The 115,343-nt window shown below is 62.0% G+C and carries 95 protein-coding genes, 2 pseudogenes and 2 riboswitches (2 of these 99 running past the window's edge); of the genes and pseudogenes, 37 read left to right on the top strand and 60 right to left on the bottom strand.

The features are described from left to right. Together putA and YY7_RS0101835 are read left to right on the top strand one after the other, a co-directional pair. Positions 1–86: the end of a bifunctional proline dehydrogenase/L-glutamate gamma-semialdehyde dehydrogenase PutA gene (gene putA, locus YY7_RS0101840; RefSeq protein ID WP_028161739.1), read on the top strand. The gene continues 2,923 nt to the left of window position 1, outside the view; 86 of the gene's 3,009 nt are visible here — the last part of the coding sequence; its start codon lies off the left edge, out of view; its stop codon occupies positions 84–86. Positions 87–483: 397 nt separating this feature from the next. Next, positions 484–1,689, top strand: a complete 1,206-nt coding sequence (locus tag YY7_RS0101835) for a CaiB/BaiF CoA transferase family protein (RefSeq protein WP_028161738.1) — start codon at positions 484–486, stop codon at positions 1,687–1,689. Between the two features lie 192 nt (positions 1,690–1,881). Here the strand turns inward: YY7_RS0101835 and YY7_RS0101830 are convergent, their stop codons facing one another. Continuing rightward, on the bottom strand, positions 1,882–2,478 hold the full coding sequence (locus YY7_RS0101830; protein WP_028161737.1) for a TetR/AcrR family transcriptional regulator: 597 nt from the start codon (positions 2,476–2,478) through the stop codon (positions 1,882–1,884). Between the two features lie 115 nt (positions 2,479–2,593). Between YY7_RS0101830 and YY7_RS0101825 the strand changes: the two genes are divergently transcribed. Beyond that, entirely contained in the window at positions 2,594–3,238 is a 645-nt protein-coding gene (locus YY7_RS0101825) for a glutathione S-transferase family protein (protein WP_028161736.1), read from the top strand. A gap of 189 nt (positions 3,239–3,427) precedes the next feature. Here the strand turns inward: YY7_RS0101825 and YY7_RS61745 are convergent, their stop codons facing one another. The 8 genes from YY7_RS61745 to YY7_RS0101785 form a co-directional block, all read right to left on the bottom strand. Continuing rightward, positions 3,428–3,589 carry a hypothetical protein gene (locus YY7_RS61745; RefSeq protein WP_196237205.1) on the bottom strand — a complete coding sequence of 54 codons (162 nt, stop codon included), beginning with the start codon at positions 3,587–3,589 and terminating at the stop codon, positions 3,428–3,430. A 32-nt stretch (positions 3,590–3,621) separates the two neighbouring features. Then, entirely contained in the window at positions 3,622–5,187 is a 1,566-nt protein-coding gene (locus YY7_RS0101815; protein ID WP_028161735.1) for a hypothetical protein, read from the bottom strand. Between the two features lie 161 nt (positions 5,188–5,348). After that, the gene (locus tag YY7_RS0101810) at positions 5,349–6,374 is read right to left on the bottom strand and encodes a hypothetical protein (protein ID WP_433994481.1); all 1,026 of its coding nucleotides are present in this window, start codon (positions 6,372–6,374) and stop codon (positions 5,349–5,351) included. 324 nt (positions 6,375–6,698) lie between these two features. Then, a complete protein-coding gene (locus YY7_RS0101805; protein WP_028161733.1) occupies positions 6,699–7,196 on the bottom strand; it encodes a TPM domain-containing protein in 498 nt (165 codons plus the stop codon). A gap of 1 nt (position 7,197) precedes the next feature. After that, on the bottom strand, positions 7,198–8,094 hold the full coding sequence (locus YY7_RS0101800; protein ID WP_028161732.1) for a TPM domain-containing protein: 897 nt from the start codon (positions 8,092–8,094) through the stop codon (positions 7,198–7,200). 20 nt (positions 8,095–8,114) lie between these two features. Continuing rightward, positions 8,115–8,723, bottom strand: a complete 609-nt coding sequence (locus YY7_RS0101795; RefSeq protein WP_028161731.1) for a LemA family protein — start codon at positions 8,721–8,723, stop codon at positions 8,115–8,117. Positions 8,724–8,944: 221 nt separating this feature from the next. Then, the gene (locus tag YY7_RS0101790) at positions 8,945–11,269 is read right to left on the bottom strand and encodes a xanthine dehydrogenase family protein molybdopterin-binding subunit (RefSeq protein ID WP_028161730.1); all 2,325 of its coding nucleotides are present in this window, start codon (positions 11,267–11,269) and stop codon (positions 8,945–8,947) included. Between the two features lie 146 nt (positions 11,270–11,415). Continuing rightward, entirely contained in the window at positions 11,416–12,504 is a 1,089-nt protein-coding gene (locus YY7_RS0101785; RefSeq protein WP_028161729.1) for a S1C family serine protease, read from the bottom strand. Positions 12,505–12,772: 268 nt separating this feature from the next. On the opposite strand from YY7_RS0101785, the gene ftsH reads away from it, so the two are divergent. Next, positions 12,773–14,614: an ATP-dependent zinc metalloprotease FtsH gene (gene ftsH, locus YY7_RS0101780; protein WP_028161728.1), complete on the top strand. Its 1,842-nt coding sequence runs from the start codon at positions 12,773–12,775 to the stop codon at positions 14,612–14,614. A gap of 253 nt (positions 14,615–14,867) precedes the next feature. Here the strand turns inward: ftsH and YY7_RS57705 are convergent, their stop codons facing one another. The 5 genes from YY7_RS57705 to YY7_RS0101760 all read right to left on the bottom strand — a co-directional run bounded on the left by YY7_RS57705 (position 14,868) and on the right by YY7_RS0101760 (position 20,524). After that, positions 14,868–15,125: a hypothetical protein gene (locus YY7_RS57705; RefSeq protein WP_245287150.1), complete on the bottom strand. Its 258-nt coding sequence runs from the start codon at positions 15,123–15,125 to the stop codon at positions 14,868–14,870. A 226-nt stretch (positions 15,126–15,351) separates the two neighbouring features. Beyond that, positions 15,352–16,230, bottom strand: coding sequence for a dihydrodipicolinate synthase family protein (locus YY7_RS0101775; protein WP_028161727.1), 879 nt, complete (start codon positions 16,228–16,230; stop codon positions 15,352–15,354). After that, complete coding sequence (locus tag YY7_RS0101770) at positions 16,223–17,179, bottom strand: NAD-dependent epimerase/dehydratase family protein (RefSeq protein ID WP_028161726.1); 957 nt, start codon at positions 17,177–17,179, stop codon at positions 16,223–16,225. Before YY7_RS0101770 ends, YY7_RS0101775 begins: the two co-directional genes overlap by 8 nt. Positions 17,180–17,198: 19 nt before the next feature. Further along, on the bottom strand, positions 17,199–18,842 hold the full coding sequence (gene pgm, locus YY7_RS0101765) for a phosphoglucomutase (alpha-D-glucose-1,6-bisphosphate-dependent) (protein WP_028161725.1): 1,644 nt from the start codon (positions 18,840–18,842) through the stop codon (positions 17,199–17,201). Positions 18,843–18,931: 89 nt separating this feature from the next. Further along, on the bottom strand, positions 18,932–20,524 hold the full coding sequence (locus tag YY7_RS0101760) for an EAL domain-containing protein (RefSeq protein ID WP_028161724.1): 1,593 nt from the start codon (positions 20,522–20,524) through the stop codon (positions 18,932–18,934). A gap of 227 nt (positions 20,525–20,751) precedes the next feature. On the opposite strand from YY7_RS0101760, the gene YY7_RS0101755 reads away from it, so the two are divergent. Both YY7_RS0101755 and YY7_RS0101750 read left to right on the top strand, forming a co-directional pair. Next, positions 20,752–21,765 carry a glycoside hydrolase family 16 protein gene (locus tag YY7_RS0101755; RefSeq protein WP_028161723.1) on the top strand — a complete coding sequence of 338 codons (1,014 nt, stop codon included), beginning with the start codon at positions 20,752–20,754 and terminating at the stop codon, positions 21,763–21,765. Continuing rightward, a complete protein-coding gene (locus YY7_RS0101750; protein WP_028161722.1) occupies positions 21,755–23,233 on the top strand; it encodes a GH1 family beta-glucosidase in 1,479 nt (492 codons plus the stop codon). The genes YY7_RS0101755 and YY7_RS0101750 overlap by 11 nt, the downstream gene beginning before the upstream one ends. Positions 23,234–23,270: 37 nt before the next feature. Here the strand turns inward: YY7_RS0101750 and YY7_RS0101745 are convergent, their stop codons facing one another. Then, positions 23,271–23,615: a cupin domain-containing protein gene (locus tag YY7_RS0101745; RefSeq protein ID WP_028161721.1), complete on the bottom strand. Its 345-nt coding sequence runs from the start codon at positions 23,613–23,615 to the stop codon at positions 23,271–23,273. 154 nt (positions 23,616–23,769) lie between these two features. Here YY7_RS0101745 and YY7_RS0101740 point away from each other — a divergent pair, with 154 nt between their 5' ends. Continuing rightward, a complete protein-coding gene (locus YY7_RS0101740; RefSeq protein ID WP_028161720.1) occupies positions 23,770–23,997 on the top strand; it encodes a hypothetical protein in 228 nt (75 codons plus the stop codon). Between the two features lie 105 nt (positions 23,998–24,102). On the opposite strand, the gene YY7_RS0101735 is transcribed toward YY7_RS0101740, so the two are convergent. The 3 genes from YY7_RS0101735 to YY7_RS0101725 all read right to left on the bottom strand — a co-directional run bounded on the left by YY7_RS0101735 (position 24,103) and on the right by YY7_RS0101725 (position 31,888). Continuing rightward, positions 24,103–25,083 carry an LLM class flavin-dependent oxidoreductase gene (locus tag YY7_RS0101735; RefSeq protein WP_028161719.1) on the bottom strand — a complete coding sequence of 327 codons (981 nt, stop codon included), beginning with the start codon at positions 25,081–25,083 and terminating at the stop codon, positions 24,103–24,105. A 140-nt stretch (positions 25,084–25,223) separates the two neighbouring features. Next, on the bottom strand, positions 25,224–25,460 hold the full coding sequence (locus tag YY7_RS50325; RefSeq protein ID WP_028161718.1) for a hypothetical protein: 237 nt from the start codon (positions 25,458–25,460) through the stop codon (positions 25,224–25,226). A gap of 77 nt (positions 25,461–25,537) precedes the next feature. Beyond that, positions 25,538–31,888, bottom strand: a complete 6,351-nt coding sequence (locus tag YY7_RS0101725; RefSeq protein WP_196237204.1) for a non-ribosomal peptide synthetase — start codon at positions 31,886–31,888, stop codon at positions 25,538–25,540. Positions 31,889–32,130: 242 nt separating this feature from the next. Between YY7_RS0101725 and YY7_RS50320 the strand changes: the two genes are divergently transcribed. Both YY7_RS50320 and YY7_RS0101715 read left to right on the top strand, forming a co-directional pair. After that, positions 32,131–35,622 carry an AAA family ATPase gene (locus tag YY7_RS50320; RefSeq protein ID WP_051396433.1) on the top strand — a complete coding sequence of 1,164 codons (3,492 nt, stop codon included), beginning with the start codon at positions 32,131–32,133 and terminating at the stop codon, positions 35,620–35,622. After that, complete coding sequence (locus YY7_RS0101715; protein ID WP_028161716.1) at positions 35,619–36,428, top strand: protein-L-isoaspartate O-methyltransferase family protein; 810 nt, start codon at positions 35,619–35,621, stop codon at positions 36,426–36,428. The genes YY7_RS50320 and YY7_RS0101715 overlap by 4 nt, the downstream gene beginning before the upstream one ends. 191 nt (positions 36,429–36,619) lie before the next feature. Here YY7_RS0101715 and YY7_RS0101710 read toward each other — a convergent pair whose 3' ends face one another. The 3 genes from YY7_RS0101710 to YY7_RS0101700 all read right to left on the bottom strand — a co-directional run bounded on the left by YY7_RS0101710 (position 36,620) and on the right by YY7_RS0101700 (position 39,034). Then, positions 36,620–37,678 carry a transporter substrate-binding domain-containing protein gene (locus YY7_RS0101710; RefSeq protein WP_245287149.1) on the bottom strand — a complete coding sequence of 353 codons (1,059 nt, stop codon included), beginning with the start codon at positions 37,676–37,678 and terminating at the stop codon, positions 36,620–36,622. A 278-nt stretch (positions 37,679–37,956) separates the two neighbouring features. After that, on the bottom strand, positions 37,957–38,442 hold the full coding sequence (locus YY7_RS57700) for a DUF992 domain-containing protein (RefSeq protein ID WP_080663527.1): 486 nt from the start codon (positions 38,440–38,442) through the stop codon (positions 37,957–37,959). Between the two features lies 1 nt (position 38,443). After that, on the bottom strand, positions 38,444–39,034 hold the full coding sequence (locus YY7_RS0101700) for a hypothetical protein (protein WP_028161714.1): 591 nt from the start codon (positions 39,032–39,034) through the stop codon (positions 38,444–38,446). 422 nt (positions 39,035–39,456) lie between these two features. On the opposite strand from YY7_RS0101700, the gene YY7_RS0101695 reads away from it, so the two are divergent. The 6 genes and pseudogenes from YY7_RS0101695 to YY7_RS0101675 all read left to right on the top strand — a co-directional run bounded on the left by YY7_RS0101695 (position 39,457) and on the right by YY7_RS0101675 (position 43,525). Next, on the top strand, positions 39,457–39,651 hold the full coding sequence (locus tag YY7_RS0101695; protein WP_155254990.1) for a hypothetical protein: 195 nt from the start codon (positions 39,457–39,459) through the stop codon (positions 39,649–39,651). A 144-nt stretch (positions 39,652–39,795) separates the two neighbouring features. Further along, complete coding sequence (locus YY7_RS0101690) at positions 39,796–40,509, top strand: Bax inhibitor-1/YccA family protein (protein ID WP_028161712.1); 714 nt, start codon at positions 39,796–39,798, stop codon at positions 40,507–40,509. 199 nt (positions 40,510–40,708) lie between these two features. Beyond that, a pseudogene (locus tag YY7_RS62905) lies at positions 40,709–41,203 on the top strand (PAS domain-containing protein); the annotation flags it as partial. Positions 41,204–41,227: 24 nt separating this feature from the next. After that, entirely contained in the window at positions 41,228–42,004 is a 777-nt protein-coding gene (locus YY7_RS62900) for a sensor histidine kinase (protein WP_051396430.1), read from the top strand. A 71-nt stretch (positions 42,005–42,075) separates the two neighbouring features. After that, entirely contained in the window at positions 42,076–42,696 is a 621-nt protein-coding gene (locus YY7_RS0101680; RefSeq protein WP_028161711.1) for a response regulator, read from the top strand. 193 nt (positions 42,697–42,889) lie between these two features. Next, entirely contained in the window at positions 42,890–43,525 is a 636-nt protein-coding gene (locus YY7_RS0101675) for a response regulator (RefSeq protein ID WP_028161710.1), read from the top strand. 55 nt (positions 43,526–43,580) lie between these two features. Here the strand turns inward: YY7_RS0101675 and YY7_RS57685 are convergent, their stop codons facing one another. Together YY7_RS57685 and YY7_RS0101670 are read right to left on the bottom strand one after the other, a co-directional pair. Next, positions 43,581–43,817: a DUF3551 domain-containing protein gene (locus YY7_RS57685; protein WP_245287161.1), complete on the bottom strand. Its 237-nt coding sequence runs from the start codon at positions 43,815–43,817 to the stop codon at positions 43,581–43,583. A 271-nt stretch (positions 43,818–44,088) separates the two neighbouring features. Beyond that, positions 44,089–44,616: a hypothetical protein gene (locus YY7_RS0101670; RefSeq protein ID WP_028161709.1), complete on the bottom strand. Its 528-nt coding sequence runs from the start codon at positions 44,614–44,616 to the stop codon at positions 44,089–44,091. Between the two features lie 233 nt (positions 44,617–44,849). Continuing rightward, positions 44,850–45,050, top strand: a riboswitch (cobalamin riboswitch). A 250-nt stretch (positions 45,051–45,300) separates the two neighbouring features. Between YY7_RS0101670 and YY7_RS50305 the strand changes: the two genes are divergently transcribed. Then, the gene (locus YY7_RS50305; RefSeq protein ID WP_196237203.1) at positions 45,301–47,148 is read left to right on the top strand and encodes a TonB-dependent receptor plug domain-containing protein; all 1,848 of its coding nucleotides are present in this window, start codon (positions 45,301–45,303) and stop codon (positions 47,146–47,148) included. Positions 47,149–47,179: 31 nt separating this feature from the next. Here YY7_RS50305 and cobD read toward each other — a convergent pair whose 3' ends face one another. Next, a complete protein-coding gene (cobD, locus tag YY7_RS0101660; RefSeq protein ID WP_028161708.1) occupies positions 47,180–48,169 on the bottom strand; it encodes a threonine-phosphate decarboxylase CobD in 990 nt (329 codons plus the stop codon). 9 nt (positions 48,170–48,178) lie between these two features. Between cobD and YY7_RS0101655 the strand changes: the two genes are divergently transcribed. Both YY7_RS0101655 and cbiB read left to right on the top strand, forming a co-directional pair. After that, on the top strand, positions 48,179–49,051 hold the full coding sequence (locus YY7_RS0101655) for an ABC transporter substrate-binding protein (protein ID WP_080663521.1): 873 nt from the start codon (positions 48,179–48,181) through the stop codon (positions 49,049–49,051). Position 49,052: 1 nt separating this feature from the next. Then, on the top strand, positions 49,053–50,024 hold the full coding sequence (gene cbiB / locus YY7_RS0101650) for an adenosylcobinamide-phosphate synthase CbiB (protein WP_028161706.1): 972 nt from the start codon (positions 49,053–49,055) through the stop codon (positions 50,022–50,024). Here the strand turns inward: cbiB and YY7_RS0101645 are convergent. The 6 genes from YY7_RS0101645 to YY7_RS50300 are packed head-to-tail and all read right to left on the bottom strand — an operon-like array spanning position 49,997 to position 57,836. After that, positions 49,997–51,484: a cobyric acid synthase gene (locus YY7_RS0101645; protein ID WP_028161705.1), complete on the bottom strand. Its 1,488-nt coding sequence runs from the start codon at positions 51,482–51,484 to the stop codon at positions 49,997–49,999. The two genes, cbiB and YY7_RS0101645, sit on opposite strands and share 28 nt — an antisense overlap. After that, entirely contained in the window at positions 51,484–52,113 is a 630-nt protein-coding gene (gene cobO / locus YY7_RS0101640; RefSeq protein WP_028161704.1) for a cob(I)yrinic acid a,c-diamide adenosyltransferase, read from the bottom strand. The genes YY7_RS0101645 and cobO overlap by 1 nt, the downstream gene beginning before the upstream one ends. Beyond that, positions 52,110–55,820: a cobaltochelatase subunit CobN gene (cobN, locus tag YY7_RS0101635; protein WP_028161703.1), complete on the bottom strand. Its 3,711-nt coding sequence runs from the start codon at positions 55,818–55,820 to the stop codon at positions 52,110–52,112. The genes cobO and cobN overlap by 4 nt, the downstream gene beginning before the upstream one ends. Before the next feature lie 18 nt (positions 55,821–55,838). Next, complete coding sequence (cobW, locus tag YY7_RS0101630; RefSeq protein WP_028161702.1) at positions 55,839–56,852, bottom strand: cobalamin biosynthesis protein CobW; 1,014 nt, start codon at positions 56,850–56,852, stop codon at positions 55,839–55,841. A gap of 13 nt (positions 56,853–56,865) precedes the next feature. Further along, positions 56,866–57,390, bottom strand: a complete 525-nt coding sequence (gene cobU, locus YY7_RS0101625) for a bifunctional adenosylcobinamide kinase/adenosylcobinamide-phosphate guanylyltransferase (RefSeq protein ID WP_028161701.1) — start codon at positions 57,388–57,390, stop codon at positions 56,866–56,868. Beyond that, complete coding sequence (locus tag YY7_RS50300; protein ID WP_080663539.1) at positions 57,387–57,836, bottom strand: DUF1636 domain-containing protein; 450 nt, start codon at positions 57,834–57,836, stop codon at positions 57,387–57,389. Before YY7_RS50300 ends, cobU begins: the two co-directional genes overlap by 4 nt. A 110-nt stretch (positions 57,837–57,946) precedes the next feature. Then, a riboswitch (cobalamin riboswitch) is annotated at positions 57,947–58,127 on the bottom strand. A gap of 74 nt (positions 58,128–58,201) precedes the next feature. Here YY7_RS50300 and cobT point away from each other — a divergent pair. From cobT to YY7_RS0101595, 5 genes are read left to right on the top strand one after another with little or no spacing between them, the layout of a single operon-like run. Then, positions 58,202–59,257: a nicotinate-nucleotide--dimethylbenzimidazole phosphoribosyltransferase gene (gene cobT, locus YY7_RS0101615; protein WP_028161700.1), complete on the top strand. Its 1,056-nt coding sequence runs from the start codon at positions 58,202–58,204 to the stop codon at positions 59,255–59,257. Next, entirely contained in the window at positions 59,258–60,040 is a 783-nt protein-coding gene (gene cobS / locus YY7_RS0101610; protein WP_028161699.1) for an adenosylcobinamide-GDP ribazoletransferase, read from the top strand. A gap of 28 nt (positions 60,041–60,068) precedes the next feature. Further along, positions 60,069–60,368 (top strand): hypothetical protein, encoded by a 300-nt coding sequence (locus YY7_RS0101605; protein WP_028161698.1) that lies wholly within the window; start codon positions 60,069–60,071, stop codon positions 60,366–60,368. A gap of 25 nt (positions 60,369–60,393) precedes the next feature. Beyond that, complete coding sequence (locus tag YY7_RS0101600) at positions 60,394–60,576, top strand: CbtB domain-containing protein (protein ID WP_028161697.1); 183 nt, start codon at positions 60,394–60,396, stop codon at positions 60,574–60,576. Between the two features lie 6 nt (positions 60,577–60,582). Beyond that, complete coding sequence (locus YY7_RS0101595; RefSeq protein WP_028161696.1) at positions 60,583–61,290, top strand: CbtA family protein; 708 nt, start codon at positions 60,583–60,585, stop codon at positions 61,288–61,290. Positions 61,291–61,325: 35 nt separating this feature from the next. On the opposite strand, the gene YY7_RS50295 is transcribed toward YY7_RS0101595, so the two are convergent. From YY7_RS50295 to YY7_RS0101575, 4 genes are all read right to left on the bottom strand, one after another. Beyond that, complete coding sequence (locus tag YY7_RS50295; protein ID WP_035688910.1) at positions 61,326–62,381, bottom strand: hypothetical protein; 1,056 nt, start codon at positions 62,379–62,381, stop codon at positions 61,326–61,328. A gap of 29 nt (positions 62,382–62,410) precedes the next feature. After that, positions 62,411–63,436 (bottom strand): glycoside hydrolase family 5 protein, encoded by a 1,026-nt coding sequence (locus YY7_RS0101585; protein ID WP_028161695.1) that lies wholly within the window; start codon positions 63,434–63,436, stop codon positions 62,411–62,413. After that, positions 63,433–64,743: an O-antigen ligase family protein gene (locus tag YY7_RS0101580; protein ID WP_028161694.1), complete on the bottom strand. Its 1,311-nt coding sequence runs from the start codon at positions 64,741–64,743 to the stop codon at positions 63,433–63,435. The genes YY7_RS0101585 and YY7_RS0101580 overlap by 4 nt, the downstream gene beginning before the upstream one ends. 65 nt (positions 64,744–64,808) lie before the next feature. Continuing rightward, positions 64,809–65,624 carry a WecB/TagA/CpsF family glycosyltransferase gene (locus YY7_RS0101575; RefSeq protein ID WP_028161693.1) on the bottom strand — a complete coding sequence of 272 codons (816 nt, stop codon included), beginning with the start codon at positions 65,622–65,624 and terminating at the stop codon, positions 64,809–64,811. 530 nt (positions 65,625–66,154) lie between these two features. Here YY7_RS0101575 and YY7_RS0101570 point away from each other — a divergent pair. Further along, positions 66,155–67,279: a GNAT family N-acetyltransferase gene (locus tag YY7_RS0101570; RefSeq protein WP_028161692.1), complete on the top strand. Its 1,125-nt coding sequence runs from the start codon at positions 66,155–66,157 to the stop codon at positions 67,277–67,279. A gap of 15 nt (positions 67,280–67,294) precedes the next feature. Here the strand turns inward: YY7_RS0101570 and YY7_RS0101565 are convergent, their stop codons facing one another. Continuing rightward, the gene (locus YY7_RS0101565) at positions 67,295–68,515 is read right to left on the bottom strand and encodes an FAD-dependent oxidoreductase (RefSeq protein WP_028161691.1); all 1,221 of its coding nucleotides are present in this window, start codon (positions 68,513–68,515) and stop codon (positions 67,295–67,297) included. A 528-nt stretch (positions 68,516–69,043) separates the two neighbouring features. Between YY7_RS0101565 and YY7_RS0101560 the strand changes: the two genes are divergently transcribed. After that, on the top strand, positions 69,044–70,390 hold the full coding sequence (locus YY7_RS0101560) for a lipopolysaccharide biosynthesis protein (protein WP_028161690.1): 1,347 nt from the start codon (positions 69,044–69,046) through the stop codon (positions 70,388–70,390). 7 nt (positions 70,391–70,397) lie between these two features. Here YY7_RS0101560 and YY7_RS0101555 read toward each other — a convergent pair whose 3' ends face one another. Further along, complete coding sequence (locus YY7_RS0101555; RefSeq protein WP_028161689.1) at positions 70,398–72,530, bottom strand: GumC family protein; 2,133 nt, start codon at positions 72,528–72,530, stop codon at positions 70,398–70,400. 280 nt (positions 72,531–72,810) lie between these two features. On the opposite strand from YY7_RS0101555, the gene YY7_RS0101550 reads away from it, so the two are divergent. Continuing rightward, entirely contained in the window at positions 72,811–73,998 is a 1,188-nt protein-coding gene (locus tag YY7_RS0101550) for a glycosyltransferase family 4 protein (protein WP_035688761.1), read from the top strand. 39 nt (positions 73,999–74,037) lie between these two features. After that, positions 74,038–75,621: a glucosamine inositolphosphorylceramide transferase family protein gene (locus tag YY7_RS50290; RefSeq protein WP_245287147.1), complete on the top strand. Its 1,584-nt coding sequence runs from the start codon at positions 74,038–74,040 to the stop codon at positions 75,619–75,621. A gap of 100 nt (positions 75,622–75,721) precedes the next feature. Here YY7_RS50290 and YY7_RS0101540 read toward each other — a convergent pair whose 3' ends face one another. Next, on the bottom strand, positions 75,722–76,063 hold the full coding sequence (locus YY7_RS0101540) for a hypothetical protein (protein ID WP_028161687.1): 342 nt from the start codon (positions 76,061–76,063) through the stop codon (positions 75,722–75,724). Between the two features lie 616 nt (positions 76,064–76,679). Here YY7_RS0101540 and YY7_RS0101535 point away from each other — a divergent pair. Then, complete coding sequence (locus tag YY7_RS0101535; RefSeq protein WP_028161686.1) at positions 76,680–81,509, top strand: NAD-glutamate dehydrogenase; 4,830 nt, start codon at positions 76,680–76,682, stop codon at positions 81,507–81,509. Positions 81,510–81,515: 6 nt separating this feature from the next. Here YY7_RS0101535 and YY7_RS0101530 read toward each other — a convergent pair whose 3' ends face one another. From YY7_RS0101530 to YY7_RS0101515, 4 genes are all read right to left on the bottom strand, one after another. Next, positions 81,516–83,156 (bottom strand): Na+/H+ antiporter, encoded by a 1,641-nt coding sequence (locus YY7_RS0101530; RefSeq protein ID WP_028161685.1) that lies wholly within the window; start codon positions 83,154–83,156, stop codon positions 81,516–81,518. A gap of 207 nt (positions 83,157–83,363) precedes the next feature. Then, positions 83,364–83,966, bottom strand: a complete 603-nt coding sequence (locus YY7_RS0101525; RefSeq protein ID WP_028161684.1) for a hypothetical protein — start codon at positions 83,964–83,966, stop codon at positions 83,364–83,366. A 110-nt stretch (positions 83,967–84,076) separates the two neighbouring features. Further along, positions 84,077–84,304: a hypothetical protein gene (locus YY7_RS0101520; RefSeq protein WP_028161683.1), complete on the bottom strand. Its 228-nt coding sequence runs from the start codon at positions 84,302–84,304 to the stop codon at positions 84,077–84,079. A 65-nt stretch (positions 84,305–84,369) separates the two neighbouring features. Further along, on the bottom strand, positions 84,370–85,203 hold the full coding sequence (locus YY7_RS0101515; RefSeq protein ID WP_028161682.1) for a hypothetical protein: 834 nt from the start codon (positions 85,201–85,203) through the stop codon (positions 84,370–84,372). Positions 85,204–85,540: 337 nt separating this feature from the next. Between YY7_RS0101515 and YY7_RS0101510 the strand changes: the two genes are divergently transcribed. After that, positions 85,541–86,683: a DUF3047 domain-containing protein gene (locus YY7_RS0101510; RefSeq protein WP_245287146.1), complete on the top strand. Its 1,143-nt coding sequence runs from the start codon at positions 85,541–85,543 to the stop codon at positions 86,681–86,683. Between the two features lie 469 nt (positions 86,684–87,152). Next, positions 87,153–88,826 carry a methionine--tRNA ligase gene (gene metG / locus YY7_RS0101505; protein WP_028161680.1) on the top strand — a complete coding sequence of 558 codons (1,674 nt, stop codon included), beginning with the start codon at positions 87,153–87,155 and terminating at the stop codon, positions 88,824–88,826. 94 nt (positions 88,827–88,920) lie between these two features. On the opposite strand, the gene YY7_RS0101500 is transcribed toward metG, so the two are convergent. After that, positions 88,921–89,505, bottom strand: a complete 585-nt coding sequence (locus YY7_RS0101500; protein WP_028161679.1) for a TetR/AcrR family transcriptional regulator — start codon at positions 89,503–89,505, stop codon at positions 88,921–88,923. A gap of 121 nt (positions 89,506–89,626) precedes the next feature. Between YY7_RS0101500 and YY7_RS0101495 the strand changes: the two genes are divergently transcribed. Next, complete coding sequence (locus YY7_RS0101495; RefSeq protein ID WP_028161678.1) at positions 89,627–90,214, top strand: DUF308 domain-containing protein; 588 nt, start codon at positions 89,627–89,629, stop codon at positions 90,212–90,214. A 162-nt stretch (positions 90,215–90,376) separates the two neighbouring features. Here the strand turns inward: YY7_RS0101495 and YY7_RS0101490 are convergent, their stop codons facing one another. Then, positions 90,377–90,760, bottom strand: a complete 384-nt coding sequence (locus YY7_RS0101490; protein ID WP_028161677.1) for a hypothetical protein — start codon at positions 90,758–90,760, stop codon at positions 90,377–90,379. A 515-nt stretch (positions 90,761–91,275) separates the two neighbouring features. On the opposite strand from YY7_RS0101490, the gene YY7_RS0101485 reads away from it, so the two are divergent. The 4 genes from YY7_RS0101485 to YY7_RS0101470 all read left to right on the top strand — a co-directional run bounded on the left by YY7_RS0101485 (position 91,276) and on the right by YY7_RS0101470 (position 93,907). After that, complete coding sequence (locus tag YY7_RS0101485) at positions 91,276–91,512, top strand: HGGxSTG domain-containing protein (protein WP_028161676.1); 237 nt, start codon at positions 91,276–91,278, stop codon at positions 91,510–91,512. Positions 91,513–91,984: 472 nt separating this feature from the next. Then, a complete protein-coding gene (locus YY7_RS0101480) occupies positions 91,985–92,644 on the top strand; it encodes an outer membrane protein (protein ID WP_028161675.1) in 660 nt (219 codons plus the stop codon). Between the two features lie 310 nt (positions 92,645–92,954). Continuing rightward, positions 92,955–93,524: a hypothetical protein gene (locus tag YY7_RS0101475; RefSeq protein ID WP_028161674.1), complete on the top strand. Its 570-nt coding sequence runs from the start codon at positions 92,955–92,957 to the stop codon at positions 93,522–93,524. Positions 93,525–93,640: 116 nt separating this feature from the next. Further along, entirely contained in the window at positions 93,641–93,907 is a 267-nt protein-coding gene (locus tag YY7_RS0101470; protein ID WP_028161673.1) for an HGGxSTG domain-containing protein, read from the top strand. Positions 93,908–93,932: 25 nt separating this feature from the next. Here the strand turns inward: YY7_RS0101470 and YY7_RS64955 are convergent, their stop codons facing one another. From YY7_RS64955 to YY7_RS0101455, 4 genes are all read right to left on the bottom strand, one after another. Next, entirely contained in the window at positions 93,933–94,235 is a 303-nt protein-coding gene (locus YY7_RS64955) for an RES domain-containing protein (protein ID WP_433994483.1), read from the bottom strand. Positions 94,236–94,287: 52 nt separating this feature from the next. Then, positions 94,288–95,037 (bottom strand): hypothetical protein, encoded by a 750-nt coding sequence (locus YY7_RS0101465; RefSeq protein ID WP_028161672.1) that lies wholly within the window; start codon positions 95,035–95,037, stop codon positions 94,288–94,290. A gap of 294 nt (positions 95,038–95,331) precedes the next feature. Next, on the bottom strand, positions 95,332–96,336 hold the full coding sequence (locus YY7_RS61740; protein ID WP_051396428.1) for a hypothetical protein: 1,005 nt from the start codon (positions 96,334–96,336) through the stop codon (positions 95,332–95,334). Positions 96,337–96,391: 55 nt separating this feature from the next. Continuing rightward, positions 96,392–96,976, bottom strand: coding sequence for a DUF6680 family protein (locus tag YY7_RS0101455; protein ID WP_028161671.1), 585 nt, complete (start codon positions 96,974–96,976; stop codon positions 96,392–96,394). Between the two features lie 295 nt (positions 96,977–97,271). Here YY7_RS0101455 and YY7_RS64305 point away from each other — a divergent pair, with 295 nt between their 5' ends. Beyond that, on the top strand, positions 97,272–97,394 hold the full coding sequence (locus YY7_RS64305) for a hypothetical protein (RefSeq protein WP_283806976.1): 123 nt from the start codon (positions 97,272–97,274) through the stop codon (positions 97,392–97,394). A gap of 209 nt (positions 97,395–97,603) precedes the next feature. On the opposite strand, the gene YY7_RS0101445 is transcribed toward YY7_RS64305, so the two are convergent. From YY7_RS0101445 to YY7_RS0101410, 8 genes are all read right to left on the bottom strand, one after another. Then, positions 97,604–100,393 carry an Ig-like domain repeat protein gene (locus YY7_RS0101445; protein ID WP_433994480.1) on the bottom strand — a complete coding sequence of 930 codons (2,790 nt, stop codon included), beginning with the start codon at positions 100,391–100,393 and terminating at the stop codon, positions 97,604–97,606. Positions 100,394–100,568: 175 nt separating this feature from the next. Beyond that, on the bottom strand, positions 100,569–102,089 hold the full coding sequence (locus YY7_RS0101440) for a class I adenylate-forming enzyme family protein (RefSeq protein WP_028161669.1): 1,521 nt from the start codon (positions 102,087–102,089) through the stop codon (positions 100,569–100,571). A 141-nt stretch (positions 102,090–102,230) separates the two neighbouring features. Further along, positions 102,231–103,487, bottom strand: coding sequence for an ABC transporter substrate-binding protein (locus YY7_RS0101435; RefSeq protein ID WP_155254989.1), 1,257 nt, complete (start codon positions 103,485–103,487; stop codon positions 102,231–102,233). 145 nt (positions 103,488–103,632) lie between these two features. Further along, positions 103,633–104,097: an Lrp/AsnC family transcriptional regulator gene (locus tag YY7_RS0101430; RefSeq protein ID WP_028161667.1), complete on the bottom strand. Its 465-nt coding sequence runs from the start codon at positions 104,095–104,097 to the stop codon at positions 103,633–103,635. A gap of 181 nt (positions 104,098–104,278) precedes the next feature. Then, entirely contained in the window at positions 104,279–105,040 is a 762-nt protein-coding gene (locus YY7_RS0101425) for an SDR family NAD(P)-dependent oxidoreductase (protein WP_028161666.1), read from the bottom strand. Positions 105,041–105,064: 24 nt separating this feature from the next. Then, positions 105,065–105,475, bottom strand: a complete 411-nt coding sequence (locus YY7_RS0101420) for a PaaI family thioesterase (RefSeq protein WP_028161665.1) — start codon at positions 105,473–105,475, stop codon at positions 105,065–105,067. Beyond that, entirely contained in the window at positions 105,472–106,491 is a 1,020-nt protein-coding gene (locus YY7_RS0101415) for a zinc-binding dehydrogenase (RefSeq protein WP_028161664.1), read from the bottom strand. Before YY7_RS0101415 ends, YY7_RS0101420 begins: the two co-directional genes overlap by 4 nt. A 14-nt stretch (positions 106,492–106,505) precedes the next feature. Beyond that, positions 106,506–107,228, bottom strand: coding sequence for an aspartate/glutamate racemase family protein (locus YY7_RS0101410; protein ID WP_028161663.1), 723 nt, complete (start codon positions 107,226–107,228; stop codon positions 106,506–106,508). Between the two features lie 939 nt (positions 107,229–108,167). Between YY7_RS0101410 and YY7_RS0101400 the strand changes: the two genes are divergently transcribed. Continuing rightward, entirely contained in the window at positions 108,168–111,017 is a 2,850-nt protein-coding gene (locus tag YY7_RS0101400; RefSeq protein ID WP_028161661.1) for a winged helix-turn-helix domain-containing protein, read from the top strand. A gap of 21 nt (positions 111,018–111,038) precedes the next feature. On the opposite strand, the pseudogene YY7_RS50280 reads toward YY7_RS0101400, so the two are convergent. The 5 genes and pseudogenes from YY7_RS50280 to YY7_RS50270 form a co-directional block, all read right to left on the bottom strand. Then, positions 111,039–112,319 (bottom strand): annotated as a pseudogene (locus tag YY7_RS50280) (malic enzyme-like NAD(P)-binding protein); the annotation flags it as partial. A 175-nt stretch (positions 112,320–112,494) separates the two neighbouring features. Then, positions 112,495–113,301 (bottom strand): SDR family NAD(P)-dependent oxidoreductase, encoded by an 807-nt coding sequence (locus YY7_RS0101390; protein WP_028161660.1) that lies wholly within the window; start codon positions 113,299–113,301, stop codon positions 112,495–112,497. A gap of 33 nt (positions 113,302–113,334) precedes the next feature. Then, positions 113,335–114,621: an MFS transporter gene (locus YY7_RS50275; RefSeq protein ID WP_051396426.1), complete on the bottom strand. Its 1,287-nt coding sequence runs from the start codon at positions 114,619–114,621 to the stop codon at positions 113,335–113,337. A 142-nt stretch (positions 114,622–114,763) separates the two neighbouring features. Continuing rightward, positions 114,764–115,030, bottom strand: coding sequence for an aromatic ring-opening dioxygenase LigA (locus YY7_RS0101380; protein ID WP_028161659.1), 267 nt, complete (start codon positions 115,028–115,030; stop codon positions 114,764–114,766). Next, positions 115,027–115,343, bottom strand: partial view of an extradiol ring-cleavage dioxygenase gene (locus YY7_RS50270; RefSeq protein ID WP_196237200.1) — the final stretch only. Its footprint extends 523 nt past the window's final position; the window shows 317 of its 840 coding nt (coding positions 524–840); its start codon lies beyond the right edge, outside the window; it ends in the stop codon at positions 115,027–115,029. The genes YY7_RS0101380 and YY7_RS50270 overlap by 4 nt, the downstream gene beginning before the upstream one ends.

Genomic DNA, 115,343 nt, shown 5'->3' with positions numbered 1-115,343 from the left:
TGGCGCGGTTTGCGACCGAGCAGACCGTGACGATCAATACGGCGGCAGCCGGCGGCAATGCGGCGCTGCTGGCGGGCGGGGAGTAAGCCAACGCCGCAATGACGGGCTAGCACCGCTGTCGGCCCCTTATGGTGAGGAGCGCGCAGCGCGTCTCGAGACGATGCTGCGCATCGCTTCGAGAACCATGAGGCCCCGCCGGTGGCCTCGCCCTTCGAGACGAGCGCTCCGCGCTCTCCTCAGGGTGAGGGGATAGATTGGAATGCGCGGCTCTCTCCACGTCGTTGCGATCGAAGCGAAGCAATCCATTTCTCCATGCTCGCGGAGGCATGGATTGCTTCGTCGCTCCGCTCCTCGCAATGACGGCCGAAACAGCCGTTGCATCCCCCACCCCAGATAGGTCAAATGTCGCTTCCTCGGGATCATCGGCAGCGGTAATTCCGCCTCATGAACAACAGCAACAAACGTCACGGGAGCGACGGCACGATGGAAAAAGGCATCTTTGAAGGCTTGAAGGTTCTGGACTGCGCGAGCTTCATTGCGGCGCCGGCGGCCGCGACCGTGCTGTCCGACTTCGGCGCCGATGTGATCAAGATCGAGCCGCCCGGGGCCGGCGATCCCTACCGCAACCTGCCGAACCTGCCCGGCTATCCCCATACCGAGCACAATTTCGCCTGGCTGCTGGAAGCGCGCAACAAGAAGAGCCTGGCGCTCGACCTCACCAAGCCGGAGGCGCAGGCGGTGCTGTACAAGCTCGTCACTGAAGCCGACGTCTTCATCACCAACATGCCGCCGCAGGTGCGCGCCAAGCTCGGCATCACCCATGACCACCTCGCCCATCTCAACGACCGCCTGATCTACGCCTCCTTCACCGGCTATGGCGAAAAGGGCGAGGAGGCCAACAAGCCGGGCTTCGACAGCAACGCCTATTGGGCGCGCTCCGGCCTGATGGACCTGGTGCGCGCAGATGAGGACACCACGCCAGCGCGCTCAGTCGCCGGCATGGGCGACCACCCCTGCGCGATGGCGTTCTACGGCGCGATCGTCACCGCGCTGTTCAAGCGCGAACGCACCGGCAAGGGCTCGCACGTCTCGACCAATCTGATGGCGAACGGCGTCTGGGCCAACAGCGTGCTGGCGCAGGCAAAGCTTTGCGGCGCGAAATTCTCCAAGCGCAAGCCGCGCGAAGAGGCGCTGAACGCGGTGACCAACCACTACAAGTGCAAGGACGGCCGCTGGATCATCCTGTCGCTGCTCAACGAGGAACGGCAATGGCCGACGCTGGCGCGCTGCCTCGGCCGCGAGGACCTCGTCGCCGACGAACGCTTCGCCACCAAGGCCGGCCGCCATGCCCGCTCGGTGGAACTGATCAAGATCCTCGACGAAGTCTTCGCGACCAAGGACCTCGCCGAGTGGCGCAAGATCCTCGACGGCAGTGGTCTCGTGTTCGGCGTGGTCGGCATCCTCGACGACATCCCGACCGACAAGCAGATGATCGAGAACGAAGTGCTGGTGCGATTCGAGAACGACACCATGCTGACCGTCAACAGCCCGATCTTCATCGACGGCGAGAAAAAGGTGCAGCCGCGCAAGCCCCCGGAAGTCGGCGAGCACTCCGACGAGATCCTGCGGCAGGCGGGATATGACGAGGCTGATATCAGCAAGCTGCGCGCGAGCGGCGCGGTGGCATAAACGCCGACCCTTCTCCCCTTGTGGGAGAAGGTGGCGCGAAGCGCCGGATGAGGGGTTGTCTCCGCGGGCACCTGTGCGCGTGGAGAGAACCCCTCACCCAAACGAACTTGTGGCCAATGACTGAGCTGCCCTCTCCCACAAGGGGAGAGGGCGCAACAATTGGCGCCGTCGTCGCGAAGTGAGCTCGTAGGCTCACCTCTTCCCGATCAGTCCCTCGACCAACTCGAGCAGCGCCGCCCTGGTCTCCTGCCGGAAGTTGCGGCGCGGAATGGCGAGTTGCTGCAGCAGGATTCCGATCAGCGCGGCAACGAACAGCTCGGCATGCGCGCGTGGGCTCATCGAGCCGGCTGCGCGCAGCGCGAGCTCGGAGCTTTGCCGCCAGGTGTCGAACCATTCAGCCACGATGGGCCGGTAGCGCTCGCTGCGTGCGGCGGCCAGGAACACCTCATAGCAGGCAATGTGAATGTCCGCTTGCGTCTTCAGTTCCTGCCCGTACCAGCCGACGAGTTCCTCGATCCAGGCTTCGGCATCGAACGCCTTGCTTTGCAAGCTGAGCGCCAAGGCCTGCAGCCGGCCGACCTCGCGCGTCAATGCAAAGCGCAGCGCTGCGTCGACCAAAATATCGCGCGTGGCAAAATGATGCGTTACGGCGCCGAGCGACATGCCGGCTTCGGCCGCGACCGCGCGATGGGTCACGCGATCGATGCCGGAACGGCCGATGATACGCAGGGTCGCTTCCATCAGCGGACGCTCGCGCGCGCTTATCTCCTGGTCGGCCTCTCTCGCCAATGTGACTCCTGTTGCATTGCTGCCTTGCACCGCCTACAGAACAAATGTTCTGTTTTTCGAATTATACGTATCGTAGCCTGTGCTGGCAAGTCGGACCAACGAACAGGAGCGCCCTATGCCTGCCTACCGGCTACACTACTTCCCGGAGTCCGGGAACAGCTACAAGCTCGCGCTGATGCTGACATTGTGCGGCGAGACGTTCGAGGGCGTGTGGACCGATTTCGGCGGCGGCGTGACGCGGACTGCGGAATGGCGCGCCAACGTCAACCCGATGGGCGAGATCCCGGTGCTGGAGGAGGACGGCGTGCGCCTGACCCAGACCGCGCCGATCCTGTTGAAGCTCGCCGAGCAATATGGCCGGTTCGGCGCCGGCAATGCGCAGGAACAGTTCGAGCTGCTGCGTTGGCTGTTCTGGGACAATCACAAGCTCACCGGCTACATGGCAACCTACCGCTTCCAGCGCACCTTCATGCCGTCGCCGAATCCGGATGTGCTGAAGTTTCTGCGCGGGCGGATCGACGATTATCTCGGCATCCTCAAGCGGCATCTGCAGGACAAAGCCTTCGTGCTCGGCGAGCGGCCGACGGTGACCGATTTCTCGATGATGGCCTATCTGCATTATCCGAGCGACGAGACTGGCTATGAGTTCGCCAAGAGCCACCCGGCCATTCATGCGTGGCTAGGCCGCATCGCGGCGCTTCCGGGTTGGAAGTCGGCTTACGATCTGTTGCCAGGGAAGCGATTGAAGCACTACGCGTGAGGTCCCTTCTCCCCTTGTGGGAGAAGGTGGCGCGAAGCGCCGGATGAGAGGTTGTCTCCGCAGGCGCCTGTGCGCGTGGAGAGAACCCCTCACCCAAACGAAGCTGTGGCCAATGGCTGAGCTGCCCTCTCCCACAAGGGGAGAGGGCGCATCAACAGGCGTCCGCAGAGCTACCCGGGCTACGGAACTCTAGCGGCTGAGCCAGGCCCAGACGATGCCGGCTGCGATCGCGGCGACAATGATGGTGACGGCAATCGCCCATGTGCTGACGCGGACGGCGCCGATCATCTGCCGCTCGGCCTCGTTCTCGGCGATCTCGCGGTTGCGCTCTTTGTCGTCGGATGTGCTCATGGGCGGCCTCCGAGTGTCGACATAGCATGGCTTTACGGGCTCTTGATGAAGCACATGCCGATGCGCGAGGTCTTGCCGGCGGCCTGGCAGGCGAGCCCCTCAGCACAGGTCCAGTTGCGAAAACTCGGGTCGTTGTCGGCGGCTTTCGCGCTCTGCTGATAGCAATGGGCGCCCCAGCCGTCTTCATATTCGGTGCCGGCAAGCTCGGTGCTGCCGCGTAGCTGCGGGCGGTTGGAGAAGCCGCGGGAGAAGTCCGGCTGCGCGCCACGGGCAAATGCAGACAGGATGTCGCGGCGGCGGACCTGGTCGCCGAAGAAATGCGGCGAGGCCGGCACCACCGTCGTGTTCGACGGCTTGGCCGCCATCCAGTCGACACCGGGGAAATGGAAGCCGCCGATGCCGCGGGTCTGGTGGCATCCGGCGCAGGTGATATCGTTGAGCCGGCGTTCGAAGCCCGCGACCGAGCCGATGTTCTGCAACCTGGCGCCGTCTTGCGCCGCCTTCTTCAGCGCACCGACAACATCATTGTCATCAAATGCAGCCGAGCTGCTTTCAGCCCGCATCATCCCATATTCGGGCAGCAGTTCCGAAAGGTCGAAGCCAACAGGTGTCGGCGCGATCGCTGCCCTGGCGAGGAATTTCTCGGGGATCAGGATCGTGCCGCGGTCGAGCTCGGCGAAATGCCTGGGATCGAGCAGCCAGCTCTTGAATTCCTGCTTCAGGTTTTCATCGGCGAGGATGCGATCGCGATCGATCTGGTTCTCCAGCGGCGCTTCCTCGAAGCGGCCAGTGTCGCTGACATAGTTGAACACTTTCAAGAGATAGTCGGTGCGGAAATCGCGGGTTGGCGATTTCGGCGCATGGGCGATCTGCAGATTGGTCTCGATCTGCTCGATATTCTCATACCCAATCAAGTCGAGAGGACCATCCTTGCCGGCGAGCTTTTCAAGTCCGCCCTCCTCCGCCGACGAAACGTCGCTAATGGCAAGCCAGCGGCGCGCAATCTCGCGGCAAGTGATCGCAGCACCGTTTCGATCGCGGGCGCCTTCGCCCTTCGCTCTCAAGACCAGATTGAGCGTCATCGGCAGGCGCTGCGAGACCGCGTTCTCGCCGATCACAGGCGCATCCACGCGTGTCAATCGATAGATCAGGCGGATTTCGCCGCAGCTTTCGGGTGAGACATAGGCGCGGTCCATGCGGCTGACGATGCCGGCCAGCACGAAGCGCGTCGTGGCTGAGTAAAGCTGCGCGCGATCGAACAGCTGGAACGCGAAGCCGTCGCCGACCCCGATGATTTCGTTCGGAAGATCTTGCTTGTGCTTTGCGATGTAGCGATCGAACTCGCGGTCGAGCGCGGCGCGGATCGGCGCCATCGACGGCAGCGCGAACAGTTCGGCGTTGTCGAGTGGAAGATCGACAGGTCGCTGCGGCGGCAGCATGTGGGCGAGACCGAACCTGCCGTGATCGAGATCACGGAGCACTGATGGGTCGGTGATTGCGGTGCCGCGTTCCAGCGCCTCGTCCTGCGCGGCGCGCGCCGCCAAGGCGCCGCACAACAGGGCGAGCAGGATCGTGAGGAAACGCAGCGCACGGCTCATGCCCCACTAACACCGCGCTGAGGGGCGTATTCAAGTCAAAACCCGGCTCACATCGCGGTGAGGACGTAGCCGGGGTGGAGCGATAGCGTAACCCTGGACCACTCGTTGATGCAGGCGTCCCGGGTTGCGCTGCGTTCCACCCGGGCTACGAGAGCTGCAAACTAGCGCGCGACGATCAGGCCCTTGCTGGTGACGACCACCCAGCGGCCGTCCTGTCGGCGGATCGCGTCGACGCGGCCGAGGCCGGGGACGGGATCGCCGGCATAGACCTCGTAGAGGCCGCGGCGGCCTTCGATCAGTGCACCGCCATTGCTGACATCGCGCAGCACCCAACCGTCCACGGTCGGCAGCCGGCCGACTTCGGGCTTCGGAGCCGCGGCAGCCGCCGTCGTCGCCGGCGGCGTCACACTGCCGGTCACGTCCTTGGCCGCAGCAGGCTGAGCCGCGGCAACCGGGGTCGGCACGGCTGAAGCAGCCTTCAGCTTCTCGACGGTCTCGCTGAGCTTGGCGAGCTTCGCGGCCGGCTCTCCTTGCGCCTTCTCGAGCTTGTCGAGGCGATCATTGGTCTTGCTGAACTGGCTCGTTCCGGTCTTGGAGGCGTGCTCGAGCCCGGCTTTCAGTGCGGTGACATCGGCATCGATGCGCGCGAGCGAGGCTTCGAGCGCGGTGTCCTTCGGCGGCACTACCACTGCTGCCGTCGCGGGCTTGGTGTAATAGCCGAGGCCTGCGGTGGCGAGCGCGCCGCCGATGGCGCCTGCCGCGGTCGCGAGTGCGACGACTGCCGCCATTGCGGCGAAACGGCGCTTGCCCGACGATGCCGGCTGTTCGTCATTGACGGGCTTTGCGGCCACGCCTTCGTCGTCCCAGATGCGCTCGCCCGGCGACATGATCATGAGCTTGCCGGGGGTGCGCGGTGCTTCTGCTGCGGCCGACTCGACGTTGGTCGGCTCGACCTTGGGCGCGTCGGCCTTGACGGCTTCGAACTTGGGAGTGTCGGATTTGGGCGCTTCAAAGTTGGGCGCCTCGAACTTGGGAGCGTCCGCTTTGGGCGCCGTCTCTTCCTGGTTGGCTGCGATTTCCGAAGACGTGGACGCCGACACCGGTTCGCTTGCGGCGGACGGAGCGGCCGGCGCGGCGCCGCTGGCTCCGGCTTCAGCTTGGATCGGGGCGCGCTCTTGCTCACTCACGTTCAAAGTCTCCAGATTAGGTTGACAATTTGGTAACTTTTATTGCTTGCGAAATCGTTACTGGCTGGAGGTCTTACCGAAATTTAAGGAACTTTCCGGGCCATCACGACGTGCATCACTGACTGTGAAGCAGATGACGTCAATTTTGAGGAAGTCCGGATGAACCGGACATGACTGGAACTGCGGCGGTATCGAGACGCCGATTGTCCCCGCCGTCATTCGGGGATGCGCCCCCTTTGGGCGCAGGCCCGGAATCCATCAGGCCGCATACACCTCTGGCGAAATGGATTCCGGGTTCGCTTCGCGCCCCGGAATGACCGCCACTTACATCACCACCGGCGCATCCGGCAGTTCGTTGGGGCCGCGGCCCTGCGGCGGGAAATGCCTGGCGAGTTCGCGTGAGACAGCCTCGATGCCCTTGATCACGCCGTGCTCGAAACGGCCGGCACGGAAATCTTCTTCCATTGTGCGACAAATCGCCTCCCAGCCGTCCGCGCCCACCTTGGCGTGGATGCCGCGATCCGCGACGATCTCGACGTCGCGGTCGGCGAGTAGGAGGTAGATCAGGACGCCGTTATTGTGTGCGGTGTCCCAGATGCGCAAATGCGCGAACACATCGAGTGCGCGCTCGCGCGCCAACTGATTGCGCAACAACGGCACGCCGTCGAGCGCACCTTCAACGACGAAACGGATCTGGCCGGAATGGGTGGCTTCGCCCGCCTTGATCGCCTGTTCGATTGCGTCGAGCACGCGCGGCGGAAACAGACGCCGCGTCCGCCAGCGGTGTTCGACGAGGTGCCTGCTGATGCGCCGGATGTCCATGCTACCAGCTCCCCGATGCACCGCCGCCGCCAAAGCTGCCGCCCCTGCCGCTGAAGCCGCCGTCCCCATTGTCGCCGGAGCCGCGGCCGCCGCCGGGCCAGGAGCCGCCATAGCCGCCGCCCGGCCAGCCGCCGCGCTGATAACCGCCCGGACCGCCCCAACCCCAGCTACCGGCGACTAAGGTGACGACCACAGCGATGATGGCAAGCAGCACCGCGGCGGCAACTGAGCCTGCAAGCATCCAGGCGAAAAAGCCGACGATGCCGCCGGTGGCGGCGGCGCCGAGTAGCCGCCCGAGCACCGTGCGCAGAAAGGAGCCCAGCACGAAGATTCCGACGATGACGAAGGGATTGAACGGATCGATCTGGTCGAAGAGGTTAGGCGCCTGCCAATGTTCGGGCTCGGGCGCGGGTAACTGTTCGCCGTCGACAAGGCGGATCATCCGGTTGATGCCGGCTGCGATGCCGCCAGCGAAGTCGCCGGTCTTGAATTTCGGCGTGATGACCTCGTCGATGATGCGCCTTGTGGCCGCATCCGTGAGCACGCCTTCAAGGCCATAGCCGACCTCGATCCGCAGATGGCGATCGTTCTTGGCGATGACGAGCAACGCGCCGTCGTCGATTTTCCTGCGGCCGATCTTCCAGGCTTCAGCAACGCGGATCGAGAACTGCTCGATGGTCTCTTCGCCCGTGGTTGGCACGATCAGCACCGCGATCTGGCTGCCCTTGCGCTTCTCGAGATCCTCGAGCGTCTGCGTCAGCGAGGCGATGTCGCCCGATGACAGCGTGCCAGTCGTGTCGACGACGCGGCCGGTAAGCGGCGGCACCGCGATTTCGGCGAAGGCTGGAAAAATCCAGCCCACCAGCAGCGCAAGCAGGATGGCGCGTGCAGCGTTCATCGGAAGCGGATCGCGTTGAATTATTTCGCTGGCGCCGGCGACGGGTTGAAATCGACCTTCGGCGCCACCGAAATCTCTCTCTCGTTTTCGACCGTAAAGTTCGGCCTCTCCTTGTAGCCGAACAGCATCGCGGTGAGGTTGGTCGGGAACGTGCGGATGCCGACGTTATATTCCTGCACCGCCTTGATGTAGCGGTTGCGCGCCACCGTGATGCGGTTCTCGGTGCCTTCGAGCTGCGACACCAGATCGCGGAACAGCGCGTCCGACTTGAGCTGGGGATAGTTCTCGGTCACGACCAGAAGCCGTGACAGCGCGCCCGTGAGTTCACCCTGCGCCTGCGTGAACTTCTGGAACGCGGCGGGATCGTTCAGCACTTCCGGCGTCGCCTGGATGCTGCCGACCTTGGCACGCGCATTGGTGACGCCGAGCAGCACGTCCTTCTCCTGCTGCGCAAAACCTTTCACAGTATTGACGAGATTGGGCACGAGATCGGCGCGGCGCTGATACTGGTTGACCACTTCCGACCAGCTCGACTTGACCTGCTCGTCATTGGACTGGATCGCGTTGTAGCCGCAATTGGTCAGGCTCAATGTCGCCAGCGCCGCCAGCACGCTCCAAAATTTCCGCATCGCAATTCTCCCCGGTCTGCGTTCGCGCCAGAGTAGCAGATCGGGGGCCGTAAACTGCAGTTTTTTCGTCGTTCGGGGTTTCGTCATTACGGGGCGCGACGAGGTCGCGAGCTATGATGTGCAATTGCACATCAGAGAATCCATTTCACCGCTAGTGCGGCATGATGGATTCCGGGTTCGCGCTGCGCGCGCCCCGGAATGACAAGCGGACCGAGCGGAGCTTAAGACGTCGCCTTCGCGTCCCGGATCGCTTGCCAGATCTTTGCCGGCGTCAGCGGAGTGTTGAGCTTCGTGATGCCAAGCTCGCTCAGCGCGTCCATCACGCCGTTGGTGATACAGGGCGGCCCGCCGATCGCGCCGGATTCGCCGCAGCCCTTGGCGCCGAGCGGATTGGTCTTGCACGGCGCGGACGGATCGAGCGTGACCACGATCGGCGGCACATCGGCTGCGCGCGGCACGCAATAATCCTGATAGGTCGCGGTCAGGAGCTGGCCTTCCTCGCTATAGGCGACGCCCTCATAGAGCGCCTGCCCGATGCCTTGCGCGACGCCGCCGTGAATCTGACCCGTCACCAGCATCGGGTTGACGGCAACGCCGACGTCGTCGACCGTGGTATAACGCACCACGCGCGTGACGCCGGTTTCCGGATCGATCTCGACTTCACAGATATGCGTGCCGTTCGGCCAGCTCGGGCCGTCAACCTCGCCCTGGCTGTCGACCGAGAGCCGCGCGCCGTCTTCCTTCTTGGCGATTTCGAACAGGCTGACGCGCTTGTCGGTGCCGACCACGGTGAGGAAACCGTCGCGGTATTCGATATCCTCGACGGAGGCTTCGAGCGCGTTGGACGCCTTCTCACGCGCCTTGTTGATCATGTCGTTGGTCGAGACAGCCACGGCCGTGCCGCCGACGAACAGCGAGCGCGAGCCGACGCTGCCGAAACCGGTGGCCAGATCCGTGTCGCCCTGCACGACGTCGATCTTGTCCAGGGGAATGCCGAGCGTATCCGAGATCATCTGGGTATAGGTGGTCTGCAGGCCCTGCCCCATCGCCATGGTGCCGGAATGCAGGATGATGCGCCCCTCCGCGGTCGCATGCAGGCTGACCTTTTCGGTGTGCGCGCGGCCGCCCGTCCACTCGATGTAGCTGGTCAAGCCGCGGCCGTAGAGCAAGCCCTTCTTCTTGGCGGCCTTCTTGCGCGCGGTAAAGCCGTTCCAATCGGCGAGATCGGAGGCGCGCTCCAGCATGTGTGCGAAGGCGCCGGAGTCATAGACCTGGCCGACCGCATTGGTGTAGGGCAGTTGCGCCGGCTTGATGTAGTTGACTTTGCGGATGGTGCGCGGGTCCATGCCGATCTGGCGCGCCGCGGCGTCGAACAGACGCTCAACGATGAACACCGCTTCCGGCCGGCCCGCGCCGCGATAGGCGCCGACCGGCGCGGTGTGGGTCATCACCGACTTCACCTCGAAATGCACCAGCGGCAGATCGTAGACGCCGGTCTGCACGAACGGCCCGAGCACCAGCGGAATGATGTTGCCCGCGCCGGTGGAATAGGCGCCGGTGCCGCCGATCGAGCGCACGCGATAGGCAAGGACGCGGCCCTTGGCGTCGAGCGCGAACTCGCCGGTCGAGGTGAGGTCGCGGCCATGGGTGCCGCCGACGAAATCGTCGGTGCGGTCGCCGCGCCAGCGGATCTTCTTGTTCAGCTTGGTGGCGGCATAGGCGACGATGCCGTCTTCCGGATAGAGATTGGTCTTCTGCCCAAAGCCGCCGCCGATATCGCCGACCAGCACGCGAACGCTTTCCTTCGGCCGCTTCAGGATCGCTTCCGCCAGCACGTCGCGGGTCGAGCCCGGAGTTTGCGATTGGACATGCAGGATCAGGCGGCCGGTCTTCTTCTCGATCTCGGCGATGGTCGAACGCGGCTCCATTGCCGACGGCACCAGGCGCTGGCTGACGAGATCGAGCGAGACGACATGGTCTGCCTTCGCGAAGGCTTCCTCAACCTTGGCGGCATCGCCATAGCTCATGGCGGCGACGATGTTGTCGGGCGCATCCGGCCACACCAGAGGCGCACCAGGCTTGATCGCCTCGACCGGATCGACCACCGAGGGCAGCACGTCGTAATCGACCACGATCGCTTCGGACGCAGTCTGCGCCAGCACGCGCGAGGTTGCGACCACGACCGCAACCGGCTCACCGGCAAAGCGCACCACTTCATGCGCGAGCAGGCGACGCGGCGGCACCGTCATCGGCGAGCCGTCCGGCCGCTTGAAGATCGCAAGCGTCGGAATGGTGCCGATGTCGTCGGCCACGAGATCGGCGCCGGTATAAACCGCCTCGACGCCAGGCATTTCCTTCGCCGCGCTGACATCGATCGAAACAACCTTGGCGTGGGCATGCGGCGAGCGCAGCACATGGAGCCACAACGCGCCGTCTTCCGGCCTATCGTCGATGAAGTGTCCCTTCCCGGTGAGCAGCCGCAGGTCCTCCAAACGCTTGACCGGCTGGCCCGCACCGAAACGCAAATTACCGGGAAGAATGTTCATCAGTCCGTCCTTCAAGTCTTCTTAAGATGGTGGGCGTTTTACCGGATTTTTGCCGCGACACAACCGACGGCGGACGAGAGCAGACGCGCCATCCCGCCGGCGCATGAGAAGCATGGATGCCCCCTCGCAGACCAATGACAGGAATTTTATTGCGTGCGGCCGATGTCGACGATGTCGACATTGATATCGCGCGTCTCCGAGCCGCGCTTCAGGCTGAGCCGCACCGGCTTCCCGGCACCGATCTGCTCGAGTTGATCGGTCAGGTCGGAGAGGCGATGGACCGGCTTGCCGTCGGCCGCCGTGATGACGTCGTCCAAATTGCCGGAAGAAAGATCGACGCCGCGAATTCCGGCACGCTCTGCCGGAGAACCGGGCGCGGTGCGCACAACGATCACGCCCTCGGTGCCCAACCGAGTGGCAACCGCCTCGCTGGCGGCGACAATGCCGATGCCCGGCGTCGGCACGCGACCGTTGCGGATCAGTTCGGGGACCACGCGGTTGACGATATCGACCGGAACGGCAAAGCCGATGCCGGCGTTCGATCCCGACGGCGACAGGATGGCCGTCGTCACGCCGATCAGCCTTCCGGCAGAATCGAGCAGCGGCCCGCCCGAATTGCCAGGATTGATCGCGGTGTCGGTCTGGATCACGTTGGCGATCTCGCGCCCGGTGGAGGTCGGAAGCCGGCGCTTGAGCGCGCTGATGATGCCGCTGGTCAGGGATTGATCGAGGCCGAACGGATTGCCGATCGCAAACGCAAATTGCCCGACCTTAAGCTCGGCCGAACTGCCGAGCGCAACCGGCGGCGGCAGCGTGCGCGCGCCCCTGATCCGCAGCACCGCCAGATCATAATTCGGCGCGGTGCCGACAAGCTCGGCGCGCGCCACCTCGCCCGAGGCAAAGCGGATCGCGAGCGCGCTCGCCTCCTGCACGACGTGGTTATTGGTGACGACATGACCGTCATTGTCCCAGACAAATCCGGTTCCGGATGATCCGTCGCCTTCAGCCTCCTCACTGAGCGGATTGGCGGCGGACTGCGCCGCCACCTGCACGACCGAAGGCGAGACCCGCTCGAAGATCTCGATATTGGCGCGCTCGGCATCGGAGAGCGGGCCACGCTGCTCGACCGAGCGGGCGGCCGAACTCGTCCACGGCGCATTGCGAATATTGCTGAGGGTCAAAGCCGCGAGGATGGCCGCGACCACAGCGAGAACAACAACATAGCGACGATTCATCGGCATCTGATCTCCCCGGCAACAAACGCGATAATTGTCCGGAGGTTTCTAGTGCTTGAAGTTACCACAACGTCGCATTAGCGCTTCTTCACCCTTCCCGACCTAGCGCCATTTGTCGCGCTGAGGGTTGAAACCCGGCCGCCGAGCGCTAGTTGTTCCATTATGTTAGAGTGTCGGCCGCCCGCCCGGGCACGTCCAGGGCCCACATCCAAGGCTATCGGGACCGACGCTTGGAGCGGCCCATATCGGTGTTGATCGGAGGGCGGTCATGAACAACAACAAGATGCGTTTCAATATCGGATACGCAATTGCGGCGATATTCGGTATCCTGCTTGTTCAGTACGTCTATATCAGCGCCAGCAAGATCGCTGCCATCCCCTACAGCGAATATCAGCAATTGCTGCGCGAGGGAAAAATCGAGAGCGTCGGCATCTCCGACCGCACACTTCAGGGCACCTTGAAGGAGCCGCTACCCGGCGGACAGAAGCAGTTCATCACCACGCGCGTCGATCCGGAGGTCGCGCAAGAGCTCGAGAAACATAACGTCCGCTTCACCGGACAGATCGAGAGCACGTTCCTGCGCGATCTGCTCTCGTGGATCATGCCGGTGCTGTTGTTCTTCGGCCTGTGGTGGTTCATCGCCAAGCGTGCGGCGCAAGGCGGAGGCTTCGGCGGCGGCCTGATGGCGATCGGCAAGAGCAAGGCGAAAATCTATGTCGAGGCCGATACCGGCGTGAATTTCGGCGATGTCGCCGGCGTCGACGAAGCCAAGGACGAACTGCGCGAGGTGGTCGATTTCCTGAAGAATCCGACCGAATACGGCCGGCTCGGCGGGCGCATGCCCAAGGGCGTGCTGCTGGTCGGCCCGCCCGGCACCGGCAAGACGCTGCTCGCCAAGGCGGTCGCCGGCGAGGCCAAGGTGCCGTTCTTCTCGATCTCCGGCTCCGAATTCGTTGAGATGTTCGTCGGCGTCGGTGCGGCGCGCGTGCGCGACCTGTTCCAGCAGGCGCACCAGAAGGCGCCCGCGATCATCTTCATCGACGAGCTCGATGCGCTCGGCCGCGCCCGCGGCATCGGCCCGTTCGCCGGCGGCCATGACGAAAAGGAGCAGACGCTGAACCAGCTCCTGGTTGAGCTTGATGGCTTCGATTCACGCTCCGGCCTCGTGATCCTCGCCGCCACCAACCGGCCGGAAATCCTCGACCCGGCGCTGCTCCGCGCCGGCCGCTTCGACCGCCAGGTGCTGGTCGACCGCCCCGACAAGAAGGGACGCATCGACATCCTCAAGGTTCACATCAAGAAGGTGAAGCTTGCGCCCGGCGTCGATCCCGAGGCGGTCGCGGCGCTGACGCCGGGATTCACCGGCGCCGATCTCGCCAACCTCGTCAACGAGGCCGCGCTGCTGGCGACGCGCCGCGGCGGCGACGCTGTCACCATGAGCGACTTCACCAATGCGATCGAGCGCATGGTGGCCGGGCTCGAAAAGCGCAACCGGCTGCTCAATCCGAAGGAGCGCGAGATCGTCGCCTATCACGAGATGGGCCATGCGTTGGTGGCACTGTCGCTGCCGGGTGTCGATCCCGTGCACAAGGTCTCGATCATTCCGCGCGGCGTCGGTGCGCTCGGCTATACCATTCAACGTCCGATCGAGGATCGTTTCCTGATGACGAAGGAGGAACTGGAGAACAAGATGGCGGTGCTGCTCGGCGGCCGCGTCGCCGAGCTGATCGTGTTCGACCATCTTTCCACCGGCGCGGCCGACGATTTGCGCCGGGTGACCGATATCGCCCGCAGCATGGTCACGCGCTACGGCATGTCGGAAAAGCTCGGCAGCATCGCCTATGACCGCGAGCCCGGCAATTTCCTGGCCGGCGCCGACCGGCCCTACCCCATGCCGGAACGCGACTATGCGGAAGAGACTGCGGCTGTGGTCGACCACGAGGTGCGCGACATCGTCGAGCGCGTGTTCCAGCGTACGCAGGGCATCCTGAGCGCGCGGCGCGCCGTCCTCGACCGCGCCGCGAAGAAGCTTTTGGAAAAGGAGACGCTGGAGCAGCGCGATTTGGAAGCGTTGATCCGCGAGGCACCTGAGGGACTTCGCGCGGTGTGAGCCGCGGATCCCCTTCCCTTCTCGCCTTGTGGGAGAAGGTGGCGCGCAGCGCGACGGATGAGGGATTGTCTCCGCGGAGAGAACCCCTCACCCGAACGAGTCCGCGGCCGGCAGCCCTCTCCCACAAGGGGAGAGGGAGCGGTAAATGGCATCGCGATGACGTAGGATTTGTAGGTGGGCAAAGCGAAGCGTGCCCACCATCACGAGCCGAGCAAGAATGGTGGGCACCTTCGCTTTGCCCACCCTACGGTGCCTACCTGCGAACCGTCGAGGTACCGAAGGGCACGTTACCCGACTGCAGCCGACCGGGCAGAGGCGCGGCGTTCGTCGTGTTGCTCCAGGTGGGAACTGCGGTTGTCGAGCCTACCGACGGCCAATTGTATGATCCCACTGATGGCCCGACGACCGATCCGTAGCCAGCAGTTCCGGCCGTCGGCGCTGCCGTCTGCGCCAGCGCCGCCGTGCTCGAGAGAGCCAGTGCAGTTGCGAGCATGATTGCTGCGAGTTTCATGACTGGTTCCTTTCTGGTTGTATTCCTCTATTTCACAGCAAACGTGGGAAGCTGGTTGACTCCTTAAAACGAACGTTTTCATCACGCTTTTTCAATCCAGCGCGATCGGGAATGCCCCTACGGCACCTCCACTCGTCATTGCGAGCGGAGCGAAGCAATCCATCTCACCACGTGCGGAGACGTGGATTGCTTCGCTGCGCTCGCAATGACGGGGAGAGAGCGGCGCTTAAGAGCCAAGTTCCTGCAGCGCGGCTGCCACCACCTTGCGTTGCTCTTCGGTCAGCGGCGCTTGGGGCGGGATGGGATCGCCGATATCGTAGCCCTGGATCGAGAGGCCGGCCTTGATGCAGGCGGCGAGGTTGAAACGGGCAAAGGCCTCGTTGATGCGCCAGAGCTTTCGTTGCAGCGCCATCGCCTCGTCCCAGCGGCCGCGGCGGCAGAGATTGTAGAGCTCGACGCTCTGCCGCGGGATGATGCAGGCGGGGCCCGCCATCCAGCCGAGGCCACCAATCAGCATCACGGCCGCGGGAATATGGGCGGAGGCCGAGAACACTTTGATGTTGTCGCCGCAGCGGTTCATGATCGACAGCAGCCGGCCAGTGTTGGTCGAGGCATCCTTGATGTAGCCGATGCGCGGATGGGCGGCGAGGCGCTCGATGACGTCGAGCGTGAGGTCCGAGCGCTGGAATTGCGGATTGGTGTAGATCACGACGGGAATGTCGACCGCATCGGCAATGGCGCGGAAGTACGACTCGACCTGCGCGTCCGGCAGCGGAAAATAGGCTTCGAGAATCGCGAGAATGCCGCTGGCGCCGCGCTTCTGGTAGGACTTGGCCTGCGCGACTGCATCCGCCGTCGAGGTCGAGGCCACGCCGGCCACGACCGGCACGCGTCCGTCAGCGGCCTCGATCGTCGTCTGCACCACCTGCGCGCGTTGCGCATTGTTGAGATAGGCGAATTCGCCGGTCGAGCCGAGCGGCGTCAGTCCGTGCACGCCCGCTTTGATCAGATCATCGCACAGCCGGCCCAGCACCTCGCTGCGGATATGGCCGGCGGGATCGAGCGGCGAGACCAGATAGGGAAAGACGCCGTGGAAATCAGCCATGCTGCAACCTCGTGGACGGCGAGACATAGTCGGGATCGTGCGCGAAGGGAAGCGGTGCGCCGCTGCGCAGCGCGTCGAGGACCTCGGCGAAACCGGTTCGAACTCGGAAGCCGAGCAGACGTTCGGCCTTGGCGGGATCGTAAATGCGGCCGATGCTGCGCGGCAAGCGCCAATTCCGCTTGGCGTAGAGCGCGGCCGCATCAGGGAAATGGCGCGCGATCACGCTTGCTGCATCCGATTTCAGCGCTGCGACCTCGGTAGGCGCAAAAGGCGGCGGCGCGCTGACGATGAAGATCTCGAAGCCCTTGGCCGTATCGAGCGCTGCCAGATGCGCGTCCGCAGCGTCCTCGACGGTGAGGCGGCGGTGCAAGAATTCGTTCGCCTTGAGATTCTCGCCGGAAAATCCGCGCTCAGTGTCGTCCTCCTCCGGAAAGAAGCGGCTGGTGCGCAGCACGGCGCAGTTCAGCCCGTGCTCGCGGCTATAGATGCGGCATAGCCCCTCGGCGGCGAGCTTGGTCACGCCGTAGATGTTGCGCGGCTCGAGCGGGCCCGCGGTCTCGTCGAGCCAGACCGCGGCATGCCCCTCACCTTCCCTGATCGCCTGCGAGATCATCAACGATGTCGTCGAGGTGAAGATGAAGCGGTCATGACGCGCGGCGACCGCCGCTTGCAGCAAATTCAGCGTGCCCGACACGTTGACGTCAACAAAGGCTTGCGGAGAAAAGCGGGCGATATCGGGCTTGTGCAGCGCGCCCGCATGGATCACGGCCCCGATGGCGTGATCGGCGAACACCCGCTCGACGACCGCCCGGTCGGCAACCGAGCCGATCACATCGGTCGCTTCGCCCGCGACGATATCGAGGCCGATGACGTGGTGGCCGGCTTGCCGCAGTCTCGGCGCAAGGAAGCGCCCCAGCCAGCCCGAGGAACCGGTGAGCAGAATACGCATGGCGATGACGGCAGGGCCCCTATCCGAAAACTTTCGCGATTGCCGCCTGCGCGTCGCCCTGGATCCGCTTCAGGTGATCCTCCCCGCGGAAGCTCTCGGCGTAGATCTTGTAGACGTCCTCGGTACCCGAGGGCCGCGCCGCGAACCACCCGGACTCGGTCTCAACCTTGATGCCGCCGAACGACTGATCGTTGCCCGGCGCCTTGGTCCTGACCGCGCGCACCGGCTCGCCCGCAAGCTCCTTCATGTTGAGCTGCTCCGGACCCACGGCCTTGAGCGCGCTCTTCTGCTTCGGCGTCGCCGCAACGTCGATGCGCTCATAGAAGGGCACGCCGAGCTCGGCGGTGAGATCGGCGAAGAGCTGGCTCGGGTCGCGACCGGTTTTGGCGATCATTTCCGCCGCAAGCAAACCTAAGATGATGCCGTCCTTGTCAGTGGTCCAAACCGAGCCGTCGCGCTTCAGGAACGAGGCGCCGGCGCTCTCCTCGCCCGCGAAGCCGAACGCGCCGGTGCCAAGCCCCTCGACGAACCATTTGAAGCCGACCGGCGTCTCCACCAGCTTGCGGTTCAATTTCTTCGCCACACGGTCGATGATCGAGGAGGAGACGATGGTCTTGCCGATCGCGGCGTTCGCGTTCCATTGCGGGCGGTGACCGAACAGATAGGCGATCGACACTGCAAGGAAGTGGTTGGGGTTCATCAAGCCGTTCGAGCGCGTCACGATGCCATGTCTATCAGCATCGGTGTCGTTGGCGAACGCGACATCGAACTTCTCGCGCATCTGGATCAGGCTCGCCATCGCGTAAGGCGAGGAGCAATCCATGCGGATCTTGCCGTCCCAATCCGCCGTCATGAAGCGGAACGTCGGATCGACCGCATTGTTCACTACGCTGGCGTTGATCCCATAGCGCTCGATGATCGGTTGCCAAAAATGCACCGCCGCGCCGCCAAGCGGATCGATACCGATCCTGACGCCGGCGGATTTGACCAGCGCAAGGTCGACCGTGTTGCCGAGGTCGGCGACATAGGGCGTGATGTAATCGTAAAGATGCGTCGATGGCGCCTTTCGTGCGCGGTCGTAAGTCATCCGCGTGACGCCTTTCAGCCCGGCCTCCAGATAGCGGTTGGCGTTCTTCTCGACGACGCCGGTGACGTCGGTATCCGCGGGCCCGCCATGCGGCGGGTTGTATTTGTAGCCGCCATCTTCCGGCGGATTGTGTGACGGCGTGATGACAACGCCATCGGCTAAGCCGGAGCTCTTGCCCTTGTTGTAAGTGAGGATCGCGTGCGAGATGACCGGCGTCGGCGTATAGCCGCCGTGCTCGTCGATCATGATCTCGATGCCGTTGGCGGCGAACACCTCGACCGCGCTCGCCAGCGCCGGTTCCGCGAGCGCGTGGGTGTCGATACCGATGAACAGCGGCCCGGTCAGCCCGGCCTCGCGGCGATAGTCGCAGATTGCCTGCGTGGTCGCGAGGATATGATCCTCGTTGAAGGAATTCCGCAGCGAGGAACCGCGATGTCCCGAGGTTCCGAAGGAAACGCGTTGCGCGGCGTCAGCCGGATCGGGCTTCGATGCAAAATACGCCGTGACGAGCCGCGGGAGGTTTGCAAGCGAAGCGGGATCTACCGGCTTGCCTGCTGCAGGATTTGGTGCAGTCACGTGACCTCTCAGGACCAATGCTGTCTTCGAGACATCACTATAGGCGCGAGCCGGTTGCAGGCAAAGCGTTATGCGACGCGCTGCGGGCGCTAAGCGACGGAGGCTTGCCGAACGACCGCCTCGGCCTCCATCCGGGCCTCATATGCGACGAGGAATTCGTCGAACTTTGCATAGGGCAATGGCGGCGACACCAGGTAGCCCTGGCCGCACTCGACGCCGCAACGGAGCAGCGCCTGGCGCTGCTCGACCGTCTCGATGCCCTCGGCGATCACGTTCATCCTGAGCTTCGCCGCGAGCCGCACCAGCATCTCGACGATGGTCGCAGCCGAGCCATCCTGCACGATGGTATCGACGAAGAACTTGTCGATCTTCATGGTGTTGACCCCGAGCCGCTTGATCTGGGACAGGCCGCTGTGCCCGACTCCGACATCGTCCAGCGCGACCTTGAAACCATGCTCACGCAACGCTTCGATGACGGCGGCGGCCTTCTCAAGGTCCGGAAATGCTTCGCGCTCGGTCACCTCGATCACGATCTGGCGCGCCGAGACGCCGCTTTCCCTGACCTCGCGGCGCAGCCGGTTGACAAAGGCATCGCTGAGCAAATGGCGCGGGGTGATGTTGACCGACATCTTGAAATATTTGTCCGCCGCGAGCCGCGGGCGCATCTCCTTCAAGGCCAATGCGAGGATCTGCCAGGTGATCGCCTCGATGCGGCCACTGGATTCGGCAAGCGGAATGAAATTCATCGGCGGCGTGACGCTGCCGTCCCGGTGCACCCAGCGCGCCAGCACCTCGCACCCCCTGATCGCGCCGGTGCGCAGATCGAAGGTCGGCTGGAAGTACGGCTTGAATTCGTGCCGCGCCAGTGCGCGGTCGATATCGGCAATCGGCCCTTCCAGGCGCGCCACCGCCCGCGTCATCAACAGGCCGAAAGCGAGGCCGAGCGCGGCGGCGAGCAGCATCGACGGCCAATAGCCGTCCCTGTTCCAATGCTGCAGGGCATCGGGCGCGACCCGGACCAGCGCGCGCAAGGGATAGCGGTGCGATGCGCTGCTGAAGGTCACGGCGTCGGTCGCATCCAACACCTGCGAGGCGGCAAATCGCCCGATATCGGCGCCGTTGTCGAGCTGGGCCATCACCTCGCCGTGGTCGCGCAATTCCGTGGGCAGGATGTCGAACAGGATAGCGCTGACACCGAGGATGGCGACCAGTGACGTCTGCGCGTCGATGTCCTTCAACACGCCGAGCGCGACGCCATTGATCTGGTCGACCCGAAACAGCAGGAGGCTGTGATCGGCGGTCTGCAGCATGCGCGGGCGCGTGACCCATTCATTGTCGAACTCGAGCGTCTCCGAATAAGCGGAGCAGATCACCGATCCTTCCCGGTTGACGAGGCGGATGTCCTTGACCTGGGAGCGCTGATAGACCTTGAGGCGGACGGCCTGGAGGGAAGCGGCATCGCAGGTCATCGGACCGCGCTGCATGACGTCATTGAGCGTGGCAACGCTGAAATCCACCGCGACTTCGGAGCGTCGCAGCGCGATATTGGCCAATTCCTCAAGCTGCTTGGCTTGCTGCGTGTCGATCGCAGTGGTCGCGACAAAATGTCCGCCCGCCGCAAAGGCAGCCACGCTGGCCGCGACCAGCGCGCTCCTGGCCAGATAGGGCCATCGCCGCATCATGAACGCACGCACACACCCCGGGACGATCGACACACTATATGAGTAGAAACCGCTAAGATTCGGTTGAAGCGCCGCTTGCTTGGATCGTTGACATCAGGTTAACGGGAACCGCTGCCACGATCACCGCTGCGTTACAGTCCAGTACGATGGCCCGCACCCACACGCGGACTTGCCCGGCGGCCGCGCGAAAGGTTAACGTGGATTAACCTACCCTTTGCAGGCCGGAGATGATCGGCGAATTGACCCCGAGAGTTCTGCTCGCGATCGGTTACATCGCCATGACGGCGCCCGCCCTCGCCCAGGACGATCTCGCAGCAGCGCCGGCGGCGCTCACTTTGCAGGTGACGACCGACCCCACGACCATTGAGTGCCGCCGCGTCGAAGATCAGCCGCCGATGTCGCTGACCTTCCGGTCGCTGCACCGGACGTTCAGCGACGATTTCAACGAACATCCGCTGGAAGGCGGAAGATGGGTGCCGCATTATGCCGGTGGCGCGGCGTGGCCGGAGGCCCGCTATTGGGGCGGCGACGGCTCCGATTTCAAACGCAAGACCAGCGCCAATGGCGAGCAGCAGATCTATGTCGATCCCCGCTATGGCGGCCGAATGAACACCCCGCTGGGACTTGACCCGTTCAGGGTTCACAATGGCGTGCTGTCGATCGTCGCCAGCCGCACGCCGCCCGATCTGAAGCCGGCGCTATTCGACAATGAATACATCTCGGGCATCCTGACGACGCAGGGCAAGTTCTCGCAGAAATACGGCTATTTCGAAATTCGCGCGAAGATCCCACTAGGCCGCGGCGTGTGGCCGGCGTTCTGGATGCTCGCCGACGACGGCGGCTGGCCTCCGGAAATCGACGTCGTGGAAGGACGAGGCGAGCGGCCCGGCGACATCGTGATGACGACGCATTGGCGGCTTCCTTCGACCCAGCGTATCCAGTCCTGCGGGTTTGATTTCACCGTGCCCGGCGCGGACTCCGACTTCCACAATTACGGTGTGCTGTGGGAAGAAGATCGGCTGATCTACTTCATCGACCGCAAGCCGGTGTCCGACATCGGGGTCCCCATCGGATACGACGATCCCATGTACATGATCGTCAATCTTGCGATGGGATCGAAATTCTTTCTCGGCGTCGGCTTCGTCGATGCCAGTTCGCCCAAGAGCATCGCCTTCGAGATCGACCGGATCTCGGTCTATCAGATCGACGCCAACCCCACCGGAGTGACCGATGTTCGGTAGATTTTCACGCCGGCATTTCGCCAAGCTTGCGGGCATGTCCGCGCTCGGCGTCGCGGCGGCGCCGGCCGCTGCCGCAGAGAGCAACGTGACTCCGGCCGCTGCCGCCAACCCGCACGCGCCCGGCCCGTTTCCCGCCGGCTTTGTCTGGGGCACCGCGACCTCGTCCTACCAGATCGAGGGCGCGGTCAACGAGGACGGCCGCGGCCGCTCGATCTGGGACACATTCAGCCACACGCCCGGCAAGATCGAGGACAACAGCAACGGCGACCGCGCCAACGAGCACTATCACCGCTACAAGCAGGACGTGGCCCTGATCAGGGATCTCGGCGTCAAGGCCTATCGCTTCTCGATCGCCTGGCCGCGGGTGTTTCCGGAAGGTGCAGGTGCGCCGAACCCGAAAGGGCTCGACTTCTACAACCGCCTGATCGACGAATTGCTCGCGAACGGCATCGAACCCTATGCCACGCTCTACCATTGGGACCTGCCGCAAGCGCTGGAGGACCGCGTCGGTGGTTGGCAATCGAGCGAGACGTCAAAGGCGTTCGGCGACTACGCCGCTTATGTAGCCGAGCGCATCACCGACCGGGTGAAGAACATCTTCACCGTCAACGAGGCCGGCCGCTTCGTCAACTTCGGCTATGGCTGGGGCATCGACGCGCCCGGGCTCAAACTGCCGACGGCGCAATTGAACCAGGTTCGCCATCACGTCGCGCTCGGCCATGGGCTTGCGGTGCAGGCGATCCGCGCCAAGGGACGCGCTGGCACCAGGGTCGGCGTCGCCGAGAATATAGCCGCCTGCGTGCCCGCGATCGCGACACCGGAGAACATCCGCGCCGCCGAGATTGCCACGCGCGAATTGAACGCGGGCTTACTCGGCGTCATCCTGGAGGGCAAATATACCGAGGGCTTCCTCGAATATGCCGGCGCCGATGCGCCCAAATTCACGCCCGAGGAATTGAAGATCATCGCTTCGCCGACCGATTTCGTCGGGCTCAATATCTATGCACCGCAGTTCTACATCACGGCCTCGGACCGCAAGCCGCATTTCAACGTGCTGCCGTTCCCGGCCTCGTTCCCGCACATGAATTCGGAATGGCTGCGGGTCGGCCCCGAGACGATCTATTGGGCGCCGAGGCTCGCGGCGAAGATCTGGAACATCGAGAACATCTATATCAGCGAGAACGGCACCTCATCCGAGGACAAGCTTACGGCCGAGAGCAAAGTCTACGATCTCGACCGCATCATGTATCTGCGCAACTATCTGACCCAGCTCCAGCGCGCGACATCGGAGGGCGTCCCGGTGCGCGGCTATTTCCTTTGGAGCCTGATGGACAATTTCGAGTGGATCTTCGGCTACGAGAAGCGCTTCGGTCTCTACCGGGTGGACTTCGAGACGCAAGCGCGGGTGCCGAAACTGAGCGCGGAATTCTATCGCGACGTGGTGGCAAAAAACGCGATCGGGGTCTAGAGGTGCAGAGACCCCGATCGCGTCGTCGCCTTGCGGCCTATCGCATCATCTCATCGCGGCCATGTACCTGCGCCGGCGGCGAGGTCGCCTCGACCGCAGTGAAAGGCTCGATGATGTGATAGCAGTGCTCGGCGTCGGCCGGCACCAGCCAGGAATCGCCGGGGCCGAGCTTGATGGTCTGCCCCTCCAACAGCAGTTCGGCGTGGCCGGAGATCACATAGCCAACCGTCTCGTAATCGCGTCGATGCGGCAGGTCGGTTTGCGGCCGCTCATTGTTCCACATCCGCATGGCGACGCGCTTGCCCGAGACCAGATAGGTCTGTCCCATCGCACCCTTTGGCGAGGTCTTTTCCGATACTTTCTTGACGGTGCTGTCGTGCATGGTTGCAGCTCCCGAGTCATCGATCGTTCGATATCAAGCAAGCGCCCGGCGAGAGGTTCCTGCGACGATGCGTGTTCCCGACTCGGAAACCAGGGGAACAGCAGGCCAGCGCGGGCGTTCTCACTGGAGGCGCCGATCTTCCAGGAGACACATCATGACGGACACCAGGGACATCCAGCATGGCGTCAACGATCCCGTCAGCGGCGTCGACGTGAAGCGGAAGTTCAGGGACAATCAAAGCCCCCACGAACGGGCGCAAACTGCGGCCGACGTCCGGGCCGATCCCTCACCCGCGCCGGACGAACCGTTTCTTCCCGAGGCGCTGCGGCGACCGGCGACCGCCCCGCTCAACCCGCGCACCGGACGCCGCCCGACCGAGTGATCGGGGAGATATTGATTCCGACGAGCGCAGACTCGGCCTCGGCAAGCCGCTGGTGCTCGACTTCGCGAAGTCGTCGATTCATTTGCACCTTGTCGGCGCCGTTATTCAGAACACCCCGCTGCACGCAAGCGCCTTGCGGACGTGATCGAGTTCCTGCTCGGCCGCGACCACGTCGAGGATGATATTGCCGACGCCCAAGTCGGCGAAGCTGCGCAGTTTCGCTCCGATCTCAGCATAGCTGCCCACGAGATACGGGCAATCCGCCTGGAAGGTCAGGAATGGAAGCAGCCAATAGCCATTGTCGCGGATCGCGCCGCCCTGCTCATCCTTGCCAAGGCGCCGCTTCCAGACGGAATCGGTGTTCCCCATGGTCAGCTTGAATAATTCGCGATTGTCGTCGCTGTCCTGAAATCGACGCTTTGCGGCCCGCCTCGCCTCCGCGCGGCTTTCCCTCGCAAAGATCCCAAAATTCAATCCGGGAGCCTTTATTCCCTGCTCGAGATCGGGCGGGAGCATCTGCATCATCAGGCATTGCATCTCCGTCGCCACGCGGCGGGCATCGTCCGATTGGCCGGCGATCAGAAATTCCGGGATCAATTCCTTCGGCAGGCGCGGCCAGATCTGCAGGTTGTTCGTGGTGTAGAACCTGCCCCGGAAACTAACGGGCCGCGTGCTCGCGAACAATTGGCGTACCACAGCGATGAACTCGCCTAGCCTTGCATATCGCTCGGCGTGGGACTGCTCGTCGCCCAGGCCCTGCAGATCGCTCAGCGCAGTCCCCGTGATCATGTTGAGGTAGACTTTCCGGCCGTAGAGCAGCGCAAAGGAGGAGATCAGTTTTGCCGCGGTGAACGGATGCAGATAGACCGGATTGACCGCGATCAGCGGCGCACAATGTTGCGTGCGCGCGAGGATATGCTGGGCCATCGACCACGGCTCGATGAACACGTCATTGCCGGCAAACAGCAAGATCCCTTCGAAGCCGTTGCGGTCGGCGAAATGCGCGACCCGCATCAGCTCGTCGGCATATTTTGCAGGATCGCGGTTGCGCGAAACGGCAGGGAATGCGCGGAGCCTGGCTTTCATCGCCGATAGCTCCGACGATCGGGATCTGCGCTTGTTCGCCAAAATGCCGCGCCAATGCCACGCACGCGCGGCCAGGCGCGATGCAGGATGGCAAGGCGGCCTCTCGCGCTGACGCGCATGGCATCGATGTCGCGCAGCTTCTACCTGCTCTTCTTTTTCTTCTTTTTGGCCTTCTTGGCTTTGGCGGCCTTGCCTAACTTCGCCAAGCCCTTTTCCGTGAGGGCCAACGCATCTCTGAGCTGATCCCGCTCGCGCTTGAGCAGATCCCTCAGACTTTTCTTTTCGTCGGGTGTCAGCTTATCGAAATCAAGATACGGAACAAATCCCATAGTAAATACCCCGGGTTTCCCGCCGCCCCTTGCCAGGCGCGAGAACAATGTTGCTCGCGAAGCGACAAATAATCAAGGTAGTTTTCTCACTCGTTACAGCCTGGAGTAATCGACGCCTGCGCATCTCATGCGGCGCGGCGACGGAGCAAACGTTGCAACGGCGCATCAGGCTGCGCTGCAGCACGCGTGAGGATCACAACAAGATCCTCCATCCATTGTGGAATCACATGGTGTCCGAACAGCTCGCGCTTGTAACTGCACGAGCCGGTGATGCCAGTCTGCCGCTCCTTCAGCATCAGCGAGAGCCAGGTCTGATTGACCGGCAGCACGGGCTGTCCTTCACGGTAGGCGCTTCCAAGCGTGCGTATCTTCACATCCGAAAACTTCAGCGGCTGGCGCAGAGGATTCTGCAAGGTGAAGTAGACCTGGATCAGGGAGGCTGGATCGATGCCCGTTTCGGCGAGCCGCGCGGCGAGAATGTTGAAGGGCAATTCCTGTCGGGCATGGGCTTCGAGAACGCTGTCGCGCACGCGGGCGAACGCCTGTCGAAACGAAAGGCCGGGATCGATGCGGGTGCGGACGATTACGGTATTCTCGAACGGTCCGATCACTTGCTCGGTGTCAGGCCGGGAGCGATTGGCCATCGCAGTGGCCACGCAAATGTCATCGCGGCCGGTTTGCATCGCGAGCAGTGTCTTCAGACCCGCCAACAGCGCCATGAACAGCGTGCCATTCTCTCGGCTTGCAAAGGCGGTCACCGCTGCGACCAGATCGCCCGACAGGCGCACCGGCTGATGATCGCTAGGTGGGGCTGGCGCGACGCCGGCAATGTCACCAAAGACCGGCGTGGCGCCGCGCAAATTCTCCTTCCAATAACTGGCCTGCTGCGCCGCAGCGTCGGTCGCACACCATCCGCGCTGACGACGCGCCGCATCGGAGAACGGCAACGCCGGTTGCAGCGCCGGTCCCGAGCGACGAGCGACGAGCGACGCATAGCGTCGCGAGATCTCGTCAAAGAGGATTCCGATTGACCAGCCATCGGCGATGGCGTGGTGGATCGTGAGCAGCAGCACATGGTCGTCCGGCCCCAATCGCAACAGGCGCGCCCGCCATAGCGGCGCGCGTGTCAGGTCAAATGGTGTCCGTGCTTCCTGCTCGGCGCGAAGCATGGCCTTCCTTAACTGCAGTTGGCTGACGCGCCTGTCGCCCGACGGCGCGCGAACCGCCAGATCTTCAACCCTCAATGGCGCGGCGCACTTGCCGGGCGGCGTGATCACGAGCGCAGGCTCGTCGCCATCCCAGCCAAAGGCGGTGCGCAGCGACTCGTGACGGCGCATCACCTCACTAAGACTTTTCTTTAGTGCGGCGAGATCGAGCAGCCCCTGCAGCCGCAGTGCAAAGGGCAGGTTGAACAGGGGAAGCCCCGGAAGCGCGCTCTCGATGCCGAGCATCTGGGCCTGCGCGATGGACGGCAGGCGCGGGCCCGTTTCCACGAGATCCGGAATGATCGGCAGAACGTGCTGCGGCTTCCTTGCCAACGCATCGTCGATGCGCTGCGCGAGTTCTTCTACGGTCGGCGCCTCGAAGATCGTCTTGATCGGCAACGACACCCCGAACGCCCGCGCGAGACGCGCCATCGCCTGGCCGGCCAACAATGAATGGCCGCCAAGGTCGAAGAAATTGTCGGCGACGCCGATGCTGGGGACTTTCAGCAGATCGATCCAGATATCGGTCAGCGTCTTCTCGGTGCCGCGTCGCGCCGACATCGTCACGCCGCTGGCCTTCGGTTCGGATTGATGTACCCCCCTCAGCGCGGCACGGTCGACCTTGCCGTGACTGTTGAGCGGAATGCGTTCAAGGAACAGGAGGGCTGCGGGCACCATGTGGCCCGGCAGCCTGCTCTTGAGGAAATCGCGTAGCGCACCAGCATCCGGCCGACTGCCCGGAGCCGCGACGATGTGCGCGACCAGCCGGCTCTCGCCGCCGGCGTCGCGCGGCTCGACGATGGCAGCACGGATATCCGGATGATCAAGCAGAACATGCTCGATCTCCTTCAGCTCGATCCGATAGCCGCGGATCTTGACCTGATCGTCGATGCGCCCCATGCATTCGATCGTGCCGTCGGAGCGGCGCCGGGCGAGATCGCCGGTCCGATACAAACGCGCGTCGGCATCTTGCGAAAATGGGTCGCACAGGAAACGTGCATTCGTCTGCCCGGGATCATTGATGTAGCCGCGCCCGACCCCGGCGCCGCCGACGCAGAGCTCCCCCACCATCCCGGCTGGCACCGGCTGCAGATGCGGATCGAGCACGTAAAGGCGCGTATTTGGCAAGGGGCGGCCGATCGGAACGCTGGTCGCGAGCGCCGGCGGCGCAGTAAGGCGATAGAGCGCGACGTCATCGGAGCATTCCGATGCGCCGTAGGCGTCGACCAACGGCACCTCGGGAAACCGCCGAAACCAGGCGCGGCAGAGATCGACGGCGAGCGGCTCGCCGGTCGAGATCAGGAGGCGCAGTCGGGAGAAGGCGCGCCGCACCGGCGCTTCGTCGGCTTGTTCAAGGATAACCCGCAGCAGCGACGGCACGATCTGCAGCACCGTGACCCCTGCCCGCTCGATTTCTTGCGCCAGCCGTTCGGGATCGCGCACGATCTCGTCGGCACAAATGTGGACGCGTGCGCCGGCCACGATACCGGCGAGAAATTGCCAGACCGAGATCACGAAACTCTGCGGCGCGGTCTGCGCGATGACGTCCGCGGACGACAGGCCAAGCTCGGAGATCAGGGACGCGAGATGATTGGACAATCCCCGCTGCTCGATCATCACGCCCTTGGGCGTCCCCGACGAGCCGGAGGTGTAGATGACATAGGCGAGATTCGATGGCGTGCGCCGCGCCGGCTTTACCGGATTGGCAGCGGTCAGGCCCTCAAGCTGGACAATGGGCATCCGGCGCTGAATAAGCGAGCTGGAAAGCACTTCCTGCAAGGCCGAGGAGCTGCTTGCTCCGACCAATATCAAGTGTGCCCCGCTGGATGCGAGAATCGCGGCCAGCCGTGCAGCGGGTTGGGTCGGGTCCAGGCAGAGAAAGGCCGCCCCGACGCGCTGTACCGCGAGCATCGCAGCCAGCAAATCCGGGCTTCGCTCGGCGAATAGCGCGACCACCGTCTCGTCGCCGATATCCTCCTGCGCGAGCCGCGCGGCGATTGCCGCGCTGCGGCTGGCGAGCTCGCGGTAGCTCACACGCACCTCGCCTGCGGAGACCGCGACCGCTGCCGGCGCACGCGCGACCTGCTGGTCGAACCGCTCGCAGAGATCGAAGGCGCTGAAATCGGCTTCGACCCCATTGCAAGCCGCCAGCGCGCGGCGGCGCTCTGCCGGCGACAGCAGCGGCAGGCGCGAAATTCGCTCCTCGGGATCGGCAATGACCGCTTTCAGGAGCCGCTCGAAATGCACAGCCATTCCGGCAATCGTCGAAGCGTCGAACAGGTCGGTGCTGTATTCGAAGAAACCCGATAAACGGCCATCGGCCTCGACCAGCTCGAGCGTGACGTCGAAGCGCGAAATCTGGGGATCGATCTCGAGGCGCTGCGTCGACAAGCCCGGAAACGTCGCCGCCTCGATCGAAGCGCTTTGCAGGATGAACATCACCGGAAATAGCGGGTTGCCGTCGCGGCTGCGCGATACCTGCAGCGCCCGCAACACCTCCTCGATCGGCAGATCCTGGTTGCGATAGGCGTCGAGCGTGACATGCCGCACCCGCCGCAATAGCTCGCCGAAGGTCGGATCGCCGGAGCAGTCGGTTCGCAGGATCACGGTGTTGGCGAACAGCCCGATCAGGCGTTCGGTCTGGATCTGATTGCGGTTCGCGATCAGCGAGCCGATCGCGACATCGTCGTGGCCGGTGTAGCGATGGAGAAGGCATTGAAACGCCGCGAGCAGCGTCATGAACGGCGTGACGCCCTTGGCCTGGCTCAGCGCCCTCAGCCTCGCCGATAAGCCTTGCGGCAGTTCGATGTAATGCCGGGCGCCGCGACCGCTCCAGATCTGTGGGCGTGGGCGATCGGTGCGGAGCGGCAGCGTGGTGACGCCATCAAGCTGCCTGCGCCAGTAGCTCAACTGCTCCTTTGCCGCCGACGTCGCCGCCCAATCCTGCTGCCACGCGGCAAAGTCGCGGTATTGGAACGCGAGCGGAGGCAACGCGGCCGCGCGGCTTGCCGCATAATGCGCTTGAAGCTCCTGCCAGAACAACCGCTGTGACCAACCGTCGGTGACGAGGTGATGGATGTTGATCAGCAGCGCATGATCGGTCGCCCCAAAGCGCAACAGCCTGACTTTGAGCGGCGGCTCATGTTCGAGATCGAATTGGTGATGCGCCAATCTCAGGGCTTCCCGCCGGATCGCCGTTTCGCGCTCACCCTTGGCGCATCCCTTCAAGTCCACGTGTTCGAGCCGTGGCATCGCCGCATCGACGCGTTGTACCGGCTCGCCCAGCCATTCGGAGAAGGTCGAACGCAAGACCTCGTGCCGCTCGCAAAGCGCTGCGATACCAGCCTCGAACGCGGCGACGTCGAGCCGGCCGGACAGGCGCGCCACTTCGACGACATTGTAATTGTACTTGGTCTTATCCAACCGGCTGAGGACGTACATCCGCTGCTGCTGGAACGAGAGCGGCGCGCGGCCTGACTCTGTTGCGGTCTTGCGCCATCCCGGCATCACGAGGTCGCGGCCCGCCGCTCCCGATTGCAGTCGCCCGGCAAGCTCAGCGACCGTCGGCGCGTCGAAAATCTCCTTGAACGACAGATCAGCGCCGAATTGTTCGCGCAGGCGCGACAGCATTTGCGTGACACCGAGCGAATCCGCACCCAGCGCGAAGACGTCCTGATCGACGCCGACCCGCTCCACTTCCAGGAGCCTCGCCCAGATCTCGGCCAATTGCCGCTCCAATTCGGAACGAGGCAAACGCTTGTGTTCGGTGTCCTCGCTTGCCGGTCCGGCCGACACCAATTCGACAAGCGCGCTTCGCTTGAGTTTGCCGCTCGCCCCTTTCGGCAACGCCTGAACCATCCGGATCAGGCCAGGCACCTTATAGGCGGCGAGCCGCTGCCGCGCGAATTGCCGAAGCTGATGCGCTGTCGCGCCGGACTGCGGCCGCAGCACGATCGCTGCGCCGACGGTCTCGCCGAGCTTCTGGTGCGGAATGCCGAAGACGCCGGCCTCGAGCACATCGGGGTGGCCCAACAGCGCCTCTTCCACTTCCAACGGCGAGATCTTCTGCCCGCCGCGGTTGATGACGTCCTTGATGCGGCCGACGATGAACAGATAACCGTCGGGGTCAAAATAGCCGAGGTCGCCGGTCCTGAACCAGCCATCCCGGAAGGCGGCTCTGGTCGCCTCGGGATCGTTGTAATAGCCCCGGCTGATGGTCGGGCCGCGCAGCACGATCTCGCCGTGCTCGCCGGCCGGCAGCCGCCGGCCTTCATTATCCATGATCGCGATCTCGGGGCCGGCGGGCAGGCCGACCGAGCCCGGCTTGCGCCGGTGGCGAGGGTTGGCGGCGATCTGGGATGCGCCTTCCGTCATGCCGTAGATCTCGATCACGGGCACGCCGAACCGCGCTTCCAGCCCTTGGAGAATGTCGGGGGTCAGCGACGCCGATGCCGAGCGGATCACGCGCAGCGAAGACCCCCGCGTCATCTCTGTGTCATGCTCTGAAGCGGATAGCAGCGCGCGGTGGATGGTCGGCACCGCAGTATACCAGGTCGGCTTCAACTCCTTCAGGCAGGCGAAGAAGGAAACGGGGTCGAAGCCCGCGGTGCAGATCACGCTCGATCCGGCCGCGAGCGCCGTGAGCAGGCCGGATATCAGGGCATGCGCATGAAACAGCGGCAGCATGTTGAGCAGGCGATCCTGCGGCCCCAGCGCGAAGACCACCGCAGCATTGTAGGCCGAAAGACACACGCTCGCATGTGTCAGCGGCACCATCTTAGGGCGAGACGCCGTGCCCGAGGTCAGCAGGATAAAGGCATCATCCTCTCCGCGCGCGGCCCCGCCCACAACGGCAGGCCCAACCGACGAGCCTGCCAATTCGAAGGCGCCAAGGCCGCCCCGGGGCGACAGATCGATCACAGCAACCCCCAGCGCGTGCGCGGCGGCCCGGCTTGCAGACCCCGCTTCCGTAGACGTGACGAGAGCGGCAAGCTCCAGCTCGCTGAAATAGCGCTGAAATTCATCCCCGGTCAGGTCCGGATTGACCGGGATGCAGACGGCTGCTGTTGCGACCGCAATGAGGGCCAGCGCGTTATCGACGCCCCGCGGCAATACCACGGCGACGCGATCGGCCTGAGCGATGCCGAGCCTGCGCAATTGATGGACGGTCTCACTGGTGCGCGCGGCAAGCCCGGCATAGGTCACCGCGCCCCGCCCGGGAGCAAGCACCGCAGGCCGATCGGGCGCGTTGCGGGAATAGAAATCAAGCATATCGCCGATGCTCGAAAAGGCCTGGATGCACGAAAGGGCTTGGCCTCCGGTGCTGCTGCCGGCCGATCCTTGCGACGGTGTGGCTGCGATGTCCGACAAGCTCGTGCCTTTTTGCTCGAGTTGAGCTATTGTTCTCGAACTTCGCAGATCCGTCCAGACCGAGGTCGGGCAAAAGTCCCCAAAATGTGCGCAACCGAACGGAGACACGTCCTTTCTCCTGAGATGCAGCCCGACGGATAATCATGCCGGAGAATAAGCCAGGTTTTGAAACGACAGATGGCTTGAAGCACTGGCTCGAGGAGGCCGGCCTCGGCCAATACGCCGATCTTTTCATCCAGCACCGCATCGGCCTCGATGTCATCCCCGATCTAACCGAAGAAGATCTGGCGAAGCTTGGTCTGCCGATGGGCGATCGCAGGCGCCTGCAGCGCGCGATAGGCTCGCTCGTCCCGATCGCACCGAACAATCCGGTAGCGGATCGCAGCGTCCCGCCGAGAACGGGCAACGCCGCCGAGCGGCGCCAGCTCACCGCCATGTTCTGCGACATGGTCGGCTCCACCTCGCTCTCCGAGCAGTTCGATCCAGAGGATGTGCGCGACATCATCGGCCGCTTCAGGGAGACCTGCGTCCGGATCGTGAAGCATTATGACGGCTTCGCCGCACGCTATATCGGCGACGCCATCCTGATCTATTTTGGCTACCCGCACGCGCATGAAGACGACGCCGAGCGTGCGGTGCGCGCCGGGCTTGAGATCGTCGAGGCGCTGTCATCGGCGCAGGGCGGCGAGCAGCGAGCGGCGTCCAGCTATACGCCTGCGGTTCGGATCGGAATTGCGACCGGCCTTGCCGTCGTCGGAGACCTGATCGGGCAGAGCACCGAGGAGCGCGATTCCGCCGTCGGCGAAACGCTGAACCTTGCCGCCCGGCTGCAGCCGCTGGCCCCCGTCAATGGGGTGGTCATCGCGTCCTCGACGCAATCGCTGTTGAGGGGAAAGTTCGACTACCAGGACCTCGGCATTCACGCGCTCAAGGGGATATCCGAAAAAGTCCAGGCCTGGCGCGTGGTCCGCCGCGCGCGCACGGAAACACGCTTCGCCGCGGCAATGGGTCCGAGATTGACGCCGCTGGTCAACCGGGAGGAAGAAATCGCCCTGCTGATGCGACGCTGGCAACAGGCCAAGCGGGGTCATGGCCAGGTCGTGCTGCTGTCGGGCGAGCCCGGAATCGGCAAGTCGCGCGTTTTCCAGGAGATTCACGAGCGGATCGCGGGCGAGCATCACGGGCAATTGTCGTTCCAGTGTTCTCCCTATTACACCGGCACCGCGTTCTATCCGTTTATCGAGCAGTTCAAATTCGCGATCGGACTCGATCGCGAAGGCTCTTCGGTGCTGGCGCTTTCAAGCCTCGAAGCGGCCGTGATCGCCGCAAAGGGCAATGTGCAGCAGGTGGTGCCGATCTTTGCTGCGCTATTGTCGATCTCGACCGGCGACCGGCATGCGCTGCCGGAGCTTTCGCCGCAGCAGCACAAGGATGTGACGGTCGCCGCGCTGGTGAACCATCTGGTCGGGCTCGCGCGCGACCAGCCATTGATGATCGCCTTGGAGGATGCCCACTGGATCGATCCTACCTCGCGGGAAGTGCTTGATCTCTTGGTGGAGCGGGCTCAGAACGCGGCCATTCTCGTGATCGTCACCTGCCGCCCGGAATTCAAGCCGAGCTGGAATGCGCATCGCCACATCACGGCATTGACGCTCAACCGGCTTAGCCGGCAATTGCGGACGACGCTGGTCGAGCGGGTCGCAGGCCGGCGGGAGCTGCCAAGGGAAGTGGTCGAGGAGATCATCGTCAGGACCGACGGCGTGCCGTTATTCCTGGAAGAGCTGACCAAGGCGGTCATCGAATCCAACCTGCTCACCGAGCGGCATGGGCGCTATGTCTTCACCGGACCATGGCGCCAGCTCTCGATCCCGGCCACGCTGACCGACTCGCTGATGGCGCGCCTCGATCGCATGGGGCCGTTCAAGAAGATCGCCCAGATCGGAGCCACGATCGGCCGCGAGTTCTCCTACGATATCCTTCGCGCGGTCGCCGAAGCTCCGGCGGAGCAGATCGAGGCAGCGCTTGATCATCTCGAGCAAGCGGGATTGATCGTTCGCCGCGGTCATCCGCCGGATGCGATCTATGCCTTCAAGCATGTGATGATCCAGGACGCGGCGCATTCGAGCCTCCTGCACAGCGAAAGACGAAGGCTGCATTCGCGGATCGCTGAGGTGATTGCGGATCTCTATCCCGAACGTACCGAGCGCGAGCCCGAGCTTTTCGCCTATCACCTGACCGAATCCGGCCAGGCCGAACCTGCCGTTGGTTTCTGGCTGAAGGCGGGCAGGCAGTCCGCAAAGGCGGGCGCCAATCTGGAAGCGATCAGCCATCTCCGGCGCGGCCTCGGCGTCACCCAAAGCCATCCCAAGATGATGCGACGCGACGAAATGGAGCTGGAGCTTCGCACCGCGCTGGGCAACGCCTTGATCGCCGCCAAGGGCTACGCCGCGCAGGAGGTCGAGGAAAACTACGCCCAGGCGCTCGAGCTCGGCCGCCAGCTTGACGATGAGGCAAATGTGTTCGCGGCGACCCGCGGGCTTTGGGTGTACCATTTCATCCGCGCCGATCTGAAGCGCGCCCATGATCTCAGCGTCGAACTCCTGCAATTCGCGAAGCGCGTACGCCCGAACGCAACCGCGCAATCGATGCAGCAGCATGCCGGATATCTGATCGAGGCCCACAGGTCGATCGCGATGACCATGCTCTATCGCGGGCGATTTGCGGCTTCGCACTATCATCTGCAGCGCTGCATCGGGCTCTACACGCCCGAATGGCACGGCGAACTGACCGAACGGCACGGTATCGATCCTGGCGTCGTGTCGCTGTCCTATCTCGGATATCTCCAGTGGTTTCTCGGCCGTCCCGATGCGGCGCGCCAGCACACCGAGGATGCGATCGTCAACGCCGAACAGCTGCGTCATCCGTTCACGCTCGCCTTTGCCCTCGAGTTCGGCGCCTATCTTTGCCAGCACCTGCGCGATGTCGAGGGCACCATGAACTATTCCGACCGCGCCATGGTGGTCTCGTCGGATCATGGCTTCCAGCACTGGAAGCAGCAGGCAGGCATTCTGCGCGCATGGGCGATGGTCGAACTCGGCGATATCGACGAAGGGCTGAAGCAGATGCGGGTGGGACTGGAGGGCTATGAAGCCATGGAGGCCTGGCTGGCGACCTGCTGGTTCAGGAGCCTGCTCGCGACTGCCTACGCGAAAGTCGGCCGCCTGGAAGCGGCACTGCGGACGCTGGACGGCGCACTCGCGGTTGCGAGGCGCACCGGTGACCACTTCTTCCTCGCCGAGGTCTATCGCCTGCAGGGTGAAACGACCTTTGCCCAAGGCGGGCTCGCTGTGGCCGACGACGTCGAGGAGCTGTTCCGCCGCTCGATCGAGCTGGCCCGCCAGCAGAGCGCGCTTGCATGGGAATTGCGATCGGTCGTCAGCCTGGCACGCCTTTGGCGCGATGCCGGCAGGCGCGAGCAGGCCATCGAACTGCTCGTGCCTGTTACGGCGCAGTTCGCGGAAGGCTTCCTTACGCCGGACCTGAAGGACGCGTGGAATCTGATGGAGGAACTCGGCGCGAATCCGTCAAGGCAGCATCCATGGGACAACCAGACAGGGCTACACCAGGCGGGATGAGCGATCTGGCGGCGGCAAGACGACGCTACGCGCAAGCGATCCGGCAACGCGAGCAGATTTCGTCGGCGCGCCTGCTGCGGGCTTTCGCCACGGTGCCGCGCGAGCACTTTGCGGGCGGCGGCCCCTGGCGGATCCGCCGCGAGGTCGGACGCGGCTACAGCTCCACCGCCGATGCGGATCCCGTTCACCTCTACGACGACGCGCTGGTGGCGATCGATGAACGGCGCAAGCTCGACACCGGACTGCCGAGCCTGTGGGCGCACTTCTTCGATATCCTCGACATCAGGGAAAAAGAGCGCGTGGTGCAGATCGGCTGCGGGCTCGGCTATTATTCGGCGATCCTGTCCAGGATCGTCGGCGCGCAAGGCACGGTCCTTGCCATCGACTGTAACAAGACATTGGCCGACCGTGCCGCCGCCAATCTCCGCCGATACAAGAACGTCGAAGTGGTCCACGGCGACGGCTGCAACGACGTGAGCGGCCCGGCCGATGTGATCATCGTCCATGCCGGCTTCAATCATCCGCATCCGCTGTGGATTGAATCGCTCCGCCGCAACGGCCGCCTGCTGGTCCCGCTGACCAAGCGGGGCCGGGCCGGCATCGTCATCAAGATCACCCGCCTCGCTCGCTGCTATCAAGCCGAAGTGGTCAGGGGCATCAGGATCATCCCAGGCAAAGGCCGAGGCGGAACCGCGCTCGACGAACGCGTGACGGACTGGTGGCAACGCGCCGTCGCCCTCGCACCGCTGCGGTTTCAAAGCATCGAGCAGGGACTGCCGTCTGAGCGGAAACCGCGACCTACTTAGAGCGTGATGACGTTTCTTCGAATCGTCTCACGCTGCCCACTTTTCCGGATCATGCTCTGACGACTCCGACGTAGTGCAATTGGGAGCAGGTCACCCTCTGCACGCCAAGCCGACCGTCCCGCGCATAGCGGACGTCATCTGGATCGCATCGCGCCAAGCGCTGACGAGCGCCGGCTGAGCCGACGCGAGAGTCAGGGCGATCGGGCGTTTCCAAGAGCCAGGAACAGCGTCTGTTGCCACCGATCGCTTTCGATTTGATCGAGCACGGCAAGATCGAGCATCGGCCGCAAGGCACTGCCTTTCGGCAGCACGATCGCATATCGCTCGCTGCTGAAGCTGGTATCGACGACTCGGATCGAGCCTGAGAAGTCGTTACGAACGATCCAGGCCAGCAGCGGCTTGTCATGGACGAAGGCATCGATCTGACCGCGGCTCAGTGCGGACAGGCCGCTTTGAGCGTCTGGAAATGCTCGGAACGAAAGCTGCTGGCGCATGAGGTAGTCGCTTGTCGGAGAGTTCGCGACGGCGCCGACGCGCACGGATCGCAGGTCGTTGAAGCTGTGGACTGCGCCTTGCAGTTCCCTGCGCGTGAGGGTGGAGGTGATGCCGGCGGTGAACACGGCTATCGCGATCACGGAAGCGATCATCCACCCGGTCGCGACGATCCGCCCGGGAAGCGTTGCCGGTGCATTCGCTGCGGCTCCGGCCTGCGTCATGGCAATGGTCGACCACCAGAAGCTGGAGCCGAGCCCCTTGGCGCCCCCGCCGAAATGTTCCGTCTTGCGCCGCTCCAGCAGCCAAATGATGAACCCCACCGCCATCGCAAAACAAAGCAGCAGACCGACAGCCTGGAAGAAGCCGAAAGAGAGAAGCGCCCGTCCGATCGAGACCCAGGGGCTCTCATTGAGAGACACCGCAATCCCGAGTCCGGTGTTGTAGAAAGGTTGAGTGAAATCGACATCGCGTGCACGTGCAGCAGTCACGGTTACGGCTGCGACGCCGGCGTCGAAGGTGCCTTTCGCGACGCCATCCAGCAGATCCTGCACACTCTGCGTCTCAACCAAGCGAAACTTAAGATGCGCCCGATCAGCGATCCGTCTCCAGAGCTCAATGCTGATACCGCCCCAGCTCCCGTCCGGCTGCTTCATCGCGAAAGGCGGGGCTTCCTTGGTCGCCACCACCAATTCCTTGTCGGGGGCTATGTCCTGCGCGCGGACCGCGATGCAGACGAGCGCGAGGATCGCCAGCAATAAAAAAGATATCAGGACCGATCGAAGCGACAAGATCACTGGTACGCCTTGACGATGCCGACCTCGCCGCTCACCGCAGCGGCGAGGCTGCCTGCTCAAACCGACGAGGTGATCGAGTGAAGTGGCGCGAATTCATTTTCGAACTCCGCTGGATTCGCCTTGCTTCTCCCGCCCCCGAATGCCGGAACCCAAGAAGATCCGCGCAAACCCGACTGCGCAATTCTTACTAGAATGATGGCAATTTGGCGCGCCACTCGGAACAAATTATCGGGGATCCGTCATCGACGTCCTCTTTCGCCAAGGGTCAAATGGGTCACCGTCGCCGCGAGATTGACGCCGATCGCGCGCTCGACGGAAAGCGGCTGCAGGACGACGCTTCGGCGCGATCCGCCGATCAGGGCGTTGGCGCCAAAGCCGGGTCCCAGCGCAACATTGGCGCTGGCCCCCACATAGCTGCCGCGCATGGTGCCGGGCCCAATCCGCGAGTTCTTGGCAAACACGGCCCAGGATAGAACGCCACTTCCGGTGACGCCGAGGTCAAGACCGACACGCCTTATTCGCCCAGCGTAAATGTAGCGCTGCGACGAACCTCTCCGGTAGAATACGCAACGCAGCGACTGCGTCGATCCAACAAGGAAGCCGATCCGCGGGCTGCTGGAACACAACAGCCGACCGACCCTGAATATCTCGCCTTGCGCGGGCGTTGCGACGGCGGGAATTGAAGCGAAAACGCACAAGGCGCCAAGCAACCGTATCGTCTGCATCTCAGGCCTCGACTTGATCTTCGTTGTTGTGAGGTGCTGCTGCGCGGCCGTAGCTAAGCCAAAAGGTCATGCCGATGCCGACCAGGAATACGGCGGCAAGAAGGAAAAAGATCACCGACTGCTTCAGCCAGGAGAGCGCCGGAACTGCGGCACCCATGGCGATGCCAAGGAAGCAGATCTGGGGGGACAAAAGGCTAAGGCCGGCGAGGAAGGTGCCGAGCGCCAATAAGGTCAGAAGCACCAGGCTGGTAGCCGGCGTGGGGAGCAGCTGTTGAACGCCGGAGACAAGCATGATGTTCATCGTCACCAGAACGGCCACCCAATGAAGCGCCTGGGTCCAGATCAACCGAAACTGAGCCTGCTTGCTGCCGAGCTCGGGCCATTTGGTCACGACGCAGACCACAGCGACGGCAAGCGCCAGGAACTCCCAATAACCTACAAGCGGCTGATGCGAGATATTGGTATAGGCGACGCCTGCGATGGCGAGCACGAGTGCGACGACATAGGGTAACCGCCGCCATAGAAGATCGGCTCTTCCCGAACCGGTCGAGGCAGGCGCGCCCCCACTCCGCTGCCCGTTAGTCTCGCTCATCGAACATCCACCGCTGTCGGATTCGTTCCTGTACTGCGTTTGGATCAGTCATCGATCGCTCAAATTACATGAACGGATTGCGCCTGTCGTGCCACACAATCGGCCGGCCAGCGGTTCAGTTGCCCGACGACCGCCCTGCAGGTGCATGGGTGCGAACCCGCCTGCTGCCGAAATGCGGATGCCGTCCGCCGCGGTGGCGCCAATGGCGATGCTTGTGTGGGTTCATATTTGTATTCGGTGTTGCGCTCTTTTGCGCAGCCGCGCCCTGGTCAGTCGATTGGGCTACCGACAGGCTTGGCGGCGCTGCGATGGCTGCAACTACGCCGACGATCAGAGCGCCGACCACGAGTCGGATGTTCATGCACGCCTCCATATTTCCCATCGGCGATAGTGCAAGCGCTAAGGGCGGCAAGGAATGCGGGATGCCGGCAGCCGATGACTACGATCCTATCGTCGACTTTGCCGCGCGCACATCCGGGATTCTATGTAGGAGCGGGCGGCAGAAACTGCGGATCGCGGCCATGCTGCGCGACGTCCGATATCAGGAGGCGAGCCGCCCGAAAGCAATATCGCGTCCGCTTCGACAAGTGGCGACGAGCGGCGGCCCCAGTGAATAAGGCATCTCCTCCAGCGACAACGCCCTGCACCGAAACAGCGTAGTTCCCGCCCCGGAATATCGGGTGATTATCTAATATCCTGCATCGGGCCATCACCATAGGCTTGACTATCCCGTGCTGGGCGCGGTCGAGAGGAGGCAAGCCATGTCAAACTATGACCAGGATGCAGTCACCTCCGGTGCGACTAGCAGCGATGCCATCGCGGTCGATGTCGGCCTCCGCAACTACATGCTGCGCATCTACAACTACATGGCCGCAGGTGTCGGCCTCACCGCTCTTGTCGCCTGGCTGACTTATCAGCTCACCGGTCCGGCATTACTGCAGAATCCGCTGATGTGGATCTTCATCCTGGCGCCGCTGGCCCTGGTGTTCTTCATCAGTTCACGCATCCATACGCTATCGGCGACAACGGCACGTTGGTTGTTCTTTGTCTATGCAGCCCTGGTCGGCGTGTCGCTCTCGACCTTGCTCCACATCTACACAAGTTCCTCGATCACACGCGTGTTCTTCATCGCCGCCGCAACGTTCGGAGCGCTCAGCATCCTTGGGTACACCACCAGGCGCGACCTGTCCGGACTGGGCACCTTCCTGTTCATGGGCTTGATTGGCGTCATCATCGCAAGCGTGGTCAATCTGTTCCTGCGCTCGACCGGACTTGACTGGCTGATCTCGATCGTGGGCGTCGGCATCTTTACCGGCCTGACTGCCTATGATACGCAGCGCATCAAGGCGATGTACGACTCTGGGGACGATGAAACTTCCGCAGGCCGCAAGTCGGTACTCGCCGCGTTGTCGCTCTACCTCAATTTCATCAACCTGTTCATGATGATGCTGCGCCTTGCGGGCACTCGGCGTTAAAGCGTTTCTCCAGAGCTTCGGCTCTGATTCAATAACCGAAAGATGCACGAGACGCGAAGGCGATATGCGGTTAGTGCCAATCACGAATGGCAGCGTCTCATTTGCCGCCGTCCCACTCGCGACTGGTGCAGCGCAAGAATTCGCGAGTTCCAATCCAAAGATTGCTCCACGTCAATGGCGCTCTGCTACCTGACGGTGTATGGTGCGGACTGGGTATCCGATCGGGTCAGGGAGATTGGTCGAGGCAAGGGGCGGCTCTCAGCATGGAGAGCCGTGCGGAAGGCGAATGCGTACCGTGAAGCAACATACTGCTCCCACGTGCGGATCGGATCGAACCAATGCGCAGGGATGGCCAGGCATTGGCGCAGCAAGCGCGGGCGATCGGCTGTACTGGAAACTAGCCTCCGACCTTCTCTTTGTGGTGCGCCCTTCATGTGAAGGGCGCTTTGTTTATGAAGATATCAACCCGGCGTTCGAATCTCTTGTTGGGATCGCGTCGGAAGACATCCGGGGCATGGCCGTTTGCGACTGCATGGGGAAGCAGGATGCCCGGTCCGTTCACGAGGCGCTTGATGCTTGTCGCGCCGGAGGTGCCGAGGTTCGGAGCCGGCATCGGCTCGCGCTCGGGGGATCCCCACGAACTGTCGAGACAATCGTTGCGCCAATATGCGATCCCATAACCGGCTGCATTGCCACCTTTATCGGTAGCCATCGGATCATGGACGGAGCGTCCTCCCACGACCTTGCAGCCATCTCGGACGGTCGTGCGAGCATGGGCGCCACGCTGGTTTCCATTCAGGAAGACATGCAGCAGCGCATTGCCTCCGACCTCCACGATTCGACCTGCCAGCATTTGATCGCCGCAAGCCTCGGGCTCATGCGGATGCGGAACAGCTTGAGTGAGCCGACCAATGCCGAGCGGCTTTGCGACGATATCGATGCGTCGATCGATCAGGCACTCAAGGAAATTCGGGCCTTTGCCTACCTGCTGCACCCGCAAAATCTGACGGTTGCCGGGCTGAAGGCAGCAATCGAGAGATATGCGGAAGGGTTCGCGGCGCGCACATCGTTGCGAGTCGATGCCAGCATCTCGCCCGAGATTGATCGCGTACCTTACGACACGCAGCGCTCCCTGCTGCGGGTGGTTCAGGAGGCGCTGACGAATGTCTTTCGTCATGCAAGAGCAACGAAAGTCGAGATCGCGATCGAGACGACCGATGACCATTTCCGGCTGAGGGTCAGCGATAATGGGCGCGGCATGCCGCTCGACCAGGCGCTCGGCGGCGCGATGGCAGGGCCGCCCGGCGTCGGAATTCCCGCAATGAAGGTCAGACTGCAGCAGATCGGAGGTACCCTCGAAATCCGCTCCGAGCCGGGAACGGGACAGCCCGGCACGACATTATCCGCGGTGTTCCCGCGCGGTCCGGCGACCGAGAAATCGCCGCCGGCCAAGGGCCGCCCCCGCCATCATGGTCCGCGCAAACGGGTTCACTGATCGTACAGCCGAACTCGCCTCGCTGGCGCCGGTCGAGCCTGCGACGCAACACGAGTGGGAGCTAACCCGCCATGAAGCGCTTTCTTATCGCCGACGATCATGAAGCGGTGCGGTCGGGACTACGCGCGGTTCTGGAGCAACGTGCCGACTGGGAAGTCGTTGCTGAGGCGAACGACGGCAGCAAGGCCCTTGCCGAGGCGATCGCAAACCAACCCCATGTCGCGATCGTCGATTTCTCCATGCCGCGCATGACGGGAGTGGAGGTCGCGCGGCGGATCAGGGAGTATCGCCTGCCGACCGAAGTATTGATCTTCACGGTCCACAATTCCAGCCTGCTGGCGCAGGAGGCATTCGAGGCAGGCGCCCGGGCATTCGTATTGAAATCGGATGCCAACAGGCTGTTGTTGGCGGCGGTTGAGTCGCTTCTGGCGCATAAACCATTTTGCACCGATAGCTGTTCGCCTGAATCGAACGAGGTCTCGACCGGAGATCGGGACAGGCTCTCGCCGCGGGAGCGATTGGTCGTCAAGCTGATTGCGGAGGGCTACAGCAACAAAGGCATTGGCGCCATCCTGAACCTCAGCGTCAAAACCGCCGAAGCGCATCGGGCGGCCGCGATGCGCAAGCTGGATATCCACTCGACGGCGGATCTGGTCCGCTACGCGGTTCGCGCCCGCCTGCTGGAAGCATGACACGCCAAAGCATGATCCGGCGCTTGATGTTCCGGCTTGTTCTGCCATGAGCCCGGGAGGCTAAGCTGACCTCAGTATATTTCCCGCGAAATCCAAGGGTTTTGCGGGATAACTGCTGGAAAGCCAATGAGTATGCTTCTGACCTCGCTGTCGGCTATCGCTATCGACCGTTCCAGCGCAAGGGAACGACGCCATGAAACGCATCCTGATTGCGGATGATCATGAAGTCGTACGTTCCGGGCTTCGCGCGATCGTTGAAACGCGCTCCAATTGGATTGTAACTGCAGAAGCGCCCGACGGCGAGCAGGCGATCGCATTGGCGCTGGAAACGAGACCGGACGTCATTATCGCCGACTATTCCATGCCCCTCGTAAACGGACTGGAAGTCAGCCGCCGCATCAAGACGCTTCGCCTGCGTTCGGAAGTGTTGATCCTCACCATGCATGAAAGTGAGGAGATTTTGAGCGAGGCTCTTCTGACCGGGGTACGTGGCTTCCTGCTCAAATCGGACGCCAAGAAGCATCTCATTTCAGCGATCGAAGCTCTGCTCGACGGCCGACCTTACTTTACCAGCGTCGTGTTGGAGAAATTGCTGACCGACTACCAGCTCAACAAACAGAACAAGTCGAGTGCGCTCCTCACATCGCGGGAGCAGAACGTCGTGCAGTTGATTGCAGAGGGGCATACCAACAAGGCCATCAGCTCCATCTTGAAGCTTAGCGTGAAGACTGTCGAAACCCATCGGGCGTCCGCCATGCGCAAGCTTGGCATGTCATCCACAGCCGAGCTGGTTCGCTATGCGATTCGCAAGAAGCTGGTTGCGCCCTGAGGCGCAGACAATTCGAGCGGCAGTCATCGCGCCGGGTTACGCAGCGAGTATTGGATCATTGGCTGGAGTTCACACGGCCCCGCCGGTGATATCGCCCGAATGCCACGCGCGGATTGACGGCGCATGTGGCCCCTCGCCCCGACGCCGCGGCCATACATGCCGCCCGCGTGCGGAAGGAGCAATCTCCCGGAATCCCAGTGGTTCGAGATTGCAGGCAATAGGGATAGTCCCGTGCCGTAGCGGGACCAGCTTCGGCAATCCAGACCAAGCCGGCCGCAGATAAGAGTGCCATCAGGTAGCGCATGAGATCACCTCGCTCATTGAGGATATCTCCATAGTGCCGAAGGAGGACGCGCCTGAAAATACATGATTCCCCGGGGGCGAGCTTGACAAGATTCCCTAGAGCGCGCCGATCAGGATCGCGCCACCGAATTCTGAAGCCACGACGCGGGTGTCGAGAACAGGCATTACGGGTCCAGACCTTCCGTAGGATGGGTGGAGCCCCCATGCTTTTCAAAGATCTCGATGGCAGCGAAGCTGTCACCAACTCGATCAGCGCCGGCTCACGCCCCTCGTGCATCGCGGATCGCCTGGGCGACTTTCGTCGCCTGCGACACCCGTCCGATTCGCGCGCCCGTGACGATCTTTTTTCGGCGTGTGCTCAAGCGCGGCACCATCCCTTCGTTGGCGGTCGATCCGGCGGAGGGATAGGGAATGAAGTCCGCGGCCCGATGCAGCGCGAGAGCCTTTCGAGCCGCTTCGACATTGGCGGTGCGAGCTGCCAGGTTGTGAAGACGCCTGAGCTCGCTGTTCACCCGCTTCAGTGCCGCGGCAAAGACCTGCTTGCGTTGTGATGGACGATCGGCAGTTCCGGGGAAGTTCGCGCCGCGAGGCTGGCCTTTCCCGCGCGTCTCTCGCCGCTTTTGTCGGCCGAGCGTTCGCTCCTTGTCGCGCATCTTGCGCAAGCGGGATCGCATGTCCGCAAGATCAGCCGGCTCGACGTCATAGAGGGCGGGATGATGCGTGACGCGGATCGTCTCGTATTCGTCGTGACTGAGGAGGCTGCGTTCGAGTTTGCATGGGACCGACATTTCCTGTTCCTCCGTTGAATCTGTCGATGCTCACATGAACGGTATCATCCAAGTTTAGCGACGCGTGTGGGTGACGTGTGATGCTCGCATAAGGCTGTAGGATTTGCCATCTGCCGTCCCTTCGCCTGTCAGCAACTTTCTGTGTTCGTCATCCAGGTCGCCGCTATCAGCGATCCGCAAAAATGCTGTTGGGTTCTGATCGTTATCGATTTGAGTTTTGCTCCGCCTTGTGCTTCTTTGCGCGCGTCATCGGTGCCCTTTGTAGGGTGAAACGGGAACGCGGTGCGGGAATCTTCCCCAATGCCGCGGCTGCCCCCGCAACTGTAAGCGGACTATTTGCGATCCGGATGCCACTGGGCCTGCCAAGCAGGTTTGGGAAGGCGGATCGCGAGACGACCGCAAGCCAGGAGACCGGCCGTTGACGGGTATCAACTCGTTCGACGGTGGGTCGGCGGAAGGGCATTAATGAACTTGCGGCGTTTTCTTGCCGGGTGTGCGGCCGTTGCTGCGTGCGGTCACACTGGCGCCATGGCCCAATCGGGTCCCGAACAGCTTCCTGCTGTTGTCATCAATCCGGAGGTCCGGTCCAAGCCGGCCCCGAGGAATAGGCAAAGGTCTTCAACGACCCATCCTGCGCGCCCGGCGCCCGGTAACGAGGCGCCGGCCGCGACTCCCGAAGTGGTCGTGACTCCCGACCGTACACTGGAGCCGGCGAGCCGGACCGGAAGCTCGGTCAGCGTGGTCACGCACGAAATGCTCGCGACCAGCAATCCGACCTCGCTCGTCGATGCGCTGCGGACCGTGCCGGGACTCGATATCACCGAAAGCGGCGGACCAGGCGCGACGACCAATGTGCGCTTGCGCGGCGCCAATACCGGCCAGACGCTGGTCATGATCGATGGCATCAGGGTCAACGATCCGACCGCCGCCAGCGGCGACTTCGATTTCGCGATGTTCGCCCCGGGCGCGATCCAGCGGATCGAGGTGCTGAAAGGACCGCAGAGCGCACTCTACGGATCTGACGCGATCGGCGGCGTCGTCAACATCATCACCAAGAAGGGCACCGGTCCGGCACAACTCGACGTCAGCACCGAGGGCGGAAGCTACGGCACGGCGAGCACCAGCGCAGCGCTGACCGGAACCTCTGGGCCGTGGTCCTACGCGTTCACGGGAAGCGGGCAGCACAGCAACGGCTTTTCACGCTACGGCTATCGCATCCCCGCGCTCGAAGCCAAGTATGGCCCGCTCGAGCGCGATGGCTTCGACCGCGTCGGCGGTTCGGCACGCGTCGGCTACGATTCCGGCGAAGGCGTACGCCTGGAGACGGGCATGCTGGCCTCATTCACGCGGTCCGCCTATGATCAGGCCTCCGGAACGTTCCCGGACACGCCGTCGAGCGCGACGCGCCTGCTCGAACAGGTCTGGGGACGCGCGTCGTTCGACACGTTCGGCGGCATTCTCACCCATAGCGTGAGCGCATTTGAGACGCATATCGACCGCTCGTTCGACGACGTCACCTACAAGATCAACAAACTGCCGCAGAACACGACATCCATCCTCTCCAATTTCGTCGGCGACAGCACGGGCCTGGAATATCAGGGCAACCTGAAGGTCGGCCCGCTGGGATCGCTCATCGTCGGATCGCGTGTGCAGCATGAAACGGCGAGCACCTCCACCACCAACCTATTGCCGATTCCTGGAGCGTCGACGCCGCAGCTCGCAGGCACGCAAGACACCAATTCAGTGTTTGCGCTCTGGCAACTGCCGATCGGCGAGCGGCTCAACATCACGATGGGCGGCCGGGTTGACGACGTCGTCGATGTGGCACGGTTCGAGACATGGCGAACCACCGCGGCTTACACGATCGCGGAGACCGGCACCAAGCTGCATGCGAGCGCCGGGACAGGCGCCAAGGCCCCGACGCTCTATCAGCTCTATGCGCCGACCTATGGCAATTCCGCGCTCAGTCCCGAGGAGAGCTTCGGCTACGATGCCGGCATCGACCAAAGCCTGTTCGGAGGCCGCGTTGTGGTTTCGCTGACAGGCTTCGGCAACAGGTTCAGCAACCTGATCGACTTTGTGACCGATCCGGCGCACCCGCTCGGGCACTACGTCAACGTCTCGCGTGCCGAAACCGACGGACTGGAACTCGGGGTCAACGTCGATATCCTGCCGGGCTACCTGAAATTCAACGCCGCCTATACCTATCTGCAGGCCAAGGATCTCTCCACCGGTCTGACGCTGGCGCGCCGGCCGGAAAACCTGGCGAGATTCTCGTTCCCGATCACACCGATCGAGGGCTGGCTGATCGAGCCGCGCGTGCTCGCGGTATCCACGCGCTACAGCGGTTCAAACGAGACGCTGCCGCTCGCCCCTTACGTCCGCGTCGATCTCTACACTGAATACAAGATCGATGAGACCTGGAAGGTGTACTTGCGCGGCGAGAACATTTTCAACGAGCACTATCAGGAAGTGTACAACTATGGCACGACCGGACCTGCGGCTTACGCCGGGTTCAGTGCCCACTGGTGAAGCGGATGTGATGATGCGCGCGCGAGGTGCGCTACTTGACCGAACCAAGCGCGCTGGCCAGGCGATCGAGACCATCGTCCGACGCAAGGCCAAATCGCAGCCATTCGCGTGCGCCGTTAAAGCTCCGGCACCAGATGTGGCGTCGGGCCAATTCGGTGTGCAACGTCGGGGCATCGGGATGGGAGGCAAGGCGAAAGAGCGTCGTCCCTCGGACGAGCTGAAGGCCGGCCGCTGTCAGGACCTGATCCAGCTTGCTCGACTGCCGAGCGAGCTTCGCACGCATCGCATCAGCCCAGGATCGATCCCGCAGAGCGGCTGTGCCCACGCAAAGCGCCGGCCCGGAGACCGACCATGGACCCAGCGCCGCGGAGATACGTTCGACGATGTCGCGTCGGCCGATCACGAAGCCAAGGCGAAGTCCGGCGAGCCCATAGAACTTGCCGAAGGAACGCAGTACGAGAATGGGGAGATCGGCGCTCATCGCGGCAGCGCTGATGCCAGGATCGACATCAGCAAAGGCCTCGTCGATAACCAGCCAGCCTCCGCGACGATCGAGCCGTTCGGCAACATGCCGAAGCGCCCTGCGGTCCGCGATACGTCCATCCGGATTGTTGGGATTGACGACGACAGCGTGAATGGCGCGGTCAGGCAGCGCGGTGAGATCATTCAATGCAATAATCTCTCGGCCTCCGCTGCTCCACGCAGCCGAATGCTCACCATAGGTGGGAGTGACGATCGCGACCGCTCCGGATCCGGCGAGATGCGGAATCCATTGAATGAGGGTCTGCGTGCCGGCGGCGGCTGCGATGCCTGCATCGTCGGGTACGCCGTAAGCTTCGCGTGCGGCGGCGAGGAGGTCCTGTTCGTCGGCCCGCGATGGCAGGCGCGTCCACGCACTGCCTGGAATGGAGTCCGGAATCGTCCACGGCCAGGGATTGATTCCGGTCGACAGGTCGAGCCAGTCCGCAGGCTCGCCGCCGTGGTGCGCAATAGCTTCCGTCAGATCACCGCCGTGCTTCATGATCGCTTCATGCCATCAATCGCGCTCCTGCGCGAGACCCTTGTTGGCCTAACGCGGCCGGCGATCGGCGCAACGTTCTTGTTACTCGCAGCACTGTTCGGAGCACATGCAGCCGATCTGCCACGCGTCGCTTCCATCAATGTGTGCACGGACCAACTGCTGCTGGCGCTGGCCGATCCGGGCCAAATTCTCGGCCTCAGTCCCTATTCGCGTGACCCCGCCCGCTCCTGGAACGCGGAAAAGGCCGCAGCCTATCCTCGACTATCGGGCGAAGCAGAAGATGTGCTGATCCTGCAACCGGACGCCGTGGTCGCTGGCAAGTTCACCAAGCGCGCAACACGGGAGCTGCTGAAGGACAAGGGCGTCCGCGTGATCGAATTCGACGCTGCGCGTTCGCTGGAGGACGTGAAGAGCCAGATTCGGAAAATGGGCGAACTCCTGCATCAGACCGATCGCGCCGCATCCGAGATACGGCGGTTGGACACGGCAATCCAGCACGCCAGGGAGGCGGTATCGCAGCGATCCTATCGCGTGCTCGCCTTGTCGCGGCGCGGCTGGGTCTCGGGCGGCGGCAGTCTGATCAGTTCCATGCTGGCCACGATCGGCCTCAACAACGCGGCAAGTGACTTCGGCTACAAGCTTGGAGGCTTTGCGTCGCTGGAGGCGATCGTGAAACTGCGGCCCGATCTGCTCCTTGTATCTGACGGCGGCGACTTCGCGGAGGACGAAGGCGAAGCATTCCTGCTGCATCCTGCATTGGAGCGCTTCTATCCATCGCCGAAACGCCTGGTGATCCCCGAGAAACTGACTGTCTGCGGCGGGCCGATGCTTTCGGAGGCGCTGGAACGCCTCGTCTCCGAACTAAGCCGCGTGGCGCGATGACATGCTGGCGGGAAGCGAGACGATCCTGATCGTTGTGCTGGCGATCGCATTCGACGCGCTTATTGGCGATCCGGATTTGCTGTGGCGGCGTCTCCCTCATCCGGTGACGCTGATGGGCTCCGTGATCGACCTGCTCGATCGCGCGCTGAACCGCGAGCAATGGTCGGCCGCGCGGCGCAAGGCTGCGGGATGCCTGACCACGGGCCTGCTGGTCGCGATCTGCGGCGGCCTTGGCCTGCTGCTGGAAGCCACGCTGGGGTGGACGCTGCTCGGGCAAGCAGCCCAAGGGCTTGTGGCCTCCATCCTGATCGCGCAGCGGAGCCTCTATCAACATGTCAACAGGGTCGCCTCCGGCTTCACCGGCGGCGGACTTGCCGAGGCAAGGCGCGCGGTGTCCATGATCGTCGGCCGCGATCCCGAACAGCTCGACACCAGCGGCGTCTCGCGCGCGGCGATCGAATCCTGCGCAGAGAATTTTTCCGACGGCGTCGTCGCGCCGCTGTTCTGGCTGGCGCTGCTCGGGTTGCCGGGATTGTTCGTCTACAAGGTCGTCAACACCGCGGATTCGATGATCGGCCATCGCAGTTCACGCCACGAATCCTTTGGCTGGGCCGCGGCGCGGCTTGACGATCTGCTCAACCTCGTCCCAGCAAGACTGGCTGCGGTGCTGATCGCACTCGCTGCGCCGATTGCAGGTGGCTCCGTCGCGCAGGCATTCAAAGTCATGTGGCGCGACGCTTCAAAGCACAGATCGCCGAATGCGGGCTGGCCCGAAAGCGCCATGGCAGGCGCGCTCGGTCTCGCCCTGGCCGGGCCTCGCCGCTATGGCGACCGCCTCGTCGATGACCCCTTCCTCAATGCCGGCGCACGGATGGACGCCGGTCCTTCCGACATCCGCCACGCGCTGAAGCTGCTGATTACCGCCTGCGCGCTGGAAGCAGCGATCTATGCGGCGCTGGCGCCAGTGGTTTGACGGCTCCGTGCGATCTCCAGCATGCGATCAATATCGAGATGCGCTTCCAGATGATCGGCCAGCGCGTCGAGCGCCGACTCGATCTGCGCTTCATAAGCGACAGACGAAGCGATGCCGAGATTGGCGAGCCACGCCTTTCGGAAGCTGTCATTGACGAACAACCCATGCAGATACGTCCCCTGCACGCGGCCATCGGCCGAGCCGGCACCATCCGGGCGGCCGGCGATCATGCCCACCGGGCGCGCGCAATCTGCACCGCTGGTGCGGCCGAGATGAATCTCATAGCCCTCGATCGGGCTGCCTGTGGCACAATGAACGGCTTGCACAAGCGTCGTCGATTTATGGGCATCCATCGTCGTGGCGATATCGAGCAGCCCGAGTCCCTCGACCGTGCCCGCCGGGCCATCGATGCCATCGGGATCAGCAATCGTCCGGCCAAGCATCTGGTAGCCGCCGCACAGCCCGAGCACCTGACCGCCGCGCCGAACATGCGCCTTGATGTCGATATCCCAGCCTTGCGCGCGCAGGAAGGCGAGATCGCCGATCGTCGATTTGCTGCCGGGCAGGATCACGACATCGGCGTCGGCCGGGATCGGTTCGCCCGGCCGCACGAATACCAGCCTGACACCGGGCTCCATGCCCAGCGGGTCCAGATCGTCGAAATTGGCGATGCGCGCGAGCACGGGAACGACGATGACCTTCTGCGCGGATGACATCTGCACGCGATCGAGATCAACGGCATCCTCGGCAGGCAACCAGGCGGCCTGAGGCAGCCACGGTACCACGCCCAGCGAGGGCCAACCGGTCATGCGCGTCACCGCTTCGAGGCCCTGGTCGAACAGCCTGGGATCGCCGCGGAATTTGTTGATCAGGAAGCCATGAATGCGCGCGCGCTCCTCGGCTTCCAGCACGAGATGGGTCCCCACGAGACTGGCGATGACACCGCCGCGATCGATGTCGCCGAGCAGCACCACGGGTACGCCGGCTGCCGTGGCGAAACCCATGTTGGCGATATCGCCGGCGCGCAAATTGATCTCGGCCGGACTGCCCGCGCCTTCGACGAGCACAATATCGGCGGCTCGGGCAAGATGCGCGAAACTGTCGAGCACAGCGGGCAGCAGCGCCGCCTTCTTTCCGAGATAATCGGCCGCCCGAAGCGTGCTGCGTCGCTGGCCATGCACAATCACCTGCGCACCGGTGTCGGTCTCGGGCTTCAGCAGCACCGGGTTCATATGGACACTTGGTGCCATCCGCGCGGCGCGGGCCTGCACCGCCTGCGCGCGGCCGATCTCGCCGCCATCGACCGCCACCGCCGCATTGTTCGACATGTTCTGCGGCTTGAACGGCGCGACCGTGAGGCCGCGCCTCACCAGCGCGCGCGCCAGGCCCGCGACAACAGTCGACTTCCCAGCGTTCGAGCCGGTGGCCTGGATCATCAGCGCCGGCGTCGGCCGCGCCATCAGAATTCTATCCCTTTCTGACCCTTCACCCCAGATCGGAACGGATGCTTGACCAGCGTCATCTCGGTGACCAGATCGGCCATCTCGATCAGCGACGCGTGCGCGTTGCGGCCGGTGATGACGACGTGCTTGTCAGCCGGCTTCTCGGCACGGAGAAATGCAAGCACTTCGTCGATCGGAAGGTAATCGTAACGGAGGACAATGTTGAGTTCGTCCAAGAGGACCATGCGGTGGCGATCGTCGCGGATCAGTTCCTTGGCGCGCTCCCAACCCTTCCGGGCGGCTGCAATGTCGCGCTCGCGATCCTGCGTTTCCCAAGTGAACCCTTCGCCCATCACATGCAATGTCACGAGCTCCGGAAACCTGGCCAATACCCGCGCTTCTCCGGTATCCCACTTCGGCGACTTGGTGAATTGCACGACAGCAACAGGATAGCCGTGACCGATATGCCGAAACACCATGCCGAGCGCGGCTGACGTCTTGCCCTTGCCGGTTCCGGTATGCACGATCAAGAGCCCCTTTTCGCCGGTCTTGGTCGCCATGATCTTGTCGCGCGCGGCCTTGTGCTTCCGGGCCTTCTCGCGATGGCGTGCGTTCTCGTCGTCGGCTACGTCGGATGGATCCATCATGCGATTTCTCTCTTTGCTTCGTGCAGGCTTTCGGCAATCAAATCCGCGGCGCGATTGGAGCGTGGCGTCCATAATCCGCGCCTGATGGCTTCCGCGAACCGGGCGGCCATCTCGCGGAGCGCGGCCGGATTGGAGTGCTCGATGAAATCTCGCACCGGGTCGTCCTCGAGATAGGCTGCGAACAATTGATCGAAGTGATGATTTGAGACCGCGTCGGTCGAGGCGGCAAAACCGAACAGATAATCAACGGTCGCGGCCATCTCGAACGCGCCTTTGTAGCCGTGTCGCATGACGCCGGCGATCCATTTCGGGTTAGCGGCGCGGCCCCGCACCACGCGCGATATCTCATGCGCCAGCGGTCGTACCGCCGGCATCTCCGGCCGCGACGTATCGATATGCGCGATGCGCGGTGCCTGCCCGCGCAATGTCGATACTGTTGCAGCCAGTCCGCCCATGAACTGATAGTAGTCGTCGGAGTCCAGGATATCGTGCTCGCGGTTGTCCTGGGCCTGCGCGATCAGGTCGACGTCGGCCAGCCGCGCGACGAGATCGTCGCGGGCCGCGTTCCCCTCAGCCCCCGCGCCATAGGAATAGCCGCCCCAATCCAGATAGACGTCGGCCAGATCGGCGCGATCGTTCCAGCCGCCTTCGTCGATGAAGGCTTGCAGCCCCGCGCCATAAGCGCCGGGCTTTGAGCCGAACACGCGATGAGCGGCGCGTCGCTCAGCGATGTCGCGGCTGATGCCGCTTGCCTCCAGCGCCTGCCGCCGTCGGCGAACATTCGCCGCGATGGGATTGGCGTCATCAGGTTCGTCGAGCTCCGCGACCGCCGCCACTGCGCTCGCGATGATGTCCATCTGGGTCGGAAATGCATCCCGAAACAGGCCTGACACACGGAACGTGACATCGATGCGCGGACGCTTCAGTTCAGACAGGGACGTGATCGCAAAGCCGGTCACCCGTCCGGAGGTCTCCTCCCACGTTGGCCGAACGCCGATCAAGGCGAGCGCCTGCGCAACGTCATCGCCGCCGGTGCGCATGTTGGCGGTCCCCCAGGCCGATAGCGCGATCGTCCGTGGCCATTCGCCGGTTTCCTGCCAGAAGGATTCGACGAGCCGTTCGGCCGCCGATTGCCCGATCTGCCATGCCGAGGGCGTTGGCACCGCGCGCACGTCGACAGCGAAGAAGTTGCGGCCCGTCGGCAGCACATCAGGCCTGCCGCGCGTCGGCGCGCCCGAGGGACCGGGAAGCACGAAGCGACCGTCAAGGCCGCGCAGCAACGCCATCATCTCCTGCGGCGGGCTCGCGTCGATGGCCGGCCGCAATCTCGTCTCGACCCAATTCAGCACTGCTTCTGTGCGTACCCATGATGGGTCTGGCTTCATCTCACCCAAGACCAGCCGCAACGCCAGTTCTTCGATCCGCTCGACTGTGTCGCCCGTCGTCCGCCACAAGCCCGAGCCGAGCCCGGCTAGGACCGCCGGCCGTGGCCCTATGAATGTGCCAGCGAGGTCGCGGGTCAACGGGTCGAAATCGACAAGGCCGAGATCGAGAGCCAGCGAGCGATGCAGCGAGGCGTCTTCAGCCTTGCGGTCCGAGCGTGGCACGCGCGCGATCGACACGAGCAGATCGGCGCACTGTCTCGAATCGGGCGCGCGCCCGAACACGTGGAGTCCGTCGCGGATCTGCATTTCCTTGATGTCGCACAAATGCGCATCGAGAGCGCGCAGCGCCTCGCCGACCGGCATGTCGCGCGTCAGGTTGGCGTCTGCATCGAGCTGCTTGGCCCGCGCCGTCGAAAGAATGTCCTCGGCGATCACAGCCGCGCGCTTCGGATCGAGGTCGGTCGCAACCGAATATTCGTCCACCATCGATTCCAGCCGCGCCAGATCGTCATGCAATCCGGCGCGGGTCACCGCCGGCGTCAGATGATCGATTATAACTGCGGATGTCCGGCGCTTGGCCTGGATGCCTTCGCCGGGATCGTTCACGATGAATGGATAGAGATGCGGCAACGGGCCGAGCACCGCGTCCGGCAGGCAATCGGCGGAAAGCCCGGTGCTCTTGCCCGGCAGCCATTCCAGATTGCCATGCTTGCCGAGATGCACGATCGCGCGGGCATCGAACACGCGGCGCAGCCAAAGATAGAATGCCAGATAGTGATGAGGCGGAACGAGGTCCGGATCGTGATAGGAGCTCTTGGGATCGATGTTGTAACCTCGCGCCGGCTGTACGCCGACGACGACGTTGCCGAAGCGATGCAGGCCAAGACGAAACACGCCATTGGCGACATGCGGATCATGGACGGGATCATTCCAACGCTCCGTGACCGCACGCTGAACATTGGGAGAGAGTGCACTAAATGCCGCGCCGTATTCCGCAAACGCCCATGATGCGCCACCACGCCGCAAGGCGCGGTCTCCGAGCGCATTGGTCGGACCTTCCTGCAACAACCGCATCATGTCGGCCGCATCATCGGGTGCGCCGGAAATCTCGTACCCCTCGTTCCTCATCGCAGCGAGGACTCCGATCAGGCTTTGCGGCGTATCCAGACCGACGCCGTTGGCAAGACGGCCGTCGCGGTTGGGATAATTGGCGAGGACAATGGCGACCCGTCGCTGGCTCGCTGGCGTACGGCGTAGCCGCACCCACGCAGCGGCAAGATCGGCCGTCGCCGCCACGCGATCTTCGACCGGCCGAAAGGCCGTCGGCGTGAAGGAGCCAATGCTCTGGCCGGCTTCCTTGAATGCGATGGCATTGGCGAAGATGCGCCCATCGACCTCCGGCAGGACCACATGCATAGCAAGGTCGCGCGGATTGAGGCCGCGGGTCGAGCTTTCCCAGCTCTTGTGGGACATGCCAGCCTGAGCGACCTGCAGCACGGGACAATCGGTCTCGGACAATATCCCCGCATTCTCGCGCGCGGTCGCCGTCGCAAAGGCTGTTGCGTTCACGATGATATCAGGTGGGTGCGCGGCGAGCGCCGTGCGCAGGAACGCGATCGAACGCTCGTCCTTGAGGCTCGTGACATAGAGCCCGACTGCATTGAGATCGCGCGCCCCCAGCGCCGAGCACAGCGCATTGATCGCGGCGGTATCGCCGCCCGCGACGAGGGCGCGGTAGAAGATCACGACAGCGTTGGGACGTTGGTCCGTGGCAGGTTCGCCGTTCCAGAAGCCGGCGGCCGGCATTGGCCGCGCCGACGGCGGCCTGCTGCCGTAGCCGATCAGATTCGCAGCGAAGCAAAGCGCCAACTGCGCGTTGTCGATGCCGCCTTCGGTACAATAACGCCACAGTTCATAGGTCTCGTCGGCGCCCAGCGTGCCGCGCGCAGCCAATGCGGCGTTCCAGTCGGTTTCTCCGGGAATGCAGGCGAACAACGTCCCGCGCTGGATCGCATCGCGCCGAAGGCTTTCGACACCGTGCGGCCAATAGCTTTCGCCGCCAAGCATCCGAAGAACGACGATCTTGGCTTCGCTGAGCGTGCGTTCGACATAGAGATCGACAGAGGCGGGATGACCAAGAGCCAGCAGATTGGTCAGACGGACACTCGGGAAGTCCGCAGGCAATGCCGCATGTGCAGCGCCGAAGGCCGCAAGATCACTGTCCGCGGCAGACAATATCACGATGTCGGCGGTTTCCTGCCCGAGGTCGCGAGCGACATCTCCGTCGTCGATACTGCCGCCACTGTCGAGTTTCAGATGCATTGATCGCCCTTCGAAAGGCTATCCCGCAAGCGCCCGACGTGCGGCATCGGCGTCGAAGCCCTTCAGGCCGATCACGACAAGATGCTCGGCCTGCCTGGCGTCGGGCCGGGCGAACGCCAGCTCAACACGGCTGCCGACCGCCTGCACCACGATCGGCGCAGGCTTTTCGGAGATGCGCGCATGGCCCTTGACGCGCAGCACCCCCGCAAGAGTCAGGACATCGCTGACCCGCGCGCGCATCGCCTCGACGCTCTCGGCCGCCGCAGGCCTTACGACGATACTGTCGAAATCGTCGTGATCGTGCTCCTCTTCCTCTCCGTGATGCCCGGCCCGCGCAGCGAGGTCATTCTCGGCATCGGCTTTCATCCCGATGAGGACATCGGGCGCAAGCGCTCCATGGGAGCGTACGACACGGACACCTTGCCTCAATTGTGCACTAAGCCGGTCTTCGATGCCGCTGAGCACATCCGGCGACACCAGATCGCTCTTGGAAAGGACCACGAGGTCGGCACAGGCGAGCTGATCCTCAAACACTTCCTCGATCGGGTCGTCGTGATCGATTTCCTCGTCCGCGGCGCGCTGGGCCGCGACCGCATGTTCGTTGAGCACGACGCGTCCCTCTGATAGCGCCAACGCGTCGACGACCGTCACCACGCCATCGACGGTTGCGCGCGTGCGGATCGCAGGCCACGCGAACGCTTTCAAGAGTGGCTGCGGCAGCGCGAGGCCTGAGGTCTCGATCACGATCGCGTCCAGCGGCTCGTCGCGCGTGAGCAGCTTGTCCATGGTCGGAATGAAATCGTCGGCGACCGTGCAGCAGATGCAGCCATTGGTCAGCTCGACGATGTCGCCGGGCGCACAGGCCTTGGCCGCGCATTCCTCGACAAGACCGCCGTCGAAACCGGCATCTCCGAACTCGTTGACGATGACGGCGATGCGGCGGCCGTCGGCTTGCGTCAGAAGCGAGCGCAACAGTGTCGTCTTGCCGGCACCGAGAAAACCGGTGAGCACGGTGACTGGAACACGGGACATATTTCAGGACTCCTTAAGAGGAACGTTTGAGCCACAGCGGAAGGCCGGCCGCGACGAACACGACGTTGGCAACGCTTGAGGCGACCATCTGATTGAGACGGCCCTGCGCATCGCGGAAATCGCGGCCGAGCCTGGTTTCGGGCACGATGCCGAGACCGACCTCGTTCGACACCAGGACAACGGGGTTTGCGGCGACGCCAAGAAATTCCGCGAGCCGATTCGCCTCGACATCAAGGTCACGCCCGGCGAGCATCAGGTTGGAGAGCCAGAGTGTCAGGCAATCGACCAGGACCGCGCAGCCGGGTCGCGATACCTGCGTCAGGACATCGATGAGTGCCAGCGGCTCCTCCACGGTCGTCCAATCCGAACCGCGCCTGCTGCGATGATGCGCGATCCTGTCCTGCATCTCCCCATCGCCTGCGGTAGCTGTTGCCAGATACACGCGAGCAAGGCCGCTTTCGGCAATCATTCGCTCGGCAAAAGCCGATTTGCCCGAGCGTGCGCCGCCCAGTACCAGCGTGGTCGAGAGATCAGTCATTTCGGAGCGCTGCCATCTTCGGGCGACCAGCGAACGGGCGGCAGCCGCGCCACCATCCCCTTGCGCAGGATCTCGGCGCGCTCGCGCCACGGCACCAAGCCGTACGTCGATTTGCGATAGGAATCGACGAAAGACGCGACGGCACCAGCGCCCTCGGGCTCGAGATCGCCGAAGAGGAAGGTGTAACCATCCGAGCTCGAAACCGCGACCGTGGTCGGCCGCTTGCACACGCTCAAGCACTGCACGCGCCGAACCTGAACGGCCGCATCGCGTTTGCCTGTAGCGACCCGGATCGCGTCGAACATGGCGGGCCCGGCCAACACGCCCTCCGACGTCTTGCAGGTGACGCATACGCTCACGACGACGGGACCGCCGGGCGCAGTCGGCGGCAAATATTCGCCCGGGCGAGAATCAGTATCTTGCTGATCGACGTCGTTGCGATCCATCACGATGCTCAAGTCAGGGCCATGACGGCCGCGAGCTTTGTTGGATCGCGTTCGACGGTGGAAGACCATCGAACTCATTCCGTCCGGTGCACCCCGCCCGACGAACCTCCAAAGCACAATGCGCGATGGCAGGTCTCCTGGCTCGCGGGTCGTCGCCTTTCGCCGCCTTCCCGGTCATCCCAGTGGCCTCGGCTTTGGCTCGCCGCTTACAGTTGCGGGGGCAGCGTCGGCATTGCACCGACTTCCCTTTTTCACCTTCCCGAAGGAAGGACCATCGCCGCCACGCTAGCTGTCCCCGCGACGGCGGTCAACCGCAGTTGACCCGCCCGTCTGCTTCGGTCACTTAAGGCGCGCACGAGGAGCCCATGACCTTCCAAATCCCATCCGACTGGCAAATTCCCGCAATCGCTCCGCTCGATCAGACGCTTGCCACAACGATGCGCGCGCGAATCGACGGCAAAGCCAAGCCGCCGGGCTCACTGGGACGAATCGAAGACCTGGCGCTGCAGCTTGGCATGATCGCCTATCCATCTGCTGCAACGCTGCAAAAGGCCGTTCTGCTCGTTTTCGCTGGTGATCACGGATTGACGGAAGAAGGCGTTTCGCAATATCCGTCCGCCGTCACGGCCGCGATGGTGAGGACTTATCTCGCAGGCCGAGCCAGCGCCAACGCCTTTGCGGCCGCGTCAGATGTCGGGATCCGCGTCGTGGATGCCGGCGTCGCCAGCGAGCTGCCTTCCCATCCCGACCTCCTCAGCATCAAGATTCGGACCGGCACCGCGAATTCTGCGCGTGAGGCAGCGATGTCGGCCCAGGACGCGCACAAGGCGCTCGCGGCCGGCTTTGCCATAGCTTCCAGTGAAATCGATGATGGCGCCGACATCATCGCGCTCGGCGAGATGGGAATAGGCAACACCGCATCTTCCGCGCTCCTGGTGCATCGGCTGGCGCCCGCTCCCCTGGATGACTGCATCGGCGTCGGCGCAGGCCAGGACGAGCCGGGCATGGCCCGGAAGCGCGCTGCCATCCACAAGGCAGCCAATCGCAGCGATGCGACCGCGCCGTTCGAGGTGCTCAGGGAATTCGGCGGCCTCGAGATCGCGATGATGGCAGGCGCAGCGCTTGGCGCAGCGGCGCATCACCGGCCGGTCCTCATCGACGGCTTCATTTCGTCCGCCGCCGCCCTCGTCGCCGTCAGGCTGGCGCCGGCGACGCGTGACTATTGCGTCTTCGCGCATAGGTCGGCCGAGAAAGGTCACGACATCGTATTGGCGGCACTTCAGGCACAGCCGTTGCTCGCTCTCGACATGAGACTTGGCGAGGGCACCGGCGCACTACTGGCGGTCCCGCTGGTGCGCGCCGCGTCCCGCCTGCTGACCGACGTCGCCGACCTCAGCGATGTGCTGGAAGGAAGGATCTAGATGAGCCTGGATCGTCTTCGCGACGCGGTCCGATTCCTCACCATCATTCCTGTCGGCGCTTCGAACGATGCGCCTGATTCCGAGTGGCTGGTCCGCTCGGCGCAGTTTTTCCCGTTGGTCGGTGCAATCGTCGGCTTCGTTTCGGCGGCGGCTCTTCTGCTGACCTCGCTCGTATTCGGACCAGTGATCGCAGCGCTCATGGCGGTGTTGGCAAGCGTCCTTCTCACCAGTGGGTTCCACGAGGATGGCCTGGCTGACACCGCCGATGGCTTTGGCGGCGGCTGGACGGTCGAACAGCGTCTCACCATCATGAAGGACAGCCGGATCGGAACCTATGGCACGCTCGCGCTGATCTTCGCGGTCGCATTGCGTGTCGCGGCGGTCGCCGAGATGCCGCCGTGGATTGGTGCGGCGGCGCTGATTGCGAGCGCAGCCGGCGGCCGCGCCGTGGGCTTGCCGATCATTGGCTGGATGAAATATGCGGGCAACACCTCCGCGATGAAGGTGGCCTATGCGCCCTCTCCGCTCCGGGCAGGCGAAATCGGTTTCGCGACGATCGTCGTGCTACTCGCGCTGGCACCGCTCGCCGCGACCTCCGGCACGCATGCCCCGATCGCGCTTATTGGCGGCATCGCTTGCGGCATCGCACTGGCAGTTGCGGTCACGCTGTGGTCGCGACGATCGATCGGCGGCTATACCGGCGACGTACTCGGAGCCATCGAGCAGGTGTTCGAGGTCGGCTTCCTGCTCGGCGTTGCTGCCGTCATCCGGTCGGCCATGTGATCTGCGCCTATGTTCGAGTGAATCGTCGATGTCTGACGAAGGCGAACCGATCTGGCGCAGCGACATCGATTCATTGGCATTCCGTCCCTCCGGACACATGGGCATATGCGTCATGCACCGGCGCGCATTCCGGACGCTGCTGGGCTGCATGCCTTCGCCGCAGCAGTGCATCGATTTCTACCTGATACACCGGGATTCGTTCGAAGCGGCGGCCCGCGCCAAACTGGCCGCGAGAAGCATCCGGGAAACGGACAACTTTCATCTCACCAGCCGCGACGTCCGTCGCCAGCTAAAAAATTCGGTCGCATCTGATGATGCCGTGGGCTAGAATGACTTGCCGAACGAGGATCATCATGCAGCAGACGCAATCAGCCAATTTTACCACCGTTGCCACCGGAACGAATGTCATCGTTCAGGCCGTTCTGGCGATGGCTCTTGGTTTGTTCGTCGTCGGCATGGTCGGCTTTTCGCACATCAGCGCCGTCCATAACGCCGCCCACGACGTGCGCCATGCCAACGCTTTCCCCTGTCACTGACGACAGATGCACGTCTTCAGATCGATCGTGTTTGCGGCATCGCTTGCCGGATTGATCGTCGGCGCGCTGATATCGGTGGTTCAGTTCTTCGGAACGGTGCCGCTGATCCAGAAGAGCGAGGTCTTCGAGAAGGCTGCGGCCGATGCACACCACAAGGCTTCCCACGCCGGCAGCGCTGAAGTAGACCATCATCACGATGCGGAATGGGAGCCCGAGGAGGGCTTCCAGCGCAGCGCCCTCACCGTCGCCGCCAACGTCCTTACCGCGATCGGCTTCGGCCTCCTGCTCACCGGCATCTATGCGCTTCGGCAACGACCGGTCCATTGGCGCGAAGGTCTGTTTTGGGGCCTTGCCGGGTTCGCCGTTTTTGTCGCGGCGCCTGGTCTTGGCCTCCCTCCGGAGTTGCCGGGCCTGCCGGTCGCCGATCTCACCGCGCGGCAAATCTGGTGGATCGCAACCGCCGCTCTGACAGCATCAGCGCTCTACCTCCTGATCCTGCGCTCGGAGCCGTGGGCTGCGGTCCTCGGGGTCATACTCATCGTCATCCCGCATCTCGTCGGCGCCCCTGTTGCGCCCGAGACTCATGCCGAGGTGCCAGCGTCGCTTTCGCACCAGTTCGTGGTGACCGTCGTGCTCACCGGACTCCTGTTCTGGAGCCTGCTCGGCGTCGCAACGAGCCTCGCGTTCGATAGAGTATCAAGGAAGCGAAGTTAGGCCGCCGATCGTCAGGCGGGGCGCCCGCCACCTCGTCACCGGAATTGCCAGCACCAGGACGGATCGCCGCGATCGCGGCGCTCCGTCATGTCGACGCGCATGAAACGATCATGCGCGAGCGCGGCGCCGACCCAGAGCTCGTTCCAGGCATCGAACACCGCGGGAGACATCGGCCCGCGTTCTGCCATCAGGCGCCATGAGGTCTGCCATACCATCGCGGTCGCGCCCTGCACGCGCAACTCGGCGTCGTCGCCCTGCCCACGGGCAATGCGCGCGAAGGCGCTGGCGAAGCCCTCGGCGCCGGGACCGACACCACCGAGCAACGATGCAACGTCGTCAAAGGTGTGCATCCCGACCAGCCGCGCCGCAGCGCCGGCAAGATGGCCGCCCTCCTCGGGACCGAGCACCGCGATGGTTTCCGGCACGATCGACGTGATGTATTCCATCGCGTAGTTGCGCAGGACCTTTTGAAGGCGCTCTTCGGGCCAGGTGTTTTCGGCAAGCCGTGGCGCAAGATCGACCCGAAACGTGGGACATTGCTCGCCGGGCGAGAACTGCAGCCGTTCATCGGGCGTGAGGTCGTGATCCCACTCCTTGTAGTAGCCTTCCAGGCCGGGCTGTCCGTCGACCGTTTGGCCCGTACAGACGAAGCCCAGCCGCGGATTACCGAGGACGACGCCATTATTGGCGTGCCATCCGCGCAGCATCGCGCGCGACACTTCCGATGGAATGCCGCAGATCGCGGTGCCCGACCAGATCCACCGCGGCGGCGGATATCGTACCCAGGCCTTTTGGTCGCTCTCGTAAACATATTCGACCTTAACGCCGCCGACTTGGTTTGAAAGATAATGGTATTGCGCGCACGCTACCGCGTGCGGAAGCTTGTCGAGCCCGAGCTTTTTCAATCCCGGAACAAAGCGGGCCAGTTGCTGGCGTCGGAAGGTCCGAAACACCACCTCCGCCGCTCGCGCGGCGCCGGCGCGCGACGACAGCATCAGGATGAGGCCCGTCAGATAGGAATGGTAGATCAGTTCGACGGCCCGATAGGCGGCGACGTCATCCTTGGCTCGGCTCTCCCCGCTTCCGCTCAATTTTTCTTCTCCAAACCAGCGACTATGCTTCACTGCCCCGACGGAATGAGAGCGCGCAAAATGTCCCGATTCCACATTTGACGGGCGCTATCGAACGCAGCGAAATCGTGGTCGAACTGCCAGTAGGCCCATGCCCAGCCAAATCGGTCAGCGTTTCGCGCCACGAACGACAAGTATCTCTGGCGGCTTTCAGATGGCGCGCGCTCATAAACCCCGAACTCGCCGAGATAGATCGGACGTTTCTCCCGCACTGACCAGAGATTGATTCTGGTGAAATCAGCGACAACTCTCGCTTCGTCCTCAGGGGTTCCCCAATCCAGCGGACCGATCGTCGAAAATGTTCGCGACCATGGCGCGCCTTGATGGGTAAACCTTATCGGCGCGTAATAGTGAAAAGTCACGATCAGTTTTCTGTCGTCAGCCGGCAGAGTCAACTCGTGAATAGGCGCATCGTCGGTGTTGAGAACAGCGACAATGACAGTTCGCTCTGGGTTCGTAACCCTGATAATGCCAAGACATTCATTGAGCAGTGAGTTCCATTCGGCCGAGGTCATATGTCCCCCGGGCTCGTTCAGAATTTCGAATACAAGCGCAGGATACTTCCCTGCATAGCGCGACGCGATCTGCTTCCAGAACGATTTGAGCTTCTCGGCGCATCGTGAGATATAACGCTGGCAAAAATCGGTGTCGTGCTCATCCAGAATGGGAATGAGCTTCCTTGCAAGAACCTCTTCGATAACTCTATCGAGGCGCTTCAAGACGGCTTCATCAAGGATGTTATCCGAATCCATATGCTTGAAGCCGAACAAATTGATTCTGACATGCGAGAAGCCAGCCCTTTGAATTGCGGTCAGGTTCTCTAAGCGGAATGGCGCATTCTCGGCCCCTTCCCAGATGCCATCATACCCCAGAATATTGATGCCACGTCCCAAGCCCGCGGCATCGCGGAATGCGATCTGCTCGGCTCCGTAGGCCTGTGATATCCACGCTGCAAAGACCGATGCCAGAAGCGGAAATCTGAACGCTTTTGGCCAACGGGCAAGGATAACAATCATTCCTGCGCCAACTCACGATAGCCGTGATCTTCCTGCAGCACCGGCCGACAGGTTGCGAGGAAGAAGACCAGCAACAGCACCGATGTAAACATCGTGGAACGGAGGAATATCGTCTCCGTAAAATTGGTCTGAAAACTGAGGACGGAGAATCCTATGATCAGGGCACAATGAAACCGATCGATCGATCGGGATGAAATCAGATGGAGCACCTTGTTCGAAAACAGGAAGACGCTCGCCGCAAAAAGCAAATAACCCAAAAGCCCCGTTTCCATGAAAACGGTGATGTAGCCGCTGTGGTAGTTGTCGAGCACCCAACCGTGATTCTGCTCGAAATAATCATAGATCGATTGGGTCGTCCAAAATCCGTTTATTCCAAAGCCAAGCAAGGGCGCATCGTCGAAGTGGCTGATCGCGTACTGCCAAATGAAGGTTCTCTCCGTGAAGTCGATCGTCGTGTCAAACAAATGGATGGAGTCGTATCCGGTCACGTAGAAATACAGGATCAGCAAGCCCGCCATGATGCACATGACAAAGGGCAACACCGCATAGACTTTCATGCAATTCACCGACCGCAAGGAGGTGAACAGCAATCCGCAGGCCGCCAACGCCACCGCACCGGCGCCTCGCGAGCCCGAAGCCAGGACGCACGTTGAAGCGAGCAAGAACGTGACAAGGAAGGGTAGCCATCTTTGCCCTGTCGTCTTTCGATAATAGGCAAAGAACATGAGATAGGCTCCAACGAAGCCTAGTGTTTGCTTTGACTCATAAACACCTTGCCATTGGCCGTTGTGCATCCAACTGCTGTCAACTCCTATGTCCGGCACGAACACCGCGAAAAAAGCGGATGCCGCAACCAGTACCAGCAGGCCCCGAGTGACCGATTTGACAATGTCGTCAATATCCAGTCGCGTGATAAGACAGAATGCGCCGAGGGTCGTTATTGCAAGAGCCGCGCTTTTCATGATGGCCGCGAGGCTCAGGTTCGTCCAAAACACGGAAATGGCGGCAAGGACATAGAATGAAACGATCCCGATCAAGTCGGGGTTGAACCCGAGCCGCAGATTAGGTCGCACAAACGCGCTTGCATAAATCAGCACAATCCACATCGACAGCGCAGCGAACTGCTGCAGATAGGTCTGTTCCACTGCCAATAGGGCAGTGTTGAGGGTCCCCATCGATGCCACCACATTGATGGTGATGGACCAATTCATGATGGCCTTTGCGGCCCGCTCGATGTCGACACCGCGCATGTGCGGGATCGCGCCGTCAAGCGCGCCCGCATCCACCTGAATTTGTGCTCCGGTCATGGAATGAGCTTCGGGAAGCGCGGTTAATTATTTGCTATTGCAACCGCTCGGCACGGCACGCAGCGTCAGTCGCGCTTGGTTGGCGGGGAATGGCTCCGGTTAAATAGCAGATAGAGCGCGCGCGGATTGGTAGTCAGATAGCGCCAGAACAGCCGGCGCGGCTCGAGCCAGATCCGCCAGGCCCATTCCAGCCCGACATTCTGCATCCATTGCGGCGCGCGGCGGCGGCTGCCGGAGAGGAAGTTGAACAGCCCGCCCGAGGTCTTGATGACACCGACATTGGAGAGCCGTGGCGTGAACTCCTCGACAAAGGCCTGCTCGTAGGGCACGCCGAGCGCGACCCAGAGATAGTCGGGCGCCAACGCATTGATCTCGTCGACCTTGGCACGCAGCGCGTCGCCGCGCAGATAGCCATGCGAATGGCCGACGATCTTCAGCTTCGGATAGATCCTGCGGACATTGGCGACAGCGGCGGCATTCTCCGCCTCGTCGGCGCCGAACATGTAGAAGGAGAGCCCGGCCGCCTCGGCCTTGCGCGCGACGACGTGGAACAGGTCGGTTGTGGCAACCCGCTCCGGCAGCGGCTGCGATGACTTGAACCGTGACACCGTGACCAGCGGCTGTCCGTCGGCATTGATGAGGTCGGCGGCGCGGAACAGGCGGTCCGTCATCGGCTCGGTCGAGCAGCGTGCCACCACCTCGCCATTCGCCGACGTCAGATAGAGCGGACGGCCCGCGCGGCGTTTTGGCGAAACCTGTTCGATCATGAAATCGGCGGTCTGCTCGAGATCGAGTACGGCGAGCCGAAGCCCTCCGACCGTGACGCGGGGGATCTCGGCGGTGGCCGCCCTGCCGATGAGGTTCGCGCGACGCTCGCGCACATTGTCTTTCTCTGACGCTTCACGGCGTGAAGCTGCGCCGGTCGACGACTGCATCGGCGCTCCCCGCGAAGTGTCGCAAATCCGGACGGTTGAGACAGTCCGACCGAAACCGACACGCCAATTGCGTTCGTCCGCGTCCCCTGACATCGAAATCGGGCCGGAAATCAGCTCTTTCATCATGATTCAAGCACTTCAGTTGGAGATCTCTATTGTTGTCCACTCCAACTGCAATATGCAGTCCATCGGCGACCCCGAGTCCGCGCGATGGTTCGACGCTGCGCGAACTGGTTAACTATTCGCAAAGGTGTGGAGCGCTCGCTAACCATAACGAAACGTTACACGTTGCGCGGCAGTGGCAAGGTCGGCCCGCTATCAAGACATTTGGTAGGAGCCCGCGCAGCGGGCGGCAACCACGATACATTAATACAGATCGCATTCGGCCCGTGTCTCCGCCAATCTGCGTGTGCTAGAAGGTCGCAGCTCCGGCTCGGCCGGCATTTTCGAAAAAGTCCGGTTTGTCTGTCGTACGTATGAACAAGAATAATAACGACGCGTTCGATGTCTGCATCGAAAACGCATTTGATTTTTTGTCTCAAGAATACGCCGAACTGTTTGCTGGCTCGGACGCCACGGCGTTCCAGCATCCGGTGTGGCTGGACACGCTATATCGCAAGCTCGCGCCCGTCGCGGCAGCAAAACCCCTGATCGTCACGGTCCGCCGTCGCGCGACCGGAAAACTGGCGATGGTGCTGCCTTTGATGCGGGTGCCGCGTGGGCCGATGCGGACGGTTGAATTCGCTGACCTCCGCGTGTCCGATTATCTGACCCCTGTGTGCACGGCCGAGATATTTTCCGAACTGCTCCAGGACGAGGATGCCTGCCTGACGCTCCGCAGGCTTGTCAGGCCGTTCGACTTCTTGCGTATGTGCAAGCTTCCTGATGGAAAAATGCCGATCGAGAACCTTCTTGCAGCGCCTCGCCGTACGGTCATGGAGATGAATGCCTACGCGACAGCGCTAGTCGCCCCGTTCGAGCAATGGCGGGCGAGCGCGCTGAGCCGCTCCTATCAGAAAGAACTCGCAAAGAAGCTGCGTCAGCTACAAAAGAAGGGCGCGTTGAGCTTTTCATGCTGCGACGACGATGCATCCATCATGGCCGCGATGGAGATGATGAAGAACTTTCGAGGCCCGCGGTTTCGAGCCCAGGGCGACGGCGACCTGTTGCAGCGTCCCGAATATTTCGACTTCTATTCCACCGTGGCGCTCCGCGGCCTCGGGGCCTTTGTTCGTCTCTACACTATGAAAATGGACGGCAAACTGATTGCGGCAGTGCTGGGATTGTGCCACCGCGGCGGTTTCCTCGTCATTATGAGCGCATTCGACATCGCGGGATACAAGAGCCAATCCATTGGCGCGCTGATGTTCGAACAAGTCGCCAGGGATTGCATCGAGCGCGGGGATCAGATCCTGGACTTCACCATTGGCGACGAACCGTACAAGAAGATGTTTGGCGGCCAGCCCTCGCCGTTGTGGAGCGTGACTCAGGCGGGTAGCGTCGCCGGCTCCCTTGCTCTGTTCGCGTTACGACAGGCGCCCTGGATCAAGCTGGCCGCCAAGCGGATGGCCGAATTCAAGCTGCGGCCGGTCCGTACCTGAGCTTAAACCTGCTCACTAGGCACGAAGCGCGCCACGGACACGTGCGATCCATCCCGGCCTGATACCGTCGACCCGATAGGTGATATTGCGACGAAGAAAATGCACCCTGCGCCGCACGTTCCATCTTATGTCGCTGCTCGACGTCAGTGCCTGCCGAAAACGTGCCATTTGCAGGGAGTGTTGGTCGGCAGCCACTTTGTCCGGATCGGAGTAGAACTCCGATATCTTGTCCTCGCCCATGCCGCCGGTTTCGAGCCAGCGCGGCACATATTCCATGCAAAGACGCTCGACATCCACCAGAAGACGGCTCACTCCGGTGCCGGCTGCAGGACAGTTGGTTTGAAACGCGTCGCCAATCAGCACGACGCCCGGCTGCAGATGGCCTTCGGCGACAGACAGGTCCATCACCCAATTCTGCACCTGACCGATGACGCTGAAATCTCCGAGATAGGACTGCAATCCCGGCATGAGGCGAAGCAGCGTTGATCTCGTCTCCCGTCTCAGCTCGCGCATGATCGGATCGGTCGGATCGCGAAACATGAACAGGTTTGCCCGCATGCCGCCCCGCACCGGAAACAGGCTGAGATAGTCGACGCCGTCGATGGCCCGTTCGCCATAGCAGGTGAGCGCCTCGAATTCGAACGGCAAATTGTCCGGACGCGCAATCGTGAAGCCGAACGAAACCGAATGACGCTCGGCGAGAATGCGCCGCGTGATTCCGAGACCGTATCCAAGAGCTCCGGCCATGCCCGTCGCCAGGACAACGAGACGCGCAGTGACGCGTGTTCCGGAGGCCAAAACGAGATGCTGAACGTCATCGCTGCAGCTCACAGCGGTCACTTGGTCGACAATGAAGCCGGAATGACCCGGCATCAGACGTCGTGCCAGGCCAACGAGGTCGGCATAGGGAAGGCCGTAGGTTTGGCCGGCACTGACGTCGACCACCCGGCCTTCTCTGATATTGATCACGCGGTCGTATGCGCACGCGACCGCCTCGAGTTCGCGGATGAAACCCAGCCTGCGAAAGACATCGACTTGTCGTCCGGCGATCTTCTCGACGCGGAATTCTTCCGGATAAACCGCTCGCTTGTCGATCAGGACGACCCGGTAGCCAGCCCTGGCGAGGACTGCCGCCGCGAGCGATCCCGCCAGCCCGCCGCCGACAATCGCTACGTCCGTGGTGATGGTTTCACGTCCCTCTTCCGCGATCGGTTGTATCACCTTATTCACCATCATGTTTGCCGGCTCTGACGATTGATGCCGGCCGAACTGTAATTTTCTCGCCTGATATCCACTTCGCCGAACCGGCACGATCATTTTTGAGCATCGCAGTTAACGCCCGCGGCCTGGACCAGATCTGGCGACGTCCCGGCACGCGCCTTGCTCAAAGAGTATCGTGGAATCTATTCCCGCTTACTCAGCACTAGGTGAACCATTGTTTATCGTCAGGTCAGCAGGTCATTTACGTGCAAACGGCCGGTGGCTGTGCAGATTTGGCTTCGGCAATCATCTTCGTGCCGCCGCAGCGGCGATCCTGGGAAACCATCGTTTGCCCTGTCTGAAGACAGCCGGGACAGCGGCGTTCCACAATGGAGCAAGGCCGCAGGTCCGCCGGAGAGGGCAGGTTTGCGCCGGTGCATTTACCGCGTGGGGAGAACGAAATCTTAGGTGCCGAACATTAACACTCTCGGCTCGCGTGCGTGTTAGGCACTGGGCCATTGTCTGCTACGAGCATCTTGAAAGGAAAGATGCCTTGTACTTCGCATGATCGAATCCATTCTCCAATTGATGCGACGCGACGTGACGCGCGGTGTTGCCGGGACCATCCTTCTGAAGGTTGGCAGCGGCGGCCTTGCGTTTGCGCTGTTCTCGCTGGCAGCACGAACCATGTCGCCGGATGCGTTCGGCGCTTTCGCGATGTGGCTTTCTGTCGCTCAGATCGCATCCGTCGTGGGGCTGGTCGGCCAGGAACTGCTCCTGGTTCGTTTCTTGAACGAGTACCAGGTGCGCGAACAGGCCGATCTCGCCAAAGGTGTGCTGCTATCGAGCCTGAAGATCTCCTCCATTGGGATGATGGTCGTCATTGCCGCGATCGCGGCGGCCGCGAACGTGCGGGGCGATACGTGGCTGCTGATCCTGGCCGTATCCGCCTTTACGGCCGTGAATGCAGGGCTGATGCTCGGCAGCCAGATTGCACGATCGCTCATCAGCATTCTGATGGGGGAAGGCAATCGGGAGTTTTTCTGGCGGGTCGTCGTCGTGCTGTTTTTAGTACCGATATTGTTCGGCCATGCGCGACTCGATCCCGCACAGTTGCTTACCGTGATGGCGGTCGCCATGGCCATGGGGCTCGTCGTTCAGGTCCTTTCGATCGCACGCGCTCTGCCGAATTTGCGCAATGTGCCGCCGCGCTCGGAGAACTCACGCTGGAGATCGAGCGCGCTTCGCTACTGGGTTTCTTCCATTCTTGAAGCGGCCAATCAGTACTTCGACGTGATCCTGATTTACTGGATGCTGGATCCGGCCACGGCCGGCATCTATTTTGCCGCCTCCCGTCTGGCGAACATCTTCGCCATGCTCTCTGCCGCACTTTATAGTTTCGGAGCGCGCCGCCTGCCCTCGCTCTACTTCAGTAAAAATCATCAAGAGTTCAGCCACACGCTGCAGCTCATGGCGGAGGTGACCGCGCTTTGCGTTATCGCCGGGCTCGTCCTTGTCTGGATCGGCGCACCCCATCTTCTCGGCCTGTTCGGACCTCATTTCGCAGCCCAGCAATGGGTCCTGATCGTGCTCGCGCTCGGAACGGCCTTTCAAGCCGCCGGCGGTCCGTCCGCAGCCATCCTGCAGGTGACCGGCCATGAGGGTGACTATGTTCCCGTCATCGCCGGGAACGTCGTGCTGCGGCTGATCGGATTCCTCGTTCTAATTCCCTGGCTCGGCGTGCTCGGCGCCGCGATTTCGGCCACTGTTTCGCTGGCGGTCGCCACCATCGCCCTCAACGTCCTGTGCCGCCGCCGCACCGGCGTTGATCCTTCGATCCTGGTGCTTTCTCGCCGCTTGTCCTCGAAAGCCGAACCGTATCCGGTTCGTGTCGCAGACTCGAATGATTAGAGGTAACTCAGCCCGCCAGCCCCAAGGTCTCGCGCTGAGATTGAGCAATGACGGAACTGATGGATACGCGATTGACGACAAGCCCCATCGGCACCGCGCCGGACTTCGACAAGCCAGCCGCAGCCCGCTGAATTGCCGCCGGAGCGGCAGCTCCGTCGCGAACGACCACGACGATCAGATCGGCATGGGCCGCCAGCGTCCTCACGTCGGGTTGTGCCGCAAGAGACGATGCGTCGACGACGATCAGATCGAACTCCTTGCGAATGTCGTCGGCAGGGAGCGCGCCTGTTTGCGTGCCGGCACTCAAGAGCACACTGACAGAGCGAAGATCTGTCTTGGTGATGCCCTGCTCCTGCCGGTCGGCCGCGACCGGCTTTGCAGCGGACAGATCCGATTGCAGCTCGATCAGAACACTGAGCATCCCCTTGTTCACGGCCGACCGATTGAACGATCGTGCGACAGTGCTGCCTCCCGCGCCGTTCTCGATCGACATCACGAGGGCTACCTTGCCACCGGATCCCGGCAACTCGTCGATTTTCCCGATCAGCGAGCGCAGGTAGGCACTCAGATCGAGCTCGGCGGCTGCCGCAATCGGCTTCTGCCAGACGCTTCTGGTGAATTCCCGTGCCGGCAGGTCGGGAATGCGAGCCCAGACCGGCAGCTTCGGCGGCAATTCGGGCTGGGGTGGTGATGCCGCCTGGGGCAATTCGGGCTGGAGCGAAGGTGAATTTGCCCGGCGAACCTTCGGAGTGGGCTTCTCCAGAATGTTCTTGATGTCCGGTACGGCAACTGCCGCCGTCGATATCAATATCGAGGCAATCGCAAGCACGGCGAGGAGCAATGCGAGCGGCGGCCGGGTCGGACGAAGCGGTGGAATGGCAAGCGAAGCGATCTTGGTCTGCGAGCTCTGCAGCAGGCGCTGCTCGTTGGTGGTCTTGGACCGCGACAGAAATTGCTCGTAGATATTCCTGTTGGCTTCCGCGTCGCGCTGCAGCTCCTGCAGTCTGACGAGCGCCTGGCCGTCGACCAGTATCTGCGATTCGACCGCCTTCAACTGATCTTCCAGCGATCTCTGTTGCTCGCGTTGGGCCTCATATTCAGACTTTGCAGTTTCGATGTTCTTCTTCCGCTCGATCTCAATCTGCCTGTTGAGATCGTTCAACTGGCTGTATGATATGACGAGGTCAGGATGGCGATCGCCGAACACCGCGCGTTTCTGCGCGATCTGGTCGTTGAGCGCCGACCTCTGAGCTCGCAGGGCACTCAGCAGGTCTTGTCGAACCGGCCCATCGACATTCGCCTTGAGGTCGCGTTGCGCCTGCTCGTAGCGAGCCCTTGCTTCTTCGGTACGAGCGCGAGCGGCGGAAACCTGCTGCGTCAGATCGGTAACGCGCAATTGCTGGGTCGTGGCGTCCTTGCCGGCATTGACGATCCTGTGCTCGAGCTTGAAGGCGGCAACGGCATCCTCTGATGTCCTCAGCCGGTCATTCAACGTCTTGAGCCGGCCACTGAGCCAATCGGCGGCTTCGTCGGTCGCCTCAGTGCGGACACGGCCCTGGTTAGCGACGAACGCCTCAGCTATGGCGTTGGCGTAGTAAGCCGCTCGCTCCGGACGGTTCGAAGTGAATTTGAAGCCGATAACGTAGGTGAGCCCACGGCGGGAAATATCGAGCCGATTGCGGAATCTTTCGAGCAGACGCGTGGTGTCGGATTGACCGCCGGCGATGTCTTCATCCTCTCGAACCTTGAGCTGCTCGATAAGCGGGCGGAGGAAGCCATCGGACTTGGCGATTTCAACCAGGCTCTGAAGCGCGGCGGCATCCTGGCCGATACCCGGCAACACGTCCTGATCCGTGGTCACGCGCTGCTCTCGGGGATCGACAACGACCAGCGCTGTGGCCGCATACCGAACCGGAATCAGCAACAGAGCGATGACACCAATGGCGAAGATGGCCAGCGCGAGCATCAAGATGCGTCGGCCGTTTTCCCGCAGAAAGGAAAGCATGCCGGAGAAGGTTAGCAATCCCTTAACGCGTTCGGCGGGTCCGGTGCCAGGCGGCGGACGCGGAGCCTCCCACGACGCCGCCGTGGGCTCCGTCTGACCGGAACGTCTCGGGCCTGCGCGGCTACCGAACATCATGGGTTTTGACTCGAATTCAACTGGCAGACACTGTTCAGTGGCCCTGCCCCCAACGTAAATATCTATGGTTAATCGGCGGTTACCCTCTCTCGCCAACGCCGTAACCAATTAGTTAACGAACTGGCTCTATGTTCCGCGCGGATGCAACGACATCTCCCCTGTGAGCGAGATGCGCTGCATTAACCCCATTGTGCGCTGGCCGGTGTAGGACCGAGCATCGCGTGATAGGCATTGCGAAAATCGGGGAAGAATCCCCACTCCCTCAACCGTTGAGGAATCCGTGTTCCGTTACCAGCCAAGCACAGAATTGCGCGAGGCACCGATACGATCGTCGGCAGCGTCACGCGATCGGTCAAACAGCATCAAGCCAAAGCGACGTGTCGTTCTGGTGCAGACCCAGGCGGAGAACGCCGGTGCTCAGGAGATCACAAGGCTGCTTGGTGCCGGCCTGACGGCGCGCGGCTATGAGGTCTTCAATCTCTTCTTCTTCCGCAAGTCAGATTCCTTCGACGAGCCGCCGAACACGTTCTATTGCGCGCAGAACCGGCCAGGAAATCCGGTGGCGCTGCTCCGGATGCTGTGGAAGCTCGGCGGCCATATCAGGGCCATCAGACCCGATGTCGTCCTCACCTTCCAGCATTTTGGTAATGTGATCGGCGGAGGCGTATCGCGCCTCGTCTGTCGCGCTCCGGTTATTGCCAACCAGGTTTCATCCGCGATGTCGATGAGCTGGCCTGTCCGCGCCGCCGACATCGTCATGGGCAGCGTCGGCTTCTACGATTGCATAACGCTCAACTCGCGGGAGATGGAGCGTGAGTACGCGCGCTACCCCGCCCCCTATCGATCGCGCATGAAGCATGTCCCACACGGCTTCGACGACAAATCGCTCGATCTGCCGAAGGATATCGCGCGGCAACAGTTCAAACTGCCGCCGGATCGCGTGCTGCTCGGTTGCGCTGCGAGATTGCACCCCCACAAACGGCTCGATGCCGCAATACGTCTCTTAGGCAGTGAACCGTCCTGGCATCTTGCGCTGGCTGGACAAGGCGCCGACGAGGAACGGCTGAGGCTGTTGGCAGACGAGTTGAAAGTATCCGACAGATTGCATCTTGTCGGCGAGATTCCGCCGCGGCGGATGGCCGACTTTCTTGCCTGCCTCGACGTGTTCGTGTTCCCGACGCAAGCTGAAACCTTTGGCCTCGCCGCGGTTGAAGCCGCGAACGCAGGTGTTCCTTCCGTCGTGAACGATCTCCCCGTTTTGCGAGAGGTGCTGTCGTTTGAAGGAAAACCCACGGCGCTCTTTGTCGATGCCTCGGACAATGCGGAATTATCGGCCGCCGTTTCCGCAATTTTAACAAACAGAACGTTGCGCGACGAACTGCGGCAAAACGCCAAGGGCCTGAGGTCGCGCTATTCGGTAGACAGCATGGTGGAGGAATACGTCCAAATTCTCAGCCAGGCTGTTTGATCGGCACGCATTAGGCACAAGAGCGCAGATGGGCCGGACATGATTATCGAATTTCGCTGCGAACGCGAGCATGCACGGCGGTGGATGTCCCGCGAGGCGCTGTCCGTCGGCGGCCGGGACGTCCCGGTTCAAATCGCGTGGACAACAACTTCGGAATCTCGGCCTGCTGGCTTGGAGGCGCTGTTCGAACTTGAACGGATGGTATTGCGGAGAGGCCAGCGCAGCGGCGCCGACAAACTGAAAGTCATCCCGGAACGGTCGCAGGCCCAGGCCGGCAAGGCCGACGTGATTGTCGACTTTACACGCGCCGGCCGCGATCCGGACTGCTCCGCCCGGCTATATCTGCGCCCGCAGTTCAATGGGATACCAGGGGAAACTGCAGCGCTGGCAGCCATACTCGCGGGTGACTTGCCGATTATCGAAATCGTCAATGAACTCGACGGCACGGTGCTCGATCGCGGTCATCCGTCCGGAGAAATCGCAGTCGGCTTGAGCGGTGCGCTCGAAACAGTCATGGCGCGAACCATGACCATGCTGACAGCGATCCTGTCAGGAGTGCCAAGACTAGTTCCGGAGCTGGCGTCGTCGACCGGCAAAAGCACCCCACGACCGGCGGCCACCTATGTTCTGCGCGGCCTGGCCGTATCGATCGCGAAAGAAATATATCACCTTTGCTGCTATGCGCCTCATTGGCATATCGGATGGCGCTACAGTGAAAATGCCGACGTGTGGCGAACCGGAGATCTATCCGGGCCCGACTGGAAAGTGCTCGGGGATCCCGGAGATCATTTCTACGCCGATCCCTTCCCCGTCAAATGGAAGGGAAGCACATTCGTTTTCTTCGAAGATCTCGATCACCGGGTGGGCAAGGGCATCATTTCCGCGGTCGAGTTCGACCGCACTGGTCCGGTCGCAAACGTCGTCCCCGTGCTGGAAGAGCCATGGCATCTGTCCTATCCCTTTCTGATCGAGGACAATGGCGAACTCTGGATGATCCCGGAGAGCACAGAGCATCGGGACGTCGCGGTTTACAAGTGCGTTCGGTTTCCGGACAAATGGGAGCGTCACCGCACGCTGCTGTCAGGGCTTGAACTGGCCGACGTGACCATCACGCGGCACAACGGCATGTACTATCTGTTCGGCGCCTGGCGCGACGGCACCGGAGGCTATTCCGATACGTTGGCGATCTTTTATGCCGAGCAACTCTTCGGACCGTGGCTGCCACATGCGAGCAATCCGGTTCTGATGGACCGCGCAAGCGCGCGACCGGCGGGCAACTTTGTGACCATTAATGGAAGCCTGTGGCGACCGGTCCAGGATTGCTCCGACGGATATGGCGCAGCGCTCGGTCTTGCCGAAGTTCTCGAACTGTCGCCGACCACGTTCAGACAGGTCGTTCGGCACTCCCTTAAGCCAGGGCCTGCATGGCCAGGCAGGAAGCTGCACACGCTGAATCGCTGCGGCCAACTCGAGGTGATAGACGGATCGCGGGTGCAGCCGAAGATCATGGCTTTCGTGGACGGACCTGCACCGGCCGTTTCGGCATCCTCTGGGAGTGATGCAGCTCGACGGGAGCCAGCCCGATCGCGGAGCGCCCCTAACAGCGTTCTGGCCGCCGATTAGTCTTTAGCGCTGGTCGGCGATGATCACCGATACGGTTCGCGCTTATCAAGTCAGCCAGATGTAAGAAGAAAGCCCGCGCGTCGCGGGCTTTCTTTCTCCGCTACCAGCCGCGATAACCGCCGGTACCGAAGCTGAAGGTGACACCTGGTCCGCCGCCGTAGTACGGCCGCTGATATCCATAGCTGTTGTAGTATGGGCGATAATAGCCATGGCGGTGGTAGCCATAGCGATGATAGCCATAGCGGTGGTAACCGTAGTGGTGGTGATGACGGTGCATTCCGTAGTGATGGTGGTGATGGCCCCTTCCACGAGCGCTCAGATCGGTGGACCGGCTCTCATAGCTGCCCGCCTTCGCCGCCGCCTGCCGATCTGCCGCATTTGCGGCCGAACTACCAATCAGCGCTGCAGCACCGACCGCCAACGTGATCGCTAACCTCTTCATGGTCGCACTCCATTTCGTGTGTGAAGTTCAATCCCACAAGGAGCGCCACGTTCCGGGCTGCGACATAATACCCAGCCGTTTAGCTGCGGTTCATCTCCATGAACAAGTCCCTTTCGCGAAGTGGATGATGACATTACTTACGGCCTCATTGCGCAATCCTCCAGATCGCGACCGCTGACAACAACACAGCGCGTTCTTCAGCATCCGTTCGCCCCTCCTCGAGCAGTGGCGCGTGACAACGATCGGAAAACGGACGCGTCGGTGCGCCAGGCCCGCGGGCGCGGTGAAGCCAGCCGACGCCTTGCCTGCGACCTGCAGGTCGTTATCAACAGCGACTTTCATACGCGATTGAAATTCCTGTGCTTTCCAGACTGCCCGCGAGAGTCGACGGCACCGATTTCGGCTTCACGCTGCACCGCAATGCCTATCGGTGCGCTGACGACAGCTCACCCCTTGCTCCCGCGAAGATGATATAACATCGGACATCAGGAGCTATCGCGGCTCCGCGACCAAGGATTTGGCTTACGCAATCAACTGAGATCAAGACGACGGCGCTCGAAGAGATGCACTCCGAAATCAGGCAGGCGATCGTGACTGCGGTCGGCCGGCGCGGGAAGTGGAGGACGTTATGGCGTGGCGTGACGACAAGGCCCGAGCAACCCTGATCCACGAGGCCGGCGGGAGCGTGCAGCCGGGCAAGACGCCACGAGCCTTTGCCGAGCTTCTGTTTGGCCACAGTAACATCGAAGACCTCGCCAACTACGATGCCGTGTCGCTGGCCTTTTTGGCAGAACAAGCCTGGGAACATGTGCAGCGGCGTACCGCTGATCGTGCCGACATCCGCGTTATCAATCCGATGATGCCAGACGGACGCGAGATCTCCGTGCTGGAAATACTCAACGACAACATGCCCTTCCTGTTCGATTCCACGATGGCGGAGCTCGCCGAGCAGGGCATCGAGGTCACGCTGGTCGCCCACCCGATCATTGCCGTCGAGCGCAACGAGCAGGGCAAGCTGCTGCATTTCTACGGCGAGACGCTCCCCGAGGGGGTAAACGGCGAGCGCGAAAGCCTCATTCACTTCCACATCGCACGCCTGGACGCCGAGGCTGACCGCCAGAAGCTGATCGACGGCCTCACCAAGACGCTGAGTGACGTGCGCGCCTGCGTCACCGACTGGCGCGCCATGCGCGCCCGCGTCGAGCAGGCGATCAAGACCTTCAGTTCCAATCCGCCGCCGATGCCGATCGACGAGGTCGCCGAAGCCACCCAGTTCCTGCAATGGCTGTGCGCCGACAATTTCACTTTTCTCGGCCTGCGCGAATACCGCTTCGCGCCGGATAGCGATGCGCCGGACGGCATCACCACCGGCGAAGGCCTCGGCATCCTGCGCGATCCCGATGTGAAGGTCCTGCGCCGCGGCGCCGAAATGGTGGTGATGACGTCGGAGATCCGCGCATTCATGCGAGAGCCTACCCTGCTCATCGTCATCAAGGCCAATGTGAGCAGCCGCGTCCATCGCCGCGCCCGGATGGACTATGTGGGCATCAAGCTCTTTACGCCCGACGGCCGGCTCGACGGCGAATTGCGCCTCGTCGGCCTGTTTACCTCGGCCGCCTATACCCGTTCGGTGCGGCAGATCCCCTATGTCCGCCACAAAGTGGCGCAGGTACTCGAACGCGCCGGCTTCGAGCCGGACAGCCATTCGGGCAAGGCGCTCCTGCATATCCTTGAAGAATATCCGCGCGACGAGCTGGTCCAGGTCGACGTCGAGACTCTCTACAATTTCGTCATGGAAATCCTGACGCTCTATGAGCGTCCCCGCGTGCGCGCGCTAGTGCGGGCGGATAAATTCAACCGTTTCGTCTCCATCCTCGTCTTCATTCCGCGTGACAAATACGACACCGACGTCCGTACACGCGTCGCAGGCTTCCTGGCGCGGGTCTATAACGGGCAAGTGGCAGCCTCCTACGCAGCTTTCCCTGAAGGGTCGCTTGCCCGCATCCACTACATCATTGCGCGCTTTGAGGGCGATACGCCTGTCATCGAGCGCGCCACGCTCGAATCCGGAATCAGCGCCATCGCCGCAACATGGGCTGACAAGCTGAAAGCCGCGCTTGCGACCACCGCTGACGGCATGCGAGCCCGCCTGATCGCCAACCGTTATGCACGAGCCTTTACCGGCGGCTATACCGAGGTCTTCGACACCTCTCAGGCGATTGCCGATATCGCCATCATCGAAAAGCTCACTGCCGCTCGCTCCGTGGCACTTTCGGTTCACCGCATCGACGGCGACGATCCGACGCGCTTCGGCCTCAAGGTCTTTTCGCGCGGCGCGCCCTTGTCGCTGTCGTATCGGGTGCCGGTGATCGAAAATCACGGCCTGCGCGTCGTGAACGAGCGCACCTATGAGATCAGGCCGAGCGCCACACCCTCACCTGCACCGGTTTGGCTGCACGACATGACGATCGAGACCAATGATGGCAAGCCGATCGTCATCACCGCGGAATTCGCCCGACGCCTGGAAGCCTCGATCATGGCGGTCGTGGGCGATCGCGCCGAATCCGACGGATACAACGCGCTGATCCTGCGCACGGTCCTGAGCTGGCGCGAAGTCTCGGCCATCCGCGCGCTCTCCCGCTACCTGCATCAGATCCGCGTCCCGTTCACTCAGGACTACATGTGGGAGACTCTGCGCAAGAACACCGCGATCACCACCAGCATTGTCGCTCTGTTCCAGGCTCGCTTCGACCCACGCCTCACGGCGACCGATGCCGAGCGCTCGGCGCGCGAGACGGCCCTGCTCGCCGAGATTGAAGAGCAGCTCAAATCCGTCGCCTCACTGGATGAAGACCGTATTCTGCGCCGTTTCACCAACCTGGTGCAGGCCGCCATCCGCACCAATCTATGGCAGCTCGGTCCGGACGGGCATCCGCGGCCGGTGATCTCCGTTAAATTCGACGCGCGCAAGATTGAGGAGCTGCCTGCACCCCAGCCGCTCTACGAGATCTTCGTCTATTCGCCGCGTGTCGAGGGCATTCATCTGCGTTTTGGCAAGGTCGCGCGCGGCGGACTACGCTGGTCCGACCGGCCGCAGGATTTCCGCACCGAGATCCTCGGTCTGGTCAAGGCGCAGCAGGTCAAGAACGCTGTTATCGTGCCGGTCGGCGCCAAGGGCGGTTTCGTGCCCAAACGTCTGCCACCTCCTTCCAATCGCGAGGCCTGGATGGCGGAAGGCACCGAAGCCTACCGCATCTTCGTTCGCTCGCTGCTTGAACTCACCGACAATCTCGACGGCGACACCATCGTGCCGCCCGAAGACACCGTGCGGCACGATGGCGACGACCCCTATCTCGTTGTCGCAGCCGACAAGGGCACCGCGACCTTTTCCGACATCGCCAACGCGATCTCGACGGAGAAGGGACACTGGCTTGGCGACGCTTTCGCCTCCGGCGGCAGCCAGGGCTATGATCACAAGAAAATGGGCATCACTGCGCGCGGCGCGTGGGAAGCGGTCAAGCGCCATTTCCGCGAACTCGGCACGGATATCCAGACCAAGCCCTTCACCGCTGTCGGCGTCGGCGACATGTCCGGAGACGTCTTCGGCAATGGCATGCTGCTCTCGCCGGCGACCAGGCTCATTGCGGCTTTCGATCACCGCGATATTTTCATCGACCCTTCACCCGATCTCGCCGCCAGCAACGCCGAGCGCCAACGCCTGTTCGACCTGCCGCGGTCGAGTTGGCAGGACTACGACAAGTCAAAGATCTCGCCGGGCGGCGGGGTATTCTCGCGTTCGCTCAAGGCAATCCCGCTGGCGCCGGAAGTGCGGACCTTGCTTGATCTCGACAAGCCGCAGGCCACGCCTTTCGAGGTGATCACGGCGATCCTCAAGGCACGCGTCGACCTTCTCTGGTTTGGCGGCATCGGCACCTATATCCGCGCATCAGGGGAAAGCGACGACCAGGTCGGCGATCGCGCCAACGATCCGATCCGTGTCACCGGCGCTGATATCCGCGCGCGGGTGATCGGCGAAGGGGCCAATCTCGGCGTTACGCAGCGTGGCCGCATCGAAGCCGCGCAGAAAGGCGTCAAGCTCAACACCGACGCCATCGACAATTCGGCCGGGGTCAACACCTCCGATGTCGAGGTCAATATCAAGATTGCACTGGCGCGCCCCGAACGCGAGGGACGCCTCAGTCCGAACGACCGCAACATGCTGCTTGCCGCGATGACCGATGAGGTCGGCGCCCTGGTGTTGCGCAACAATTATCTGCAGACGCTGGCGCTTTCGCTGGCCGAACGCAAGGGCCTCGCCGAGACCGGCTTCCTCACGCGGCTGATGCAATCGCTCGAGCAGCGCGGCCTCCTCAGCCGCGCCGTGGAATTCCTGCCGGACGATGCGGCGATTGCCGAACGCGCCCGGCGCGGCCAATCCTTGACTCGGCCAGAGCTGGCCGTTCTGCTCGCTTACGCCAAGCTGACACTTTACGACGATCTGCTCGTCACCAGCGTGCCTGATGATCCATATCTCGCCCGCGAACTATCCGAATACTTCCCGCGCGAGGTTCAGGACAAATTCCCCGCTGCAGTGGAACAGCATCGCCTTCGCCGGGAGATTATCGCAACCAATCTCGCCAATGCTTTTGTCAATCGCGGCGGCCCGGCCTGTGTCGTGCGCCTGATCGACGAGACGGATGCCGATGTGTCGACGATTGTCATGGCCTTCGTGGCGGTTGACGAGTGCTACGGCCTGAAGCGGCTCAATGACGCGATCGATGGGCTGGACACTCGCATCGCCGGGCAAGTGCAACTTGGCCTCTACGCGGCGATTCAAGATCTGCTGGTCTCACGTATGCTCTGGTACGTGCGCAACGTCGATTTCAAATCGGGTCTGGACGCGGTCATCGCCCGCTTCGGCCCGAGCATCCGCGAAATCGCCGCCGGATTGGATAAGACCCTGCCGGACGACGTGCAGGCCGGGCGCAGCAAGCGGCGGCAGGACCTGATCGATGCCGGCGTCCCGGGCGAGCTCGCGATCGAGCTCGCTGATCTCGACGCCCTGGTCTCGGCACCGGATATCGTAACCGTCGCGGAGCGCACCGGCCGGACCATCGGCGAGGCCGCTACGACCTTCTTCGCCGCCGAGGCCAATTTCCGCCTCGATCGCCTCATCGCCGCCGCGCGCAGCGTGTCGGCAAACGACAATTACGAACGCCTCGCCATTGATCGCGCCGTCGACCAGATCGCCGCCGCCGAAAGAAGACTGGCTGCGGACATGCTGGCAACCGGCCAATGCGGCCAGCAAGCCGCGGGCGACTGGCTCGCCGCTCATCCTGAAGCCACGCGCATCCGCCGCTCGGTCGAGGAAATCGCAGCCAGCGGCCTGACGCTCGCCAAGCTGACGGTCGCGGCAAACATGCTGGGGGATATGGTCAAGAGCTGAGCGGGCTCAAGCTGTCGGGAAGCGGGATTCCAGGAGATCGACTTCCCTGACCAGCTTGCGGGCAATCTCGTCCGAGAGCTGCCGGCTACGCGCGATGCGATACAGTTCGGCCCGTTCGGCGCGGAGTCCGATAAGACGGAGGCGGCGTTCGACGTCGTCGATTTTCTGCGCTAGTTCGGCTTCCTGCCCGACCTTGGAACGCCCGTCGATACGCTGGCGATATAGCGCCATGATGCGAACGCCGGCATCGGTATAGAGATCGGCGTCGATTTGCCCTTCACCCATGTCGTGCTGGGCCTGCTCGATCGCCCGGATCGCGGCTTCCGCCGCAGCGATGCGCGCGCGATCTTCTTCGGCCTGATGCGATGGCTCGGGTGGAAGCTCCAGATCCCTCAGCAAGAACGGCAGCGTCATGCTGGCAGCGACCAAAGATACGATGATGACGCCTGCGGCGAGAAAGATCGCGAGATCGCGTGCCGGAAACGGCGAACCATCGTTCATCGTCAACGGCAGTGTCAGCACGCCTGCAAGAGTAATGGCGCCGCGCACCCCGGCAATCGAGGTCGCCGCGATCAGGCGCCAGCTCGGAATATAGGGCTTCTCGCCCTTCAGATGCGCGCGAAACAACGTAAATCGTAGGGACGTCCAGACCCAGACGAACCGCAATGCAGCCAGAGCGAGATTGATCGCGACCACGTAGACGAGGAGCCAGAGCGGCGCATGATGCCCGGTCTCCTGGACCACTCTCGCCGCGCCATCGAAGAGCTGCGGGAGCTGTTCGCCAAGCAGGACGAAGATCACGCCGTTCGCGGTGAATTGCACCAGGTCCCAGACGGCACTGCGGCGAATGCGGGTCGCAGGTAATGCCTGCCCGCTCTGCTCGACGTAGCTCATGGTGATCCCGGCGGCGACGGCTGCAAGAATGCCCGAACAATGCACGTATTCGGCCAGGAGATAGGCGCCGAACGGAATCAGTAAACTGATCAGGATCTGCGAGCCCGTCTCTTCGCCAAAATGGCGCGAGACCCAATTCTTCGCGACGGTCACCGCCCATGTCACAACGACGCCGATGGCGATGCCACCGGTCGCAAGCCAAAGGAACGTTCCGAACGCGGCGAAAGCCGAAAACGAACCGGTCAGAGCTGCAGCAACGGCAAACCGCATACAGACCAGGCCCGATGCGTCGTTGAGCAACGATTCTCCCTCGAGGATGTGCATAAGCCGGCGGGGAATTGGTATGCGCGCGGCGATCGCGGAAACGGCAATCGGATCGGTGGGGGAGATGACTGCGGCGAGCGCGAAAGCGACGGCGAGAGGCATCGCCGGAATGATCCAATTGATGAAATATCCGACACCGACGACCGTGAATACGACGAGGCCGAACGCCAACTCCAGGATCGTCCCCTTGTCGCGAAATAGTCCTTCCTTGGGGATGCGCCAGCCGTCCAGAAACAGCAGTGGAGGCAGGAACAGCAGGAAGAAAATGTCCGGTTTCAATTGGACGCCGAGGTCGGCCACGGCAGCAATCAGCACGCCGATGACGATCTGAACGAGCGGCAGGGGAAGCGATATCGGCAACATGCGGGCAACTCCGCCGCTGACGACCACCGCCAGCAGCAGAATCAAAGCAACGGTAACGGTCTCCACGCTCTCTCTCGCATGCGTAATGTCCGGGATTTACCGGGCATCATAGCGACGCCACCCGAATCATTCCACCATCCATCCCGCGCCCCACCTCCACCCGGGTCTGTCCTCGCGTTCCAATTACAGGTATGGCAATTTACTATCTCGGTCCTCGGGTTCTGGATGAACTTCCTGATGAACGGTCGGCGGGCCGACCACCGCCGGTGTTTATTATGGCTTGGCGCCGATCTTGATATGGATCGCGTCGGCGCTTTCCTGATGATCCGGGACCTGTTTCGCGATTGCGGTCAATCCCTCGTTGCGCATGGCGTGCAGAAGGACAGCGGCTGGCTTGCCAGCCGCTCCCCAATCCGAGTGTCGCGATTCGGCGATCTGCACTTCGACGCCTTTGAACACGACGATCCCGGCCGCCGGCTTTCCCGGCGGGATATATCCAGAGCCTTGTGCAACCGCCTGTCTCTTCCAGCCGGCGGCATCAAGCGCCTTTCCGACATCTTCCATCAAGGCAACAGCTTCGGGGTCAAGCTCGACCGAGAAATCGAACGGAGTGCCACGAAATTCCTTGAGGGCATTGGCAATCCGCTGTTGGGATGCGGGGCCGAACGTCCGCGGGCTGTCGGCCCAATATGCCAGAGCGACGCCGACCAGGACGAGAGCGGCAAATGTGATCGCCAGTCCTCGCTCCCAGGCGCCTTTCGAAATCCCGAGAACCAGAAGAGCAACCTCACCGCTCAACCCTATCAGAAGCAGGATCTCCCCGATCTCCTTCACCCAGCTGAAGAGGACCAGGGAAAACGCGGCGGTATTTAACATCAAGCTCTCCAAGTCGCAGGCTGGCAGGCGGCTTGGGGGACCGCATCACTCGTAACTGCGGATTCGACATGCGAAGGTCTGGACCTAAGCAACGGGAGATTAATAAGTCGCTAGCGGTCAGGGCGCGCATCGGCTGCGGAGCGGTATCCGGAAACGATCCCGACCCCAGGCAAGGCCTGAAACGTCACGCTCGCCTGGAACGGAGCGTCGTCGATTGGTTCGATATCGACATTCGCAATGTTGCGGCCATAGACCGCGCGCCACAGCGCAAGGCGCTTGGTTTCCGGAAACTCATCAGTCGACACAGTGAGCGGCGCAAGCCGTCCCGAATCGTTCATTTCAACCCCATCATCGGCAAGACGCGCTTTCAACTCGAGCACATGAAGTTTGTGGCAGGAGGTTTTTAGACTACGGCTGCAATTTTCGGGAAAAGGCGATTGAGCGCATCTCTGTCAACGCCATCTGCGCCTTGCCACCAGATGACTGGATAGCTCCAGTCATTCTTGTGACCGGGAGGCCGGTCTCTAAGCTCACCTGGCGTAAATGCCTGCAAAAAACCGCACCGGCCAGCCGGTTTGAGGACGCCGCAATACCCGAGAATTTGGATGAGCACGCGCCGCTCCGAGCCGTTCGACTTGATCACCTTGCTGATGCGCTTCTCCAGCTCATTCGGCTTCGCTTTCGGTGTCAAGCCAGACGCTATTTCGACGATTCGGGCGAGGATCGAATAGTCCTCCTGTGTCGGCGCGGCCAAACTGGCTTTTTCGAATTGCGTTAGGTCGAACCAGCAATACAGTGGATGGACATGACGAACGCCGCCCCACTTCCATCTCTCGAAACTCAGGACGTTGAGGTCTTCGACGGAATGGCCGTAAAGGCCACAGAGACGACAATACAGCCGGCCGCTCGGCACTTGGCCACGAGCCTGTTCGACGAGTTGATGAGCTGGGAAGTGTGCGGCGAAGGAGAAGCTGCCCAGCGCTGAGCGCAACTCAAGCCGACGTGTGCTGAGGCTTGCCAGAAAGGCGTCTGTTACCTGTTCTATACTCACGCGGTTACGAACAGTGAGCAGCCCTGCGATGATGTCGTCATGGGTCACCGTGACGGGATCGAACATGTAACCGGCTTGCCGAGCGTATTCGAAATCCGCGGAGTCGATCGATCTGTCTCGCTTCCAACCCTTTGGCGACCAATAGGTGTCAAGAAGTATTTGAAGGGCCTTCTTGTCACGCGACACATCCGCCTCCTACATCTCCAGAACACAATGCCCTATCCGCAAATAGCACGGCTGGGCAATGACCACGTTCACTGCGTTGCGGAGACAAGAGACGAAACTTTGTCAGTCCGTCCACGCCGACCCGCTCCGTCACCTCGGGTAATATTCCCGGCGATCGTCGGGCAACCATCCCGAGCCCACCCTTCCCCCTCTGAGCTATTGCCGCGCGTGCAGGATCTCCGCGCCACAACCACGCGAAAGAATAGCCAGGGAGGAACATATGTGCACATTGCCTCACCATGCCGGCTGCTCTCACGGTGCAGGCGGACTCAATCGGCGTTACATGCTGAAAAGGCTCATGGCCCTAGGCCTGACGGCTCCGCTCGCGACGCTCGTCCTCGATCGCAGGGCCATGGGGGCCACTAGCTTTCTCGACCGCGCGGAGCTCATCGACGGCATGACGGCGCTCATCGCCAGGGCCAAATCCCCCGAGCTCCGCGAGGCCCGCGTCTTCGATCTCTCCGGCAGCGAGTTACCGTGGAAGGACCTCGGGATCGCCCTCGCCAAGGGGCAGCAAGTGACGTTCCTGCTCGGCGGCCGCGTGTGGCTCGCCCGCGAACAGGATCTGTGGGTCGAGCCTGGCGTTGCGTTTCACGTACGCACCCGGGGCGCCCGCCTCATGTTCAATCCGATGAGCAACACCGGGACGATGACGGCCGCCGCCGACGGCCCCCTCGAAATGGCGCGATCGCTCGTCGAGTTCAAGGATGCGGATGGCGAATTGGCGGTGCCGAAGGACGAGTACGCCAAGGCGGACGCGCACATCTACGGCGTGGCGCTGGTCTGGCGCGGCAACGCGCTCGCCGGCCTGACGAGCCTGCTCAGCCACGGCGACGTCGACGGCATCGTTGCCGCGGAACTGGCGCGGCTCCAGTCGCCCCGCAAGCTGCCCGCGGGCTGGCACAACTTCTTCATGCTGGGCGGCGGCCCGATCATCTTCAATGATATCGGCAATGGCGCGATTGCCGTCGAGCCGCTGAAGAACGCCGGCATTCTGCAGCGCCCCGTCGGCATCGAACTGAAGCCGCAGACCAAACTGAGCTGGCGCTGGATCGTTGAGGAGCTGCCGTCGCGGCTGCCGGAAAACCAGCTCACCTCGCACGACTACCTGTCCATCGCCGCGGAGTTCGACGACGGCCAGGACCTCACCTACTTCTGGAGTTCGAGCCTGCCGATCGGCACCGCGTTCCGCTGCCCGATTCCGCGCTGGACGCCGCTCGAGTCGCACATGGCGGTCCGCAGCGGTTTCGCCGATCTCGGCAAGTGGGTCAGCGACGAGCGCGACATCTACGCGGACTACAAGGAGCACATCGGCGGCCCTGCCAGAACCGTCGTCAACATCTGGCTGCTGGGCGTCTCTCTCTTCCAGCGCCGCAGCGGCTCGTGCCGCTTCGCCGACATGCAGATCTCCCAACCGGGCGCCGGAGCCCTGAAGCTTTGAGACAACGCGGGAGTGAACCGGTTCAATCGGCTCGCCGCTAGCAGTTCTTAGGACGTGGAAAAGCGCTTAAGGCCTGAGGCTCGACCAGCAGGCCCTGTCGTTCGAGCGGCAGGGCGTCCTGCTGAAGCGCACGACGACGGCATATCGGGCACTGTTCGCGTGAGCAGGGCATCGCCCGCCGGCAGAAACTCGAGATCATCGAGGCCAACGCAGTGCAGGCATGCCGGGCCGATCGGTCAAGCGTCGCCGCTTGCGCAGGAAAAGATTCGAAATTATATGGTCGCTAAGATACAAGGTAGCACATGACCTTCCTCTTCGCGAAATTCGAGATGCGAATGCCCGTCCCGCAGGAGATTTGCTGGAGGGATTAAGCGCGCACACGCGCCGTTCGGACGAAGCGGACCCGAGCCCTCCCATCCTGCGGAGGGCTTTTTAGTATCCGCGTCCTCTCGGCCACACGGAGTGCGTCATGACGAAGTATCTGATAACAAGCGCGTTACCCTACATAAACGGCGTCAAGCATCTCGGGAATCTCGCGGGTTCGCTGCTCCCCGCGGACGTCCACGCCAGATTCAGACGACAGACCGGCGCGGATGTTCTCTTCATCTGCGGCACCGACGAACACGGCACGCCGGCGGAACTCGCCGCGGCGGAAGCACGCTGCGATGTCGCCTCCTACTGCGAGCGTCAGCATTTCGTTCAGCGCGACCTCTATCGTCGACTTCATCTGTCCTTCGACCACTTCGGAAGGTCGTCGTCGCGCCGCAATCATTCCTTGACGCAGCACTTTTTCTCGCAACTCGATAGGAACGGCTTCATCGAGGAGCGCACGCTCAATCAGCTGTTCAGCGCGACGGACGATCGCTTCCTGCCCGATCGTTACGTCGTCGGCACCTGCCCGCATTGCGGATCGAGCCGCGCTCGCGGCGATCAATGCGAAGTCTGCGCGCGACAGCTCGATCCGACGGATCTGATCGCGCCGCGCTCGGCGATATCCGGCGCCACCGATCTGGAGGTGCGCCAGACACGCCATCTTTTTCTCCGACAAACCACCATTGAAGCCGATCTACGCGAATGGCTATCCTCGCGCTCGGGCTGGCCGCCGTTGGTGACTTCGATCGCCAACAAGTGGTTGGACGAAGGCATCCGCGATCGCTGCATCACCCGGGATCTTTCATGGGGAATACCGGTCCCGAAACCGGGCTACGACGGGAAGGTCTTCTACGTTTGGTTCGATGCACCGATCGCGTACATCGCAGCGACTCAGGAGTGGTCGGATGCCGACCCCGAGCGGAGGGATTGGAGATCGTGGTGGCTGGACGCGTCGGACGTTCGATATGTGCAATTCCTGGGAAAGGACAACATACCGTTTCATGCCGTCAGCTTCCCTTGCACCCTGCTGGGGTCCCGCGAGCCCTGGACCACCGTCGACGTTATCAAGGGCGTGAACTGGCTGAACTATGAGGGCGGCAAGTTCTCGACCAGTTCGGGTCGCGGCATCTTTCTCGATCAGGCACTTGAATTGCTGCCGGCGGACCGATGGCGATGGTGGCTGACGGCCAACGCGCCGGAAACATCCGACGTCGATTTTTCATTCTCCCGGTTCGCGACTGACGTCGATCACGATCTTGCCGACACGTTCGGCAACTTCGTGCAGCGCGTCTTGAGCTTCGTGGTCTCGCGATACGACGGCGTGGTCCCAGGCGGCGTTTCCGATCCGGTCGATGGCGAACTCGCCGCCCGGATCGAGGCCTTGGTCGGTCAGTTGCGCGAGCGCCAGGAAGCTCTGGCCCTGCGGGGCACCGCGGATGCCGTACGCACGATATGGAAGACGGCGAACGCCTACCTCGTCGCAAAAGCACCCTGGTCGCTTATCGCTTCAGATCCGGACGAGGCCGCTTCGGTGATTAGAACCGCCGTGAATCTCATCGGCATTTGCGCGCGCGCCGCCTGGCCGATCGTTCCGGATGCTGCGGAAAAGGCGCTCGAAGCGATCGGCGACTTGGAAGCGGTGCCAGCGTTCCCCTCGACGGATCACCTGACCCGAATTCCGGCCGGTCGCCGGATTAGCCATCCCGGACCACTGTTCGCGAAGCTCGGGGCCGAGTGGGCAGCTTCGCAGCGTCGGAAATTCGGCGGATAGAGCGTGCGCGATCGGGCGGCTTTACCCCCGGTCCACGCAGTGCGCCCTAGTGAATGCTAAGCAGCCGCTTCGTCGCGAGAGCTCAAACCGGCTCTCACTGTCTGTTACAAAGTCGATCGATCAGCCGATCGGTGACATCGCCGAATATCTTGGGATCGTCATAGGCACGCGCCGACAGCATTGCTCCGTGAACGGTCGCCATGAAGGCCTCCGCTTCAATTCGGGGAGCATCAGTCAGCGCAAATCTTCCCTCTCGCTGGCCACGCGCGAGGACCGAGGTCAGCCAAGCTGAGAGCGCCCGGAAATGGGCTCTTACTTCGAGGGCCACTTCCGCCGGGAGAACGGGAAGCTCGCTCGCCAAGAGTGCGCACACACAGAATGGCGCGCTGGCGTCTCTGATGCAGGCCGCCCAATAACCCGTATAGCTCCGAAGCAGCTCGAGCGGATCGGAAGTCTGTCGTTCCAGGTGCGCGATACCGGCGACGGCCTCCTCCCGATATTGAGCGATCAGCGTACGCACCAAATCCGCTTTGGTCGGGAAATGATGATGAATGCTTGGCTTGCGAATGCCGACAACCTCCGCAATGTCGGCGTAGCTGAAGCCGTTGTAGCCCCCGGCTATGATCAGGGTCCGCGCGCAAGCAAGGATGTCGTCTGCGGTGGTGGATAGGTTACTCATGCTTGGCATAGCTACCTTCTAGTTGGTAGAGTGTCAATCGCCGAAAGCGGTTGGTTTGCGGCTATTGACACCGCCGCTATTCTACCTACTAGTAGGAAGGCAAATAATGGAGTTATCAAACATGCAAAGTCAACGATCGCAAGTTCCGACCGTCTCGGCGTCCGGTTGGTTGAAGGGATATTACTATGTTCGCGCGGCCTTTTCGCTGATCTGGGTAGCTCTCGCCTTCACCCTTGGACGCCACGTTCCGCAAGTCGCTGCGGTCATGTTGATTGTCTACCCGGCTTGGGACGCGGCTGCGAACTATGTGGATGCGGCGAGCAACGGCGGCCTCGTCGGCAACCCGAGCCAGACGCTCAATCTCGTGGTCAGTACACTCACGATGTTCGGTGTCGCCGCCGCGCTTACGCAAAGCATGAACGCCGTTCTGGCCGTCTTCGGTGTGTGGGCCGTTCTGTCCGGCGCATTCCAACTCGCGACGGGCGTCCGCCGCTGGAAATCCTATGGAGCACAATGGGCGATGATTCTGAGCGGCGCGCAATCCGCCCTGGCTGGAGTGTTCTTCATTCACGCAGCGGGCGGCGCGAAGGTGCCGAGCATCGCCGACATCGCACCCTACGCTGCCTTTGGCGCCTTCTACTTCCTAATTTCGGCGATCTGGCTGACGGTAAGGGACGCTCGTCGCGGAACGATCCATACCGCCGCGTAGGGACGGTCGCCCTAACGGGAAACGAAGCGTTGCTCGACGCGTAGCGGGCAGCGCGCCGAGTAGGCGTCGGCTCATGGGTTTGTTTTCGAGGAGCGGATGCCCGTCGAAAAAAGGCTTTATCGGTCAGCCTTGGGGCCGCGCATGGCGCTGTACCGCGCCGAGTCACGGCCGGTGATGGCGGCGGCCATGATGATGCAGGAATGCGCCGGGCGCAAAATCATAAGAGCCGTAGCGGCCGCCGCAGTAAGAGACGCCGCCGCCGGCCGACGCACACGCGCCCTTCAACACGGGCCAGTCGGGAGACAAGCTGGCAGCAGGCGTTGGCCTACCTCCATTTAGAACGTCCAGATTGGGATAATTGAACGCGAACGCGCCCGGCTCCTGGATGGCGGCCCTTATGGTCCCGTTGGGATTGTAGTCGCTCCTCGGATTATACCCGGAGTCGCGTAGATTTTTGATATACAGGGCGCGGTCTTGCGCGAATGCCGGCGTCGCTGCGGTCGCGGACAGCAGCACGGCCGTTGCAATAGCTTTGAATGAAATCATTGTCGTTTTCTCCTGTATCGACCGGTCGCAGATCCGCGCGCGGACAAGACAATGCGGTCACGCTTCGTGAGGCGAGCGTGAGGTCCAAACGCGAGCGACCGGCTTGCAGCATCCGATGCGGATGCCTTCGGCCTTGACCTAGGGAGAGATCGGCCTGTTCCGTTTAAATTCCGCTTCCGAAGCTCAACTCAGCTTGAAACGCGCGTTACCGAGTCAATCGCCTGTAGTCCGTAGAAAGCGGATTGCCGCGCGACAGGACGTCGTGACGAAATCGATCCCTGGCGCACTGGTCATCTGACTGCCCTCGATTACTGTGTAAAGCGAGGCACGTCTATGAGCTGTCTCACTCCTCGTTTTTTCGTGATGTTTGCTTGTTGCCGTGCCGCGGCCAATTCCGGCCCCGACGTGTCAGGGCGGCAACAATAACGCTTACTGCGGTGGATGAGTCTTCTGTTGGCCCCTCTCGGGCTTCAAGCAATGATCGTTTCTGCGATCACATCAGAAATACCGGCCCGATGCTGGCGAGCCCGCGTTGTGGCGCCAAGACCCGCAGCAGTGGCGTGTGCCGCTCGCCGGCGGTGCACGGCAAAAAACGCTGCCGCATGCACGGCGGCGCCCACCGATCCGGCGCGCCAAGGGCAAACCAAAACGCGCGCAAGCACGGCCTGTTCACCAGGGATGCGATCGCCGAGCGAAGGCAGATACGGGCGTTGTTGGGTGAGGCGCGGAAGCTGCTGGAGGAGATGAAGTGACTTGCAGGCGACGATTCATCATCGCGCCTTCCACTGGATCCGCTTTGAACCCTGCCGACATATCGGTAGGGTCTCTTCGTCATTGGGATTGGAAGCGGTAGGGCGCACCGGCTCCGCCGCAATCGCACGCGCGATCTCCCAGCCACGGCCTGTCCGGATGGTCCTCGCATACCCGGCTGCAGCTAATCGCACCTGGCGGAACTGAATCACGAGAACAGTTCCTTCACGCGCCTGAAGCGCGGGTGCGTCAGATCTTAACCTCAGTGTGGGCCCGCTTCAGGCGCCATTCAGCGGATAGTCCGATCGTCCGAGCGCGTTTAAGCGTACAACGAGCTTCTCGGCTTCCTCTGTCAGGTATGATGCAACAGCGCCACACTTCAGGTGATTTGTCAAAAGTCGGGTGGTTCCGATTGTCGAAAATGCGTTGGGCGCGTTAGCCCGTGCAAGTTAGAGCTTGCTAGTGGAGAAACGTATGAAACGCGCTCTTTTGACTTCCGCCGCACTGCTTATGTTGGCGGGTACTGCTTCGGCCGCTGATCTTGCTGCCCGTCCCTACACGAAGGCCCCGCCCCCCGCGGTCGCTCCGGTCTACAACTGGACCGGATTCTATATCGGTGGTCACATTGGTGGAGCCTTCGGTGGTGACAGCAACGTCCTCGATCCGAGCTTCGGGAACAACGACGACGGCACGTTCATGGGTGGTGGACAGGTTGGCTTTGACTATCAGTTCTCGCCGAACTGGGTATTCGGCCTCGAAGCCAACTATAGTTTTCTCGACACCAACAGCAGCTTCGCCAATCGTGGCCTCGGCTCGGTGACCGGCCGTCTAGGCTATACCTGGGGACCGGCTTTGCTGTACGTCAAAGGCGGTTACGCTTGGGCTGACACGCGCTTCACCAATGGCTTCAACGGCGACAATGATCGCAACGGCTACACCGTCGGTGCCGGCCTCGAATACATGTTCGCCCAGAACTGGTCGGCCAAGCTCGAATACCAGTACTATGACTTCGGCAACGTCGATGTGTTCTTGGCGGGGTTGCCGGTCGGCAGCTTCCGCAACGACGAACACACCGTCAAGGCGGGCCTGAACTACCGCTTCAATTTGGGCGGCCCCGGCCTCGTGACGTACTAACCCGAGCGACAGCTCGAAGGCAAAAGGTCGGCATCTGCCGGCCTTTTGTTTTGCGGCGAATGAGGCGAGGGCGCCAAGGCCTCGCCCCCTGAGACCGGCCCCGTTATAGCGTTCGGATAGCGGAGCTTTTTATTGCGCCTTGATTTTTTCGTGCAGCCACAGCGGCGGCGCCTGTTCGAACTGGAATGAGAAGGCTGGGTTATCGATTCCCGGCTTTCAACGGAACCTTGAGGCTCAGATCGCGTTGCAGGGTGCTGCCCCCGCGATCTTCTGCTGGTTTTCTTCATCGCTCGATATTGAGGTGATCAGGATGTCCGCCGATATCCTTCCGGCATCCGCCTTCCAGAATCCCGCCGTCGCTCTCTCAGGGGTGATCGACTACAGCATGTATGTCAGCTTCCGCCAGCAATTCGACAATGCGGCAGGCCAGCATCTCGTCGTGATCGAACTTTCGACCCTTGGCGGCGATCCGGAGGTAGCGCGCATGATGGGCGAGGACATCCGCTATGCGAGCGAGATGGAGCCGGCGCGGCGTTTGGTATTCCTCGGCAAGGCTGCGATCTACTCAGCCGGGACGACCTTTATGAGTTTCTTCGCCCGCGAGAATCGCTATCTGACCCGCGGCTCCCGCCTCATGATCCACGAGCGCAAACTGACGCGGACCCTGAATATCGACGGGCCGCTCACCGTGTGCCTTGCCAACGTGCAGGCGATCATCAACGAAATTCAGTGCTCGATCGATATCCAGAACGAGGGGTTTCAGAACCTCATCAGCGGTTCGAGCGTGACGTTTGAGGAAGTCATCCGGCGCGCCCCATCGAACTGGTACGTCGAGGCGAACGAGGCGCTGAAGCTCGGGCTAATCGCGGGGGTGTTATGACGCAAGCGACGAGAGCAGGTGATGCATCGGCCGGCATCCGCGGCGCGGAAGGCGTCGAAGGCCCTCGGCTCCAAGCGAGGACAAACTTCCGCTGATGCCAAGCGAGACGCACAGGCATGAGCAATCACATCAGAAATACCGCCCCGATGCTGGCGAGCCCACGTTGTGGCGCCAAAACCCGTTGCGGCGGCGCGTGCCGCTCGCGGGCGGTACACGGCAAGAAGCGCTGCCGCGTGCACGGCGGCGCACAGGGATCCGGCGCGCCAAGGGCAAACCAGAACGCGCGCAAGCACGGCCTGTTCACCAGGGATGCGATCGCCGAGCGAAGGCAGGTTCGGGAGTTGTTGGAGGAGGCGCGGAAGCTGTTGGAGGGGATGAAGTGATTCTGTTTTTCGCGTGCCACAGTCATCATCGTGGCGATGAATCGGGGACCACCATTGCCGACCAGCTTTGCAAAGACGCAATTGATTTGAGATCGTCAGCGGGGGCAAGGATCACCCAATTGCCGCCGCTCGGTCGCTTAGTTGATCCGTAACGAATGGCGTCGAATCCGGCGGCTGGGGCGCAGTCTGCAACGAACCGGGAGAAGATATATTCGCGTCGGACCCATCCTTCCCTCGAGTGCGGGGCCGACAAGAGCGCCAACTGGGCAAGCGCTTGAAGCAGCAAGAGCGCGGCGTCTCCCGGTACCCCCTGATCCTTAAGCGCGATGCAACGATGAGCGCTCGTGAAGAACGCGCGTTCTCCGTTCTCGCTGGGGTTATCACAACGGAGGAGGAGCCGCCCTGTTGACAGTTAAAGGGAGGTCTTGCCTGAAGGAAATTTGGAATTCTTGCACATATCCTAATGCTGGCGGATCAAAAGCCAACTGTTCGGGATTTTGTAATCCCTGGTCCTTCGAATTGGCCAATATTTTGATGCGGTCGGTCCTGATAGACGGCGACCATTCTGAATAAAATCCAGAGACCCCTTTCAAACGGACAGCTCCACTCGTCGCCACTGGGAGCTTCACGAGAGTCATGACCTGGTCGAATTTTTCCGGCGATAGGTAAATGTATATTTGAACCGAGTCAGGTTGAGTTACATCCTGAAAGTCCCAGTCAGATGTGTAGCTCGGACTTCCCCAGAGACGACAGGACTCCCGTACATCACCCGCCGCTTTGTAAATGAATAAGCCAAAATGCTCTATCCGACGCTGAGTGCCGAACAACGAATATAGACCAGCCTTTCTCATCTCCATCGAAGGACGCAGCTTTCCATGCAGAGCTTCTGCGATCTCAACTGTTTGATTTCGAGAATTCTCCTCGTCCAGCATGTCCCCACCTGCCTTGATCTCAACTCCGTAGGTGGAAGTTAATTCAACCACTTCAAAGTTCAGCCCCCATTCCCACGGAATCTGATCTCCGCCAATCTGTTTTCCGTTCTCATCGAATTCTTTGATCGACCAAGAGTACAAACTCTTATGCTCCCGCTCGGTACTGAGCACGACCCGATTGTCTATGTGATATTCCATGAGAATTGCCTGTTAGATGTCAAAGCTGCGATCGTTCAATTGAAAGGACTTGCTTTCATCTAGCCTACGCATCAGAGGGCGAGTTTATACGTCCTGTCATCTCGAACTTTCTCAAGGAGCGCGACTGCTTCCTGTTAGGTGACACTGTTAAGATTTTTCTCTTCAACTTCCTCTTGGCCAAGTTTCGTAATGTAGTATCGACTTCCATCGTCCTGAACGAATGCCCTATCCAATCCTGAACGGCGGGTACGGCGCGCGGAGCGAGGCAAGACGGCACGCTGCGCTGCCAGCACTCTACTTGAGCCGCTCAACTGATGTGAGAAGGCGCCTGAAGATCAATACGATGAGCAGCGCTCCAAGGAAGATGGCGACGGCGCCGATGCTGCCGGACTTGAAGCTGCTTCCTAAAATGTTGATCTCCGTATCGCTCGTGCTGCCGTGCCATACGGCGAAGCCGCCCAGCGCAAGCAGCACCAAACCAATGATGAACGTCGTCCAGACGACCACGGTGTGGATTGGATGTGCTTGAACAGGCACGGCGCGAGTAGGCTCAGGAAGCGCCATCTTCATAGGCGCAGGTTGTCGGTCCTTAAGATACGCAATGTAATCGCGCACGAAAGGAACTATGAGTTGGCGGGTCATGTTCGCTAGGTTTGAGGTGATGTTATTGCCGTTGTAGTAGAACTGGTGCGAAATGTTGCTTGGCATGTCGTCATCCTTAGCCATTTTCTCGATGAGCAGGATCACAGTGCCAAGTTCCTTCTCATGGTCGGCGGGCCAACTGAGCTTCGCGCTGCCGACCCAGCTTCCCTGTGTGTCGTTCGCAGCCTTGAGCCAAGCTTCAAGGTCAATGCCTTGGGTTAGCTGTTGTGTAATCGGCTCTATTTCTGGATTGCGCAGCAGGCGAGCGAGCTTCTTTATCGTCTCGCCATAGGTCTGGAAATCAGCGGCGATTAAGTCGAAGGCCGCATTGTTGAGTCGGCGGTATATCGCGGCTTCATCACCCATGTCCTGCTCCGTCGGCGTCTCCATACGCGCCGTTGCCGCGCGCTCGATCAGCTCTTCGCGGTACTTCTTTTTTATTTCAGCGACCCACGTTTCAACGATTGTGTTGCCGCGATAGGCGCCTAACTTCCGATCGATGGCTGCTTCGACGTTAGCGATCGCTGATTCCACACTGGACGGATCGGCTGGATCGAACCGCACTTCCGCCAGATCACCATCGAGCGCGGCAATGGCCTTAGCTGCATCGTCGAATTCGCGAGCGACGTCCCCAAATCCAGACATTTTAATCGGCATGATTCGTAGCGATCCGTTGCCTGAGGCTGGCTAATCAAAAAGTCCATTCACGATGCTAGTTCTGCACCTTCACATGCAGTGCGCCACCCTCATTGATGATCTTCCCTAGACCCTTCAATATGTCGGACTGTAGCACCGTTGGCTCTGGCCCTATTTTCACTTCGATTGGGAAACTGGCTTTCCCTCGCATTATCGCGGCCATGCCAATCTGTATCGCGTCGGCATCGTCGCCTCGCGCTCCGAGCGCTTTGGGGAAGTAAATATTCTGCATTTGTGCAGCGTTGAATTTGTAGCCGACTTCGTTGCCGATTGTCGTCAGAAGTTCGATCAGAAGATCCGCGCGCTTTTGCAGCCAAGCATCATTCATTGGACCAGCGCTCAAGTGCCTAAAGTAGGTCTCCCAAACATCCATGACCTTCTTCCTCCCGTAGAAGTCGATCGGGACGGCGTTGAGCGCTTCGACGTGCGCGGTGCTTAACGCTGCCGCGCGCGTGGCCATCAGAGTGCGGAAGATGGCGAGCATTCGCGCCCTCTTTTCCCTGCTAGCCTCCAACCATTTCTGTGCCTGTACCGCGAAGATCGGTCCTAATAGCGTGGCGGCTGCGATTACGATGTCGCTAAATTTTATGGCGGTATCCATTTCCTTCCTCGCCCCAAAAGCCCATGCTTCGGGAAGCTTGGAGCTATTGAGGGCGGATCAGCAAGGTAGAGCGACGGCGTATCCCCACCTAAAAGTTGCTCTGGTTCTTGTAAGTTGCTCAGTAACCCCTATGTTGAACTGGCATGATTTTCAGCTGATTCTTTATAGTCGGAGGAGTGACCGCGGGGCACCTTGACCGGACCAGGACACAGGCTAACCCACCCGCAACACTGCTGGCCTACTGCGTGAACCGACTACCGTAAGGGACCTCACGCACGGGAATTGGAGACACCTAATGGGTGTATTCCTCGTTCTCGAAGCCAGTCAGCCGCACGGTACGTCCTACCGTATCGGCTTCGGATGGACCTTCCATCCGACGCTGGTTTCGATAGTCGCGGCACTGACGCGGTTGTTCTAAAAGGGAGGGCACCTCGGCAACGGGGTGCCTTTTCTTTTGTCGTCAGGGAAGACAGTTTCCAACCGGGTTTGCCTATACCCGGTTTATACTTGGCGATGGTTGGGAATTAGCGGTCAGGTTTTAGTAAGCTATTGAAATCTTGGCGCGCCACCCAGAACAAAACTGCGAACTCTTATGTAACCGAAATTACTATATTAATCTTAGTCGCCTCAAAACGGAACCGAGGCTCGTCCACGGAACGTCCAGATTTGCACGTTGCTGCCGATGCCGCCGAGTTCGGCGCCAAGAGCGACGGTGGCCTGGTTGCCGAGGCGCGCTGCCAACCCTCCCGTTACACGCGCGGACCAGCCATCGAGCAGCGGGACGGACGCGAGCGGCACGGCCCCGGCGAGCGCCAAGGCGGCGGCATCATCGCCGGTAAAGTAGTAATCCGCGTAGACCCCGGCATAAGGCGCGAGCATCACGGCGGCTCCGGTGAGCCAGGGATAACTGAGCTTGATGCCGGCCGAGGCGCGCCCCGTGAAAAAAGTGCGATCGGCCTGCACAGTGCCGAGCGAGTCCGTATAGGCGTTCTCCCGCTCCCACAGCGCATAGAGCTTCGCCGAAGGTTCGATATCGAAGCCGTAAGTCGTGTAGTTGCCGGTCAGCCCGCTCGACACCAGCCAGCGGTGGCCGCTAAAGTTGCCCGTGGCGGTGCCTGCGGTGCCGTCATAGCCGATGGCGGAATACGCCGCGGCTGCGTCGAAGCGCAGTCCCGGCGCGAACCTCCAGCCGAGGTATGAACCTAAGGTCCAGCCATCGCCCTTGAGGTGCCCGCTCAAGGTATCGGACCGGTAGTCGAAGGTCTCGTAGCCGCCGAGCGCACCGACCAGAAGATTCGGTGTGACCCTGCGGGTAAGGCCCAGCAGCGCATTGATCTGGCTGCCGTAGAGAATCGGTGTCGATGTCGACGAGCCCCAGCGATCGATGCCGCTGCCTCTGACATCCGCCCACAACAGCCAGTCCTTCGGCGCGACGTAGCCAGACGCGGGCGCCTTGGCGGGCATCGCATTGCGATTGATTGCCGCGAAGGCGTTGTCGACCCGGGATGCGCCCTGCGGCAATTGCGGCTGCGCATAGCTGTTGGCGCCGCCCGGCAGGCCGCCGCCGCTGCGCCCGTACGATCCATTCCATCGATCCGACACGTCGGCGCCTGCGGTTGCGGCCTGCGGCTGATCGGGATCGGCGGAGAAGTTGAAACGGATGCTGCCCCCGCTCGGCGAGACCAGGCTGCCGCCATCGCTGAAGCCCTCGGAGATCGCGGTGTCGATCGCGCCTGCAATGGCAGCGCCGGAGTTTTGCGCCACGGTCTTGGTTGCGATGATCTGCAAGGCCCGCAGCTTCAGACTGTCCTGTGGCGTGTTCACCGCCTGCAGCAGCGCTGCCGACGTGCTGGCCTTGAACGTGCCATTGCCGGCATAGGTTGCGGTGATGGTATGGGTGCCGGCCGTCAGCGCCGAGGTCGTCAGGCTGGCAACCCCGCCGGCCAAGGTGGCGCTGCCGATCGCAGCGCCGCCATCGTCGAATCTCACCGTGCCGGTCGGCGTATCGCCCCCGCTTGTCACCGTTGCTGTGAACGTCACCGCCTGTCCCGGCGTGCTGGGATTGGCAGATGAGACAAGGACCGTCGACGTCGTCCCCTGGGTCACGGCCTGGCTCAGCACCGATGAGGTGCTGGACGTGTTGGTGGCATCGCCGCCGTAGACTGCCGTGATCGCATGGGTTCCGGATGTCAGCGCCGATGTGGTCAACGTCGCCAGTCCGCCAACGAGGGGGCCGGTGCCCAGCGTCGTCGTACCGTCCATGAATGTGACCGTGCCGGTGGGCGTGCCGCTCGTGCCAGTCACGGTTGCGGTGAAGGTGACAGCCTGTCCCGGCATGCTTGGATTGACCGACGAAACGAGGACTGTCGCCGTCGCCGCCTGGCTCACAGCCTGGTTCAGCACCGACGACGTACTCGACATGTTGTTGGTATCGCCGCCATAGACTGCCGTGATCGCATGCGTTCCGGTGGTCAGCGCCGATGTGGTGAACGTTGCCAGTCCGCCACTGATGGTGCCGGTGCCCAGCGTCGTCGTGCCGTCCTGGAACGTCACCGTGCCAGTGGGCGATGAGCCCGACACTGTCGCGGTGAAGGTGACGGCCTGTCCCGGAAGGCTCGGGCTGGGTGACGCAACCAACGTAATGCTGCTGATCGCCCTGGCGATGATGATGTCCTGGGTCACCTGGCTTGCGGCCGCGACGGTGGTTCCATTGCCGGCCTGATCGGCGGCCACCGTGCACGTGCCTACGCTGATCATGGTCACGATACCGCCGAAAACCGTGCAGACGCCCGGGGTCAGCGAGGAATAGGTTACCGCCAGGCCGCTGCTTGCCGAGGCCAGCGGACTGACCACAAACGTGCCGCCGCTGACAAAGGTCCGTCCCGTCTGGGCGCCGAAGGTGATGGTCTGGCTGATCGGTCCGACTGTATAATTATTTGAAACGGCGGTGCCGATGCCGGCTTCCAAGCCTAAGTTCACCACCCCGGACAGGTCCACAACGACCTTATTGGTTGGGCGCGGCGCACCCGAAATTGCATTGAGGTCGACGGTGTAGGTGATGTTGTCCGAGGTTGCGAGATTGCCCGCGGTCGCACTGGTGAGCGTCAAGTCATGGAGATCAAAGCCGGTCACGACTTCGGAGAACGAGATTGTCACCTTCGCCAACCCACCATACGCTATTCGATCCGGGGCAACAGTGACAGTCGCTGTCGGGGGCGCCGCATGGGCTGACGTCGTAACGGCAAAAAATGCGAAAACAATCAGTGCGGCCAGCTTGATGCTGCCGACAATGCGACCAAACCCAGACACAAGGCCCCCAGCACGTCTTCTTGCGATATTCCCAGTCAGTCGCAATTGATCGCATACATGTCGGGACGCGTCGAGCGCAAATAAATGCGCGCCGTCCCGCGGGCGCATGGCGGTGACGGCCGTTGCGGCGTTATGGCGCTCGATTTCTCACAGGACACTGTTCGAGGTCACAATCGAACGACCGCTCGGGCCGAACTCGCACGACCTGGCCGCGATCAAGGCTCGCCTTCCATTGTCGTTACCGCCATGTCGATGGCGGAGCCTGCCACCTGGCCAGCGAACGTCAGGCGCGTTCGCCGGCTGCCCGACGCCGAGCCGCAATCCGTTCGGCTTCCTCGGTCAGCAGGCGGCGATCGGGCTTGTTGGTCGCCGACACCGGAATCGCGGACCGGAATTCGACGAAACGCGGATGCGCGAAGGCCGGTCCATTGTCGATCGTGAATTTCTTAATCGCGGCCTCGTCGACCTTGGCGCCGTCCTGCGGCACCACGAAGGCGAATGGCAGCATGCCCTTGATTTCGTCGGGCACAGGCACAACCGCGGCCTGGTGTATACCCGGCATCCGCTCAATCAGCTTTTCGACTTCACCCGGCCAGACATTCTCGCCGCCGACCACGAACATGTCGTCGGCGCGCCCGAGGAAATGGAAGAAGCCGTTCTCGTCGCGGCGCATGATATCGCCGGAGCGATACCATCCGTCACGCATCACTTGAGCGGTCTTCTCGGGCTGGTTGTTGTAGCCCTCCATCAGCATCGGGCTCTTCATATAGAGTACGCCCTCGTCCGGAGATGGACCTTCTCGAAGCTCGGCCAGCGCGCCTGGCACCGGATAGCCCAGTGCCGTATCCGGCCGCGGCACTCCGTCGGGATGCGGACCGAACACGCCGGGTCCCGCTTCGGTGGTGCCGTAAGCATTGCTGATCGCTGCACCCGGGAAGAGATCTTGGACCTTCTCGATCAACGACTTGGTCAGGGGCGCCGATCCCATCATCACGTTGGTGACCGACGAGAAATCGAGCCCAGCGACGAGGTCGCGCTCACGCGCCAGCATCGCCATCATGGTCGGCACCGATGTCAGCCAGGTGACCCGATGTTCGGCGATCGCTTGGGCGTAAAGCCGCGCATCAAAGGCGGGTAGCAACACCATCGATGCTCGGGCATGCAGCGCCGTCTTGACGCTGATCGTCGCATTCATGTGGAACATCGGCGCGGCGACGATGTAGCGGTGGCGCGAGCGATCGCCGGCTCGTGCCGCGGCATCCAGCGCCCACATCTGCGACGCGTGCGACAGCAGCACGCCCTTCGGCATACCCGTCGAGCCGGAGGTGTAGAGGATCGTGGCGATCTCCCGACCCTTCGGTTCGAACGCGGTGAATGGACCGTGGTCGAGCAGCGCTGCGTAGCCCTCGGCGGTATCGAAGTCGATGCCGAGCAGATGATCCGGCACCAGTGACGCCCGCTCGTGATCGTGGAACACCGCCCGAAGGTCGGCGTCTCTCACGATGTAATCGACGGTTTCCCGCGCCAGCTTGAACGAGATCGGCACCGCGACCATGCCGGCCCGCATGATCCCGAGATAGGCCGCGATCATCGGCGCCGAATTCAGCGACATGATACCGATGCGGTCGCCCCGCTTCAGCCCCTTGGCGAGCAGGCCGCGCGCCACCGCATCGCAAGCGGCATCAAGCGCAGCGTAGGTGACTTCTTCAGGCCGGTCGGGTTGACGAAGATCGATGATCGCGACCTTGGCGGGGTCGTTCAACGGATCGAAGCAGCAACCGAGGTTACGAGAAGGCCAGGACATCAGTTCCACTCCTAAGAAACTCAACGCGACGATCGCCGATGCGCCCTGTCCGCCGAAATGGTGTAATCGCGGTGCTGGGCGACAAGGCGGCCCCGGCGAGGTCCGCCGCTGAATGGCCGCCACGCTCGGAAGCCGGAAATGTCACTTCTTAACCAGCGGGCAGGCACTATCCGATAACGGGCGGAACGCCTGATCGCCCGGGATCGTCTCAAGGATCTTGTAGAAATCCCACGGCCCCTTCGACTCCGACGGCTTCTTCACCTCCGCAAGATACATGTCATGCACCATGCGACCATCGATCCGAATGTGACCATCGTGCGCGAAGAAGTCGTTGATCGGCATCTCGCGCATCTTGGCCATCACGGCCTGCGCGTCCAGCGTACCGGCCGCAGCGACCGCCTTGAGATAGTGCATCGTTGACGAGTAGTCGCCGGCCTGAGTCGAGGTCGGCATCTTGCCGAATTTCTCCATGAAGCGCTTCGACCAGGCGCGGGTCTCGTCGTTCAGATCCCAATAAAACGCCTCGGTGAGCAACAGTCCTTGCGCGGAGCTGAGACCGAGCGCCTTGGTGTCATTGAGATTGATCGCAAGACCGACGACCTGCTGCTTGCCGTCGCGGCCGATGCCGAATTCGGCCGCCGACTTGATTGAATTGATCGTATCGGCGCCTCCGTTGGCCAGCGCGATGACGTCGGCGCCCGAGTTCTGCGCCTGCAGCAGGAACGACGAGAAGTCGCTCGTATTGATTGGATGTTTGACCTCCGAAACCACGGTGCCGCCCGCCTGCTCGACGAAGCGCCGGCTATCGCTGGCGAGCTGGTGGCCGTAAGCGTAGTCGGCCTCGAGGATCGCCCACTTGTTCTTGCCGCGGCGGACGACGGCATTGGCCGTGCCTCGGGCGAGCGCATAGGTGTCCCACGTGTAGTGGATGCTGTTCGGCGTGCACTTCTCATTGGTGATCACCGAGGTGCTCGCCCCGTTCACGATCGCAACGCGGTCCTTCGACTTGACGAGTTCCATCACGCCGAGCGCCACCGCCGAGTTCATCAGATCAGCGAGCATCACCACGTTCTTCTCGTCGATCCACGCGCGTGCGAGCGACACGCCGACATCCGCCTTGTTCTGATGGTCGGCGGAAATGACCTCGATCGGACGCCCAAGCACCTTGCCGCCGAAATCGTCGACCGCCATCTTGACCGCGACCACCGCGCCCGGACCGGAAATGTCAGCAAAAAGGCCGGACATGTCGGTGAGCACCCCAATCCGCACCGGCGAGGTATCCGCCGCCTTCTGCTGAGCTGACGCGCTACCGATGCCCAGGCTCGCGATGCCGAGTCCCGTACAAAAAGCGGCCGTCGCGAGCCGCCTCATCACAATCCTGAGGCAAATGTTCTTCATAGTTCCTCCAACATCGCAGTTATCCGGGTTCGCGCATTCGCGTACGAACCCACTTGAAAAGCTCTTCACGAAAGGGCGGCGGCGCGACGTGACCCTGCATCATCAATCAACGCATCATCAATCAACGGACGAGTCGCGGCGCGGTTCATATCTTGACGTAGTTGAGCGGCAACGCAGTGGAGTATTTGATCGTCTCCATCGCGAAGCTCGAACTCACATCGAAGAGTTCCGCCGCGTTGATAAGTCGCTTATAAACGCCGTCGTATGCCGCAACATCCGGCACGACAATGCGCAGCAGGTAGTCGACCTCGCCGCTCATGCGATAGAATTCGGTCACCTCCGGAATCTTCGCAACCTCGCGGGCGAACGCCGTCATCCACTTGGTGTGGTGCTTGTTGGTCTTCAGCGTCACGAATACCGTCACCGGCACGTTGACCATGTCTGGATCAAGCAGTGCAACGCGGCGGCGGATGATCTTCTTCTCGATCAGCGCTTGGATCCGCCGCCAACAGGGCGAACTCGACAGCCCTGCCTTTTCGGCGACGGTCGCGAGCGGCATCATCGCGTCCTCCTGCAGGGAACCGAGAATCTTGAGATCGATGCGATCCATCAGCGTCCTGTCTCCACCAACGACCATGCACTGAATTTACACTCAATGCACTGCACAAGAGGGAACGCTGAAGATGCCGCAGCATCTTCGCAGCAGCCATGCTCGCCATGAGGCATGCGAAAGTGGATCTTTCGGCCGGCGGCGGGGCTAGGCAACAAGAAATCGGGATCGGGATCCGTACTCATAAGCGCTGGCCGCCACTCGCTTCAATGGTCTCGCCTGTGATCCAACCACCCTCACGCGACGCCAGAAACGCGACGACCGGTGCGATGTCGCCCGGCTCGGCAATCCGGCCGAGCGCAACGGTGTCGCGGATCGCGCTGCTGCGCTCCGGATCAGACGCGGCGGGGTTGAGATCCGTTGAAGTTGCGCCCGGTAGCACCGCGTTAACGGTGATGCCGCGCGACCCGAGATGCGCGGCGAGCACGCGGCTGAGTGTCGACAGCGCCGCCTTGGTCGGCGCATAGACCGGCATGGTCGGGAACGACAGCCGCGCCGCCATTGATGAGATGTTGATGATGCGGCCACCGTCCGCCATGACCGGCAGCAGCTTCTGAATCAGGAAAAACGGTGACTTGAAGTTGATCTGCAGTATGCGGTCGAAGTCGGCTTCGCTCACCTGCTCGATGGTCTTGCGGTCGTCGATGCCTGCATTGTTGACGAGAATGTCCAGCAACGGCGGATCGCGTTCCTCGCGGAGCTTGCCAATCAGCGCCTCTGCAAGCTGGCTGGCGCCGGTTGGATCGGCGAGATCCGCCGCGACAAGGAAGCCGTCACCACCTTGCGCACGAATCAGCTCGAGCGTCTGCCTTGCCTCGTCGCTTCGGACCCGATAATGAACGCCGACGACAGCGCCGTCTTGTGCCAGCCGGACAGCGATCGCTCGGCCGATGCCGCGGCTTGCGCCGGTGACGAGAGCAATCCTGTCAGCGAGCAGCTTCATCACGGCCCTTCACTTCCGGGCGTTCTAGATCGCATAGGTCGCCCGCCCGATCGCGATCAGAGCGCCCTTCACGTCGTGGACGTCGACATCGGCGACGCCCACGGTGCGGCCGAGCCGGCGCACTCGACCGGTGCAGATCAGCTCGGTATCGATCGCTGGCCGGAAGAAATCGACGCGGAAGTTGATGGTCGGCAGGCCGCGGCCGACGAACATCACAAGCGCGTAGTCGCCCACGGTGTCGATGATCGACGCGATCGGACCGCCGTGCCACTGCCTGGTGCCGGGCTCGCGCTCGAACTCCGGCCGCATCGGCGATTTCATGACGAGTTCCTGCTTGTCGGCATCGAGCGCGGTCACCGTCAGTCCGAGAAACGAGATGAACGGCGATTGCTTCAGCATCGCCTCGATCTGACCTTGATCAAGCGGCGTCGTCATGGCGTCACCACGACTTTGCCGAACACGGTGCGGTCTTCCAGCATCCGCAGCGCATCTGCTGCCCGCTCCAGCGGGAACGACTTGTCGATCAACGCGCTCAGTTTTCCGGCGGAAACCAACGCGAACAGGTTCTTGATATCGTCCCGCTCCCAGCCGTTGGAGCCACGGATCTGCAGTTCGAATGTCCAGATCACCCGGAGGTCTTCGGCTGGATCGTAGCCGGCGGTCGCGCCGCAGGTGAGGATACGGCCGCCGAGCTTCAGTGTGCGCAGCGACTTCACCCAGGTGTCGCCGCCCGTGAAGTTGACGACAACATCGACGCCGCCGTTGACGGACGAGCCGCTGCCAACGCGCTGCGGCCGGCCGTGACGCTGGCGCACGACCTGCATGAAATCTTCCTCGGTGTAGAGGATGACTTCGTCGGCGCCGACTTCCTTGAGCCGCCGCGCCTTCTCTGCCGAGCCCGCACAGGCGATGACATAGGCGCCGGCAATCTTGGCGAGTTGCACGCAGCACACACCGACGCCCCCGCTGGCACCGAGGATCAGTACCTTCTCACCCGCCGAGACCTGACCGTTGGTGGTCATCATGCGGTGCGCAGTGCCGTAGGCAACCGGCAGGGCCGCCGCGTGCTCGAAGCTCACATTGTCGGGAATCCGGACAAGCTGGTGCGCGGGCGCCTTGCACAGCTCCGCGAGCCCGCCATTCATGGTCTCGCCCATCAGCCCGCCCTCGACGCGATTGAGCGGATCGACGAGCACACGGTCGCCGACCTTCCAGCCCTCGACCTTGGAACCCACCCTGACGATCTCGCCTGCGACATCAAGCCCCATGATCAGGGGCAGCGGGACCTTGATCCCCGGCATGCCGCGGCGGGTGAAAATGTCATGATAGTTCAGGGACGTCGCTCGCACACGCAACAAGACGTGGGCCGGGCCGATGTCTGGATCGGGAAAGTTCGGATCGAAGGTGAGCTTGTCGAGTCCCCCATGTTCCCGCAGGATCATCGCACGCATTAGAACTTCCTCCCTCAGGCTGCGTCGGCGCGACCGAGCGGCCCATCGCCGAGAGCGAAATCGACCGCCGCATCCGCGTGCAGCAGCGTCGAGTCGAACGCCGGTAAATCAAGGTTTTCCGGCCGGATCAAGAGTCCGATTTCGGTGCAGCCGAGGATCACGCTGTCCACGCCGGCGGACCGCCCGCGCCTGATGACCTCCATGTAGCGTTGCCGCGAGGACTCACGAATGATGCCGCAGCACAGTTCGGAAAAGATGATGTCATGCACCGCCGCGCGATCATCGGCCTCCGGCACGATGGTGTCCAGCCCGTGCCGGACGCTCATGCGCTCGCGATAGAAATCGTGCTCCATGGTGTAGCGGGTCGCCAGCAGCAGCGGCCGGCGAACGCCGGCCGCCTTCAGCTCATGTGCGCATATGTCGATGATATTCAGCAGCGGGACGCGGATCGCCGCCTGCACCGTGTCGGCGAGCTTGTGCATGGTGTTGGTGCAGATCAGCACGCAATCGGCCCCGGCGGCCTCGAGCTCGCGCGCGATCTTCTGCAATACGCCAGCAGCGCCGTCCCAATCGCCCGAGGTTTGCATCGCGACGATTGACTCGAAGTCGACCGAGCGCATGACGATCTCGGCGGAATGCAGGCCGCCGCAGAGGTTGCGAACCTGCTCGTTGAGCCGGCGATAATACACCGCAGTGCTCTCCCAGCTCATTCCGCCAATCAAGCCGATCGTCTTCATCATCAATCCTCGCAATCCGGTTGCTGGCGCAACCTCCGTCGCCATGATCGCAAAGGGTCATGCCAGTTGCCCACGCGATCAACGATTGATCGAACTCTAGCACCGGCAACCGATCGACTGCTTGCGTTGTTGTACCCTCCGAGCTTCCATTTTGGAAGTTATTTCCATTAATGGCGCGCTGCGCGGCATCTAATTCTGAATTTTGTGCCATCCTCGCAGATTATATCCAGATAGCCCCAACGCAAATGGACCGCGTTCACCGAGTATTGCAAGTCGGGATTGGATTCTTCAGGATTTTTGCGGGTCAGCATCACAACCTACCTGCAGGGTCGGCGGCCTGAATGGGTTGAGTCGCAAAAGGTCAGGATCGGTAACTCATGGCAACTTGTCGGCGCGATAATGGCCACAGGGCCGACCCTTGAAGAAATGAAGCGCGAACGCGAAGAGCAGCAGAGCGCTACCATGAAGAGGAAGCGCGCCGATACGAAGCCCACCGCTTGCGAGACATCGACGAGAAGCGCTGGAACAAGTTTCGTGAGTTATGCCGTTGCGAAAGCGGAAGCTCTCAATCCGTTTGGCGGGGGCGCTGTGGGGATGTTTGAGACCATTGCGAAGGTAAGACAGTGGTCATAAGTGTCGCCCGTTCACGACGGTTGCCCTGGCGCCGCGCATTAACCCGAAAGGCTGAGAACGGCGAAATTCTTTGTGTGAGGAACTCGACCTCTGCTTGCTGCGCCGAACACGACCGGTCTGTCTCGAGGGATTGAACCTGCCATGCGGAGCCTTGAGTCGAATTTCCGCGTTTGAATGGACACTCGCCCTCACGAAATTGAGCCGGAACTCATTAATTTTGCTCACTTTTGGCAAGTTGCGATGGGGCGGCCGAAATGACAAACTTTGCAGGCACAATTCGGCCTTCCCATCGTATAGAGTGGCTTTATGAAGCCCGCTTCTTCATCCCCCTCGAAGGATCAAACTCGCGACGACAAGGGCGTCCAGTTCGGACGCTACAGCATCTTCCCGAGATTACGCCTACTCTTGCGCGAGGGTGCAAAGGTCGACATCAGCACGCGCGCCTTCGATGTCCTCTGGGTGCTCGTGCAGGCCGACGGCGAGCTGGTGTCAAAGGACCAACTTATCGATACCGTCTGGTCGGGGGTCGTTGTCGAAGAGAACAATCTTCAAGCCCAAATGTCGGCGATTAGGCGAGCGTTAGGCCCAGATCGCGGCATGATCCGGACCGAGTTCGGGCGCGGCTATCGACTGGTCGCAGAAGAACGGACGCCGCATTCCGAAAAAGGAGCGTCGGAGGCGAAGCGATCGCCGCCGTCAAACCTGCCACTTCCCTTGACCTCACTGCTCGGACGCGCCGTTGACCTTCGCGAAATCGAGCGATTGTTCGACAAAAGCCGTCTCGTCACAATTACCGGCACCGGAGGAGTTGGGAAAACAAGAATCGCTCTTGAGCTCGGACGACGCTTGGCCGGACATTTTCAAGATGGCGTCCACTTGGCAGAAATCGCCAAGATCTCGGAGGACGAATTAGTAGGCCCAACCCTTGCGGGAGCACTGCAGATCCCTTCCCCCGACATCGAGCGCGCCGATCGGATCGGCTTCCTGCTGTCGGGTCGTCAGCTTCTCCTGATCGTTGACAACTGCGAGCATCTTGCTGGACCAATCTCCAGGAACGTTGAGACGATTCTGCGCCACGTCCCTATGGCTAAGATGCTGATTACCAGTCAGGAGCCTCTTGGCCTCGATGGCGAACAGATCTATCGCCTTGCGCCCCTCGCGGTTCCGCCGGCCGACACACGCGACTTGGGTGTTGCGATGGCATACCCAGCATTCGAGCTCTTCGCAGAGCGCTCGTCAGCGAACGTGCAGTCGCTCGATCTTGATGTGGAGGTCGCGAGTGCGATTTGTCAACGCCTCGATGGCCTGCCCCTCGCCCTAGAGCTCGCAGCGGCTCGCGTTTCCACGCTTGGAGTCCGAGGCGTTCTCGCCGCACTTGATGATCGCTTCAACCTGCTGACCGCTGGTCGTCGCACGGCCTTATCGAGGCATCGCACTCTCAGGGCCACTGTCGACTGGAGCTACCATCTTCTGGACAGCGACGAGCAGCGACTATTTTGCCGATTGGCTCTTTTTGCCTCGAGCTTCGACGCCCAGGCGGCAAGAGCCGTTGCAGCGCCCGAGAACGATGACCCGTGGTTCAGCCTTGACCTACTCAGCGGCCTCGTAGGGAAGTCACTTCTTCTCCTTGATTTAAATCGCGCTACACCGAGATATCGGCTCTTGGAAACGATTCGGTTCTACGCGCTGGAGAAGCTGGCAGAACGCGGTGACGTTGACTTGAGCGCGGAACGGCACGCAGCCTACTTCGTTGAGATCACTCGACGCGCGTCGGACGACTGGAAGACGCTTCCGACGGAGGATTGGCGCGCAACCTACGAAAATGCGATCGATGACATCCGTGCCGCTCTAGACTGGTCTTTTTCCGCGAAGGGAGATATGCGGATCGGCGTAAGCATGTTGGCATGCGCAACTCCCTTCTGGATTCAGCTGTCATTGCATGATGAATGCCGACGGCGGATTACCCAAGCCTTGGACCGTCTCGCAGACGCCCTCAATCCGGACGACGAGATGGCGCTTATGGCGGCTCTTGGAACGGCGCTCAGCTGGGCAATCGGTCCGGTCATTGAGACGAGCGCTGCATGGCATAAGGCTCTTACCCTCGCTCGGGAACTCCGCGCCAACGAGATCGAACTGCAAGCTCGATACGGACTTTGGCTCTACAATCTCAGGTCGGGTAGCTACCGCTTGGCACTGGAGCACGCGGAGGAAATGCTCCAGTTATCTACTGCGTCTAATGATTCGGAAGCGCAAGCGGTCGGCCGACGCATCTGCGGTGTCGCCCAACACTTTCTCGGCAATCACGATCTCGCGCGGGAACTTATCGAGAGCAGCCTGCGCTGGTTCGATGTCAACCGCCCTCAGCAGGCATTTCGGTTCGGCATCGATCAGCGTATCGCCGGGTTGTCGTTCCTATCGCGTATACTTTGGGTCCAAGGCTTCGGCGATCAAGGCAGGGAGATGTCGGCTGCCGCGGCCGACGAAGCGCAAGCGCTCGACCATGCCAACACGCTCTGCTGCGCACTTGCAGAAGGCTGGTGCACTGTGCACGCTCTTGACGGCGATTATGAAGCTGTTCGGCGCGAGGCAAAACGCCTACAACACATTGCGCGCGAACATGGATTGGGCTTTTGGAGCACCTACGGCGACCTCTTCGAGTTGTGGGCTCAGGTGTGTGATGAGGGGGAGGTACCTGTCTCGCGCCTAGCGGCAGCCGTGGCTTCCGTTGAACGGCTGGGCTTTGATCAGGAGTACTCCACGCTGTTCAGCGACATCTTACTCACCGCACAACGAAACAAGTGGGATCCTTCCGCTCTTCGGCCGATCTCATCGGTGCTCCTCTCTCGATGCGAGAGCGATTCGTCCTGGGGCGAACCAGAGTTTCGCCGCGCTGGCTCGCACCTCAATAATTCCCCTTCCGAAGCCATTGCCGGCCTCAGAAAGGCTCTGTCGATTAGCCATCGACAAGGGGCAAAGGCTTGGACCTTGAAAGTCGCCACCGATCTGGCCACCATGCTGGCCAGCCAAGGGGATGATGACGAAGCCAGGTCGACGCTCGTGGCGGCGCTAGAGAGCTTTCCTGCCGCGACCGCGGGGAGAGATCTGGCTGCAGCACGCGCCCTCGCGAGCCGTTTGGGACTTGATCTTTCGCGTTAGGCGCTAATCAGTTCTCTTCATTCTGCGCCGGAGACCTCGTTCGTACTCCCCCAGATCTGGGATCGATCGCCGGGCAACACCCGTCTCGAGGGCTGCCTTCATCACCGCTATTGGTACGGTATAGATCAGCCTCGGGTCGAACGGTGTGGGAATGATGTAGTCACGCCCAAACGATAGCTTCCTACCGTACGCACTCTCCACCTCATCAGGCACCGCACTGCGTGCCAGTCCAGCCAAGGCCTGAGCGCATGCGATTTTCATCTCCTCGTTTATCGCGCGCGCCCGGACGTCCAGTGCTCCCCGGAACAGGTATGGAAAGCAAAGAACATTGTTGACCTGGTTAGGGTAGTCGGAGCGACCGGTCGCCACGATGGCATCAGCACGGATGGCCCGAGCTTCCTCGGGGGTGATCTCAGGGTCTGGATTTGCAAGGGCGAAAATAATCGGGTCTGCCGACATACTGTCAACCATCCGACGGGTCAACGCGCCTTTTACAGACACTCCGATGAAAACGTCGGCGCCTTCGACCGCCTCCTCCAGCGTGCGGGCAGTCGTGTCTGTCGCATGTTCGGACTTCCATCTATTCATTCCGTCAGTACGGCCGCTCCACACTGGCCCCTTCGAATCGCACAGAATGCAATTCTCCCGGACCGCGCCCATGAACTTCAAGAGCTTCAGACATGCGATGCCTGCTGCTCCAGCTCCATTGAGCACGATCTTCACGTCTTCGATCTTCTTGTCAGCCAGATCAAGCGCGTTGATAAGCGCTGCGGCACAGATCACCGCCGTTCCGTGCTGATCATCATGGAACACTGGTATATCCATTGTCTCTCTCAGCCGTTCTTCGATGAGAAAGCACTCAGGAGCCTTGATGTCCTCCAGGTTCACTCCGCCAAACGTCGGCTGCATGAGGCGGACCGTTCTTACGATCTCATCGACGGCTTCCGTCTCAAGCTCGATGTCGATCGCATCGACGCCGGCGAACCGCTTGAACAAAGCCGCCTTACCCTCCATCACCGGCTTCGACGCAAGCGCCCCCAGGTTTCCCAACCCTAAAATCGCGGTACCATTCGTAACTATGGCGACCATGTTGCCCTTCACGGTGTAGTCGTAGGCGGTGTCGGGCCGTGCGGCGATAGCCAAGACAGGAGCGGCAACGCCCGGACTGTACGAAAGCGACAGGTCCCGTTGCGTTAGCATTGGCGTCGAGGACACCACCTCGTATTTTCCGGGCCATGGCTCGAGGTGATAGTTGAGCGCCTCGGCGTCAGTGATCTCGTCTCTAATGATCAAAATTTCCATTCCTTCTTCGCCATCGGCAACAGGCTGATCCCGGGAAGCGCGAAACAGCCTTCAAAGATCCCGCGCAACCTGCCGACGTACGATCCACTCGCGATCAGTAGCTACCCTGGTCGAATGCCACGAACTGCGATTTTTGCGGCGGACCGAGCGGAGGGCCGTCCGCCCATCCGTCCGGCTACATGAAACGATCGGCGCCCCCGGACGCCTCGATCGTGTCGCCCGTTACAAAGCCATTCCTGTCCGAACTTAGAAACGCTGCGATCGCGGCGATCTCCTGAGCGGTTCCCGCGCGGCCCACGGGGGTACGCTCAGCCGAAATTCGCGCAATGACTTCGTCGTCCGACAGAGTGCTAAACTCCTGCCGCGCCCGTCGCACAGCCGGGACCATGTTGTTCGCCCAATTGTCCGTGGCGACGGCACCGATCCCTATCGCGTTCACGAGTATGCCGTCTTTTGCCACTTCCATCGCCAGTGACTTCGTCAGGTTGTTGATGGCCGCGCTAAGAACGTGCGAAACGAACAACTTCGGATTGGGGTAAATTCCCCCGATGGACGACATGTTGACGATGCGCCCCCATCCAGCCTTTTGCATATGAGGGATCGCCGCCTTGCACATCCTTCGCATCGACGTCAGCTTGACGCCTGTCATCTCTTCCCAATCTTCCTCGCTCGAATTCATTAGGCCGCCGGCATGGGCACGCCCCGCATTGTTTACAAGGATGTGCAATCCGCCAAACGCCTCGATCGATTTACCGACGATGAGCTCAACTGACCCCGGCTTCGCCACGTCTGCTGCCAGCGAGGCGACTTTCGCGCCTTTACGTCCAAGAAGCTTTTCCGCAGCCTGGTTCAATCTGGCTTGGTTTCGAGCCACTACAAGAACGGACGCCCCGTTTGCCAAAAGCTCGTCCGCGACGGCATATCCAATGCCTGCGCTCGCGCCGGTAACGATGGCAACTCGTCCTGCAATTCCAAGATCCATGAAATCCTCCTGATGTCAGTTCAGCATGTGATGTTAGGCGGGAAGAGCTTTGCCTCGTGTCTCGGGCAGCAACAGCAACGCCGCGATGGCGAGCACGTATAGAGAAACGAGCGACAAGACGGTGGCCTGATAACCTCCGAGCGTCGAGAACAAGAAGGCTGTCAGGATTGGCAAGGGGAAGGAGACCAACCGTGCAAGATTGAACACGACGCCGGATGCCGTCGAACGGATGCGTGTTTGGAACAACTCCGGCAGATAGATCGGCATCCAGGAAAAGACGCCCAGTGTAAAAACACCAAGAACGAACACGCAGCAGAGCGCGATCAGCAGACTCTGGGGCGCGAGATACATTAGCAACCCAGAGGCGATCGAGCCTAAAAACATCAGCAGCATGTATGGCTTTCGGCCGATCGCGTCAGCAATAAAGCCGGCGGCCACATATCCGATGATCGCACCGCCGTTGTACACCAGCGCGCTGATGCTTGCCCATGAGCTCGCCGTCAGGCCTTGCTTGGCGGCAATTGCACCGATGTACGGTCCGGTGAGCGCCGAGATTCCGTAGAATACCGAGACGGTAACAGTGGCGATGACAAGCGCCGCGAACGAATGCGTCAGAACTCGTCGATCGTCGAACATTTCAATGAGACTGAACCTACGCTTGGTATGACTTGCTTCATTACTCGCAGCAGAGCCGTGGACTGCCTCCAACCACAGTTTCGATTCGCCGACCTCTCTCCGGATGTAGATCAGGAAAAATGCAGGCAATACGCCAATCAGGAACATCCAACGCCATGCATCGGCGCCACCGTAGGGCTGGATAAAGAGCCACAGTCCCGCGGCAAGGAAGAAGCCGAAGCCGTATCCCGATTGCATGATGCCTAGTGCTTTTGCTCGCGCCGAGGCAGGCCACGTTTCGGCTACCAGTGCTGTCCCCGTGCTCCATTCGGATCCCAAGAACATGCCGGTGAGAAACCGAAAGGCGATCAGAGCGGTCAATGAATGGCTTAGAGCCGTAAGGGCAGTGAACGCGCAGTATCCCCCAATGGATATCATGAGCATCTTCCTCCGGCCGATGTAGTCGGCCAGGATGCTGCCGATCGTTCCACCGACCGCCCAACCCATAAGTGTACTTCCAAGCGCCGCACCAACGGCCAACCTCACTTCATCCGGCTTCGGGCTGTCCAACAGCGTCAGGACCGCCGCTCCTCCAACCAGAATCAGGGTGCTCGTTTCGAAACCGTCGAACATCCATCCGATGAAGCTGCTAAGCAGCGCTCTCTTTTGGACAGGCCCAATTTCATTCGGTTGCTCTATCTGCATGTATTCCCTCCTATGATTTGACACTGCAGCTCTTGGTGACTGCTCGCAGATGATCGTTCTGAGAGGAGTTGCCCTCCCAGTCCTTGTGTCGTCTATTGCTGTTACGAGCTCGGCGCGACGCTGACGTCGGCCGGAAGCGCGCTCAGTCCAGCGCTCCGGTGCGCATGCGGCGGTTAAAGACCGGCAATTTCAACCCGAACACCTCGAAGCGGCTGAGTATGAGGAGAAGAAAGCCAGAGGCTCCCTCTCGATTCAGGCGCCCCACATCACCAGCCAATAGCGCAGCGCGCTCTTCGTCGCTGAATGGCATAGATGAGACGGCAGCCTCGGGGCTCTCGAGAATCTGCCTTCGGAACTCCCTGTCGTGCAGGACGCGGCGACAGAGCGTATGGATGAGATAGATGTTCATGGCCGCTCGCTCCTGGTGTTCCAAGCGGCAAATGCGTTACCAAGGGCAGGTTGATTGATGAGGATTTGGGGAGGGCTTGCACCTACAATCCCCAGGGCAATAATCCAACTGAGAAGCTCTCCCGCCACATTACCCGCTGCGAGCATTCTCGCCTCAGTTGCCTGGGCTATCAGTTCATCATGCTCACACCGCGTGATCCGATCTAGCACCCATGATGCCCAAGGCGGATCAGGAATGCCGAACGTCTTGTCTACATCAACCCGCGGCCCTCCGATCTCGAGGCTGAGTGACCCACTGGCGACGATCGCAACAC

Origin of the sequence: Bradyrhizobium elkanii WSM2783, from assembly GCF_000472865.1 — a bacterium.
Taxonomy (GTDB): domain Bacteria; phylum Pseudomonadota; class Alphaproteobacteria; order Rhizobiales; family Xanthobacteraceae; genus Bradyrhizobium; species Bradyrhizobium elkanii_A.
The sequence above is the reverse complement of the archived record's forward strand: the minus strand, read 5'-3'. Positions and strand labels throughout refer to the sequence as shown.

Bases quoted from the DNA above. Each gene is read 5' to 3' on its own strand.
- YY7_RS0101415 (WP_028161664.1), bottom strand. From the start codon at position 106,491: ATGCGTGCGATGATCCTGCGGGAACATGGGGGACTCGACAAGCTCACC.
- YY7_RS0101425 (WP_028161666.1), bottom strand. From the start codon at position 105,040: ATGAAGCTGCTCGCTGACAGGATTGCTCTCGTCACCGGCGCAAGCCGC.
- YY7_RS0101585 (WP_028161695.1), bottom strand. From the start codon at position 63,436: ATGATTGTTATCCTTGCCCGTTGGCCAAAAGCGTTCAGATTTCCGCTT.
- YY7_RS64305 (WP_283806976.1), top strand. From the start codon at position 97,272: ATGGGTGTATTCCTCGTTCTCGAAGCCAGTCAGCCGCACGGTACGTCC.
- YY7_RS50300 (WP_080663539.1), bottom strand. From the start codon at position 57,836: ATGGATCGCAACGACGTCGATCAGCAAGATACTGATTCTCGCCCGGGC.
- YY7_RS0101520 (WP_028161683.1), bottom strand. From the start codon at position 84,304: ATGAACGATTCGGGACGGCTTGCGCCGCTCACTGTGTCGACTGATGAG.
- YY7_RS0101825 (WP_028161736.1), top strand. From the start codon at position 2,594: ATGCCTGCCTACCGGCTACACTACTTCCCGGAGTCCGGGAACAGCTAC.
- YY7_RS0101690 (WP_028161712.1), top strand. From the start codon at position 39,796: ATGTCAAACTATGACCAGGATGCAGTCACCTCCGGTGCGACTAGCAGC.
- YY7_RS0101785 (WP_028161729.1), bottom strand. From the start codon at position 12,504: ATGAATCGTCGCTATGTTGTTGTTCTCGCTGTGGTCGCGGCCATCCTC.
- YY7_RS0101540 (WP_028161687.1), bottom strand. From the start codon at position 76,063: ATGAAGAGGTTAGCGATCACGTTGGCGGTCGGTGCTGCAGCGCTGATT.
- cobT (WP_028161700.1), top strand. From the start codon at position 58,202: ATGACCTTCCAAATCCCATCCGACTGGCAAATTCCCGCAATCGCTCCG.
- YY7_RS0101595 (WP_028161696.1), top strand. From the start codon at position 60,583: ATGCACGTCTTCAGATCGATCGTGTTTGCGGCATCGCTTGCCGGATTG.
- YY7_RS0101760 (WP_028161724.1), bottom strand. From the start codon at position 20,524: ATGATGCGGCGATGGCCCTATCTGGCCAGGAGCGCGCTGGTCGCGGCC.
- YY7_RS0101565 (WP_028161691.1), bottom strand. From the start codon at position 68,515: ATGATGGTGAATAAGGTGATACAACCGATCGCGGAAGAGGGACGTGAA.
- YY7_RS0101555 (WP_028161689.1), bottom strand. From the start codon at position 72,530: ATGATGTTCGGTAGCCGCGCAGGCCCGAGACGTTCCGGTCAGACGGAG.
- YY7_RS0101470 (WP_028161673.1), top strand. From the start codon at position 93,641: ATGAGCAATCACATCAGAAATACCGCCCCGATGCTGGCGAGCCCACGT.
- YY7_RS0101795 (WP_028161731.1), bottom strand. From the start codon at position 8,723: ATGCGGAAATTTTGGAGCGTGCTGGCGGCGCTGGCGACATTGAGCCTG.
- YY7_RS0101445 (WP_433994480.1), bottom strand. From the start codon at position 100,393: ATGCGCCCGCGGGACGGCGCGCATTTATTTGCGCTCGACGCGTCCCGA.
- YY7_RS0101390 (WP_028161660.1), bottom strand. From the start codon at position 113,301: ATGGATCTTGGAATTGCAGGACGAGTTGCCATCGTTACCGGCGCGAGC.
- YY7_RS0101670 (WP_028161709.1), bottom strand. From the start codon at position 44,616: ATGTCGGTCCCATGCAAACTCGAACGCAGCCTCCTCAGTCACGACGAA.
- YY7_RS0101510 (WP_245287146.1), top strand. From the start codon at position 85,541: ATGGCCCTAGGCCTGACGGCTCCGCTCGCGACGCTCGTCCTCGATCGC.
- YY7_RS57685 (WP_245287161.1), bottom strand. From the start codon at position 43,817: ATGGCACTCTTATCTGCGGCCGGCTTGGTCTGGATTGCCGAAGCTGGT.
- ftsH (WP_028161728.1), top strand. From the start codon at position 12,773: ATGAACAACAACAAGATGCGTTTCAATATCGGATACGCAATTGCGGCG.
- YY7_RS0101465 (WP_028161672.1), bottom strand. From the start codon at position 95,037: ATGGAATATCACATAGACAATCGGGTCGTGCTCAGTACCGAGCGGGAG.
- YY7_RS0101410 (WP_028161663.1), bottom strand. From the start codon at position 107,228: ATGAAGACGATCGGCTTGATTGGCGGAATGAGCTGGGAGAGCACTGCG.
- YY7_RS50290 (WP_245287147.1), top strand. From the start codon at position 74,038: ATGATTATCGAATTTCGCTGCGAACGCGAGCATGCACGGCGGTGGATG.
- YY7_RS62900 (WP_051396430.1), top strand. From the start codon at position 41,228: ATGGACGGAGCGTCCTCCCACGACCTTGCAGCCATCTCGGACGGTCGT.
- YY7_RS0101740 (WP_028161720.1), top strand. From the start codon at position 23,770: ATGACGGACACCAGGGACATCCAGCATGGCGTCAACGATCCCGTCAGC.
- cbiB (WP_028161706.1), top strand. From the start codon at position 49,053: ATGCTGGCGGGAAGCGAGACGATCCTGATCGTTGTGCTGGCGATCGCA.
- YY7_RS0101420 (WP_028161665.1), bottom strand. From the start codon at position 105,475: ATGACGACGCCGCTTGATCAAGGTCAGATCGAGGCGATGCTGAAGCAA.
- YY7_RS61740 (WP_051396428.1), bottom strand. From the start codon at position 96,336: ATGCCGATTAAAATGTCTGGATTTGGGGACGTCGCTCGCGAATTCGAC.
- YY7_RS0101715 (WP_028161716.1), top strand. From the start codon at position 35,619: ATGAGCGATCTGGCGGCGGCAAGACGACGCTACGCGCAAGCGATCCGG.
- YY7_RS0101835 (WP_028161738.1), top strand. From the start codon at position 484: ATGGAAAAAGGCATCTTTGAAGGCTTGAAGGTTCTGGACTGCGCGAGC.
- YY7_RS0101800 (WP_028161732.1), bottom strand. From the start codon at position 8,094: ATGAACGCTGCACGCGCCATCCTGCTTGCGCTGCTGGTGGGCTGGATT.
- YY7_RS0101805 (WP_028161733.1), bottom strand. From the start codon at position 7,196: ATGGACATCCGGCGCATCAGCAGGCACCTCGTCGAACACCGCTGGCGG.
- YY7_RS0101480 (WP_028161675.1), top strand. From the start codon at position 91,985: ATGAAACGCGCTCTTTTGACTTCCGCCGCACTGCTTATGTTGGCGGGT.
- YY7_RS0101580 (WP_028161694.1), bottom strand. From the start codon at position 64,743: ATGACCGGAGCACAAATTCAGGTGGATGCGGGCGCGCTTGACGGCGCG.
- YY7_RS0101675 (WP_028161710.1), top strand. From the start codon at position 42,890: ATGAAACGCATCCTGATTGCGGATGATCATGAAGTCGTACGTTCCGGG.
- YY7_RS0101570 (WP_028161692.1), top strand. From the start codon at position 66,155: ATGAACAAGAATAATAACGACGCGTTCGATGTCTGCATCGAAAACGCA.
- YY7_RS0101475 (WP_028161674.1), top strand. From the start codon at position 92,955: ATGTCCGCCGATATCCTTCCGGCATCCGCCTTCCAGAATCCCGCCGTC.
- cobW (WP_028161702.1), bottom strand. From the start codon at position 56,852: ATGTCCCGTGTTCCAGTCACCGTGCTCACCGGTTTTCTCGGTGCCGGC.
- YY7_RS0101500 (WP_028161679.1), bottom strand. From the start codon at position 89,505: ATGAGTAACCTATCCACCACCGCAGACGACATCCTTGCTTGCGCGCGG.
- YY7_RS0101440 (WP_028161669.1), bottom strand. From the start codon at position 102,089: ATGTCCTGGCCTTCTCGTAACCTCGGTTGCTGCTTCGATCCGTTGAAC.
- YY7_RS50275 (WP_051396426.1), bottom strand. From the start codon at position 114,621: ATGCAGATAGAGCAACCGAATGAAATTGGGCCTGTCCAAAAGAGAGCG.
- YY7_RS57705 (WP_245287150.1), bottom strand. From the start codon at position 15,125: ATGAAACTCGCAGCAATCATGCTCGCAACTGCACTGGCTCTCTCGAGC.
- YY7_RS0101495 (WP_028161678.1), top strand. From the start codon at position 89,627: ATGCAAAGTCAACGATCGCAAGTTCCGACCGTCTCGGCGTCCGGTTGG.
- YY7_RS0101695 (WP_155254990.1), top strand. From the start codon at position 39,457: ATGCCGGCAGCCGATGACTACGATCCTATCGTCGACTTTGCCGCGCGC.
- YY7_RS0101525 (WP_028161684.1), bottom strand. From the start codon at position 83,966: ATGTTAAATACCGCCGCGTTTTCCCTGGTCCTCTTCAGCTGGGTGAAG.
- YY7_RS0101775 (WP_028161727.1), bottom strand. From the start codon at position 16,230: ATGGCTGATTTCCACGGCGTCTTTCCCTATCTGGTCTCGCCGCTCGAT.
- YY7_RS0101380 (WP_028161659.1), bottom strand. From the start codon at position 115,030: ATGAACATCTATCTCATCCATACGCTCTGTCGCCGCGTCCTGCACGAC.
- YY7_RS0101490 (WP_028161677.1), bottom strand. From the start codon at position 90,760: ATGATTTCATTCAAAGCTATTGCAACGGCCGTGCTGCTGTCCGCGACC.
- YY7_RS50320 (WP_051396433.1), top strand. From the start codon at position 32,131: ATGCCGGAGAATAAGCCAGGTTTTGAAACGACAGATGGCTTGAAGCAC.
- YY7_RS0101750 (WP_028161722.1), top strand. From the start codon at position 21,755: ATGTTCGGTAGATTTTCACGCCGGCATTTCGCCAAGCTTGCGGGCATG.
- YY7_RS0101735 (WP_028161719.1), bottom strand. From the start codon at position 25,083: ATGAAAGCCAGGCTCCGCGCATTCCCTGCCGTTTCGCGCAACCGCGAT.
- YY7_RS0101815 (WP_028161735.1), bottom strand. From the start codon at position 5,187: ATGAGCCGTGCGCTGCGTTTCCTCACGATCCTGCTCGCCCTGTTGTGC.
- YY7_RS0101745 (WP_028161721.1), bottom strand. From the start codon at position 23,615: ATGCACGACAGCACCGTCAAGAAAGTATCGGAAAAGACCTCGCCAAAG.
- YY7_RS0101430 (WP_028161667.1), bottom strand. From the start codon at position 104,097: ATGGATCGCATCGATCTCAAGATTCTCGGTTCCCTGCAGGAGGACGCG.
- cobD (WP_028161708.1), bottom strand. From the start codon at position 48,169: ATGAAGCACGGCGGTGATCTGACGGAAGCTATTGCGCACCACGGCGGC.
- YY7_RS0101645 (WP_028161705.1), bottom strand. From the start codon at position 51,484: ATGGCGCGGCCGACGCCGGCGCTGATGATCCAGGCCACCGGCTCGAAC.
- YY7_RS0101755 (WP_028161723.1), top strand. From the start codon at position 20,752: ATGATCGGCGAATTGACCCCGAGAGTTCTGCTCGCGATCGGTTACATC.
- cobO (WP_028161704.1), bottom strand. From the start codon at position 52,113: ATGATGGATCCATCCGACGTAGCCGACGACGAGAACGCACGCCATCGC.
- YY7_RS0101400 (WP_028161661.1), top strand. From the start codon at position 108,168: ATGAAGCCCGCTTCTTCATCCCCCTCGAAGGATCAAACTCGCGACGAC.
- YY7_RS57700 (WP_080663527.1), bottom strand. From the start codon at position 38,442: ATGCAGACGATACGGTTGCTTGGCGCCTTGTGCGTTTTCGCTTCAATT.
- YY7_RS0101455 (WP_028161671.1), bottom strand. From the start codon at position 96,976: ATGGATACCGCCATAAAATTTAGCGACATCGTAATCGCAGCCGCCACG.
- YY7_RS0101725 (WP_196237204.1), bottom strand. From the start codon at position 31,888: ATGCTTGATTTCTATTCCCGCAACGCGCCCGATCGGCCTGCGGTGCTT.
- YY7_RS0101600 (WP_028161697.1), top strand. From the start codon at position 60,394: ATGCAGCAGACGCAATCAGCCAATTTTACCACCGTTGCCACCGGAACG.
- cobN (WP_028161703.1), bottom strand. From the start codon at position 55,820: ATGCATCTGAAACTCGACAGTGGCGGCAGTATCGACGACGGAGATGTC.
- YY7_RS0101680 (WP_028161711.1), top strand. From the start codon at position 42,076: ATGAAGCGCTTTCTTATCGCCGACGATCATGAAGCGGTGCGGTCGGGA.
- YY7_RS0101655 (WP_080663521.1), top strand. From the start codon at position 48,179: ATGCCATCAATCGCGCTCCTGCGCGAGACCCTTGTTGGCCTAACGCGG.
- YY7_RS0101435 (WP_155254989.1), bottom strand. From the start codon at position 103,487: ATGAAGAACATTTGCCTCAGGATTGTGATGAGGCGGCTCGCGACGGCC.
- metG (WP_028161680.1), top strand. From the start codon at position 87,153: ATGACGAAGTATCTGATAACAAGCGCGTTACCCTACATAAACGGCGTC.
- YY7_RS0101605 (WP_028161698.1), top strand. From the start codon at position 60,069: ATGTCTGACGAAGGCGAACCGATCTGGCGCAGCGACATCGATTCATTG.
- YY7_RS0101770 (WP_028161726.1), bottom strand. From the start codon at position 17,179: ATGCGTATTCTGCTCACCGGTTCCTCGGGCTGGCTGGGGCGCTTCCTT.
- cobU (WP_028161701.1), bottom strand. From the start codon at position 57,390: ATGACTGATCTCTCGACCACGCTGGTACTGGGCGGCGCACGCTCGGGC.
- YY7_RS0101560 (WP_028161690.1), top strand. From the start codon at position 69,044: ATGATCGAATCCATTCTCCAATTGATGCGACGCGACGTGACGCGCGGT.
- cobS (WP_028161699.1), top strand. From the start codon at position 59,258: ATGAGCCTGGATCGTCTTCGCGACGCGGTCCGATTCCTCACCATCATT.
- YY7_RS0101790 (WP_028161730.1), bottom strand. From the start codon at position 11,269: ATGAACATTCTTCCCGGTAATTTGCGTTTCGGTGCGGGCCAGCCGGTC.
- YY7_RS61745 (WP_196237205.1), bottom strand. From the start codon at position 3,589: ATGAGCACATCCGACGACAAAGAGCGCAACCGCGAGATCGCCGAGAAC.
- YY7_RS0101700 (WP_028161714.1), bottom strand. From the start codon at position 39,034: ATGAGCGAGACTAACGGGCAGCGGAGTGGGGGCGCGCCTGCCTCGACC.
- YY7_RS0101485 (WP_028161676.1), top strand. From the start codon at position 91,276: ATGCTGGCGAGCCCGCGTTGTGGCGCCAAGACCCGCAGCAGTGGCGTG.